The 115,343-nt window shown below is 56.6% G+C and carries 111 protein-coding genes (2 of these 111 running past the window's edge); 44 read left to right on the forward strand and 67 right to left on the reverse strand.

The genetic code is table 11. The features are described from left to right. From RBB44_RS19855 to RBB44_RS19875, 5 genes are all read right to left on the reverse strand, one after another. Positions 1-388, reverse strand: the 5' portion of a protein-coding gene (locus RBB44_RS19855) for a rhomboid family intramembrane serine protease (protein WP_306149195.1). 305 nt of this gene lie to the left of the window's left edge; 388 of the gene's 693 nt are visible here — the first part of the coding sequence; it begins with the start codon at positions 386-388; its stop codon lies beyond the left edge, outside the window. Positions 389-415: 27 nt separating this feature from the next. After that, positions 416-991 (reverse strand): cob(I)yrinic acid a,c-diamide adenosyltransferase, encoded by a 576-nt coding sequence (locus RBB44_RS19860; protein WP_306149194.1) that lies wholly within the window; start codon positions 989-991, stop codon positions 416-418. A 43-nt stretch (positions 992-1,034) separates the two neighbouring features. Beyond that, positions 1,035-1,229 (reverse strand): twin transmembrane helix small protein, encoded by a 195-nt coding sequence (locus tag RBB44_RS19865; RefSeq protein WP_008191614.1) that lies wholly within the window; start codon positions 1,227-1,229, stop codon positions 1,035-1,037. A 62-nt stretch (positions 1,230-1,291) separates the two neighbouring features. Beyond that, positions 1,292-2,164, reverse strand: a complete 873-nt coding sequence (locus tag RBB44_RS19870; RefSeq protein ID WP_306149193.1) for an SDR family oxidoreductase — start codon at positions 2,162-2,164, stop codon at positions 1,292-1,294. A 42-nt stretch (positions 2,165-2,206) separates the two neighbouring features. Beyond that, complete coding sequence (locus RBB44_RS19875; RefSeq protein WP_306149192.1) at positions 2,207-3,445, reverse strand: ubiquinone biosynthesis hydroxylase; 1,239 nt, start codon at positions 3,443-3,445, stop codon at positions 2,207-2,209. 134 nt (positions 3,446-3,579) lie between these two features. On the opposite strand from RBB44_RS19875, the gene tesB reads away from it, so the two are divergent. Then, positions 3,580-4,452: an acyl-CoA thioesterase II gene (gene tesB / locus RBB44_RS19880; protein WP_306149191.1), complete on the forward strand. Its 873-nt coding sequence runs from the start codon at positions 3,580-3,582 to the stop codon at positions 4,450-4,452. Positions 4,453-4,652: 200 nt separating this feature from the next. On the opposite strand, the gene RBB44_RS19885 is transcribed toward tesB, so the two are convergent. The 3 genes from RBB44_RS19885 to RBB44_RS19895 form a co-directional block, all read right to left on the reverse strand. Next, complete coding sequence (locus RBB44_RS19885) at positions 4,653-5,873, reverse strand: GTP-binding protein (protein ID WP_306149190.1); 1,221 nt, start codon at positions 5,871-5,873, stop codon at positions 4,653-4,655. Between the two features lie 178 nt (positions 5,874-6,051). Then, on the reverse strand, positions 6,052-6,348 hold the full coding sequence (locus tag RBB44_RS19890) for a hypothetical protein (RefSeq protein WP_133952762.1): 297 nt from the start codon (positions 6,346-6,348) through the stop codon (positions 6,052-6,054). A gap of 193 nt (positions 6,349-6,541) precedes the next feature. Then, entirely contained in the window at positions 6,542-7,963 is a 1,422-nt protein-coding gene (locus tag RBB44_RS19895; RefSeq protein ID WP_306149189.1) for a D-alanyl-D-alanine carboxypeptidase family protein, read from the reverse strand. Positions 7,964-8,336: 373 nt separating this feature from the next. Between RBB44_RS19895 and RBB44_RS19900 the strand changes: the two genes are divergently transcribed. The 14 genes from RBB44_RS19900 to acs all read left to right on the forward strand — a co-directional run bounded on the left by RBB44_RS19900 (position 8,337) and on the right by acs (position 18,664). Next, a complete protein-coding gene (locus tag RBB44_RS19900) occupies positions 8,337-9,191 on the forward strand; it encodes an urease accessory protein UreD (RefSeq protein WP_306149188.1) in 855 nt (284 codons plus the stop codon). Positions 9,192-9,206: 15 nt separating this feature from the next. Then, on the forward strand, positions 9,207-9,509 hold the full coding sequence (locus RBB44_RS19905) for an urease subunit gamma (RefSeq protein WP_209176452.1): 303 nt from the start codon (positions 9,207-9,209) through the stop codon (positions 9,507-9,509). A gap of 21 nt (positions 9,510-9,530) precedes the next feature. Next, positions 9,531-9,734 carry a hypothetical protein gene (locus tag RBB44_RS19910; RefSeq protein ID WP_306149187.1) on the forward strand — a complete coding sequence of 68 codons (204 nt, stop codon included), beginning with the start codon at positions 9,531-9,533 and terminating at the stop codon, positions 9,732-9,734. After that, positions 9,731-10,042: an urease subunit beta gene (locus tag RBB44_RS19915; protein WP_306149186.1), complete on the forward strand. Its 312-nt coding sequence runs from the start codon at positions 9,731-9,733 to the stop codon at positions 10,040-10,042. The genes RBB44_RS19910 and RBB44_RS19915 overlap by 4 nt, the downstream gene beginning before the upstream one ends. Positions 10,043-10,047: 5 nt before the next feature. Further along, positions 10,048-10,461 carry a lysozyme inhibitor LprI family protein gene (locus RBB44_RS19920; protein WP_306149185.1) on the forward strand — a complete coding sequence of 138 codons (414 nt, stop codon included), beginning with the start codon at positions 10,048-10,050 and terminating at the stop codon, positions 10,459-10,461. A 50-nt stretch (positions 10,462-10,511) separates the two neighbouring features. Then, positions 10,512-10,874: a lysozyme inhibitor LprI family protein gene (locus RBB44_RS19925; protein WP_306149184.1), complete on the forward strand. Its 363-nt coding sequence runs from the start codon at positions 10,512-10,514 to the stop codon at positions 10,872-10,874. Between the two features lie 34 nt (positions 10,875-10,908). Then, the gene (gene ureC, locus RBB44_RS19930) at positions 10,909-12,621 is read left to right on the forward strand and encodes an urease subunit alpha (protein ID WP_306149183.1); all 1,713 of its coding nucleotides are present in this window, start codon (positions 10,909-10,911) and stop codon (positions 12,619-12,621) included. Positions 12,622-12,652: 31 nt separating this feature from the next. Further along, a complete protein-coding gene (locus tag RBB44_RS19935) occupies positions 12,653-13,264 on the forward strand; it encodes a glutathione S-transferase family protein (RefSeq protein ID WP_306149182.1) in 612 nt (203 codons plus the stop codon). 54 nt (positions 13,265-13,318) lie between these two features. Then, positions 13,319-13,801 (forward strand): urease accessory protein UreE, encoded by a 483-nt coding sequence (locus tag RBB44_RS19940; protein ID WP_306149181.1) that lies wholly within the window; start codon positions 13,319-13,321, stop codon positions 13,799-13,801. 159 nt (positions 13,802-13,960) lie between these two features. Further along, on the forward strand, positions 13,961-14,686 hold the full coding sequence (locus tag RBB44_RS19945) for an urease accessory protein UreF (RefSeq protein WP_306149180.1): 726 nt from the start codon (positions 13,961-13,963) through the stop codon (positions 14,684-14,686). Continuing rightward, complete coding sequence (gene ureG / locus RBB44_RS19950) at positions 14,683-15,294, forward strand: urease accessory protein UreG (protein WP_209176462.1); 612 nt, start codon at positions 14,683-14,685, stop codon at positions 15,292-15,294. The genes RBB44_RS19945 and ureG overlap by 4 nt, the downstream gene beginning before the upstream one ends. 2 nt (positions 15,295-15,296) lie before the next feature. Then, positions 15,297-16,004, forward strand: coding sequence for a hypothetical protein (locus RBB44_RS19955; RefSeq protein ID WP_306149179.1), 708 nt, complete (start codon positions 15,297-15,299; stop codon positions 16,002-16,004). A 127-nt stretch (positions 16,005-16,131) separates the two neighbouring features. Then, complete coding sequence (locus RBB44_RS19960) at positions 16,132-16,545, forward strand: DUF1761 domain-containing protein (RefSeq protein WP_306149178.1); 414 nt, start codon at positions 16,132-16,134, stop codon at positions 16,543-16,545. A gap of 181 nt (positions 16,546-16,726) precedes the next feature. Beyond that, positions 16,727-18,664, forward strand: coding sequence for an acetate--CoA ligase (gene acs / locus RBB44_RS19965; RefSeq protein ID WP_306149177.1), 1,938 nt, complete (start codon positions 16,727-16,729; stop codon positions 18,662-18,664). Positions 18,665-18,741: 77 nt separating this feature from the next. On the opposite strand, the gene RBB44_RS19970 is transcribed toward acs, so the two are convergent. From RBB44_RS19970 to RBB44_RS20015, 10 genes are all read right to left on the reverse strand, one after another. Next, on the reverse strand, positions 18,742-20,148 hold the full coding sequence (locus tag RBB44_RS19970; RefSeq protein ID WP_306149176.1) for a TadE/TadG family type IV pilus assembly protein: 1,407 nt from the start codon (positions 20,146-20,148) through the stop codon (positions 18,742-18,744). Between the two features lie 284 nt (positions 20,149-20,432). After that, on the reverse strand, positions 20,433-20,990 hold the full coding sequence (locus tag RBB44_RS19975; protein WP_040452667.1) for an HNH endonuclease: 558 nt from the start codon (positions 20,988-20,990) through the stop codon (positions 20,433-20,435). Positions 20,991-21,283: 293 nt separating this feature from the next. Then, positions 21,284-22,696, reverse strand: coding sequence for a 3-isopropylmalate dehydratase large subunit (gene leuC, locus RBB44_RS19980; protein ID WP_133952745.1), 1,413 nt, complete (start codon positions 22,694-22,696; stop codon positions 21,284-21,286). Between the two features lie 275 nt (positions 22,697-22,971). After that, the gene (locus tag RBB44_RS19985) at positions 22,972-23,844 is read right to left on the reverse strand and encodes an oxaloacetate decarboxylase (protein WP_306149175.1); all 873 of its coding nucleotides are present in this window, start codon (positions 23,842-23,844) and stop codon (positions 22,972-22,974) included. 9 nt (positions 23,845-23,853) lie between these two features. Continuing rightward, entirely contained in the window at positions 23,854-25,128 is a 1,275-nt protein-coding gene (locus RBB44_RS19990) for a TRAP transporter large permease (protein ID WP_133952743.1), read from the reverse strand. After that, positions 25,125-25,619: a TRAP transporter small permease gene (locus RBB44_RS19995; protein ID WP_133952742.1), complete on the reverse strand. Its 495-nt coding sequence runs from the start codon at positions 25,617-25,619 to the stop codon at positions 25,125-25,127. Before RBB44_RS19995 ends, RBB44_RS19990 begins: the two co-directional genes overlap by 4 nt. A 4-nt stretch (positions 25,620-25,623) precedes the next feature. Next, entirely contained in the window at positions 25,624-26,268 is a 645-nt protein-coding gene (locus RBB44_RS20000; protein ID WP_306149174.1) for a LysE family translocator, read from the reverse strand. A gap of 11 nt (positions 26,269-26,279) precedes the next feature. Continuing rightward, the gene (dctP, locus tag RBB44_RS20005) at positions 26,280-27,272 is read right to left on the reverse strand and encodes a TRAP transporter substrate-binding protein DctP (protein WP_306149173.1); all 993 of its coding nucleotides are present in this window, start codon (positions 27,270-27,272) and stop codon (positions 26,280-26,282) included. 274 nt (positions 27,273-27,546) lie between these two features. Beyond that, a complete protein-coding gene (locus RBB44_RS20010; RefSeq protein ID WP_008191794.1) occupies positions 27,547-27,777 on the reverse strand; it encodes a hypothetical protein in 231 nt (76 codons plus the stop codon). Between the two features lie 220 nt (positions 27,778-27,997). After that, positions 27,998-28,669, reverse strand: a complete 672-nt coding sequence (locus RBB44_RS20015) for a YggS family pyridoxal phosphate-dependent enzyme (RefSeq protein WP_306149172.1) — start codon at positions 28,667-28,669, stop codon at positions 27,998-28,000. 294 nt (positions 28,670-28,963) lie between these two features. Here RBB44_RS20015 and RBB44_RS20020 point away from each other — a divergent pair, with 294 nt between their 5' ends. The 4 genes from RBB44_RS20020 to holA all read left to right on the forward strand — a co-directional run bounded on the left by RBB44_RS20020 (position 28,964) and on the right by holA (position 34,051). Continuing rightward, entirely contained in the window at positions 28,964-29,665 is a 702-nt protein-coding gene (locus RBB44_RS20020) for an ABC transporter substrate-binding protein (RefSeq protein WP_306149171.1), read from the forward strand. Between the two features lie 149 nt (positions 29,666-29,814). Then, positions 29,815-32,439 carry a leucine--tRNA ligase gene (gene leuS, locus RBB44_RS20025; protein ID WP_306149170.1) on the forward strand — a complete coding sequence of 875 codons (2,625 nt, stop codon included), beginning with the start codon at positions 29,815-29,817 and terminating at the stop codon, positions 32,437-32,439. After that, complete coding sequence (gene lptE / locus RBB44_RS20030; protein ID WP_306149169.1) at positions 32,426-32,992, forward strand: LPS assembly lipoprotein LptE; 567 nt, start codon at positions 32,426-32,428, stop codon at positions 32,990-32,992. The genes leuS and lptE overlap by 14 nt, the downstream gene beginning before the upstream one ends. 18 nt (positions 32,993-33,010) lie before the next feature. Beyond that, entirely contained in the window at positions 33,011-34,051 is a 1,041-nt protein-coding gene (gene holA, locus RBB44_RS20035; RefSeq protein WP_306149168.1) for a DNA polymerase III subunit delta, read from the forward strand. A 52-nt stretch (positions 34,052-34,103) separates the two neighbouring features. On the opposite strand, the gene RBB44_RS20040 is transcribed toward holA, so the two are convergent. From RBB44_RS20040 to hemE, 9 genes are all read right to left on the reverse strand, one after another. After that, positions 34,104-35,009 (reverse strand): ParB/RepB/Spo0J family partition protein, encoded by a 906-nt coding sequence (locus RBB44_RS20040; RefSeq protein ID WP_209180610.1) that lies wholly within the window; start codon positions 35,007-35,009, stop codon positions 34,104-34,106. A 104-nt stretch (positions 35,010-35,113) separates the two neighbouring features. Further along, a complete protein-coding gene (locus RBB44_RS20045; protein ID WP_133952734.1) occupies positions 35,114-35,938 on the reverse strand; it encodes a ParA family protein in 825 nt (274 codons plus the stop codon). A 19-nt stretch (positions 35,939-35,957) separates the two neighbouring features. Then, positions 35,958-36,542, reverse strand: a complete 585-nt coding sequence (rsmG, locus tag RBB44_RS20050) for a 16S rRNA (guanine(527)-N(7))-methyltransferase RsmG (RefSeq protein WP_306149364.1) — start codon at positions 36,540-36,542, stop codon at positions 35,958-35,960. A 71-nt stretch (positions 36,543-36,613) separates the two neighbouring features. After that, on the reverse strand, positions 36,614-38,497 hold the full coding sequence (gene mnmG / locus RBB44_RS20055) for a tRNA uridine-5-carboxymethylaminomethyl(34) synthesis enzyme MnmG (RefSeq protein WP_306149167.1): 1,884 nt from the start codon (positions 38,495-38,497) through the stop codon (positions 36,614-36,616). Between the two features lie 294 nt (positions 38,498-38,791). Beyond that, complete coding sequence (gene mnmE, locus RBB44_RS20060; RefSeq protein WP_306149166.1) at positions 38,792-40,141, reverse strand: tRNA uridine-5-carboxymethylaminomethyl(34) synthesis GTPase MnmE; 1,350 nt, start codon at positions 40,139-40,141, stop codon at positions 38,792-38,794. A gap of 434 nt (positions 40,142-40,575) precedes the next feature. After that, on the reverse strand, positions 40,576-41,148 hold the full coding sequence (locus RBB44_RS20065; RefSeq protein ID WP_306149165.1) for a GNAT family N-acetyltransferase: 573 nt from the start codon (positions 41,146-41,148) through the stop codon (positions 40,576-40,578). A gap of 116 nt (positions 41,149-41,264) precedes the next feature. Next, positions 41,265-42,530 carry a transcription termination factor Rho gene (rho, locus tag RBB44_RS20070; protein ID WP_133952729.1) on the reverse strand — a complete coding sequence of 422 codons (1,266 nt, stop codon included), beginning with the start codon at positions 42,528-42,530 and terminating at the stop codon, positions 41,265-41,267. A 297-nt stretch (positions 42,531-42,827) separates the two neighbouring features. After that, the gene (gene hemJ / locus RBB44_RS20075) at positions 42,828-43,256 is read right to left on the reverse strand and encodes a protoporphyrinogen oxidase HemJ (RefSeq protein WP_008195943.1); all 429 of its coding nucleotides are present in this window, start codon (positions 43,254-43,256) and stop codon (positions 42,828-42,830) included. Between the two features lie 3 nt (positions 43,257-43,259). Further along, positions 43,260-44,288 carry a uroporphyrinogen decarboxylase gene (gene hemE / locus RBB44_RS20080; protein ID WP_306149164.1) on the reverse strand — a complete coding sequence of 343 codons (1,029 nt, stop codon included), beginning with the start codon at positions 44,286-44,288 and terminating at the stop codon, positions 43,260-43,262. Positions 44,289-44,713: 425 nt separating this feature from the next. Between hemE and RBB44_RS20085 the strand changes: the two genes are divergently transcribed. The 5 genes from RBB44_RS20085 (at position 44,714) to dnaQ (ending at position 48,439) form a co-directional block, all read left to right on the forward strand. Beyond that, the gene (locus RBB44_RS20085; protein WP_306149163.1) at positions 44,714-45,562 is read left to right on the forward strand and encodes a pyruvate, water dikinase regulatory protein; all 849 of its coding nucleotides are present in this window, start codon (positions 44,714-44,716) and stop codon (positions 45,560-45,562) included. A gap of 28 nt (positions 45,563-45,590) precedes the next feature. After that, positions 45,591-46,184: a Maf-like protein gene (locus tag RBB44_RS20090; protein ID WP_306149162.1), complete on the forward strand. Its 594-nt coding sequence runs from the start codon at positions 45,591-45,593 to the stop codon at positions 46,182-46,184. Next, a complete protein-coding gene (locus RBB44_RS20095; protein WP_306149161.1) occupies positions 46,181-47,029 on the forward strand; it encodes a shikimate dehydrogenase in 849 nt (282 codons plus the stop codon). Before RBB44_RS20090 ends, RBB44_RS20095 begins: the two co-directional genes overlap by 4 nt. Further along, positions 47,026-47,613 carry a dephospho-CoA kinase gene (gene coaE / locus RBB44_RS20100; RefSeq protein WP_306149160.1) on the forward strand — a complete coding sequence of 196 codons (588 nt, stop codon included), beginning with the start codon at positions 47,026-47,028 and terminating at the stop codon, positions 47,611-47,613. Before RBB44_RS20095 ends, coaE begins: the two co-directional genes overlap by 4 nt. Positions 47,614-47,719: 106 nt before the next feature. Further along, positions 47,720-48,439: a DNA polymerase III subunit epsilon gene (gene dnaQ / locus RBB44_RS20105; protein ID WP_306149159.1), complete on the forward strand. Its 720-nt coding sequence runs from the start codon at positions 47,720-47,722 to the stop codon at positions 48,437-48,439. Positions 48,440-48,741: 302 nt separating this feature from the next. Here dnaQ and RBB44_RS20110 read toward each other — a convergent pair whose 3' ends face one another. Further along, the gene (locus RBB44_RS20110) at positions 48,742-49,728 is read right to left on the reverse strand and encodes a D-glycerate dehydrogenase (protein ID WP_209180624.1); all 987 of its coding nucleotides are present in this window, start codon (positions 49,726-49,728) and stop codon (positions 48,742-48,744) included. Positions 49,729-50,022: 294 nt separating this feature from the next. Here RBB44_RS20110 and RBB44_RS20115 point away from each other — a divergent pair, with 294 nt between their 5' ends. Beyond that, on the forward strand, positions 50,023-50,511 hold the full coding sequence (locus RBB44_RS20115) for an SH3 domain-containing protein (RefSeq protein WP_133952853.1): 489 nt from the start codon (positions 50,023-50,025) through the stop codon (positions 50,509-50,511). Positions 50,512-50,581: 70 nt separating this feature from the next. Here RBB44_RS20115 and fabI read toward each other — a convergent pair whose 3' ends face one another. The 3 genes from fabI to fabA all read right to left on the reverse strand — a co-directional run bounded on the left by fabI (position 50,582) and on the right by fabA (position 53,261). After that, on the reverse strand, positions 50,582-51,394 hold the full coding sequence (fabI, locus tag RBB44_RS20120) for an enoyl-ACP reductase FabI (RefSeq protein WP_209180628.1): 813 nt from the start codon (positions 51,392-51,394) through the stop codon (positions 50,582-50,584). A 10-nt stretch (positions 51,395-51,404) separates the two neighbouring features. Further along, positions 51,405-52,628, reverse strand: coding sequence for a beta-ketoacyl-ACP synthase I (fabB, locus tag RBB44_RS20125; RefSeq protein ID WP_306149158.1), 1,224 nt, complete (start codon positions 52,626-52,628; stop codon positions 51,405-51,407). A gap of 126 nt (positions 52,629-52,754) precedes the next feature. Beyond that, on the reverse strand, positions 52,755-53,261 hold the full coding sequence (fabA, locus tag RBB44_RS20130; RefSeq protein WP_133952721.1) for a 3-hydroxyacyl-[acyl-carrier-protein] dehydratase FabA: 507 nt from the start codon (positions 53,259-53,261) through the stop codon (positions 52,755-52,757). A 344-nt stretch (positions 53,262-53,605) separates the two neighbouring features. Between fabA and irrA the strand changes: the two genes are divergently transcribed. Continuing rightward, a complete protein-coding gene (irrA, locus tag RBB44_RS20135) occupies positions 53,606-54,037 on the forward strand; it encodes an iron response transcriptional regulator IrrA (protein WP_286183853.1) in 432 nt (143 codons plus the stop codon). Positions 54,038-54,049: 12 nt separating this feature from the next. Here irrA and RBB44_RS20140 read toward each other — a convergent pair whose 3' ends face one another. Beyond that, a complete protein-coding gene (locus RBB44_RS20140) occupies positions 54,050-54,574 on the reverse strand; it encodes a GNAT family N-acetyltransferase (RefSeq protein ID WP_306149157.1) in 525 nt (174 codons plus the stop codon). Beyond that, positions 54,568-55,389 (reverse strand): endonuclease III, encoded by an 822-nt coding sequence (gene nth / locus RBB44_RS20145; RefSeq protein ID WP_306149156.1) that lies wholly within the window; start codon positions 55,387-55,389, stop codon positions 54,568-54,570. Before nth ends, RBB44_RS20140 begins: the two co-directional genes overlap by 7 nt. A gap of 22 nt (positions 55,390-55,411) precedes the next feature. Here nth and RBB44_RS20150 point away from each other — a divergent pair, with 22 nt between their 5' ends. Then, positions 55,412-55,933, forward strand: coding sequence for a DUF2244 domain-containing protein (locus tag RBB44_RS20150; RefSeq protein ID WP_306149155.1), 522 nt, complete (start codon positions 55,412-55,414; stop codon positions 55,931-55,933). 8 nt (positions 55,934-55,941) lie between these two features. Here the strand turns inward: RBB44_RS20150 and RBB44_RS20155 are convergent, their stop codons facing one another. Further along, the gene (locus tag RBB44_RS20155) at positions 55,942-57,129 is read right to left on the reverse strand and encodes an MFS transporter (protein WP_306149154.1); all 1,188 of its coding nucleotides are present in this window, start codon (positions 57,127-57,129) and stop codon (positions 55,942-55,944) included. A gap of 264 nt (positions 57,130-57,393) precedes the next feature. Between RBB44_RS20155 and RBB44_RS20160 the strand changes: the two genes are divergently transcribed. Continuing rightward, positions 57,394-58,668 carry a hypothetical protein gene (locus RBB44_RS20160; protein ID WP_306149153.1) on the forward strand — a complete coding sequence of 425 codons (1,275 nt, stop codon included), beginning with the start codon at positions 57,394-57,396 and terminating at the stop codon, positions 58,666-58,668. A gap of 159 nt (positions 58,669-58,827) precedes the next feature. Here RBB44_RS20160 and mutS read toward each other — a convergent pair whose 3' ends face one another. Beyond that, complete coding sequence (mutS, locus tag RBB44_RS20165) at positions 58,828-61,548, reverse strand: DNA mismatch repair protein MutS (protein ID WP_306149152.1); 2,721 nt, start codon at positions 61,546-61,548, stop codon at positions 58,828-58,830. 239 nt (positions 61,549-61,787) lie between these two features. Here mutS and RBB44_RS20170 point away from each other — a divergent pair, with 239 nt between their 5' ends. Then, positions 61,788-64,070, forward strand: coding sequence for an NADP-dependent malic enzyme (locus RBB44_RS20170; RefSeq protein WP_133952713.1), 2,283 nt, complete (start codon positions 61,788-61,790; stop codon positions 64,068-64,070). Between the two features lie 78 nt (positions 64,071-64,148). Here the strand turns inward: RBB44_RS20170 and secB are convergent, their stop codons facing one another. After that, positions 64,149-64,652 carry a protein-export chaperone SecB gene (gene secB, locus RBB44_RS20175; RefSeq protein ID WP_133952712.1) on the reverse strand — a complete coding sequence of 168 codons (504 nt, stop codon included), beginning with the start codon at positions 64,650-64,652 and terminating at the stop codon, positions 64,149-64,151. A 186-nt stretch (positions 64,653-64,838) separates the two neighbouring features. Here secB and RBB44_RS20180 point away from each other — a divergent pair, with 186 nt between their 5' ends. The 4 genes from RBB44_RS20180 (at position 64,839) to RBB44_RS20195 (ending at position 70,636) form a co-directional block, all read left to right on the forward strand. Then, positions 64,839-66,164 carry an ActS/PrrB/RegB family redox-sensitive histidine kinase gene (locus RBB44_RS20180; RefSeq protein ID WP_306149151.1) on the forward strand — a complete coding sequence of 442 codons (1,326 nt, stop codon included), beginning with the start codon at positions 64,839-64,841 and terminating at the stop codon, positions 66,162-66,164. Between the two features lie 99 nt (positions 66,165-66,263). Further along, positions 66,264-66,821, forward strand: a complete 558-nt coding sequence (locus RBB44_RS20185) for an ActR/PrrA/RegA family redox response regulator transcription factor (RefSeq protein WP_055673113.1) — start codon at positions 66,264-66,266, stop codon at positions 66,819-66,821. A gap of 139 nt (positions 66,822-66,960) precedes the next feature. Continuing rightward, entirely contained in the window at positions 66,961-68,763 is a 1,803-nt protein-coding gene (locus tag RBB44_RS20190) for a hypothetical protein (protein WP_306149150.1), read from the forward strand. A gap of 166 nt (positions 68,764-68,929) precedes the next feature. Then, on the forward strand, positions 68,930-70,636 hold the full coding sequence (locus RBB44_RS20195) for a methyl-accepting chemotaxis protein (RefSeq protein WP_306149149.1): 1,707 nt from the start codon (positions 68,930-68,932) through the stop codon (positions 70,634-70,636). Positions 70,637-70,726: 90 nt separating this feature from the next. Here the strand turns inward: RBB44_RS20195 and coaA are convergent, their stop codons facing one another. From coaA to hisB, 8 genes are all read right to left on the reverse strand, one after another. After that, positions 70,727-71,692 (reverse strand): type I pantothenate kinase, encoded by a 966-nt coding sequence (coaA, locus tag RBB44_RS20200; RefSeq protein ID WP_133952708.1) that lies wholly within the window; start codon positions 71,690-71,692, stop codon positions 70,727-70,729. Between the two features lie 50 nt (positions 71,693-71,742). Next, positions 71,743-72,066 (reverse strand): phosphoribosyl-ATP diphosphatase, encoded by a 324-nt coding sequence (locus tag RBB44_RS20205; protein ID WP_306149148.1) that lies wholly within the window; start codon positions 72,064-72,066, stop codon positions 71,743-71,745. 35 nt (positions 72,067-72,101) lie between these two features. Further along, positions 72,102-72,881: an imidazole glycerol phosphate synthase subunit HisF gene (gene hisF / locus RBB44_RS20210; protein WP_306149147.1), complete on the reverse strand. Its 780-nt coding sequence runs from the start codon at positions 72,879-72,881 to the stop codon at positions 72,102-72,104. A 5-nt stretch (positions 72,882-72,886) separates the two neighbouring features. Further along, positions 72,887-73,621, reverse strand: coding sequence for a 1-(5-phosphoribosyl)-5-[(5-phosphoribosylamino)methylideneamino]imidazole-4-carboxamide isomerase (gene hisA, locus RBB44_RS20215; protein WP_306149146.1), 735 nt, complete (start codon positions 73,619-73,621; stop codon positions 72,887-72,889). 6 nt (positions 73,622-73,627) lie between these two features. Next, on the reverse strand, positions 73,628-73,915 hold the full coding sequence (locus RBB44_RS20220) for a DUF1330 domain-containing protein (RefSeq protein WP_008193989.1): 288 nt from the start codon (positions 73,913-73,915) through the stop codon (positions 73,628-73,630). A gap of 19 nt (positions 73,916-73,934) precedes the next feature. Continuing rightward, the gene (gene hisH, locus RBB44_RS20225) at positions 73,935-74,588 is read right to left on the reverse strand and encodes an imidazole glycerol phosphate synthase subunit HisH (RefSeq protein ID WP_306149145.1); all 654 of its coding nucleotides are present in this window, start codon (positions 74,586-74,588) and stop codon (positions 73,935-73,937) included. Next, positions 74,585-75,088, reverse strand: coding sequence for a DUF2628 domain-containing protein (locus RBB44_RS20230; protein ID WP_306149144.1), 504 nt, complete (start codon positions 75,086-75,088; stop codon positions 74,585-74,587). Before RBB44_RS20230 ends, hisH begins: the two co-directional genes overlap by 4 nt. A 132-nt stretch (positions 75,089-75,220) precedes the next feature. Further along, positions 75,221-75,814 carry an imidazoleglycerol-phosphate dehydratase HisB gene (hisB, locus tag RBB44_RS20235; RefSeq protein WP_209176505.1) on the reverse strand — a complete coding sequence of 198 codons (594 nt, stop codon included), beginning with the start codon at positions 75,812-75,814 and terminating at the stop codon, positions 75,221-75,223. A gap of 244 nt (positions 75,815-76,058) precedes the next feature. Between hisB and pyrF the strand changes: the two genes are divergently transcribed. Beyond that, entirely contained in the window at positions 76,059-76,784 is a 726-nt protein-coding gene (gene pyrF, locus RBB44_RS20240; RefSeq protein ID WP_306149143.1) for an orotidine-5'-phosphate decarboxylase, read from the forward strand. A gap of 105 nt (positions 76,785-76,889) precedes the next feature. Here the strand turns inward: pyrF and RBB44_RS20245 are convergent, their stop codons facing one another. Further along, on the reverse strand, positions 76,890-77,978 hold the full coding sequence (locus tag RBB44_RS20245; RefSeq protein ID WP_306149142.1) for an ornithine cyclodeaminase: 1,089 nt from the start codon (positions 77,976-77,978) through the stop codon (positions 76,890-76,892). Positions 77,979-77,985: 7 nt separating this feature from the next. Further along, positions 77,986-78,918 (reverse strand): arginase, encoded by a 933-nt coding sequence (rocF, locus tag RBB44_RS20250; protein ID WP_306149141.1) that lies wholly within the window; start codon positions 78,916-78,918, stop codon positions 77,986-77,988. Positions 78,919-79,055: 137 nt separating this feature from the next. Between rocF and RBB44_RS20255 the strand changes: the two genes are divergently transcribed. Then, entirely contained in the window at positions 79,056-79,517 is a 462-nt protein-coding gene (locus RBB44_RS20255; protein ID WP_306149140.1) for an Lrp/AsnC family transcriptional regulator, read from the forward strand. An 80-nt stretch (positions 79,518-79,597) separates the two neighbouring features. Continuing rightward, positions 79,598-80,515 (forward strand): bifunctional helix-turn-helix domain-containing protein/methylated-DNA--[protein]-cysteine S-methyltransferase, encoded by a 918-nt coding sequence (locus RBB44_RS20260; protein ID WP_306149139.1) that lies wholly within the window; start codon positions 79,598-79,600, stop codon positions 80,513-80,515. A gap of 163 nt (positions 80,516-80,678) precedes the next feature. On the opposite strand, the gene RBB44_RS20265 is transcribed toward RBB44_RS20260, so the two are convergent. The 5 genes from RBB44_RS20265 to RBB44_RS20285 form a co-directional block, all read right to left on the reverse strand. Next, positions 80,679-81,941, reverse strand: a complete 1,263-nt coding sequence (locus RBB44_RS20265; protein WP_306149138.1) for a hypothetical protein — start codon at positions 81,939-81,941, stop codon at positions 80,679-80,681. A 36-nt stretch (positions 81,942-81,977) separates the two neighbouring features. Continuing rightward, a complete protein-coding gene (locus tag RBB44_RS20270; RefSeq protein ID WP_306149137.1) occupies positions 81,978-83,294 on the reverse strand; it encodes a folylpolyglutamate synthase/dihydrofolate synthase family protein in 1,317 nt (438 codons plus the stop codon). A gap of 139 nt (positions 83,295-83,433) precedes the next feature. Continuing rightward, positions 83,434-84,399, reverse strand: a complete 966-nt coding sequence (gene accD, locus RBB44_RS20275; protein ID WP_306149136.1) for an acetyl-CoA carboxylase, carboxyltransferase subunit beta — start codon at positions 84,397-84,399, stop codon at positions 83,434-83,436. 82 nt (positions 84,400-84,481) lie between these two features. Continuing rightward, positions 84,482-85,315 (reverse strand): tryptophan synthase subunit alpha, encoded by an 834-nt coding sequence (trpA, locus tag RBB44_RS20280; RefSeq protein ID WP_306149135.1) that lies wholly within the window; start codon positions 85,313-85,315, stop codon positions 84,482-84,484. A gap of 161 nt (positions 85,316-85,476) precedes the next feature. Beyond that, complete coding sequence (locus tag RBB44_RS20285; RefSeq protein ID WP_008193839.1) at positions 85,477-85,647, reverse strand: hypothetical protein; 171 nt, start codon at positions 85,645-85,647, stop codon at positions 85,477-85,479. 247 nt (positions 85,648-85,894) lie between these two features. Here RBB44_RS20285 and RBB44_RS20290 point away from each other — a divergent pair, with 247 nt between their 5' ends. Beyond that, positions 85,895-86,116, forward strand: a complete 222-nt coding sequence (locus tag RBB44_RS20290; protein ID WP_306149134.1) for a hypothetical protein — start codon at positions 85,895-85,897, stop codon at positions 86,114-86,116. A gap of 51 nt (positions 86,117-86,167) precedes the next feature. Here RBB44_RS20290 and trpB read toward each other — a convergent pair whose 3' ends face one another. The 5 genes from trpB to hrcA all read right to left on the reverse strand — a co-directional run bounded on the left by trpB (position 86,168) and on the right by hrcA (position 90,389). Next, complete coding sequence (trpB, locus tag RBB44_RS20295; RefSeq protein WP_306149363.1) at positions 86,168-87,373, reverse strand: tryptophan synthase subunit beta; 1,206 nt, start codon at positions 87,371-87,373, stop codon at positions 86,168-86,170. 13 nt (positions 87,374-87,386) lie between these two features. Continuing rightward, a complete protein-coding gene (locus RBB44_RS20300) occupies positions 87,387-88,052 on the reverse strand; it encodes a phosphoribosylanthranilate isomerase (RefSeq protein ID WP_306149133.1) in 666 nt (221 codons plus the stop codon). 56 nt (positions 88,053-88,108) lie between these two features. Continuing rightward, on the reverse strand, positions 88,109-88,339 hold the full coding sequence (locus RBB44_RS20305; protein WP_306149132.1) for a DUF2798 domain-containing protein: 231 nt from the start codon (positions 88,337-88,339) through the stop codon (positions 88,109-88,111). A gap of 62 nt (positions 88,340-88,401) precedes the next feature. Then, positions 88,402-89,232, reverse strand: a complete 831-nt coding sequence (locus tag RBB44_RS20310) for a molybdopterin-synthase adenylyltransferase MoeB (protein WP_306149131.1) — start codon at positions 89,230-89,232, stop codon at positions 88,402-88,404. Positions 89,233-89,297: 65 nt separating this feature from the next. Beyond that, positions 89,298-90,389 carry a heat-inducible transcriptional repressor HrcA gene (hrcA, locus tag RBB44_RS20315; RefSeq protein WP_306149362.1) on the reverse strand — a complete coding sequence of 364 codons (1,092 nt, stop codon included), beginning with the start codon at positions 90,387-90,389 and terminating at the stop codon, positions 89,298-89,300. A gap of 148 nt (positions 90,390-90,537) precedes the next feature. Here hrcA and rph point away from each other — a divergent pair, with 148 nt between their 5' ends. The 6 genes from rph (at position 90,538) to RBB44_RS20345 (ending at position 96,374) form a co-directional block, all read left to right on the forward strand. Then, complete coding sequence (gene rph / locus RBB44_RS20320; RefSeq protein WP_133952690.1) at positions 90,538-91,251, forward strand: ribonuclease PH; 714 nt, start codon at positions 90,538-90,540, stop codon at positions 91,249-91,251. A gap of 13 nt (positions 91,252-91,264) precedes the next feature. Further along, positions 91,265-91,903, forward strand: coding sequence for an RdgB/HAM1 family non-canonical purine NTP pyrophosphatase (gene rdgB / locus RBB44_RS20325; RefSeq protein WP_306149130.1), 639 nt, complete (start codon positions 91,265-91,267; stop codon positions 91,901-91,903). Then, positions 91,903-93,072 carry a radical SAM family heme chaperone HemW gene (gene hemW, locus RBB44_RS20330; protein ID WP_371932293.1) on the forward strand — a complete coding sequence of 390 codons (1,170 nt, stop codon included), beginning with the start codon at positions 91,903-91,905 and terminating at the stop codon, positions 93,070-93,072. The genes rdgB and hemW overlap by 1 nt, the downstream gene beginning before the upstream one ends. A 309-nt stretch (positions 93,073-93,381) precedes the next feature. Continuing rightward, the gene (phaZ, locus tag RBB44_RS20335) at positions 93,382-94,902 is read left to right on the forward strand and encodes a polyhydroxyalkanoate depolymerase (RefSeq protein ID WP_371932292.1); all 1,521 of its coding nucleotides are present in this window, start codon (positions 93,382-93,384) and stop codon (positions 94,900-94,902) included. Positions 94,903-95,066: 164 nt separating this feature from the next. Beyond that, positions 95,067-95,492: a DUF2852 domain-containing protein gene (locus tag RBB44_RS20340; protein WP_166672846.1), complete on the forward strand. Its 426-nt coding sequence runs from the start codon at positions 95,067-95,069 to the stop codon at positions 95,490-95,492. A 120-nt stretch (positions 95,493-95,612) separates the two neighbouring features. Next, entirely contained in the window at positions 95,613-96,374 is a 762-nt protein-coding gene (locus tag RBB44_RS20345; RefSeq protein WP_306149128.1) for a M48 family metallopeptidase, read from the forward strand. 40 nt (positions 96,375-96,414) lie between these two features. Here RBB44_RS20345 and RBB44_RS20350 read toward each other — a convergent pair whose 3' ends face one another. The 11 genes from RBB44_RS20350 to RBB44_RS20400 form a co-directional block, all read right to left on the reverse strand. Continuing rightward, on the reverse strand, positions 96,415-98,691 hold the full coding sequence (locus RBB44_RS20350; RefSeq protein WP_306149127.1) for a transglycosylase domain-containing protein: 2,277 nt from the start codon (positions 98,689-98,691) through the stop codon (positions 96,415-96,417). A 135-nt stretch (positions 98,692-98,826) separates the two neighbouring features. Beyond that, positions 98,827-99,696 (reverse strand): GNAT family N-acetyltransferase, encoded by an 870-nt coding sequence (locus RBB44_RS20355; RefSeq protein ID WP_306149360.1) that lies wholly within the window; start codon positions 99,694-99,696, stop codon positions 98,827-98,829. Positions 99,697-100,011: 315 nt separating this feature from the next. Beyond that, positions 100,012-102,474, reverse strand: coding sequence for a PAS domain-containing hybrid sensor histidine kinase/response regulator (locus RBB44_RS20360; protein WP_306149126.1), 2,463 nt, complete (start codon positions 102,472-102,474; stop codon positions 100,012-100,014). Positions 102,475-102,605: 131 nt separating this feature from the next. After that, positions 102,606-104,402 (reverse strand): IlvD/Edd family dehydratase, encoded by a 1,797-nt coding sequence (locus RBB44_RS20365; protein ID WP_306149125.1) that lies wholly within the window; start codon positions 104,400-104,402, stop codon positions 102,606-102,608. A gap of 84 nt (positions 104,403-104,486) precedes the next feature. Beyond that, positions 104,487-106,055, reverse strand: coding sequence for an HAD family hydrolase (locus tag RBB44_RS20370; RefSeq protein WP_306149124.1), 1,569 nt, complete (start codon positions 106,053-106,055; stop codon positions 104,487-104,489). 597 nt (positions 106,056-106,652) lie between these two features. Then, positions 106,653-108,374 (reverse strand): ABC transporter ATP-binding protein, encoded by a 1,722-nt coding sequence (locus tag RBB44_RS20375; protein WP_306149123.1) that lies wholly within the window; start codon positions 108,372-108,374, stop codon positions 106,653-106,655. Positions 108,375-108,384: 10 nt separating this feature from the next. Next, positions 108,385-109,329: an ABC transporter permease gene (locus tag RBB44_RS20380; RefSeq protein WP_306149122.1), complete on the reverse strand. Its 945-nt coding sequence runs from the start codon at positions 109,327-109,329 to the stop codon at positions 108,385-108,387. A 12-nt stretch (positions 109,330-109,341) separates the two neighbouring features. Beyond that, positions 109,342-110,316, reverse strand: coding sequence for an ABC transporter permease (locus tag RBB44_RS20385; protein ID WP_209176525.1), 975 nt, complete (start codon positions 110,314-110,316; stop codon positions 109,342-109,344). 73 nt (positions 110,317-110,389) lie between these two features. Then, on the reverse strand, positions 110,390-111,973 hold the full coding sequence (locus tag RBB44_RS20390; protein ID WP_209176526.1) for an ABC transporter substrate-binding protein: 1,584 nt from the start codon (positions 111,971-111,973) through the stop codon (positions 110,390-110,392). A 132-nt stretch (positions 111,974-112,105) separates the two neighbouring features. Then, positions 112,106-113,266: an acetylornithine deacetylase gene (gene argE / locus RBB44_RS20395; protein ID WP_306149121.1), complete on the reverse strand. Its 1,161-nt coding sequence runs from the start codon at positions 113,264-113,266 to the stop codon at positions 112,106-112,108. A gap of 15 nt (positions 113,267-113,281) precedes the next feature. After that, positions 113,282-115,021 (reverse strand): adenylate/guanylate cyclase domain-containing protein, encoded by a 1,740-nt coding sequence (locus RBB44_RS20400; protein ID WP_306149120.1) that lies wholly within the window; start codon positions 115,019-115,021, stop codon positions 113,282-113,284. 176 nt (positions 115,022-115,197) lie between these two features. Here RBB44_RS20400 and RBB44_RS20405 point away from each other — a divergent pair, with 176 nt between their 5' ends. Then, positions 115,198-115,343, forward strand: partial view of an ArsC family reductase gene (locus RBB44_RS20405; protein ID WP_306149119.1) — the start only. The gene runs 214 nt beyond the window's last position; 146 of the gene's 360 nt are visible here — the first part of the coding sequence; it begins with the start codon at positions 115,198-115,200; its stop codon lies beyond the right edge, outside the window.

Genomic DNA, 115,343 nt, shown 5'->3' on the forward strand with positions numbered 1-115,343 from the left:
GGGCTGCGTAGGCAAAACCACCGGCAGCTGCACACAAGAGATAGAAGACCAGGTAACCGATATGGCCGACCGCATCTTCCACATTGTCGCCGAACACCCAAAGAAACAGCATGTTGCCCAAGAGATGCATGAAGTCGCCATGCAAGAAGGCGTATGTCACGATCCCGGACCATTCAGGCAGCACCTGGAGATGCGGGGCTAGATCACGCAGGTCGAAGAAGACCGCTGGCACAAGCCCGTAGGAATAGACCGAAGCACTCGCACCTTCAGATATACCGCCGCCTTGTACCACCAGGAAAACCAGCACATTGGCGGCAATCAGCGAAAGATTGACATAAGGCCGCGGGACATGTTTCAGCCGATTGTGATCGTGAAGCGGGAGAAACATGGCTGGCGTCCTGAAATTATGGGCCGATTAGCGGTTTTTACCCGGAACCCATAACACGTCTTCTTCGCCCTTGTTGTTGAGATAACGGGAGGCAACGAAGAAGTAGTCCGACAGACGGTTCATGTATCGTATGCCCGCCTGATTGATGGTTTCACGGTCGGCCAGTTCGACCATCAAGCGTTCAGCACGGCGGGAAACCGTTCTTGCGAGATGCAAATGGGCAGAGGCCGCACTGCCACCCGGCAAAACGAAGGAACGAAGCGGCGAGAGATCTGCGTTTAGTTTATCAATCGCTTCTTCAATTGCCGAAACCTGGCCGTCCGTGATCCGGAGCGGCTCGTAGCCCAGGTCTTGATCGGTTTCCGGTGTGGCAAGATCCGCACCGAGATCAAACAAATCATTCTGGATGCGATTCAGAACAGCGTCGATGTCCGGAACAACGCTTACGGTATGCAACCGGGCCATACCAACGATGGCATTGGTTTCATCAACGGTGCCATAAGCATCGATCCTCAGATCGTATTTCGGCCGGCGCTCGCCGGAACCCAGCGCGGTCGTGCCGTTGTCACCGGTTTTTGTGTAGATCTTGTTCAGTACGACCATGAAATCCCATCCCGCAGAAATGTTCGTGTTTTCAGCTGGCTTGTCAGCCTTTGCCGAAGAAGTAGAGCCCACCCATCACAAGGACAATCACCAGGAACTGCAATCCCACCCGCCAGCGCATTAATTTTTGAGAACGATTGGCAGGACCATTGCGGAACATGTTCAAAAGCCCCGCAAACAGCACAAGCGCCACGGCCGCCATGCCGACAAAAATGAGAATATCATAGATTTGTTCCATCAATTACGTCCTTGTCGTTTCCCGCGTTTCCCTGCACCAGGTTTTTCGGCCGGATCCGGGTTTTATTCTTCGCCATCCGCCGCCCAGATACAGAACCTGTCCAAAACACGTGTCGGCAGGAGCCGTTTTGCAATCGCCATCACCTTTGTCGGGATGGTGACACGGTATCGCGCTTTTGGCCGATGTGACTCTATGGCGTGGATCAGAGGTTTGGTGACTGCGCTTGGCGGCAATTTGAAGGGACCCGGTTCTCCAGCTTCCATCCGGATCCGGCGTTTTTCGTAAGTCTCGCGGTGAACGGACTGCTTGGACCCCTCTTCGCCAATCCACCGGTCAAAGTTTGCGATCGTGTTCTGCGTGAACCTAGTGTCGATCGGCCCGGGCTCAATAAGCGAAACGTGAATCCCTGTGCCCGCAAGCTCCTGGCGCAAGGTGTCGGTGTAAGCCTCGAGCGCAAATTTGGAAGCCGTGTAGGCACCCCGGTATTTGAGCGCCACAAAGCCCAGAACAGACGAACACTGCACAATCCGTCCGGACTTCTGGGCGCGCATTGCGGGAATGATCTGGCGCGTCAAATCGTGCCAGCCGATGAAATTGGCTTCGAAAAGGGCTCTGAGACCATCGGTCGGCAGATCTTCCAGTGCCCCCGGGATTGCGTAGGCGCCATTGTTGAAGATGGCATCCAGCTCGCCGTTTGTGGCTTCCAAAACGGCATCAGCTGTCACACGGATCGAATCCGGATCTTCATAATCGAGCTGAAAGGACTCAAATCCCTCATCCTTCAGGCGTTGAACATCTTCCAGCTTGCGCGCGGTCGCGAAGACGCGCCAATTGCGTCCGCGGAGAAGACGGGCTGATGTTTCGCCAATCCCGGAGGAGCAGCCGGTCATCAAAATGGACCGGTGCTGCGGATAGCTGGAATTTTGATCGTTCATGCAAGCGCTGCCCAGGAAACCTAGCGGAGACGTCATCTCCTATCAGATCGGGTCTCCTGAAAGCAATTTCGGCACTGGACCGGCAAAACCGGATGCCTCCTTGATGAACTGGCTTTTCAGGCTCGGCATCCGGTCAACCAGCCCAAGGCCGAAGTCTCGCGCAGCCCGGAGGATATCAATATCGTTTGAAAACAGACGGTTAAGGACATCCGTCACGACACCCATCTGGAACGTGTCGAACCGGCGCCACCGCTGATAGCGCTCCAGAACGTCAAATGCGCCGATGTCCTGGCCGAGACGGCGGGCATCAATGATGACTTCCGCAAACGCTGCAACATCCTTGAACCCGAGGTTCAGTCCCTGGCCTGCGATGGGATGAATGCCGTGGGCCGAATCACCAATCAGGGCAAACCGCGGTTTCACGAACTCCCGTGCCAACTTCAAACCAAGCGGATAGGCCTGGCGAGGGCCGTCAACTTCCAAAGTCCCAAGGTGATGCCCGAAGCGGCGCTCCAGCTCCAGCTCGAAGGTGAAATCATCGGAGCGGACCAAGCGGTCGGCATCGGACGTCTTTTCTGTCCAGACAAGGGACGAGCGGTTGCCCGGCAGTGGCAGAATGGCAAAGGGTCCGGCGGGAAGAAAGTGTTCTTCGGCGCGGCCGTTGTGCGGACGCTCGTGCTTGATCGTTGTCACAATGCCCGACTGCTTATAGTCCCAATTGACCGTCCGGATGCCTGCAAGGTCCCGCAACTTGGAACGGACACCATCGGCAGCGATCAAAAGGCGGGTTTTCAGAACTTTGCCATCGTTGAGTTCCAGATCCACGTGATCCGGATTGTTCCGGAAGGTCGCGGCACTGTTGGGCGCAAAGAACACTGTTCCGAGCGCTTTGGCTGCTTTGTAGAGCGCAGGCATCATGACACCGTTGGGCATCATGGTCGCAAACGGTTCGCCATCGGTCGCTTCACCGTCAAAGGTCAGAAAAACAGGACGCACCGCATCGCGCAACTTGCTGTCCGTGACGATCATCTCGTTGATCGGCTGGCCTTTATCGGAGATTTTCTCCCAGATGCCGAGCTGGCTCAGCATTCGGGACGCGGCCGCTGCAATGGCGGATGCGCGCGGATCCTTATCGAGCGTGTTCATCGGCTTGGGATCAACAACAGCGCATTTGAGGCCCGGATCCCCTTGTTTCAGCGCGAGCGCCAGCGACAGGCCGACATAGCCGCCGCCTGCGATGACGACATCAAACATCTCGTCGCTCTTTTTGGATCTTGCCATTGCTTACAAACTCCTCGCCCCTCGTTTCCGTTGGGGCATCTTGACTTTAACGTCAACACACGTCCAAGACTTCATCAAACTGGCGGCTCACCCGGCCACTGTCCCCATTGTTCTATTTAACAGGAACCGCGCCGATGAATACGGCCATTGACAACCTTCTGCACATTCTCGACCTGGAACCTCTGGAACACAATCTGTTTCGTGGTCGCAGCCCCCAAGTCGGCTGGCAGCGTGTTTTTGGCGGCCAGGTGATAGGCCAGGCGCTGGTTGCCGCCTCGCGCACGGTGGTCGAAGACCGCCATGTTCACTCCTTACATGGGTATTTTTTAAGGCCCGGCGATCCGTCGGTGCCGATCATTTATGAAGTCGACCGGATCCGTGATGGCGGCAGCTTCACCACACGCCGAGTGGTCGCCATTCAGCACGGCCATGCGATTTTCTCCATGTCCGCCTCCTTTCAGGTGCGCGAAGAGGGGCTGGAGTACCAGGCCGATATGCCGGATGTGCCCGGGCCGGACGATCTGCCGAGCGAACAGGAACTGAAAGAAAAATTCCTTGCGTTTGCCCCGGAAAACGTCAAGCGCTACTGGGAGCGCGAACGGCCGATCGAAATGCGCCCGGTCGATATGACCCACTATTTCAGCAAGAAACCGCTGCCAGCCCAGCAATATGTCTGGGTGCGGGCCAGCGATCCCTTGCCGGATGATGAGCGCATTCACCAGTGTGTTTTGGCCTATGCCTCCGACATGACATTGCTCGACACGTCGTTGTTCCCGCACGGCACGTCGGTTTTCAGTCCCAAAATCCAGGCGGCCAGCCTGGATCACGCCATGTGGTTTCATCACCCGTTCCGTGCGGACGAGTGGCTTCTTTACGCGACCGACAGCACCAGTTCCTCAGGCTCGCGCGGCATGAACCGCGGCCTGCTCTACACCCAGGACGGCAAGCTGATCGCCTCGACGGCTCAGGAAGGACTGATCCGACTGCGGAAAAAAGAAGCTGAGTGAAATCGCCCAGTAGGTCGCCGTCCCGACCTTGCTCCGGGACCGGAACCAAAAGACCCCGGCTTAAGGCAGGGGTGGCGCGGAGTGGTCAGCAGCGGCTGAATAACCACTGAAACACCGTCTTGGATGGCAAGTCACCTCACCCAATGGGAGAGGGAGCTCTGCGCTGCCGGCTGAATTTATTGTGTCATGAAGGCTGGAGACTAGCGCGGCGGGCTTGTGAACCCGGACACGGCGAGCGGGTTGTTCAGCATGGCATCACTATCCGGCGTGTCGGGCCGGAGCGCGCCGGAAAAGGCCTCGAACATCTTGCGAACGAACCCTTCAGGCAGATCCTTGGTGATGAACACCATCCGGGTCCGCCGGTCCTCATCCGGCCAGGCGTCCAGCGTTGCCGGTGGGTGGAAGACGTGTTGAACGCCGTGAATGACGACGGGCCGGTCCGGATCCTCGGCAAGCTGCACAACGCCCTTGACCCGCAGGAGCTTTGGGCCGTGCGCCGAACGCAGAAGATCCAGAAACATTTCCAGCGCTGACGCCGACACCGGCCGGTCGGTCGAAAGGGTAAAGGCCCGGATCGCGTCGCTGTGCCGGTTTATGTCATGCGCATGATCATGGCCATGATGGTGGTGCCCATGGGGGTGATCGCCTTCATGGTGATGATGGCCATGAGAATGATCATGGTGGTTTGGCTCATAGGCTTCCGCGTTCAGCCAGTTGGCAACATCCGGGATCTTGGTCTCCGGATTGTAGAGCCCGGCATTGAAAAGCGTTTCCGGGGTCGCTTCACCGGCCTGGCTATCGAGCACCTTCGCGCCCGGGTTCAAAGCAAGAAGCCGGGATTTCAGATCCGATAAGTTCCTCTGGCTCTCCTCACTGTTGAGCAGATCCGTTTTGGTGAGAACGATCCGGTCCGCAACGGCGGCCTGTTTTTTGGCTTCTTCATGCTCATCAAGTGTAGAGAGCCCGTTCACGGCATCCACCAGGGTCACGACACTGTCCAGCCGGTAGCGCATCACCAGATAGGGGTGCAGCATGATCGTGTGAAGGATTGGCGCAGGATCGGCGAGGCCTGTGGTTTCAATCACCACCCGGGTCAGCCGTTCGGTCCGCCCGTTGTCCAGATGGCGCAGCAGATTTTCAAGCGTGGTTACGAGATCGCCGCGGATCGTGCAGCACAAACACCCCGTCGACAACTCGATGATGCCATCGCCTGCCTGATCGACAAACAGATGGTCCAGGCCGATTTCACCGAATTCGTTGATGATCACAGCCGTATCGGCCATGGCCGGATCCTGAAGGATATGGTTCAGGAGCGTTGTCTTTCCTGCACCCAGAAACCCGGTCAGAACGGACACGGGGATCGGCGGCTTGGGACCTTTCGCCGGTTTTTCAGATACGGGGGATGCGTCCGCAACGCTCATACACTTCGCTCCATAGAAACCCGGAGCATACTCTCATTGATGAAATGAGGTGTGGCGGACGTCAAAAAACCGCCTGTGCTCCACAAGGGGCTATGGCTAGCATCTGTGAGGGCGCAGCGTCAAAGCAGAAAGCCTGATGCTTGGAGGTGCCGAGTGATTGGGTTCCCACTAAACAATATCAGCCGGCGTTCAGAACGTGGATCTCGCCGCTCTTTGTCTCGGTATCGTCGTCAGACAGCTCAGCGGCGTCATCGCCGGAAAGATCCATCGGGGTCAGGTCTTGCGCGAGATCTGCTTCTTCCGGCGCACCGTCTTCCATTTCTGTCTCATCGATCACCATCCGGACAGCTTCCGCAGCTTTTCGTAAAGTTGCGATAACGTCTTCGACCGAAGTGCCTTCTTCCAGCTGGTCTGCAGACAATTCTGCAAGGCTCGCAAGGGCGCGGATTGTGGCAGTTGATCTCGGTTCTATCATGCGGTGATCTCTCGATCCTCATCAACACGGCGTTTCTTCGCCTATAGCAGCACCTCTTGTGCTGCAGCTGACGATCCGGCAAGGCAATGACCTCAATTCAGATCGACGCTTACTGCATCGTTAAAGAACAGCGTTAAAAATAAGTTAAGCAAACCAGAGAGTGATCCAGTTCCCGCTGTCAAACCAAGGGGATTTAGTTGGATCGCGACGGACTCGGCGCAGGAACGGGCACCGTGAAATCAAGCCCTTTTCTAAAGATCGAGCCGGGAGCCGTCCGCGACGTATCCACCGCAGATCCAGGTCGTTGCGCTGTCGCCTCAACTTGAGGGATAGATCCGGCACCTGCCTGTGCAGTCTGCGGAGTACCAGTTGTTCCAATGGGTTGGGCTGTCTGCAACTGATTGCGGATCTTGATTTCTGCCAAACGGATCGGATTGGCCGTCGGCAAAGGAATGTCTTCGGCAGGTACCGAAGCACTGACGACCGGTGTGCCTTTCGGATTGCCGAGCCCAACCGGCAACGGCTTGTACGCAACTCGGCGTGGTCCCAAAGTTCGATCGAGGATCTTGGCCCAGTCCGGCTTCCCGTTCGACTTGGTAAAGCTGCTGGTATCGACCTTGGCCTCTTTCGGGTTCTTTTGTTTACCGAAGAACAGCAAGCCGCCGCCGCTTGGCTCATTCTGCATGTCGTAACGGGCCATATACTGCTTGGAACTCAGCTTCTTGTTCCGGCGGCAATATCCGTCGGCCGGCGGATTGCCCGATGAACCACTGAGACTCTTCACATTCTGGCCGCGGCTGCCCTTACGGAATCCTTCATCAAACAACTGCCGGGCAAAGGCTGTCCGCTCAAGACCTGAAGATGCGCCCATGATGATTGCAATGAGCGTTCGCCCCCGGCGCGTCACCGAGGACGCAACATTAAAACCGGAATTGCAGATGTAGCCGGTCTTCATACCGTTGGCGCCCGGAACCCGGAGCAGGAACTCCCGGTTGGCCGAGCGCAAGGTTTTTTTACCGAACCGGATGCCTGGATGTTTGTAAAACTCTCGCGACTCTGGAAAATCCGCGCGCAGAGCCATAGCAAGGATCGCCATATCTCGCGCTGTCGTGACCTGGCGGTTGTCCGGAAGGCCATGCGGATTTGTAAAACGGGTGTTCGTCATTCCCAACCGGCGCGCTTCGGCATTCATCTCTGCAAGAAAGGCGCTTTCTGATCCAGAGACTGCTTCGCCCAGTGCAACAGACACGTCATTGGCCGATTTGATCAGGATGATCTTCAGCGCCGTGTCGATGGTGAATTTCGTACCAACCTTGAAACCCATTTTGCTGGGCGGTTCAGCTGCCGAGTTTTTGGATTGTACAACGGCGGAATCGAGAGCTACCCGTCCTTCGCGGATCGCCTTGAAGGTCACATAGGCCGTCATCATCTTGGTCAGGGATGCCGGATACCATTTGCGGGTCGCGTTTTTCTGGTCCACCACCGCGCCGTTGCGGGCATCCACGAGGATGTATGTGCCGATTTCCGCTCGAGCTGGCGCAGCTATCAGAAACAATCCGAGAGTTGCCGCCAGAATGGGCAGGGCTGATCGACGGCCGAATAAGCTTGCGTACACCGGAAATCCTCGCTGTCTTCCCATGGGCGAACACGACTGCTTCAAATCAAAAGCACCTTAGCGGAAAGTTCCAATTAAAAAACCGGATCATAGACGCAAGAGCAACCCTTGCGATGGAGTCATCCAGCGGCAATCTTTTGAGCACCCGCTTATTTTTTGTGCAACTCAGCTTCCTGATAACAAGAATTATTTCGATTTATCAGCACTTTGAAGGCTAATTGCCGTCAGTATTCTACACGACCCGTCTTGGCCCGGTTGTTGCTACTGTTGGAAACGACAAGATGCCGGTTTCGCCTGACCGTGGACAATCAAACATAGAGCGGGCACGGTAGAAAGAAGAACGAGACGGATCCGAAGCGGGGAGGCTTCCAGGATGTATGATGCTGCAACAGCATCGGAAATAGGAAAAACCGCGCCTGCAATGCAACGGGTGCGTGGTACTGCACGCGTCTCCTTCGCGAATACGGCCGGCCAAACCCGGTTGAAAGATCTCTTCCAAAGCGGCTCCGCGAAAGTCCGGCTCCCCAAGGTCTATGGTGAACCCGCGACGGCCGTCCTGATCAACACAGCTGGCGGCCTCACCGGCGGTGATCGCATGGATTATGACATCGCAATCGGCGCAGATGCTCACGCAATCGTGACAACCCAGACTGCCGAACGGGCTTACCGCAGTCTTGGGACCTCCGCAGAAGTAACAGGTCAGCTGTCTGTTGGTGCGGAAGCTAAGTTGGAATGGTTGCCTCAGGAAACGATTCTGTTTGAAAACTCGAGCGTTTCGCGCCGGATCACTGCAGAGCTTACCGGCTCCGCCCGGCTCCTGATCCTGGAAAGTGTTGTTCTGGGTCGCGCCGCCATGGGCGAACAGCTGACCCGGGTGTTTTTCAAGGACAGCTGGCGGATCCGCCGGGATGGCAAGCTTGTCTTCGCCGACGATCTGCGTCTCAACGGTGACCCAAGCGACTTCTTTTCCGGTCCGGCAACCGGTCAGGGCGCAAAGGCCATGGCAACCCTGTTGGACTGCGCACCTGACGCTGAAGACAGACTGGAAAATGCCCGAAGCTGCCTGGAGGGCGCTTCATCTGGCTCTGTTCCAGCAGCCGCAAGCGCCTGGAACGGGCATCTCATCTTACGCTTTGTTGCCACCGACAGTCGGGCTCTACGACTGTCGTTGATGGCCTTTCTTGAAACCTATCGGTCGGCCCGCCTGCCGCGCGTTTGGTACTGTTAATTCTGGAGGACTTCCGTGAACCTGACACCAAGGGAAAAAGACAAGCTGCTGATATCCATGGCAGCCATGGTAGCCCGCCGGCGGCTTGAGCGCGGCGTCAAGCTGAATCACCCTGAAGCTATTGCCCTGATCACGGATTTTGTCGTCGAAGGAGCCCGTGACGGGCGCAGCGTGGCTGATCTGATGGCTGCAGGCGCCAAGGTTCTTACCCGCGACCAAGTCATGGAAGGGGTCGCGGAAATGATCCACGATGTTCAGGTCGAGGCAACCTTTCCCGACGGCACTAAACTTGTGACGGTTCACGAACCGATCCGCTGAATTGACCAAAGGAGATTTGTTATGACCAGAATTATCACAGCGGCATCTGCCCTGGCACTTTCTGCAGGGTCGGCCTTTGCTCATCCCAGCATTCAGGAACATGCTCACCCGCACACTGATGCGGCCAGCTATTTCACTGTTGAGACTCTCCTCATCTTTGCCGTCGGCCTGTCTATTGGCGCAACGCTCGCCTGGATGAAGCGCAGAAAGGATCTCGACCAATGATCCCGGGAGAAATCTTTGCAGCGGACGGTGAGATAGAGCTGAATGCCGGACTGGAGACGCTGTCGCTGGATGTATCGAACACCGGCGACCGGCCGATCCAGGTGGGCAGCCACTATCATTTCGCAGAAACGAACCCTGGGCTCTCCTTCGACCGAGATGCTGCCATGGGCATGCGCCTCGACATTCCTGCCGGGACAGCTGTGCGGTTTGAACCGGGGCAAACCCGGTCCGTGACCCTGGTTCCATATCGCGGGGACCGCACGGTCTATGGCTTCAATCAGAAAGTCATGGGCAAGCTTGAAGGGTAAGCCAAATGCGTTTCCTTGTTGTCGGTCTGGCAGTTGTTGTTTTTGGTCGAGCATTTGCACCTGCTGTCCAAGCGCAAGATGTTAATTGCAAAGAACCGCAAACGCAGTTGGATATGACCATGTGCGCCAAGAAGGACTGGGAAGCAGCGGATGTGGAGCTGAATGCGGCCTACAAATCAGCCATGGCAGCAATGAAGCGGACAGACAGCTACCTTTCGGGCGACCTCAAAGGAGCCGCCGAAACGCTGAAAGCGGCCCAGCGCGCCTGGATCCCGTTCCGCGACAAGGCCTGTGAGTCCTATGGCTTTCTGGCCCGCGGCGGATCCATGGAGCCGATGCTGGTGTTGCAATGCCAGGCGGATCTGACACGCCAACGCACATCCGAGCTGAAAGACCTGACACAGGGGCTTGGGAATTGATGCGTTTTTGGAGCCAAGCAGTCTTACCAGCCGTCCTCTTGGGCCTTTGCGTGCCCGCCCTTGCCGACGACAAGATTGATTGCGGTTACCCGCTGAACAATTCGGAACGCACATACTGCGCGGAAAAGGCACTGGATCAGGCAAACCAGGATCTGACGGCGGCTTATGAACGCGCACTGGCGAAGATGACGGAGGTCGACGCCTCTCTGCCTGAGCATTTGAAGGGAAGCCCGGTGGCTCTGAAGGCTGCGCAAGAGGCCTGGGCCGATTTCCGCGAGAAGGACTGCACCGCTTACAGTTTTCCCTTCAGAGGCGGCACTCGCGGCGACGAACTCTACCGCAACTGCATGATCGTCATGACCATGCAGCGCATCGATGATTTGAACGCCATGGTCGAGGACTATGGCGGCTGACAGACATTGGTCTGATAGCTGATTGGAGACATGAATGGCTTATAAGATGTCCCGCGCCGCCTATGCGGACATGTTTGGACCGACCACCGGGGACCGGTTGCGACTGGCCGATACCGATCTCATCATCGAGGTGGAGAAGGATTTCACGACCTACGGCGAAGAAGTAAAATTCGGCGGCGGCAAGGTGATCCGTGACGGCATGGGGCAGAGCCAGGCACCGAGGTCCGCAGGCGCGGTCGATACCGTCATCACCAATGCGCTGATTGTTGATCACTGGGGCATCGTGAAAGCCGATGTCGGCCTCAAGGACGGCCGCATCGTCGGCATCGGCAAAGCAGGCAATCCGGATGTCCAGCCGGGCGTCGATATCATCGTCGGACCAGGTACAGAAGCCATTGCCGGGGAAGGCAAGATCCTGACCGCTGGTGCGCTCGATGTTCATATTCATTTCATTTGTCCGCAGCAGATCGATGATGCGCTGATGTCCGGCGTGACCACCATGCTCGGGGGCGGCACGGGACCGGCAACCGGCACCAACGCCACTACTTGCACGCCGGGCCCCTGGCACATAACCCGGATGCTGCAATCGGCCGACAGCTTCCCGATGAACCTTGCCTTTGCCGGGAAAGGCAACGCGTCTTTGCCGGCAGCGCTAGAAGAGCAGATCCTCGCCGGTGCCTCTGCACTTAAACTGCATGAGGACTGGGGCACCACCCCGGCAGCCATCGACACGTGCCTCTCCGTCGCGGACGAATACGATATCCAGGTGATGATCCACACGGACACGCTGAACGAATCCGGCTTCGTCGAAAACACCAAGGCCGCGTTCAAGGACCGCACGATCCACGCCTTCCATACCGAAGGCGCTGGCGGTGGCCATGCCCCGGACATCATCAAGGTCTGCGGCGAAACGAATGTCCTGCCGTCCTCGACCAACCCGACTCGCCCCTATACGGTGAACACGCTGGAAGAGCATCTCGACATGCTCATGGTCTGCCACCACCTCGACAGCTCGATCCCAGAAGATGTCGCCTTTGCCGAAAGCCGGATCCGCAAGGAAACGATTGCGGCGGAAGACATTCTGCATGACATGGGCGCCTTCTCGATCATCGCCTCGGACAGCCAGGCGATGGGCCGGGTTGGCGAGGTGATCATCCGCACCTTGCAGACGGCCCACAAGATGAAGGTCCAGCGCGGCCGTTTGTCCGATGAAGCAGGCGAAAACGACAATTTCCGCGTCAAACGCTACATGTCCAAGATCACCATCAATCCGGCAGTTGCGCACGGTCTTGACGAACACATTGGGTCCATCGAAGTCGGCAAACTCGCAGATCTCGTGCTTTGGGACCCGAAATTTTTCGGCGTTAAACCAGACATGGTCATGAAACTCGGCACGATCGCCGCCGCCCCGATGGGCGATCCGAATGCCTCGATTCCGACACCGCAACCGGTGCATTACAGGCCGATGTTTGGCGCATTCGGCAAGGCCATGACTCAGAGCCGGGTGACGTTCGTCTCCAAGGCCGCCTATGACAACGGCGTCAAGGACAAGGCAGGGCTCGACAGTCTGGTTCTGCCCGTCAAAAATGTGCGCAGCGGCATCTCCAAGAAGTCCATGGTCCTGAACGACGCCACCCCGCACGTTGAGGTCCATCCGGAGACTTATGAAGTGCGTGCCGACGGCGAGTTGCTGACCTGTGAACCGGCGGACGTTTTGCCAATGGCACAGCGCTACTTCCTGTTCTAATCTCCCAAAAAACACGCAAAGGGAGAAACGAATGTACAAGATTGTCGGCTATCCGCAGACCCGGGCTATGCGCGTCATGTGGCTTTTGGAGGAATTGGGAGAACCATATGAAATCGATCCGGCAATGCCCCAATCTGAGGGCATTCGCGAGGTCAATCCGGCCGGAAAGGTGCCAGTGCTCATTGACGGCGATCTGGTGCTCCCGGAATCAATCGCCATCTGCCAATATCTTGCCGACAAGCATGGAAAGTTTACCTTTCCGGCAGGCACCAAAGAGCGCGCCACCCAGGACAGCTTCACCCAACTGGCGGTAGACGTTCTGGAAGGGGCACTCTGGACGGCAGCCAAGAACAGTTTCATTCACCCGAAAGAACTTCGCGTTCCAGAGATCAAGCCTGTCTGCAAGGCGGAATTCGCTGAAGGTTTACGGATCCTCGACGCGCGCATGGGCAAGGGGCCATATGTCATGGGTGAGACTTTCACCGTGCCAGACATCATCATCGGCCATTGCGGCGGATGGGCGGTTACCGCCAAGTTCGACCTGCCAAAGAAAGGCCGCATCTACGACTACTTCAAGGCCCTTCGCAACCGCCCCGGCTACAAGGCCATGATGGCCAAGGTCGTTGCGGCTGCAGCGGCCTAGAGGATCGGGCATTTTGATGAAAACGCCCAAAGCTCATCTAACAGGAAGGACTTCATGATCCGGGTTGCCAGCATCAAACCAGCCGGTAAATGGACCGGCCAATCCGCAGATACGATCACGCTGGATCGCGAAGACCGTCATCGCCGCCGTGCGGCAATGACGGGAGCAAATGGCCTTACTTTTCTTCTGGATGAGGCAAATGCGGTTCATCTTCATCATGGGGACGGCCTCGTTCTGGAAGACGGCCGGATCATCGAAGTGCTGGCGGAGCCGGAAGACCTGGTCGAGATCCTTGCCGAGAACACGGCGCATCTTGTGAAGATCGCCTGGCATCTAGGCAATCGGCACCTGCCGACCCAGCTGATGGGCGACACACTGCGCATAAGGCGGGATCACGTGATTGAGGATATGGTCGAGAAACTCGGCGGCAAGCTGACCGCCTTGAGCGCCCCTTTCGATCCGGAGGGCGGGGCCTATGGTCACGGCCAAACGCATGGCCATAGCCACGATCACGGGCATACGCACTCGCATGGCTGAGTTTATTAAAACCGATTGCTGGGGTGTCATCGCGGCCTCCGAGCCGGGATCCACTCGCATGCCCGCTTGCCGAAGCTCCCGCGATTCTAAACCAGACTCACTGCAAGTGATTGGATCCCCGCTCAAGGCTGGGATGACGGGAGAAGTTGGTGGTTACCAATGACAGGTGCCTTGTCCCAATCTGCGCTTTACCGGCTGCTGACGTTTCTCTCTCCAGCCTTTCCGGTTGGGGCGTTCACCTATTCACATGGGCTGGAACAGGTCATCGACGCCGGCGGTGTCAGTTCCGCCGAAGAGCTACAGAGTTGGCTCAAGGACATACTGACCCATGGTGCCGGTCGAAGCGATGCAATCCTGATGAGCCAGACCTACCGGGCGGCGTTTGCCGGATCACTCGAGGACGTCCGGGAACTGGCAGAGCTTGGCCTCGCGCTCCAGCCTTCAAAGGAACGGCATCTGGAAACATCCGCTCAAGGCTCGGCATTTATTGACACTGTGATTGCGAGCTGGCCGCCGGACTCACAAACCACAGCAGGTGCTGTTTTCAGCAGCCTGACCATTGAAAACAGTCAGACGCGTCTGACCGAGTGGCCCTATCCAGTCGCGTTAGGTCTGATCTGCGCAGCCCATGAGCTGCCGGAAGACGCAAGCCTGACGGCCTTTCTCCACTCCATTACGGCCAATCTCATCTCGGCGGCTGTCCGCGCTGTGCCGCTTGGGCAAAACGAGGGCCAACGGGTGCTGGCCGCACTGGAACCAGTCATCTCGGAAGTGGCTGACGATGCGATGTGCGCCGGTCTTGACGACCTTGGCACCTCCACCTTTCTCGCCGACATCGCCTCCATGGCGCATGAAACACAATATTCGAGGTTGTTCCGCTCATGAAATCTCAAAACGGTCCCTTGCGCGTCGGCATCGGTGGCCCAGTCGGCGCCGGCAAGACAACGCTGACGGACAAACTGTGCAAGGCCATGCGTGAGCGCTATTCACTCGCGGTCATCACCAACGACATTTACACCAGCGAAGATGCCGAAGCGCTGATGCGGTCACAGGCGCTCACCAGCGACCGGATCCGCGGCGTGGAAACCGGCGGCTGCCCGCATACGGCCATCCGGGAAGACGCCTCGATCAATCTGGCGGCGGTCAAGGATCTCAATGACAAGATCCCTGATCTCGATCTGATCCTGATTGAATCGGGAGGCGATAATCTGGCGGCCACTTTTTCACCGGAGCTTGCAGACCTGACGATCTATGTCATCGATGTAGCAGCAGGTGAGGAAATTCCTCGAAAAGGCGGTCCCGGCATCACCCGCTCGGACCTGTTGGTTATCAACAAAACGGATTTGGCCCCCTATGTCGGCGCAGATCTAAACGTGATGGACCGGGACGCGGCCAAAATGCGCAAGGCCCGACCGTTTGTTTTCGCCAACATGCGAGCCGGAGATGGTATAGAAAAGATCGTGGAGTTCATCGTCGAAAAGGGCGGTCTTTAGGTGTGACACCGGCAGAAACTATTCAGCTTTGCGCAAGAAATAATGCGCTTTGGTGCGATGCCGTCCTGAGAGCTGCCGGCGCAAAAACAGATTTTCACCATGGCTACTGGCACGCCTCTGGCAAACAAATTCCCCTGTTTCCAAACATCGTCACATTAACCGCAGAGCACGGTGCAGATCTATCTGCTGCGCTTGCCGCACTCCCCTCCAAAGCAGCGGTGAAGGACAGTTTCGATTGCCTCGATCTCCGCACGTCCGGTTTTGAGAAACTTCTGACCGGCACCTGGCTGTTCCGGTCACAGGAAGGCACACGAAAACCTGCTTCGCCGCCGGACTGGCAAAAAGCACAGACCTCAGAGGCGCTCGGTAAATGGCTTACGGCGTGGAATAGGAGCGAAAATCTTCATAAGCTTTTTCCGCCAAAACTGCTGGAGTTTCCGGACATTGATTTTGTATCCATCCGGAGGGACGACAAAATTCAGGGCGGCGCGGTCCTGAATTACGGCCCATCTCACGCAGGCAAGGATGTTGTTGGTGTTTCCAACATCTTCCATCGCAAAAGCTGGCTTTATGGAGCCCTCCATGCGCTCATCGAGCCGTTCCCGCATCGACCAGTTTGCACATATGAAACCGACATAGAGCTGTTGCCCGTCTATCGCCAGATCGGTTTTGAGAATGTCGGAACCCTAACGGTCTGGCAAAAGCTTTGATTCTGGCTTCAGATGCCTCGCATTTTTGACAGGTCCTTTTCTAGCCAGTGCGCTTGATCTCCGGCCTTATTGATTTCATTGTCCGTCCGAAAAGAGCGCACCGCAGTGCTTTAGGGAGAGTCCAAACATGATGTTCGACGGGATCAATTTGCTGGCAGCCGGAGGCGCAGCAATTGCCTCATTTATCGTCGGCGCGATCTGGTACGGTGTTCTTGGAAAAGCCTGGATGAAAGCCGCTGGTTTAACCGAAGAACAGACACGGCCGAACCCAGTCACGATGATTATTGCCTTTTTGTGCCAAGTGGTTATGGCCATCGTTTTTGCCGGGATCATTTATCACACCGGCGAAGTGACGGTCCGTGCAGGCATCATCTCGGCCATCATGGTCTGGATCGGGATCGTGATGACAACCCAAATCATCAACCACCGCTTTCAGAGCCAGCCGTGGGCTCTGACTGCAATTGACGGCGGTCACTGGCTCTTGGTTCTGCTGGTCCAGGCAATCGTCATCGGGCTGCTATCGCCCTTTGTCATTGCCTGACGCAAGCGTAAATCCTTACGTATTTGAACGCACTAGACCAATGTCGCGCCTACGAAAGTACGAAAGTTAAGTTATGGACGCTGGGGAAGGCCATACGCATAATGGCCACCGGCAAATAAGACTGGCGGGAGGAGAGCAAATGCGACCGCCGGTTCAAATCGGGGTTTCTGGGAGGTCCTAAATGTCCGCATCTGTTTTTCCCGTTCCAGCGGAAGTAGCCGCACGGGCGCATGTCGATAACGCGAAATATCTGGAAATGTATCAGCAGTCGGTGAGCGACCCGGATGGCTTCTGGGGCGAACATGGCAAGCGTGTCGACTGGATCAAGCCTTTCACCAAGGTAAAGAACACCTCTTACGACTACCACAATGTCTCGATCAAATGGTTTGAAGACGGCACATTGAACGTCTCTGCCAACTGCATCGACCGCCACCTGGCAACGCGCGGCGATCAGCCTGCGATCATCTGGGAAGGTGACGACCCGTCCGAAAGCAAGGTGATCACCTATAAGGAGCTGCACCACGAGGTGAACAAGTTCGCCAACGTGTTGCATGCCCAGGGCGTGAAGAAAGGCGATCGTGTCACGATCTACCTGCCGATGATCCCGGAAGCGGCTTATGCGATGCTGGCCTGTTCCCGGATCGGCGCAATCCACTCCATCGTTTTCGGCGGGTTTTCTCCGGACAGCCTCGCCCAGCGCATCGAAAGCTGCAAGAGCAACTGCGTGATCACGGCCGATGAAGGCCTGCGCGGCGGCCGCAAGGTTCCACTGAAGCTGAATGTCGACAAGGCCGCGGAAAAGGCGCCGGTCAACAGCGTCATCGTCGTCAAACGCACCGGCGGCGACATTTCCATGCAGGACGGCCGGGACGTCTGGTACCACGACGAAGCAGACCGCGTGTCCGACCATTGCGATCCGGTTGAAATGAATGCGGAAGATCCGCTCTTCATCCTCTACACGTCCGGATCCACGGGCCAACCCAAGGGTGTGGTCCACACAACCGGCGGATATCTCGTCTACGCCTCAATGACCCACCAGTATGTCTTCGACTATCAGGATGGCGACATCTACTGGTGTACGGCGGATGTGGGCTGGGTTACCGGACACAGCTACATCGTCTATGGTCCGCTCGCCAACGGCGCGACCACGCTGATGTTCGAAGGCGTGCCGACCTATCCGGATGCCGGCCGTTTCTGGCAGGTGTGCGAGAAGCACAAGGTCAACATTTTCTACACAGCCCCAACCGCAATCCGCGCCCTGATGGGGGCTGGCGATGATTTCGTCAACAAGTCGGATCTGTCTACGCTGCGCCTGCTCGGCTCGGTCGGTGAGCCGATCAACCCGGAAGCCTGGAACTGGTATTACAACGTCGTCGGCAAGCAGAACTGCCCAATTGTAGACACCTGGTGGCAGACGGAGACCGGCGGCATCCTGATCACACCGCTCCCGGGCGCGACCGACCTGAAGCCAGGCTCTGCGACTCGTCCATTCTTCGGCGTGCAGCCGGCCGTCGTCGATGCGGAAGGCAACTTCCTGGAAGGGGCGACAGAAGGCAATCTGGTCATCACCGACAGCTGGCCGGGCCAGATGCGCACGGTTTACGGCGACCATGATCGTTTCGTGCAGACGTATTTTGCCACATACAAAGGCCTCTACTTCACCGGTGACGGCTGCCGCCGGGACGAAGACGGCTACTACTGGATCACCGGCCGCGTCGATGACGTGATCAATGTTTCCGGCCACCGCATGGGAACGGCGGAAGTCGAAAGCGCGCTGGTCGCCCACGAGAAGGTCTCAGAGGCCGCCGTGGTCGGCTATCCGCATGACATCAAGGGGCAGGGCATTTATGCCTATGTCACGCTGATGGAAGGTGAAGAACCAACGGATGAGCTGAAAAAAGAACTCGTCAAACATGTCCGGGCAGAAATCGGCCCCATCGCCTCACCGGACCTCATCCAGTTCTCACCCGGCCTGCCGAAGACGCGCTCTGGCAAGATCATGCGCCGCATCCTGCGCAAGATCGCCGAGGACAGCTTCGACAATCTCGGCGACACCTCGACACTGGCAGATCCAGCCGTGGTCGACGACCTGATCGACAACCGCCAGAATCGGGCGTAAACGCGTTCAGTCCGGTACCCTGAAAACACAAAAGGCCCGTTCAACGACGGGCCTTTTCTTATCCGGAAGTCGGATCTTTACTGAGATAGATAGATCTGCTGAATCCGTTTGGCGATGTTGGAAAACGCTTGGATCAAGCCGTCAGAGGATGTGGCCTGATAGTAGTTACCGGTGCTGGCACATGAAGACATATTGCGGGCGCCCGCGGATGAGTTGTCAGTACCAAAGTAGACCCCAAAAATTTCTATACCTGCATCTTTCATAGCCTGGCAAAGAGCCCGCGATCGGGTGGATGATGTGTTGCTGTAGGACTCAGATTCACCGCGCTCTCGCCAGTCGTTTACAGCCACATCTTGCCATTCACGCCAACAGTAGCCGTTCCGACACACTCGAACACGCTGACGCTCTGTCTCTACATACTCATAGTAACGGTTGTTATCACCGTCAGTCATGATGATAGCGAACTTCAAAACGTCGTCATTGGTATAGGGTTCCGGCGCGCTGTCTGCAGGCCAAAGACTTGCGTAATTTGGTGACAGACTGTTCCAACCCCACACAATTCCTGTTTGCCCGGCTGTACCACCCCGAGTGTTCAGGGCGCGAATGGCCGTAATCAGATCATCACGATCTTCAGTGAGCGGAACAAATATAGACGTTGAAGAACAGTTCCCCGTCCCACCACCGTAAAACGACTCTAGCGCAGGAGGGTTTGCTGAATCATAGTCGTAAACTGTGTCAGTAAACATGACTTCATTACTATCGTAATTCTGTCTTTCGCTCACACAGTTTCCACTAACGCTGTGATAGTCTCCACCCTTTACCTTATTTGCATACGTACCAAGATTAACTCCTTGGCTATAAGGCACTAATGAAATACGGACCTTTGCATCTGATTCTGGGGCGTCTGCAGGGATAAGAATATCAACAAGCTCTTCGGCAGCTTCTCTCAGAGAGACTATCCGAATTGTACTAGTGTTCCCGATCGTCCAGCCCATGGAGCCTGTGACATCCACCACAAGAGATAGTTCGACATCAAAACGCGAATAGTTCACCTGCGCATTGGTTCCGAAATTAAATACTTCAGGACCAAGGCCGTCTTTTCCAAAGCCAGGTATATTCAAAAAATAGTTGGTCAGACCCGCAGAAGACGACACCGTCACAGTTCCTGCGTCGCTATCAACAACGAAATTCAAGTTTTCAATTGCCTGATCCAGAAACTCAGCTTCTCCAAGATTTGCGCGGAAAGAGTTTTCGATGCGGGTCTTGATTTGTGCATCGGAGAGAGCAGACGTGGAGAGATCCGTTGCGACAGAAAGCGCAGCAGCATCAATCGCATAGGCAAGCTTTTCCCGTGCATTCACAGCCCGAGAGATGTCGATCGCAGCGCCGCCAATGACAACAAGCACGAGCACCAATGCGCCAAAAATCGGCAGGATAGATCCATCTTGATTTCGGTTAAGTTTTGAAATCAGGGCTTTTATCATTTAGCCACGCAATCCCGTTTCTACGAATGCCCTTCAGGCACGTTACGGAATAGCTACTAAAGAAAAGTACCTAAACAATTAAAATGCTACTCGAATTTTTGAAGTATTTACGCTTTTTTCACGAATTAAACTGCCACCAAAAGTCAAGTCGCTGTTCTGATTTGCCACGCCAAACGATGATCTAGGCCTGAAAGCATGGGTGATTTAGGGGAAGTACGCACCTTACCCCTTCCCGACACATAGAAGTCATTCAATGATCGCCGGCAGAAAATTCTGAGATAGCCCTATGGGTCCAGCTCTGTATCCCAATAGAGGAAGTCCATCCAGCTTTCGTGCAGATAGTTTGGCGGGAAGCCGCGGCCGTTGTTATGCAGATCCTGGATGGTCGGGCGGAACGGCATGTGCATGGGCCACATGTTGAGCTGTTCACAGGACTTGTTGGATTTACGCAAGTTGCAGGGGGAACAAGCAGTGATCACGTTTTCCCAGGTTGTCAGGCCCCCTTTGGAGCGCGGGATCAGGTGATCGAAGGTGAGTTCCTCTTTGCTGCCGCAATACTGGCACTGGAACTTGTCGCGAAGGAATACGTTGAAGCGGGTAAAGGCGGGGTGCCGGCTGGGTTTGACGAAGGTTTTTAGGGAGACGACGCTGGGGAGTTTGAATTCGAAGCTCGGACTTCGGACCGCTGCGTCGTATTCCGCAACGATGTTCACCCGGTCCAGAAACACAGCCTTGATGGTGTCCTGCCAACTCCACAAGGACAAGGGGTAGTAGCTCAAAGGCCGGTAATCCGCATTGAGCACCAACGCCGGATGAGCTCCCGGCGATACCGCTATCGTCACCTTCCACTCCTTACGCTTCATCAGAACGTCTGGTGTCCAGTCAAGCGGACAGCAGGTTATGTCCCTTTGCGATGGGAGTATTGTAGTGCCGAGGTGACAGTCTTGTGAAGACCAATGATTTCATTTCTTCACCCTGCCGGGCGGTGTCGAAAACTCGGCAGATAAATACGACAACTTTCTGAATCACTTAGCGAAATGCAGATGAATTCACTGAGCCACGACAGTTTTTCTTGCAAAGAAAAAGGGGCGCTTTGACGCGCCCCCTAACATTTTCTTAAACGGTCAAAGACGAATCAGTTGGCCGTCCAGTCCCGAATGTCGACGAAATGACCGGCGATCGCGGCCGCTGCGGCCATTGCCGGCGACACAAGGTGTGTGCGGCCCTTGTGACCCTGCCGGCCTTCGAAGTTCCGGTTGGATGTCGACGCACAGCGCTCACCCGGAGCGAGCTTGTCCGCGTTCATCGCAAGACACATGGAACAGCCCGGCTCACGCCATTCAAAGCCGGCTTCCTTGAAGATCACATCCAGGCCTTCTTCTTCCGCCTGTTCTTTGACGAGGCCGGACCCTGGAACAACCATTGCGCTGACGTGCGACGCGACCTTGTGGTTGCCGATCACAGCTGCGGCTGCGCGCAGGTCTTCGATGCGGCCGTTGGTGCAAGAACCGATAAAGGCCCGGTCGATCTTGATATCCGTGATCTTCGTGCCTGGTTCAAGGCCCATGTAATCGAGCGCTCGGAACTTTGATTGACGGCGGTTCTCGTCTTCGATTTCCTTTGGATCCGGAACAACCCCTTCAACTGACACGACGTCTTCCGGAGAGGATCCCCAGGACACGATCGGCGGCAAATTGGCTGCATCCAGCTCGATAACCTTGTCAAAATAGGCATCCGCATCGGAGTGCAAGGTCTTCCAATAAGCGAGCGCCTTGTCCCAATCGTCACCTTTCGGGGCTTTCGGACGGCCCTTAATGTACTCAAAGGTCTTTTCGTCCGGCGCGATCAGGCCTGCGCGTGCGCCGCCTTCGATCGACATGTTGCAGACCGTCATGCGACCTTCGATCGACAAGGACTCAATGGCTTCACCGGCATACTCAATGACGTAGCCTGTGCCACCGGCCGTTCCGATCTTGCCGATAATCGCCAGAACGATGTCCTTGGCCGTAACACCGGCCGGGATCTGGCCGTTGACCTTCACCAGCATGTTCTTGGCTTTTTTCTGGATCAGAGTCTGGGTCGCCAGAACGTGCTCAACCTCGGATGTGCCGATACCATGGGCCAGCGAACCGAAAGCACCGTGAGTGGACGTGTGGCTGTCGCCGCAGACAATCGTCATGCCGGGCAGGGTGAAGCCTTGCTCCGGGCCAACGATATGGACAACGCCCTGACGCATATCGAGTTCCGAGTAATACTCAACGCCAAACTCAGCCGCGTTTTTGGCCAAGGTCTCCACCTGGAGTGCGGACTCCGGATCGTCAATTCCATGACGGCGGTCGGTCGTCGGGACGTTGTGGTCGACCACGGCAAGGGTTTTGCCCGGCTGGCGCACCTTACGGCCGGTCATGCGCAGACCTTCAAACGCCTGCGGGCTGGTGACCTCATGCACCAGATGGCGGTCAATGTAGAGCAGACCGGTTCCGTCCGGCTGCATGTCGACCGCGTGGTCGTCCCAAATCTTGTCGTAAAGCGTCCGTGCCTTGGCCATGGGTCTCTCCTCAGTCAGGCTGGCCCTGCGCGTTTTCAAGCCGCGCCGCCAACCTTCGTTCTCTCACAGTTGTCTCCCGGAATGGGGCTACTGCCAAATTCTGTCCAGTGAATGGCGCAGCTCCGCGCCAAGGTCAAGCATTCCGAGTTGAGCTGAATTCAACTGAGTTTGATTGGAGATCCGCAAAACCCCGCCTGATCGAACAATCAGGCGGCTGACCAACCCGCAAAAGAGCCGGTCCATGTGTGGCTTTGCATTCGCCATCCCTCGAAACGCTAATCCCGCTTGGACATCTCGTAATGCGCGGACGCTTCGTAATAATCATTGAAGCCAATACGATCGCGAAGTTCAGAAAAGTTCATCAAATCCGGGGTGCGATCTTCATCCGATTTCAGCTTGGCCAAGGTTCCCATCATCGCCTGCATGGCACTGGCCATCAAAGTGAGGGGGTACGCCGCAATGGAAAACCCTATGTCTTCCAGTTCCTTGTGGGAGAGCTCCGGCGTTTCGCCGCCTTCCACGATATTGGCCATTTTCGGGCCTGGGAGTTCGCGGCAGATGGTTTGCATCTCCTCCACCGTCTTCGGCGCCTCGACAAAAAGGATGTCGGCTCCGAGTTCCTTGAACTTTGCAGCCCTGTCGATCGCTTCGGAGAGCCCGTGATCATGCCGGGCGTCCGTTCGCGCAAGGATCAGGATGTCGGCGCCCGCATCCTTGGCATCTTGGGCTGCGCGAATCCGATCAAAGGCTTCATCGCGGGATACCACGGCTTTGCCGGGCGTGTGACCGCACCGTTTTGGCGCAAGCTGATCTTCGATCATGACCGCTGCAGCGCCGGCCTTGGCAAATCCGGTGACAGTACGGCGCACATTCATGGCATTGCCGTAGCCTGTATCCCCGTCGGCAATCAGCGGGATCTCAATCGCATCGGTGATGTTACGGGCTTGGTCGAGGACTTCGGCATAAGACATCAAGCCCAGATCCGGCTGACCGATTCGGGACGCGGACGTGGCAAAACCCGACATGAAGGTCAGCCCGAAACCCGCTTGTTCAATCAGCTTTGCTGACAACGCATCGAAACAACACGGCATCACTTTGAGTCTGTCTTGCGCCAGGAGGGCGCGGAGTTTGTCAGCCTGAGACGGCATGGAATGTCCTTAGAGTTTGAACGGGATGTAGAGGGCCAAATCAGTCCAGAGGTACAGTATGACGACGCTCAACAGCATCAGTGCCAGGAAGGGGAGAACCCCTCGTGAAACATCCGCCAAACTGGAGCGCGCAACCGACTGAATGACATAGAGATTGAGCCCGACGGGCGGCGTGATCAGCGCACATTCGACCATCACGACCATATAGACCCCGAACCAGATCGGGTCAAAACCGAGCGCCATCGCGGCAGGCAGCAGGACCGGTGTCATGATCAGCACCATCGAGAGAGCCTCGAACACGAGGCCCATGATCAACAGCACCACCGACACCACCAGAATGAAGGCCAGCGGCGTATCGATGTTCTGACCGATGAACATCGAGATTTCCTGAGGGATCCGGTAGAGCGTGATCGCCTTTCCGAAGACCTTGGCGCCGGCAACGATCAGGAGGATCGCAACGGTGGTCACCATGCTTTCAAAGGCAGCTTCCTTGAAGCCCTGCCAGGTCAGAGTCCGGAGATAAAAACCGGTGATCAGGAGCGCAACGGCAAAACCGATGGCCGCGGCCTCGGTCGGCGTTGCAATGCCGGTATAGATGACACCGATCACAACGCCGGCCAGTACCATGGAGGGCAGGGCGCGGATCGTGCTCGAAATCCGTTCCTTGGCACTTGCCGGTGGCTCCGGGGTGTAACCGCCAAACCAGCGGGCGTAAATCATGGCAAAGGCAATGAAGAGCGCAACGAGCAAGAGGCCCGGGCCAATGCCTGCCAGAAAAAGCGCAATCACAGACTGCTCAGTGACAAAGCCGTAAACGATCATCGGGATTGACGGCGGGATCAGGATTCCAAGCGTGCCACCAGCGGCGAGAAGCCCATAGACGAATTTTTTCTCATAGCCTCGGCTGATCATCTCCGGGATCGCGACCGTGCCGATGGTGGCTGCCGTCGCCACGGACGATCCGGAAATCGCTGCAAAGATGCCGCAGGAGACAATGGTGGCGACTGCCAGGCCGCCCGGCCAATGTCCGACCCAGGCATGAACGGCGGAGAAAAGATCCTTGCCGACGCCGCCTTTTAGCAAAATGTTGGACATCAGCAGGAACAACGGCACGGCGAGAAGGATGAACCCGTCGAGTGTCGACAGGATCGCTTGCGGCGCCATCAGGGGCGAGAATCCGCCGAACAAAAGCAGGGCCAACCCAAGTCCACCAAGCGTGAAGGCAACGGGAACGCGGATGAGCAGCAGGGTGAAAAGGGCTGCGAGAATAAGGATCGTTGTCAATGTCCGGCTCCGCTTAGTGAAACCGGCCCCTTGGCCGCTTTGCCAAGTTCAATCAGTGCCTGCAGGAACAAAAGTCCGAAGCCGACAGGAATTGCGAGTTCCGTAACCCACGTGGGCAAATCCAGCATGGACCCGGTCGTTCTGCCGCGCTCAAAGGAATCGTAGAAAATCCCAAAGCCCTTCCAGGCCACTATGGCGCTGAACCCTGCCACAAAGATCATCGCAAGGCCCTGACAGACACGCTGCGCGGTTGGACTAAGCTGGTTCGTCACCGCATCAACGGCAATATGCCGCCCAGCACCCAGGATCCAGGGCATGGCGATCATGGAGCCCCAAATGAGGCTCAGCTGGGACAGCTCCGCAGCCCAAATCGTCGGCGCAACAAAGAGATACCGGGCCGTCACCTCAAAGGTAAGCATGCCGCCGGCCAGAACAAACAAAAGCGCCGATACCCAAGCTAGAGCGAGGGTCAGCTTCGAGAAAACAGTCATTTTGTTACCGATGCGCTTCGCGCAATCCTGAAAGAATGAGAGCAGCGCCCATTGCGCCGAAGGCAGCAGCGAATGCAGCCTCAAATCCCCGTTGGAATTTTTGATAGGCCAGGGTTATCCGACCCGTCGAAAAGAGCAGAGCGTAAGCGCCGTAGACAAGGAAGGCTGAAACGGCCCCAAGCGGCCCGAAAGCAAGAACGGTTGGTGCTTCTAAACCCTGACCGAACAGAAAGGATGCAACAGCAATCCACATCAAGCCGGCCTTGGGATTGCTCAGAACAACGAACAAACCGAACCGCCAGTTTCTGAAATCAGACGCTTTCTGACCGGCAGCCCGGATCGTCCCACCAGACGATGGCCATAAAACCGAACGCGCCGCTTTGGCAGCCACATAAAGAAGATAACAGCCCCCGAGGATCTTCATGGCTGTCAACACAGCCGGAAAAAGATCCAATAAGACAGCCAGCCCGAACGCAACAGCCGTAACCCAGACAAGAACGCCGGACGCCACACCGAGGGTGACGTAAACGGCCGCACGGCGACCTTGCCCCAAGGCGGCAGCTGCAACGGCAACCAGGTTTGGACCTGGCGCAGCTTGCGCGGCGACCGTGAGGATCAGGGCCGCCGCATAGGCTTCAACGATATACACGTCGAAACGACCTAAAGCTTCTGCGCCGCGTCCATGACTTGCTTGCCAAGGTCGCCGGCTTTTTCGCCATAAGCGTCGTAAACTGTTTGGCTGACCGCTCTCCAGGCAGAGATTTCCTCAGCTGTCGGCTTGTAAACGGACATTCCGTTTTCTTCCGCAGCTGCATACGCATCGGCCTCGATCTGAGACATGCGGTCGCGAACATCATTTTCGGCTGTCAAAGCCGCAGCTTGAATGATTTCCTTGTGAGCATCCGATAGGCCGTTCCAGAAATCCGTGTTCACAACGACAATGAATTCGATGTCCGCGTGGTTAGTCACGGTAATGGTGTCCATGACTTCCCAAAGCTTGCGGGACTTGACACCGGAAACGCCAGTCATGCCGATATCGACTGTTCCGCGCTGATAGGCGAGGTACTGTTCGGACCCGGAGATGAGCGTTGGAGCGCCGCCCGCAGCAGTGACGAAATCGCCGAGGGTCTTGCCGAAGACACGGACTTTTTTGCCCTTCATATCTTCAGGTGTTTTGATCGGTCCGTCCTGAGACAGCATGATCGCACCACCATAGGCCTGCCACCACAGGACGGTTGATCCGGTGTCCTTGATGGCCTCATCGAGCGGTCCACGGACAGGAGATCCCGGAGCAACAGCTGCGCGAACCTTGTCCTCGGTATCAAAAAGAAACGGCTGATAGAAAATGTCGACAGCCGGAATGTCACCGACATACCGGGTCAGGGACGCAACACCCATCTCGATCGCGCCGGACCCAACAGCAGCGGGCACTTCCTTGTCTTTATAAAGCTGCGCGGAATCGTAGATTTCGACCGCAATATCACCGTTGGAGTTCTTCTCCACCTCTTCCTTGAACAAGGTCAGGTTCTGCCCAAGGTGGCTTGTCAGCGGCAGCTGCAGCGAAATGCGCAAAGTTGTGTCAGCTGCAAAGGATGAGCCGGCAGTCACGCCAAGCGCCATCGCGGCTCCAAGAGCCCACGTGAATGGTTTCATGATTTCCTCCCAATTATGGAAGGCAGTCTGACAAACGAAAAATTTCTGGTCAACAAATCCCTGACCACTTGGCCAAAAGTACAGGGTTCGCCTAGCGAAAGAGAAAGAGTTAAATCATTGTTTTTTCAATATTTTAGCCCTGGACCTCTACTTTTGCCAAAAAATAGGCCTGAACGAAGAGAACCATCGCCGGCGTGACCTCTCCCGGCGATGGTCCCTACTGGGCGAACCGCGCACCTTCCGCGGTCCGAAAGCTACGATCCACCCAAGCCAGTTACGGCTGAACAGCCGAGAATTCTGCCGGATCGAGCAAGTTGTCCTGGTTTGCATCGGCTGCCTTGAAGGCATCCTCTGTTACATCCGGCATTACGGCAGTGACTTCATCAAAGCTGACAAATCCGTCCCGGTCGCTGTCGACAACATCAAAAGACATGCCCTGAGCAAATACCGCTGAAGAAGCGGTAACGGCACCGAAAAGCACGGCAGCTGCGAGAGACTTGGACATGATATGACCTCCAGTTTTGGTCTTGTACTCCGTCGCTCAACCAGACCCCTGCGGCCGGTGAACCGGAGCGAGAGAACACTGATTTGAGATCGGGACGGCCAAAAGGCCGCTCAAAGGAACTGTTGGGGCATTGTTGTGACCGCTGAACTGGAGCAGTCACGCCTTGGTCAAAATATTGTCAAAAGTAGCAATTTCGGACCGCAATGTGGCGGACAGAGATTTAGGTGTAATCCCGGGATCCAAAGATCGCGGACCCAACACGCACATGGGTTGCCCCAAACCCAACAGCAGTCTTGTAGTCAGACGACATGCCCATGGAGATCTGAGACAGGCCGTTGCGCGCAGCGATTTTCTGAAGAAGCGCAAAATGCTCGCCCGGGGCCTCATACACCGGCGGAATGCACATCAATCCGACGATGTTCAAGCCGACCGTCTCCTGGCATTCCTTTACAAACTGATCGACCTCTTTCGGCGGGATCCCGGCTTTCTGCGGTTCTTCTCCGGTATTTACCTGGATGAAGCACGGCAGATCCCGGCCCTGCTTATCCATTTCAGCTTTGAGAGCCTTTGCGATTTTTTGTCGGTCCACCGTGTGAATGACATCGAATGTCGCAACGGCTTCTTTCGCTTTGTTGGACTGCAACGGGCCAATGAGATGCAATTCAATCCCGTCATAGGACCCACGCAGTTCCGGCCATTTTCCCATAGCTTCCTGAACACGGTTTTCGCCGAATACACAATGACCTGTCTCCAACGCCGGGCGGATAGCATCTGCTTCAAACGTCTTGGACACGGCGATCAAGGTCACGGCGCCTTCGGGCCGGCCATACTCTGCTTCTGCCTTGCGAATGTCTGAAAGAACGCTGGAAAGCTGATCTGCAACGGATGCCATGAAGACTGCTCTGATCTAGGGGATTGGTCTTTTCAGTGACATATACGCAGGTCATATCCGCAGCAAGGGCAGACATGAAAAACCCTGCCAGCCAGCCCTATGAGCAGACTGCTACAACATCCAAAGAATGTTCAGCTCTATCTTACACCTGGTTTCGGTCTCATTCACATCAATAGAACAATGATAGACCAGTATTTTACCTTTTCTTTGCAGTCCAGTTATTAAGTAAGGTATGTATATTTGCTGAGGTCTCAGATGTTTTTGAGAAGGTTTTCTTCTTATACATTGGCAATATTGTCTATTATTGTAACGCTTCCAGCTGTCTCGGAAGAGTTTCCGTTTGCCGTCGGTGAGTGGCCTCCCTTCATCTCCAGCAATGCGCCAGGTTATGGGCTTCATAGCGAACTCATCTCAGAAATCTTTGAATCTCAGGGCCATACGGTCAAGCTGGAATTCTATCCATGGCGCCGGTCTCTTGAATTGACAAAGGCCGGAACACTGCCGGCAACCTATTCCTGGTCCTATCTTGAAGAGCGGGAAGACGACTTCATCTATCCCGAGCATCCACTCGATCAATTGAATGATGTTTATTTTTACCGCAAAGACCGCTTTCCGAACGGTTTGCCGCCACTTTCAATCCATGAGCTTAAGGGCCGCTCCCTAACGGTCGTGGGCGTGGAGGGGTACTGGTATGAGACAGTTCTGAATAAGGCAGGTGTTGTGTTTCAAACGGTCGCCACCGAGGAACAGGCCTGGAAAATGCTGCTCCACAACAGGGCCGATATCTTTATCGAAAATGATGTTTCCGGTGACATTCAAGGCCGGCAGTTTCTTGGAAACGACATGGATGACATCAACCGCAGCGCGCCGTTCCGGACAATACCGGTTTACATCATGTTCAGCCGCCGTAACCCGGATGCACTCCGGATGATGGAAATCTGGGATAGAGGCATCACGGAACTCTCGGTTTCCGGCACAGATTCCCGAACACAATAGCTTTACGGCCTCCGCTCTGCGCATTAAACAGCAGGGGAGAAACAGTTCACTTAAGGCATGTTGACCGCGGCACCGAATTCTGGTGACTGTCCCGCAGTCAGACATTCAAGAAATCCGCCGGGTCCGGCGGCAAGCAAACGGCATAATTGATGGCAACGGAACGGTACAATGCGCGCGAAGTAGAAGCGCGCTGGCAAAAGACTTGGAACGACAAGGACGTCTTCGTCACACACAATGACGATCCACGCGACAAATACTACGTCCTTGAGATGTTCCCGTACCCGTCCGGCCGGATCCACATGGGCCACGTCCGCAACTATGCCATGGGCGATGTGGTCGCCCGCTTCAAACGTGCCAAGGGCTTCAACGTCCTTCATCCGATGGGTTGGGATGCCTTTGGCATGCCGGCTGAGAACGCTGCGATGCAGAACAAGGTCCACCCGAAAGACTGGACCTATGAGAACATCGCCACCATGCGGGAACAGCTCAAGATCATGGGTCTGTCCCTTGATTGGAGCCGGGAATTTGCGACCTGTGATGTTGCCTACTACAAGCAGCAGCAGGCGCTTTTCCTGAAGTTTCTGGAAGCTGGGCTGGTCTATCGCAAAAACGCAAAGGTCAACTGGGACCCGGTCGACATGACGGTCCTTGCCAACGAGCAGGTGATCGATGGCCGCGGCTGGCGCTCCGGCGCACTCGTTGAACAGCGTGAGCTGACCCAATGGTTCTTCAAGATTTCCGATTATTCGGAAGATCTTCTGGAAGCAATCGAAACACTGGATCGCTGGCCGGACAAAGTCCGCCTGATGCAGAAGAACTGGATCGGACGCTCTGAAGGTCTGCGTGTCCGCTTTGAGTTTGTCGAGGCTGCCCCGACAGGCGACACAACGCTGGAAATCTTCACCACACGGCCAGACACTTTGTATGGCGCGTCCTTCATGGGACTGTCTCCGGATCATCCGATTTCGGTGAAGCTGGCGGAGACCAATCCGGAGCTGAAAGACTTCATCGATGAATGCCGGCGCGTCGGCACGTCAGAAGAAGCCATTGAAAAGGCTGAGAAGAAGGGCATCGATACCGGTCTCAAGGTCAAGCACCCGCTGGATGCCTCAATTGAGTTGCCGGTTTACGTCGCCAATTTCATTCTGATGGACTACGGCACAGGCGCCATCTTCGCGTGTCCAGCGCACGATCAGCGCGACCTGGATTTTGCCCGCAAATATGGCCTCTCCGTCAAACCAGTCGTTCTGCCGAAGGACGCCGATCCGGCAACTTTCGAAATTGGCGACGAGGCCTACACAGACGACGGCACAATCTTCAATTCCGACTTCATGAACGGAATGACGATTGCCGATGCGAAAAACGCTGTCGCGGACAAGCTGGAAGCCATCAAGGTAGACGATGGGTCGCAGGCCGAGCGTCAGGTGAATTACCGCCTGCGCGACTGGGGCATTTCCCGCCAACGCTACTGGGGCTGCCCGATACCAGTCATCCATTGTGATGACTGCGGCGTTGTTCCAGAAAAGGATGAAAATCTGCCGGTGCAACTGCCGGACGACATCAATTTCGACAAGCCGGGCAATCCACTGGACCGCCACCCGACATGGCGTGACACAACTTGCCCGAACTGCGGCAAACCGGCCAAACGTGAAACCGATACGATGGATACGTTTGTCGACTCGTCCTGGTACTTCGCGCGCTTTACCGCTCCTGACTGCGATCAGCCGACAGACCCGAAAGCTGCAACCGACTGGCTGCCGGTCGATCAGTATATCGGCGGGATTGAGCACGCGATCCTGCACCTCTTGTATTCTCGTTTCTTCACGCGGGCGATGCAAAAGGTCGGCGCGCTCGACCTGAAAGAACCGTTCAAGGGTCTCTTCACGCAAGGCATGGTCACCCATGAGACCTACCGGCGCGGCGGCGACGGCTCCAGTGGCGAATGGGTCTCACCGGCCGAAATCAAAATCGAGGAGAAGGACGGTCAGCGTACTGCATCCATGCTGGACAGCGGCGAGACCGTTTCCATCGGCTCCATCGAGAAGATGTCGAAGTCGAAGAAAAACACAGTCGACCCGACCGATATCATCGACACATATGGCGCCGACACGGCCCGTTGGTTCATGTTGTCAGACAGCCCGCCCGAGCGCGATGTCATCTGGACCGAAGATGGTGTCCAGGGCGCGTGGCGCTTTGTGCAACGCGTGTGGCGTTTGATCGGCGAAATCGCCGAAAAGACGGAGCCGCGCAATTCCTCTGTTCCGGCTATGTCTCAAAAAGCCGAAGATCTGCGCCGCGCGGCCCACAAAACACTGGCTGCTGTCTCAAACGATCTGGAAGGCCTAGGTTTCAACCGGGCCGTTGCGCGCCTTTATGAGCTGGTCAATACGTTGAGCAAGGCGTTCAACGAGGGCCTGGAAGATCAGGGCAAGGAATACGCGGTTCGGGAAACGGTTGATTACCTCGTCCAGATGATGGCGCCCATGATGCCGCACCTCGCAGAAGAATGCTGGTCTGCTTTGGGTCATGACAGCCTGATCTCCGAAGCGGCCTGGCCCGAAACAGATCCGTCGCTGTTGGCCGAGGATACAGTAACGTATCCGATCCAGATCAACGGCAAACGGCGCGGCGAGCTGAGCATTTCAAAAGAGGCTTCCAAAGACGAGGTCGAAGCAGCTACCTTGGCGCTGGACTATGTTCAAAAGGCGCTGGACGGGAAGTCACCGAAGAAGCTGATCGTTGTGCCACAAAGGATTGTCAATGTCGTTGTTTGACCAGGTTTTGACATCGAGCCGGATTACCAGAAACCTTGCTCTGGCGAGCCTTTTGGCCTTTGGTGCATTGGCAGGCGGATGTCAGATCCGCCCGCTCTATGGCACCACAGCAACAGGCTTCGGCGGGACACAAACCGTGTCGTCAGATCTTGCAGCGATCGATATTGAATCCATTGGTACCGATGTCTCCGGCCGTACGCTCTACAACGAACTGACCTTTAATTTTGAGCGTGGCACAACTGCTCCCGCCAAGAAATACCGGTTGAAGGTCCTGGAAGACACCAGCACCGCCTCTGTAGCAGTTGAACAGTTCTCTGATGTTCCGTCAGCCTACACTTTGACCATGAATGCTTCCTTCGTCCTGAGTGACCTTGAAACCAACAAGACACTGATGACAGGACGGTCCTTCCAATCTGCCTCATATGACTTCTCCAGCCAGCGTTTCGCCAACTTAAGAGCGCAACGGGATGCAGAAGAACGTGTGGCAAAGGCGGTGGCGGAAGACATCACAGCCCGGATTGCCGGATACTTCGCAACTCATCAGGGCTCATAAAGAAAAGGCAAAGCACACGTGTCCACGCTCAAGGCCGCGGAGATTGACCGGTTCGTCGCCAATCCCCCGGATGGCGGCGGCGTGGTGCTCGTGTTCGGCCCGGACACCGGTTTGGTATCCGAGCGCGCCAGCCGGCTTGTCGCCAAGGCGTCCGAAGGCGACAGCGACCCCTTCAACCTCATAAAAATCGACGCTTCTGAACTCAGTTCGGACAGCAACCGTCTGATCGATGAAGTGCTGACCGTACCGCTGTTTGGCGGCCGCCGTATTGTGTGGATCAAGGATGCCAGCGGGAAAAACCTGGTTCCATCAGTCGATCCCGTCTTGAAGCTGGATGATTGGCAAACTTTGGTTGTTCTGGAAGCCGGCGACATCAAGAAAGGTGTCGGCCTGCGCAAGCTGATCGAGCCTCATAAACGGGCCGTCGCGCTGCCGTGTTATGCGGATAACGACCGCGGCATTGACCACTTGATTGATGAGGAAACACGCGAAGCTGGCCTCACCATTTCCCGCGAGGCCCGCGCCGCCCTTCACAGTCTTCTGGGTGGTGACAGAATGGCTAGCCGGGGCGAACTCAAGAAGCTCTGCCTCTACGCCATGCAGAAGGAGCGAATTGACAGCGAAGACGTGGAAGCCATCATCGGCGATGCCTCGGCGTTTGAAACATCGGAGTTGATCGATGCAGCCGCTGGCGGCGATCTGTCGACGCTTGATCATGGTCTGGAGCGCCTGACGGATGCCGGTTCCAAAGCCTCTGTGATTGCCAACCAGGCACTTAAACATTTCCAGTCTTTGCATCGGATGCGAATCGAAATCGACGCTGGGAAAAGTGCCCAGCAAGTCGTCGACAGTCAGCGTCCGCCCATCTTCTTCAGCCGCAAACCGAAATTCAGTCAGCAGCTGCGAATTTGGACCATTAAGGATTTGGAACGGGCCATGGGCATCCTGAGCGAGGCAACGCGGGTGTCCCGTCTGAATGACAGTTTGGGAGTTCCGGTCCTCTCAGAGGCCCTTCTGACGGTCGGCCGCGCCGCACGCGCCCGCAGTCAACGCCGCTGACAGAAAAGGCCGGGAAGTCCCGGCCTTGGTCAATTCAGTCTCACGCCAATTCTCAGCGGTTTTCCACGCCCAGAAGCCGGCAAATCTGATCGAGCTGTTCCAAAGACGTGTATTTGATCTTCAGATCGCCAGACTCTTTGCCGGGCTTGTGACCGACGGTGACCTTCAGTCCCAAGGTGTCAGCCAGCCGCTTTTCCAGAGCTTTCGTATCAGCATCTTTCTGTGGCTTCTCAGTCGGGACTTTATCACCCTTCAATTTCGCCAGCGCGTCCGGGTCCTGTGCAAGCTTCTCGGCGTCGCGCACCGTAAGGCCTTTTTCGACGATCAGTTCGGCCAAGGCCGCAGGATCATCAACCGTAATCAGCGCACGCGCATGACCAGCCGTCAAAAGCCCCTCAGCCAGATAGTCTTTGACTGAATTCGGTAGCTTCAACAACCGCATGGTGTTGGCAACATGGCTCCGGCTTTTACCGATGACCTTCGCCAACTCACCCTGGCTGTAACTGAATTCGGCAGTCAGCTGCTCATAGCCCATCGCTTCTTCGATCGGATTGAGGTCTGCCCGCTGCACATTCTCGATGATTGCGAGCTCTAATGCTTCCTGATCCGTGACGTCCCGGATGATGATCGGCGCTTCATGAAGCCCTGCCCGCTGAGCGGCCCTCCAGCGCCGCTCACCAGCAATGATCTCAAACCGGTTCGCTTTCCCGGCCGCGGGGCGAACGAGGATCGGCTGCACGATACCTTTGGCTTTTAAAGACTCGGAAAGGTCCGCCAGATCCTTCTCTGTAAAGGTCTTGCGCGGGTTGCGCGGATTAGGCTCCAGATGTTCGATCGGGACCTTCCGACTGTCGCGAACCACTTTTTCAGGTGCCGGAGACGCCTCCGGCGCTGAATCGCCGATGAGAGCTGCAAGACCGCGGCCCAGCCGCTTGTTTTTGACGTCCTTGTCCGCCATTCCGCACCTTTTTCTTTTTATTTCAATAAGTTAAGAAGGATCAGTCGATATGTGGCCTGACCGATCCTACTAACATGTCAATTCGGACCCGATTCGAACGGTTCTTAGGCCGCAACGCTGCGCAGCTGCCGCTCTCGCTGAATGATTTCAGAAGCAAGGCGGAGATACGCCTGGCTTCCGGCACATTTCAGATCATAAAGAAGCGCCGGTTTACCGTAGGACGGTGCTTCGGATATCCGGACATTGCGCGGAATGATAGTGTCATACACGGCATCGCCCATCGTTTCGCGCACATCCGCAACGACCTGACTGGAGAGATTATTCCGGCTGTCATACATCGTCAGAACGATACCGTGGATGCTGAGCTCCGGGTTCAGAGCTGATTTCACCTGCTCGACCGTACTCAGCAACTGGCTCAGACCTTCGAGCGCAAAGAACTCACACTGCAGCGGAACCAGGATCGAATGGCTTGCAGACAGCGCGTTTATCGTCAGCAGGTTCAAGGACGGCGGGCAATCGACGAGGACATAGGTAAAGCCGATTTCCTTGAAGAGCCGGGAATGCGTCAGGTTTTCGATCGCATTGCGCAGACGGAAAGCACGGTCGCTGGTCGACGCAATTTCGAGTTCTAGGCCAAGAAGGTCCATGGTGGACGGGGCCACCCACAAGCGTTGTACCGCCGTTTCGCGGATCGCTTCGTCCATCGAGCAGTCGCCGCTCAGGATTTCATAGGTCGACAGGCCACGGTCCCGGTGCTCGATCCCAAGACCCGTCGAGGCGTTGCCCTGCGGATCAAGATCGATAACGAGGACTTTCTCCCCGATTGCGGCAAGCGCGGTACCAAGATTGATGGCCGTGGTGGTTTTCCCAACCCCGCCCTTCTGGTTTGCGAGCGCAAGCACACGCGGCATTTCGGGAAGCATGTTCATTACCACCACACCTTCCTGGTTACTCTGACCGGGCAGAAATATTTGAAAAAAGGAGCATCCGGCTCAAAGGATCAACAACACTTTCCTTTTCTACCAGATCGAACTGCCAAGAGTCAGACACTTCATCAAGTTCGCGCCGAAAATCCTGACCTTTGTGGAAAACAGCCTTTACTCCTTGCGCTGTAAACGGTTCCGCAAGATCAAAAAGCAGTTTCAAAGAGGCCAAAGCACGCGCCGAAACCGCGTCTACCGGGCCGTGGGTCCACCCTTCCGCAACCGATTCGATCCGGCCTGCATGGACAGTCCCCTTTGATCCGGTCTCTCTCAAAGCCGTCCGAAGGAACGCGGCCTTGCGCTGATTGCTCTCGATCATGTGGACATGAGCATCCGGCACATCTGCCAGAAGGATCGCCGTCACAACGCCTGGGAACCCACCCCCACTTCCAATATCAACCCAGACCTTCGCCTCTGGATAACTCCACTGGGTTTGCAGACTATCCGCCACATGGCGGGTCCAAATGTCCGGAATTGTAGAGGGCGCAATAAGGTTTTGTGCCGGTTGCCACTTCAAAACCAGGTCCACATAAATCTGGAGACGATCCAACGTTTCACGTGAAACATCCCCAAACTTATATACAGCCTCTCCAGAACCATTCAACACCACGGAGCGCCCCATCAGGCCGCCCCTCGCTGAGACTGGCGTTTCAAGTGGGAAAGGATCAGCGTCAGAGCTGCAGGTGTTATGCCATCCATGCGCGACGCCTGTCCCAGGGTGGCAGGGCGAATATCTGCGAGCTTTTGTTTGACTTCATTGGACAACCCGACAATCGCTTCGTAATCGAAACTATCGGGGATACCCAATGCTTCATCGCGCTTCAAAGCTTCGATATCAGCCGTCTGCCGCTCCAGGTAAACGGCATAAAGAGCATCTGTTGTCACCTGCTCAACAATTGCAGCGTCCATATGCCCGAGCTCCGGCCATACCAGTTGAAGCCCTTCAAACGTGACATTCGGATAGGACAGGAGATCGAAGGCAGAGCGGCGGACACCATCCTGATTGACAGGCAAACCCTTCTTTGTCGCTTCGTTCGGAGTTACGGTCAGGTTCTGCAACAAATCGCGCGCAGCCGAGATCTTTTCCATCTTCGCTTCATAGGCTGAACGGCGCTCATCGGACACGCAGCCGATCTCAATTCCGAGAGGCGTCAAACGTTGATCTGCATTGTCTGCTCTGAGGGACAGCCTGTACTCCGCCCGTGAAGTAAACATGCGATAGGGTTCTGTAATTCCCCGGGTGATGAGATCATCGATCATAACGCCGATATAGCCCTGAGATCGGTCCACGATAAACGGCGCCTTGTCCGCGACCTTCAACGCGGCATTCAAACCCGCCACAAGACCCTGAGCACCTGCCTCCTCATAGCCGGTCGTTCCGTTGATCTGACCTGCGAGGTAAAGCCCCGCACAACGCTTGGCTTCCAGGGTTGCTCGCAATTCCCGTGGGTCGACGTGATCATACTCGATGGCATATCCCGGCTGAATGACTTCTACATTCTCCAGCCCTGGAATTGTCCGCAAAAAGGCGATCTGCGCATCTTCCGGCAACGAGGTGGAAATCCCATTTGGGTATACCGTGTGATCATCCAGACCCTCAGGCTCCAAGAAAATCTGGTGGCCATCTCGATCGCCAAAGCGAACGATTTTGTCCTCAATGGATGGGCAATAGCGTGGACCGCGGCCCTTGATCTCACCGGAATACATTGCAGAGCGATCAAGATTGTCCCGGATTATCTGATGTGTTTCCGGCGTCGTCCGCGTGATATGACACGGTATCTGAGGGATCGAAATCTTGTTCGTCAGCGTTGAGAACGGGATCGGTTCTTCGTCGCCCGGCTGCTCTTCCAGCCGGTCCCAATGGATGGTCCGTCCATCCAACCGCGCAGGCGTGCCCGTTTTCAAACGGCCAAGGTCAAAACCAATCTGTTCCAGCGAGTGAGACAGCCCCATTGCGGGTGCCTCACCAGACCGCCCTGCCGGGATTTTTCTGTCCCCAATATGGATCAACCCGCGCAGGAAAGTTCCGCTTGTCAAAACCACTGCGCCGCAGTCAATAACCTGACCAGACCCTAGAAGAATGCCTGTCACGGATCCCGCATCAGCGCCGGAGAACCGAAGCTGGTCCGCTTCTCCCTCGACCACGGTGAGGTTTTCAATAGCTGCGATCTCACGCTGCATCGCTTCCCGGTATAACTTCCGGTCCGCTTGCGCCCTCGGTCCACGAACAGCCGGACCCTTCCGCCGGTTGAGCATGCGGAACTGGATACCGCCCTGATCGGCGACCCGACCCATAAGACCGTCAAGCGCATCGATCTCACGAACGAGATGCCCCTTCCCCAATCCGCCGATGGCCGGGTTACAGGACATCACGCCAATGGTCTCGAACTTGTGCGTCACAAGCGCAGTCCTAGCGCCCATGCGCGCAGATGCAGCTGCCGCTTCACAGCCTGCATGACCGCCGCCAATTACCACAACATCAAACGATAGAACCTGATCGTTCATAGTCTCACCGCTTGCCCGGGTCGCTCTTCTAGCCGTGCGCCCGGCCATTCAAATTCTGATTTCGGGATCATATCCGGATCGGAACCGGAGCGTCAGACACAGCCAAAGCCGGTCTTGTTGCCGCCTTTATACGCCGGACCTACCCCTTAGGTCAAAAGAGATTTCGACACTGGGAGGCAGCCATACTGAAGCTCGGCTCGCCCTACGGTTCAAATAGCGGACATGATTCACGTGAAACACATTCCGGTTCTGAATCGATCCAGTCTTTTCCTGAAATGATTCACGTGAAACAATCTACTTCCCGATACAGAAATCCCGAAAGATCACATCGAGTAGATCCTCAACATCGATCCGGCCAGTGATACGTCCGAGGCTATCCGCAGCCCGCCGCAGATCTTCTGCCCGAAGTTCTGTCGGCAAATGATCTGACGAGACGGCCTGATCCAGGCCAGACTGACAGTCCGTCAGATAATGGCGGTGCCTCGCCCGTGTCGCCAGGGGTGCCTCGCCGACAGAAATTGTTTCTTCGGCAAAACGTGTCAGGGCATCAAACAGCCCCTTCATCCCTACATCAGATTTAATAGATGCGGGAATTTCCTTGGTTGTTCCGGAAGAGTCTTGTTCCGGAAGAGTCTCAAGATCTGACTTTGTCCGCACCGTCCAGACAGGAACCTGATTGGTGACATCCTCTGGCAGACCTGCTTGGGAATGCCCCACTTCTACGCCACCTGGCTCAACAGCCCAAAGAACGAGATCTGCCTGGCGTCCCCGCTCTTCCGCGCGGCGAATGCCTTCCCTCTCAACGATCCCATCCGTTTCCCTAAGACCTGCGGTGTCGACCAGGGTGACCGGATATCCTCCGAGATCAAGATGCACCTCGATTACATCCCGGGTCGTTCCTGCTTCCTCAGTAACAATGGCAACGTCCCGGCCGGCGATTGCATTCAGCAAGCTCGACTTGCCGGCATTGGGAGCCCCCATCAAGACCACTTGCAGGCCGGATCGCAGACGCTCACCGCTCAGGGATTTTTCCAGGTGATCGGCAACTTCTTTTCGAAGCGCGGCAGCCTCTTTCCAGACTTCATCCGCGACACTGCCAGGAACATCCTCTTCATCGGCGAAATCGAAATCCGCTTCAATCATCGCCCTCATGTGTATAAGCCGCTTGCGCCAATCCTCATAGAGCGATCCGAGGGCGCCGCCCATCTGGCGGACAGCCTGTTTGCGCTGGCTTTCCGTTTCAGCAGCAATCAGATCCGCAAGGCCCTCCACCTCGGTCAGGTCCATCCGGCCCCGGTCAAAGGCTCGGCGTGTGAACTCTCCAGGTTCGGCCGGGCGGCAGTTTGGAAATTCGCTCAACACGCGAAGCATCGCCGCGACAACGGCCCGACCACCGTGGCACTGAAACTCGACAACATCTTCACCGGTGAAACTTGCAGGCCCCTCAAAGAAAAGGACCAGAGCTTCATCAATAGTTTCTAGAGAAACCGGATCACGAAGCTTAGAAAGCATGGTTTTTCGTGGCGCGGGTGTCTTGCCGCAAAGCGCCTCTGTAACGGTTCTGACTTCGGGACCAGAGACGCGGATAACAGCGACCCCAGAAGGCACTGCACCACTCGACAACGCGTAGATCGTGTCAGCCATATATCTTTCCGTTTCAGAGGTATCCTTGCTGCCTCTTTATCAAGAAGCACGGCCGTTCGAAAGGTAGTGGCGGCGCTGGTCCACGGTCGGAACATAGCTTAGATCAACTCTCCGGTTTTTGAACCATGAGACGTTGCACAGCCGAATCAAATTGGGTCGTTTGAGCGAAGAATAGACTTGGCTGTTTCACGTGAATCAAGCAGTATTGCCTGTCAGCAAGATCGGCAAATGAGTACGTAGGTTATGAAGCTCTTATCGGCGTCCTCGCTATTACGGAGCTTGGGTAAAACAATCCGTACCCGATTCAATTCCGATTCACGTGAAACAATTTTCGGATCGCCCATTCCGGTATCAGGTTTCCGAAATCCGCCCCAACCTTAAAATCTGTGTTTCACGTGAATCTCTAAACCCAGTTTTAACTGGAGCTGCGTTGATCACATCTGACGTCTAGCCCAGGTATTGCGGTCCAGCCGATACAAAACATGTGGTGCAAGCGCATGGGTATCCGGAAGCATCGGGTGGAGAAAGTCATCCGCCGGATCCCGGCTCATACCAATCCGCGTCATGACCTTTTGAGACGGTGTGTTGGTTTCGGCTGTAAAGGATATAATCTCCTCAAGACCGATGGTTTCAAAGCCGAATCGAATCCAAGCTGTTGCAGCTTCACTCGCGTAACCCTTCCCCCAGGCTGACCGCTTCAACCGCCAGCCAACTTCCACGCATGGACCAAAAGGGAGCGGCTTGGCGTATGCAGGAATACTCAAACCGACGAACCCAAGAAACTCAGATGTGTCCTTGGTTTCCACCGGCACAAAACAAAAGCCATCCTGTTCTTGCTTTGCCTTCGCCCTATCAATCAAAGCGGCGGTTTGATCATAGGTGAGCGGTTCGGGAAAATACCTCATCACCTCTGGGTCAGCGCACATCTGGGCAAATGGTTCAAGATCGGCATCCTGCCAGTTGCGGCAGACCAATCGATCTGTTTTCAAGAGAATATCTTGGGTCATAAAACGGGTCCGAATCTAAATCAGGATTCACGTGAAACAGGTCTTAACAAAAGGTAAAGGCGTGACCCGATTTGGATCACGCCTCCACTGTGTACAAAGATCGTTAGATGAAACGATCAGGTGTTCATGCTGTCGAAGAAATCGTCGTTCGACTTCGTCTGCTTCAGCTTATCGAGCAGGAATTCGACTGCGTCCACTGTTCCCATCGGATTGAGAATCCGGCGCAGAACGAATGTCTTTTTGAGACGCTCCGGCGGGACGAGCAGTTCTTCCTTACGCGTACCGGACCGTTGAATATCAATCGCCGGATAAACACGCTTGTCAGAGATTTTCCGATCCAAGATGATTTCGGAGTTACCCGTGCCCTTGAACTCTTCGAAGATAACTTCATCCATCCGGCTGCCAGTATCGATCAACGCCGTTGCGATGATGGTGAGGGACCCACCCTCTTCAATGTTACGAGCCGCACCAAAGAAGCGTTTCGGACGCTGAAGCGCATTCGCATCGACACCACCGGTAAGAACCTTACCGGAAGACGGCACGACCGTATTATAGGCGCGGCCAAGGCGGGTGATGGAATCCAGCAGGATAACAACGTCACGACCATGCTCAGTGAGGCGCTTTGCCTTCTCGATCACCATCTCGGCGACCTGAACGTGGCGGGAGGCTGGTTCGTCGAATGTGGACGAGACCACTTCGCCGTCGACCGTCCGCTGCATGTCCGTCACTTCTTCCGGGCGCTCATCGATCAAAAGAACGATCAAGTAGCATTCCGGATGATTGTTGGTGATGGATTTTGCAATGTTCTGAAGGAAGACGGTCTTACCGGTCCGCGGCGGCGCCGTTATCAAAGCACGCTGGCCTTTGCCAAGCGGGGCAACCAGATCGATGACCCTGGAGGACAGATCCTTAATCGTCGGATCTTCGATTTCCATCTTGAACTTTTCGTCCGGATAGAGCGGCGTCAGGTTGTCAAAGTGAACCTTGTGCCGGGCCTTGTCCGGGTCTTCAAAATTGATCGTGTTGACTTTCAAAAGCGCAAAATACCGTTCACCCTCTTTCGGGCTCCGGATCTGGCCTTCGACAGTGTCCCCTGTCCGCAGTGAGAACCGCCGGATCTGAGACGGAGACACATAGATGTCGTCCGGACCTGGCAGGTAGTTGGCGTCTGGCGACCGCAGGAAGCCAAAACCATCCTGCAGGACTTCAACAACACCTTCGCCGATGATCTCTACGTCTTGAGCAGCAAGGTTCTTCAGGATTGCGAACATCAGCTCCTGCTTGCGCATGGTGCTGGCGTTTTCGACTTCAAGCTCTTCCGCTTTTTGCAGAAGCTCGGTCGGTGTTTTTTCTTTTAGGTCTTTGAGTTTCATTTCCCGCATCGAGTTTGGGGTCTTAACGTTGATATGGATATTGGTTTGGAAGGTCGTTCCGGACCCAGGAAGATGGGAGGGCCGGAAAAATCTGAAAGACGTCTAACTGTGTCCAGATTGCCGGTGAACGCGGGATGTTAAGCTACGCAGCGTCACCAAATCGAAGTGTCTGGAAGATACGTTGTTTTGTCGGCGAGCGCAAGACGGGAATTCTGCCGGTTCTTTGGGCATTATTGCATTGCACCCAAAAAAAGGCGGCCATCCCTTCGAACGCCGCCTCTCTTTACGTCAGTTTTCAATCGGAAATCAGAACGGTTTCACAATCACCAAAATGACAACAATGATCATGATCACCGTCGGTATCTCATTGATCATCCGGAAATAGCGTGTGGACCGGGTATTCTGATCCGCGGCAAACGCCTTCACGCATTTGGACAGGTGCCCGTGAAACCCGGACATGATGAACACAAGGAGAAGCTTGGCGTGAAACCAGCCGTCACTCCAGGCATTCAATTCATAAGCTGTCCAAAGACCAAACACCCATGATGCAATCATGGCCGGTGTCATGATGGCTTTCAGCAGCCGCCTTTCCATCACCTTGAACGTTTCAGATTGGACGGAGCCAACCTCTGCGTCCACGTGGTAAACAAACAGCCGTGGCAGGTAGAGCAAACCCGCCATCCACGCGATGATGGAAATTACGTGAAGGGACTTCACCCAGAGATAAAGATCCATCGATTATCCCTGTTTCACCATCTCAACCATCCGCGCAACGTTGTCCGGATCCGCGTCCGGCGTCACACCGTGGCCGAGATTGAAGATAAACGGTCCTTTATCGAACGTCTTCAGGATGTGCTGAACACCGTCTTCCAAAGCCTTGCCGCCGGCAACGAGTCGCATCGGATCCAGATTGCCCTGGATTGGAACCTGTTTCTGGATCTCCAATGCCAAATGGTCCGGCGCAGTCCAGTCGAAGCCAACCGTATCCACACCCGTTCCTTTGATGTAGGCGTCCATACGAGCGGATGAGGCTTTCGGGAAACCGATAATCTTGGCATCCGGCCGGGCTGTTTTCACACCGTCGACAATCTTGCGCGTCGGTTCAATACTCCACCGCTGAAACCCGGCATCATCCAGAACACCAGCCCAGGTGTCAAAAATCTGAAGCGCATCAGCGCCCGCATCCAATTGGCGGATCAGATAGGCAATCGACGCAGTGATGAGCTCGTCAATAAATCGCTGCATCAAGTCCGGATCTTTGTAAGCACCAACACGGGCAGCCACCTGATCCTGTGTCGTGTGACCGGCAACCGAATAGCAGGCAACTGTCCAGGGAGCGCCACAGAAGCCGAGCAACGTCGTTTCTTCAGGCAGATCCGCTCTGAGGCGCGAAACCGTTTCTATGACCGGTTTGAGATGATCCTCGGCCTTGTCCTGTTCGAGACGGTCAATCAGTTCTGATGACAGAGGTTCCAGAACTGGTCCCCGTCCTTCTTCAAACCTCACCGGATATCCGATGGCGTCCGGCACGACGAAGATGTCCGAGAACAAAATACTCGCATCAAAGCCATAGCGGCGGATCGGCTGGAGAGTGACCTCGGTTGCGAGATCCGGGGAATAGCAGAAGTCGAGAAAGTTTTTCGCCTTGGCTCTGACTTCCCGATATTCGGGGAGATAACGGCCGGCTTGACGCATCATCCAGATGGGTGGTGGCCAGATCTTTTCTCCGGAGAGAACCCGCATTACGGCTCTGTCTTTGGACTTCATACGGTCGCGCCTTTCCCACATTTCAAATCTAATAAGATTCTATATTTGAATCTGTTTTTTATATTAGAGCGTGGATTACCGGGATCCTTTTTCATCCACAATCCGTCACTCCGATATCTGTTTAGGGAAAAATCCGGCAGCAAACACGCGTTAACTCCTCCCCAGGAGTCGATAACAAAATTTCGCGGGCAATTACAGCGATTTAGAAAAGTGTTTACCTTTCGTTAAGAATTTGGGCGTTGGTGGATAGCCTGTCGAAATGTCACAGGCCTCATGTTGATCCACAAAACCTCACAACCATTCCGGTTTCAGTTTCCCGGCGTTTAGACATTGTTAATAAAATCGGCGGAGCGGGAATAAATCCGTGCTAGGCAGAGAGCAATGACAGCGACTCCCAACTCATCAACACCCCTGGGGATGACACCGTGAATAATCCGAGACACTACTTTCATCTGCATCTGGTCTCGGACTCCACTGGCGAAACCCTGATGACGGTCGCGCGTGCTGCGACGGTTCAGTACGAAAATGTCCAGGAAATCGAGCATGTTTACCCGCTGGTGCGATCACACAAGCAGCTCGACCGGGTGATCAGTGAAATCGAAAAAGCGCCGGGAATTGTCCTCTACACTTTGGTGGACGAGGAAATTGCTCAGAGGCTCGAACAAAAATGCCGTGAATTGGGAACGCCCTTCGTCAACATTCTGGACCCGGTCTTCGCGGTCTTTCAGTCCTATTTGAATGTCACGCAGACCCACCGTATCGGTGGTCAGCATGAAATGGATGCCGAGTATTTCAGCCGGATGGAAGCGCTGAACTACACCATGATGCATGACGACGGGCAGATTTGGGACGATCTGGAGTCCGCCGATATCGTGCTGCTTGGGATTTCAAGAACCTCAAAAACACCGACATGCATTTATCTGGCGAACCGCGGCATCAAGGCGGCGAATGTGCCGCTGGTTCCGGACATTCCGCTCCCCGAAAGCGTCAAATCCTTGAAGAACCCGATGGTGGTGGGATTGATCGCCTCTGCAGAACGGATCCAACAGATCCGCCGGAACAGAGTTTTATCATTAAATTCAGAGGGTTATAACGATCAGTATGTTGATCGAAAAGAGATCTCCCGGGAGATCAATATGACCCGGCGTCTGTGTTCGGAACACAACTGGCCGCTGATAGACGTGACGCGCCGGTCGATTGAAGAAACGGCTGCGGAAATTCTGACTTTGTTCAAAGACTACAAGACAGCACGTGAAAACGGAGTATCGGAGTAATCCGGACTTTTCATTTCAAGAGGATATCATGGCACTGGTTTTGGCAAGCGGCAGCAAGATCCGCGCTGAACTGATGAGAAATGCGGGTCTGACCGTTGATGTCAATCCAGCAAATGTGGACGAACGCGCCGTGGAGGTTCCGCTCCTGGAAGCCGGGTTCCCACCGGAAGACTTGGCCAGTGTTCTGGCGGAAGCAAAAGCAAATGACGTCAGTGCGCGCCGTCCGGGCGATCTTGTGATCGGTGCAGATCAGATCCTTGCTTTTGAAGGTGAGCGCAGGACCAAACCGGACGATATGGAAGCGGCCCGCCGACAATTGCTGGCATTTTCCGGAAAAACCCATGAACTCCTGTCGGCTGTCGTGATTTCAAAAGGCGGTGAAGCGATTTGGCGGCATGTCTCGACGGCCCGCTTGACCATGCGGACCTTGTCGCCAGCATTTGTCGGCCACTATCTGGCTGAGGCGGGCGACGACGTCTTGTCGAGTGTTGGCGCCTATCAGTTGGAAGGATTGGGTCTGCAACTCTTTGAAAAGATTGATGGTGACTATTTCACGATCCTCGGTTTGCCGATGCTGCCCTTGTTGGCGCAGCTGCGGGAACTCGGAGTGATCGAGGCATGAGTGGAAGCACTATAAAAGCCGCCATCACGGGTTATCCGGTCGATCAATCCCGGTCTCCGCTCGTACATGGATATTGGCTCAAGAAACACGGTCTTGATGGAGAGTATGGCCGGGTGCCGGTCACACCGGAAACAGCCGATGCCTTTTACAAGAATTTTGCCGCCACCGGATTGATCGGCGCGAACGTGACCGTACCGCACAAGGAGGTTGCCGCTGCAGCCTGCGCTAATCTGGACGACGCGGCCGAAGCCATGGGTGCCGCCAACACGCTTTGGCTGGATGAGAGCGGGGCTTTGTGTGGCGCAAATACCGATGGGTTGGGCTTTCTCGGAAATCTGGACCAATTGGGGCCCGGTTGGGATGCATCTGGCGGAACGGCTGTTGTTCTGGGCGCCGGCGGCGCGGCGCGGGCCATCATATGGGCTCTGCTCTCTCGTGGATTCACAGCGGTGCATATCGTCAATCGAACCTTTGAAAAAGCCAAAGCTCTTGAGGATCAGTTTGGGTCTAAAACGACAGCGCATGCTTGGGATAAGTTGGGGACACTTCTCGGAGAAGCGGATCTTTTGGTGAACACGACGGCGCTTGGCATGACGGGGAAAGCACCGTTGGAAATTGATCTTGATCCGTTGCCTGTGTCCGCGCTTGTTACCGATATCGTCTATGCGCCTTTGGAAACCGACCTTCTCAAACAAGCCGCGGAACGCGGCAATAAAACGGTTGATGGCCTGGGCATGCTGCTTCACCAGGCCGTGCCGGGATTTGAGCGCTGGTTTGGCGTCCGGCCCGAGGTCGATACGGAATTGCGCGATCTGGTTCTTGCCGATCTCGGAGTGACACCGTGATCAAGCTTGGATTGACCGGGTCCATCGGTATGGGAAAATCGACCACCGCCAAGATGTTCGCTGAATTGGGCGTGCCCGTCCACGATTCAGATGCGACGGTGCACGCGCTCTATTCGGGCCGCGCGGCACCACTCATCGAAGCGGCTTTTCCTGGAACCGTAGTTGACGGAACCGTCGATCGAGCCCTGCTGTCCCCGCATGTCCTGGGAAAACCGGAAGCGATGAAGCGGTTGGAGGCCATCGTACACCCCTTGGTGCGCGAAGAAGAACTGGCGTTTCTTGAAAAAGCTAGAGCTAACCGCCACCGGGTGGTGGTGCTGGACATTCCGCTGTTGTTTGAAACCGGTGGTGACAACCGGGTCGACGGTGTCGTAGTCGTGACGGCGGATGCAGATGTCCAAAGAGCGCGTGTCCTAGACCGGCCGGGGATGACCGAAGACCGGTTTGAGGCGATCCTATCAAAACAAATGCCGGATGCCGAAAAACGCAAACGCGCGCATTTTCTGATCGACACCGGGTTGGGAATGGACGCTGCACGCCGGTCGGTCGCGGCTGTCTTGAAAGCCTCCGCCGCAATTGGCTGAGGGTTTTTGCTGTTCTTCTTGCTGAAGACCGGGGAAAACCTGACGCTGATCTTGCGTGAAGTGCGCCTGCTTGCGCAGATGGGACAGACGGAAAACAGGCGGAACCATGCGGGAAATCTCATTCGATACGGAAACGACGGGTCTTAATCCGCGCGGTGGAGACCGTTTGGTCGAAATTGGGGGTGTGGAACTGATCAATCACGTTCCCACTGGAAACTCCTATCACGTCTATATCAATCCGCAGCGCGACATGCCGGAGGAAGCCTTTCGGGTTCACGGGCTGTCGGCAGAGTTTTTGTCCGACAAACCTCTCTTTGAGCAGGTCGCAGATGAATTTTTGGAATTTGTCGGCGATGCAACGCTTGTGATCCACAACGCGGCCTTCGACATGGGCTTCATCAATTTCGAGCTCGAAAAAGTCGGTCGGCGCACTATCCCGAATACCCAGGTGATCGATACGCTCGAGATCGCCCGGCGCAAGCACCCCACCGGCCCGAACTCGCTCGATGCGCTTTGCTCAAGGTACGGCATCGACAATTCCAAACGTGTCAAACACGGCGCGTTGCTCGATGCGGAGATCCTAGCCGAAGTCTATCTGGAGATGATCGGCGGCAAACAGCGTGCGCTGATCCTGGACCCGGATGAAGAAGATGGCCTTGGAGGGTCTGGAGACGCAGGATCAGAGCCTGGAGAGCTCGGCTCCTTCAACGCTCGCCCCCGTCCGGTGCCTTTGTCTGCGCTTTTGAGAGACGACGAATTCACCGCCCACAAGGCCTTTGTGGACGGCATGGGCGACGGCGCGCTCTGGAAGAAATACGGTGGGTGAGCGGGATCTCGAACAAGATCGACTGTCTCGGTCATTCACAAGCTTGATCCGCATCGTCAGGCGACTGCCCGTCTCTTATTCGTCATCCCGGAGGAAGTGCAGCGGAGATACGGGAACCACTCGTTTGCAGAGCTTTCAAGTTTGAAACTCAGCCGCCGCGGTTTTTTGGATTGCGAGTAGATCCCTGCTCAAGGCCGGGACGATACTTCATGGCGTTTGAACCCGAGCGGCTTAGCATTCTCTAATCCCGATACAAAAACCCCGGCGCTGGGCCGGGGTTTATCATAATATAATCATAGACTTCAGAGCATCGACGGCAGAACGCGATCGGGCGGGCGGTGCCCATCCATGAACGTTTTGATGTTGATGATGACTTTTTCGCCCATTTCGATCCGGCCCTCGATCGTTGCCGAGCCCATATGCGGCAAGAGGACTACGTTGTCGAGCTTGATGAGCTTCGGATTGACCGCAGGTTCGTGTTCGAACACATCGAGGCCTGCACCCGCCAGCTCGCCTGCTTCCAGCATCCGGATCAGCGCGTTTTCGTCGATCACCTCGCCGCGGGCGGTGTTCACCACATAAGCGTCTTTTTTCAAAAGCTTGAGGCGACGGGCAGAGAGCAAGTGGAATGTTCCTGGCGTATGCGGGCAGTGAACCGAAACGACATCCATCCGCGCCAGCATCTGATCGAGGCTCTCCCAGTAGGTCGCCTCAAGCTCTTCCTCAACAGCTGCCGGAACACGGCGGCGGTTATGGTAATGGATGGACATGCCGAAGGCCTTGGCGCGGCGGGCAACAGCCTGACCGATCCGGCCCATGCCGATGATTCCAAGGCGTTTGCCCCAGATCCGGTGGCCCAGCATCCAGGTTGGCGACCAACCGGCCCAGTCACCGCTTTCCAGCGCGTGGATCCCGGCCGACAGGCGGCGTGGCACGGCGAGCATCAGCGCCATTGTCATATCGGCTGTGTCTTCAGTCAGAACACCCGGTGTGTTGGTGACATTGATGCCGCGGTTGTTGGCCGTGACCACGTCGATGTTGTCGACACCGTTACCGAAGTTGGCGATCAGTTTGAGATTTTCTCCGGCCTGGGACAGGACGGAGGAGTCGATCCGGTCGGTGACCGTCGGTACCAGAACATCGGCGGTTCGCACGGCTTCCACGAGCTCTGCCTGGCTAAAGGGCCTGTCACTTTCATTGAGGCGCGTTTCAAACAATTCGCGCATCCGGGTTTCGACCACATCCGGAAGTTTCCGGGTCACAACGACGACAGGCTTCTTTTTCGCCATACTAACTGCCTTTCGGGCTTCGTTGAGGAATCCTTAACCCCAACGGATTCACCTTGACGCTACGCGGAGCGCAAGCGGATGACACCACTCCCTTTTCCTTACCAGATGATCCGTCAGAAACAAGGGATTGGGTGCATTCCTCAGCCAAACAGATAAGCTGATTCCGGCCTACTGGTTTTCGCGTCCACTTTTCTGTAGTGGTGTGCCTTAAACAACCGTTCGATAACAATTGGACTTACCGACAATATGGCCCGTTCGATCGCGATTGCGCTTTTCCTGCTTACTCTCGGGGTGATGACCGGTGGCACGTCAGTGGCACCGCCTGCCTTTGCTCAAGGCACAACCACAGGCGCAACCGGATTGCCCGTTCCCCGCTTTGTCAGTTTGAAGTCTGACCGGGTGAATGTCCGCCTCGGCCCATCCCGCGAACATGACATCGCGTGGACTTTCGTTCAGTCCGGCCTGCCCGTGGAAATCATTCAGGAATTTGAAAACTGGCGGCGCATCCGCGACTGGGAAGGCAAACAGGGCTGGGTGTTCCACTCTCTGCTGTCCGGACGGCGGACGGCTCTTGTAACACCCTGGGAGAAGGACAATCGCACGCCGCTGCGTGCCCGCTCACAGTCCGATGCGGACATCGTTGCCGAACTGGAACCGTTTGTTCTGGCGGCTGTCGGAGAATGTGCCGGCGGTTGGTGCCGCGTGAGCGGTGAAGAATTCAACGGCTGGCTCGATCAGACCCGCCTGTTCGGTGTTTATCCGGATGAACTGATTGAGGACTGAATTGCTTCCAATTTGGCAATAAAAAAGGCGGCCAATGGGCCGCCTTTTGTTGTTTTGGAGCGCGTACGAATCAGTCGGCGCGGCTTTCCTGAACTTTCAGCTCGTCCAGACGCGGCATCGACATGATGTTGTAGCCACTGTCGACGAAGTGGACTTCGCCGGTCACGCCCCCGGAGAGATCCGAAAGAAGGTAGAGACCTGTGCCGCCGATTTCGTCGAGAGACACAGTCCGCTGCAGCGGAGAATTGCGCTTCTGGAAATTGAACATCAGCCGGGCATCGGACACACCAGAGCCTGCCAGGGTCCGGACAGGACCAGCAGAAATGGCATTTACGCGGATATTCTGAGGTCCGTAGTCGGCCGCAAGGTAGCGAACGGAAGATTCCAGAGCTGCCTTGGCAACGCCCATGACGTTGTAGTTCGGCATCACTTTCGTCGCACCGCCATAGGTCAGGGTGACGATGGACCCGCCATTCGGCATCAGGTCTGCTGCGCGCTTCGTGATTTCGGTGAAGGAGAAGCAGGAGATCACCATGGTCCGGGAGAAATTGTCCCGGGTGGTGTCAGCATATTTGCCCTTCAGTTCGTTCTTGTCGGAAAAGCCGATCGCGTGGACCAGGAAGTCTATGGAACCCCATTCTTCCTTAAGCTTGGCAAAGACGGCGTCCACGCTGTCGATGTCTTCCACATCGCACGGAAGCATCAAGGTGGAGCCAACGCTTTCAGCAAGCGGTTTTGTGCGCCGGCCAAAAGCTTCACCCTGATAGGTGAAGGCGAGCTCTGCGCCATGTTCCGCCAGCGTTTTTGCAATACCCCAGGCAATGGAGTGATCGTTGGCAACGCCCATGATCAGGCCGCGTTTGCCCTTCATCAAATCAGACATGTACCGCTCCTCAGCCGTGATAACGCGACATCGCGAGCGATGCGTTGGTGCCGCCGAAGCCGAAGCTGTTGGACAGGACCGTATCGAGACCGGCATTGTCCACGCGTGTCGTCACGATTTCTTCCGGCTTCAGAGCCGGGTCGAGTTCGTTGACGTTGGCGGATGCCGTGATGAAATCGTTCTGCATCATGAGCAGGCAGTAAATCGCTTCCTGAACACCGGTCGCGCCAAGACTGTGGCCGGTCAGGGACTTGGTCGAAGAAACCGGCGGTTGATTTTCACCGAAGACGCGGCGGATTGCCTCGATCTCACCGACATCACCGACCGGTGTCGAGGTGCCGTGAGAGTTGATATAGTCAACCTTGCGGTCGCCCAGTGTGCTCGTTGCGATCCGCATGCAGCGCTCACCGCCCTCGCCTGACGGGGCCACCATGTCGTAACCGTCGGAGTTGGCTGCGTAACCAGTGACTTCTGCGTAGATTTTCGCGCCGCGGGCCTTGGCGTGTTCCAGTTCTTCCAGAACCACAACACCGCCGCCGCCAGCAATGACAAAGCCGTCGCGGGTTGCGTCATAGGCGCGCGAAGCCGTTTCCGGTGTGTCATTGTACTTGGAGGACATGGCGCCCATGGCGTCAAACAGGCAGGACAGGGTCCAGTCGAGTTCCTCGCCGCCGCCTGCAAACATCACGTCCTGCTTGCCGAACTGGATCTGCTCCGTTGCAGCACCGATGCAGTGCGCGGATGTCGAACAGGCCGAGGTGATGGAATAGTTGATGCCCTTGATCTTGAACGGGGTTGCAAGACAGGCCGAGTTGGTTGAGCTCATCCCGCGGGTCACCATGAACGGGCCCATGCGCTTCGGAGAACCCTTTTCGATGACGATCTTATGCGCCTGGAACAGGTTCTTCGTGGACGGACCGCCGGAACCCATGATCAGGCCGGTGCGCTCGTTGGAAATGTCGTTTTCTTCCAATCCGCTGTCAGCAATTGCCTGCTGCATGGAGATGTAATTGTAAGCCGCTCCATCGCCCATGAATCGCAGCTGGCGCTTGTCGATCAGCTCGGGAATGTCGACGTTCGGCATGCCGTGGACCTGGCTGCGAAAGCCATGCTCTGCATAGTCGGGGGCGAAGCTGATTCCGGATTTTCCTTCCCGGAGGCTTGCCAGAACTTCTTGTGCATTGGAACCGATGGATGACACGATTCCGATCCCGGTGACGACAACGCGTCTCATTGCGGTCTCCTAACGTTTCGATGGGCTTTGTTTCGACTCTTCGGTTCGGCCCTTAGAATGGATGAACCGGCGCGTCCCTTTTAAGGAGCGCCGGCTTGAACTTTTCTGGCTCTGCAGAACCGGAGTTTAGGCGGTGGAAAGGCCCACACGCAGATCTTTTGCCTTGTAGATTTGCTCGCCGTCAGCTTTCAGCCAGCCGTCGGCAATGCCCAGGACCAACCGGCCTTTCATGACGCGTTTGAAATCAACGCCATATTCCACGAGCTTTGTTTCCGGTGTGACCATACCTTTGAACTTGATTTCACCGGTGGAGAGCGCCATGCCTTTGCCCGGCAATCCCTGCCAGCCCAAATGAAAACCAGTCAGCTGCCATAGGGCGTCCAAACCCAGACAACCCGGCATGATCGGATTGCCTTGGAAGTGGCACGGAAAGAACCACAGATCCGGCTTGATATCGAATTCTGCCCGGACATAGCCCTTGTCATATTCGCCGCCGGTTTCGGAAATCTCCGTAATCCGGTCGAACATCAACATCGGTGGGAGAGGCAATTGTGCATTGCCGGGGCCAAACAGCTCGCCGCGGCCGCAGGCGAGAAGAGCTTCGTAGTCGTAGCTGGAGCGGCGCTCGGTCATTCACTTTCCGTCTTTTTGGCCAAGACTCTTTGAGGAGAGAGCCTTGTTATGGGTTTGTTTTCGTTTCGATTGTGGCGCCTTCCTAACACAGGGGAACCATGACCGAAAGATGTCGTAAGCGTGAAGTTTGCCCCTTTTTCTGCGGTTTTTCGAACTTATTGAATGCTGCGCTGCATGAATTTTGTAAGCAGCGGAGAAAGTAGCTCCGCGTTAAAAACTTGCATATAAGGTGCAAGAAATGGCAGATATAGGCCAGTGCTTGGGTTTTTGGCCCGCTTGGAACAGCTTGATGGCGCGGATTTGATGCGCTGTGAAATGGCAAGAAAGACTTGGACCGGATCTGAATGGCAATAGAGATGGTGACTGAAACAGCCGGGAAAGACGTGACCGATATGCTGCGGGACGCTGGCCTTCGGCCGACCCGCCAACGTGTCTCCCTGGCCGAGCTTTTGTACTCCAAGGGCGACCGGCACCTGTCCGCTGAACTCTTGCACGAAGAAGCTGTTGCTGCTGACGTGCCGGTATCCTTGGCAACGGTTTACAACACGCTGCACCAGTTCACCGAAGCTGGCCTTCTGCGGGAAGTCGCAATTGAGGGCAACAAGACTTACTTCGACACCAAAGTCTCCGATCACCATCACTTCTTTATTGAAGGCGAGAACAAGGTGATCGACATTCCAGGTGAAGGTGTCGGCATTGGCGAACTCCCTGACATCCCGGAAGGGATGGAAGTCGTTCACGTCGATGTGGTCGTGCGCTTACGGAAAAAGTCCTAAACCATCCAGCGTTCAAAGTTCAGCGACGAAGTAGTCGGCAATCCCTTCGATCTTAGGCAGCGACTTTTGGCCGTTTGGGTGAAATCCGATTTTCATCAAAAGAGCGGAAGACCGCGCGTTTTCCGGATGCGTGATTGCGCAGAGGTGCGATAATCCGAGCTCAGAGCGGGCAAACCCGACAACGGCCTCGGCGGCTTCAAGCGCATAGCCCTTGCCTCGATGGTCTTTGTGGAAGGCGTAGCCGAGATCCGGCATCGCCAACCCGTCCCGTACAACAAGGCCGCAGAGACCGACAGGTTCATCGCTGTCTTTTTCTGTGACAATCCAAAGCCCGACACCCTCGTTTTCGTCAAAACCCGGCAGCACTTTTTCATCGATGTAAGCGCGCGCGGCGTCCAAGTCCGTGATGCCGCGGTCAGCGATAAACCGAATGTAGTCCGGGTCACTCATCAGCGATTGATAAAACGCGGCGTCAGAAAGTTCTGGCAATCGAAAACGAAGTCGTCGGCTTTGCGGCATGCCATCTGGTTTCAGCATGAATTGGCCTTTTCGCGCTCGATGATGGCTTTGGCCCGGACCGCGATATCTGGCACTGCATCGAACTTTTCTTTTTCCGGGCTTTTGCAAAGATCATAGATCACGCAGCGCTTGCACTCTGGCTTGCGCGCCTTGCAGATATACCGGCCGTGAAGGATCAGCCAGTGATGGGCGTGGAGCGAGAACTCCTTCGGCACCGCCTTTTCCATCGACTTTTCGACATCAAGCGGGGTCTTGCCTGGGGCTATGCCGATCCGGTTCCCGAGCCGGAACAAATGCGTGTCGACCGCGATGGTCGGATGGCCGAAAAAGATATTGAGCACAACATTGGCCGTTTTCCGGCCAACACCCGGGAGTTTTTCCAGCGCTTCCCGATCTTCCGGCACTTCACCGCCGTAATCGCGGATAAGCTGCTCGGACATCAGAATGACGTTTTTGGCCTTGGTCTTGAAAAGGCCGATGGTGCGGATTTCTTCGCGAACCTTGTCTTCGCCCAGCGCAACCATCTTTTCCGGCGTATCCGCAAGTTGAAACAGATGTTTCGTCGCCCGGTTGACGCCCACATCCGTTGCTTGCGCAGACAAGAGGACCGCGACCAGCAACGTATAGGCGTTGATGTAGTCGAGTTCTCCTTCCGGCTCCGGATTGTCTGCGTGGAACCGCTGAAAAATCTCGTAGGTCTCCACTTTTGTATAGCGGGACCGCTTCAGGACTTTGCCTGGATTATCGACCGACGGAGCCTTCTTTCGGACCTGCGCCGATTTGACAGATCGTTTAGCCGGTTTGGCGGTGGCTGGGCTCTTTGCTTGCGTCATCTTCTCTCTATAATCCTCTCCCATGAGCGGGAACAATTCAGATCAGAGCCGTTTTGACAATACGGAAAGCGAAGACCGGCCGTTTTTTACAGCTGTTCTGACGCCCTACCGGTCGCTTGGTCCGAACGGGTTCCTGATCCTCATGCTCTGTTTGGGCCTTATCAGTTTTGTTGCCGGTGCTGTGTTCTGGAGCATTGGGGCCTGGCCGGTATTTGGGTTCTTTGGCCTCGACATGGCGCTGATCTGGCTGGCGTTCCGTTTGAATTATGCCTCGGCGCGGCAGTTTGAAGAAATCCGACTTTCTCGTCATGAAATCCTTGTCCGCAAGGTTGGCCCGGGCAAACGGAACCTTGAATATCGGTTTAATCCCATGTGGGTGCGGTTATCCGTCGATAAAATAGAAGATGAGGGTGTGACCAAGATCTCGCTTACAAGCCGCGGCGAGACCGTGGACCTCGGCGATTTCCTGAATCCGGAGGACCGCACGAGCTTTGCCGGCGCCATGGCGAATGCCTTGGCGACAGCAAAAGCAGGCGGCGTTTAGAGGATCCTTCAAACCGGCTTTGTCTCCGGAGAAGGCCTCAACCGGGCGGTGGCGAGCAGAACGGCCATTCCTGCCAAAGACACTGCCGAGGCGACATAAAGCACCGCACGGTAATCGACAGCCGACGCAATAAACCCCATTGAAACGCTGCCGATCATGCCGCCCAGGAACAGGCTGTTCATGTAAACAGCTGTCGCCCGCCCAGGCCGGTCAGGGGCAAAGCTCTGCACGAATGTAATCGCCACTCCGGCGAAGAGGCCGTAATGAATGCCCTCCAACACGGCGACCGCCGTGACCTGCCAGACTTCACTCACCTGCGCGAACAACAACATGTCGATGACAGCAAGACCTGCTGAAAAGAGCAGGATTGTGCGCACACCAAACCGTTCCGCCAAACGGACGGATGCCAGAATTATGATAACCTCCAGAAGGCATTTCACCGACAGCGATAGACCCGGTGTGAACCCCGGCAGGCCGACTTGATCGATGAAGTAAAGCGGCATCACTGAGACAAACAGGGAATTGGTGATGACGAAGGTGAGGCAGATCAGTCCGGCTGTTATGAGCCCCCAGTTGATGGGGTTCTTGTCGGCAGATGGCGTGTCTTTAGGCGGCGCACGAAAGCCTTTCGGCATCACGACATGCCACAAAACGAGATACACCAGACCGAGCCCAAAGGCGCTGATGAACGCAGCCTGAAAGCCGAATTGTGCTGCGATCGAAAACGCGGCTGCCGGGCCCATCATCCAAGCAAGCGAAACCGACATGCGCAGCCAGGAATTCATCCGGCCGATATCAAGACCGGCCTGATCTGCATAGAGGCGGCCATAGGTGAAGACGATCCCCGAGCCCATGTTGGAAAGGCTCATCAAGGGGGCGACGAGTGCCAGCAAAAGCCAGAGTTCTTTAGTCTGTGTGAGGAGGCCGGCAACGGCAAGGAAGGCGATCACGGCAATCAAAAGCTGCGGACGGACCAACACTCCACGATCCAGCCGTTCCCCGGCCCATCTGTTGGTCAGCAGCGTTAGCGGGGCCACAAGGCCGGTGTAGAGCCCGATCTGCCACGGGTCTGCGCCCAGCCCATCGACGATGAAATACCCCATCATCGGGACGAGCGACGACACACACATGCTGTTGGTGAGCTGCAGCGCAATGATCAGCATTGCTTGCCGCGGCAAAAATCTGGAACTGGACACGAAATCGCCTTTGGGAGAGTCAGGCATCTGAAAAGATGCTGAAACCGTACCCCGGCACGTCTGGGGTGTCATCAGGCAAAATACAATTTTGGTTCAATGTTGACTTGGAGGTGCCCAACAAAGAGTTCCCATAAGCAGTCGGCAATAATTGCCCAGTCGTCAGGTGCCCTGTGCATATCGGAAAACGAGGTCGTCCGGTCCGTTGCCGTTTTTTGAAGGGTTCCGCAAGGTTTTCATCTGTACAGATGCGCTTGAGAGAGCAACATGGCCATGATGGACAACTTGGCGGGCCAGCAGCAACAGCTCGCGTTGGATGAAAAACCGGACCGGGCGCTTCCGCCCACCTATGCAAGTTACGACTGGATCAGCGAAGGTCTGGCGGAACGGTCGGGCGAAAATGCGGTCATCTACACCTATTGGGACCAACCGTTTGGCTGCAAGGTCCAGCGCCAAAACCGGGAACCGGAAGACTTCCTGCCCGACTGGCCGGTTTTCGATGCTCCGGATTATGGTCGCAAAGCAGAGCTCAAAAGCGTCCTCTCCCATCATCCCAAGACCCTTGGAACCGGAATTGCGGCCGGACCGGGCGTGGACAAGGCGTTTCGGGACTACATAGCGACATTGCCGCTGAGCCTAACAAAGCTCGCCGCACCGTTCGGGGCCCAGCAATGGCTGCTCCTGGATCTCTTCCGCCGGGCGCCGAGCCTGTGGCGCAAGGTCCATCAGCAAACCGGGCTTGGACGGCTTGGAACGTTATCCCTGACGCTCGAACTCTTTTGCGCCGCCGGACGCACGCGCCCGCAGCAGCGCCAGCAACTTGCGACAGCCCTCAACGAAACGACCCGTGAAGTCGTGCTTAGCAGATATCTTGGCCAAACGCCGGAACCGTCTCTTCTTGCGCTTCTGGAACAGGTCCCGCCTGGCTCCGGCTTTCCGGAACACCGGGCCCTCAAGGCAGCGCTCAATCAGAAAAGCGATATCCTGGACTTGAAAGATCTTGTTCGGATGAAGGACGAGATGACCGACAGGATCCTGAAACAAACCGATTGGCCGGAGACGCTGCAGATCCGCGCGCTTCTGGACCAGGGTCTCTCCTTCGCCCGCATTCTGCATATCGTCCAGTCGGGCTTGAAAAACCTGACCGAGGCTGAGCGTGCCGGTGCCTTGAAGGCGTTAAAACTGATTGCCTCGCCACAGAAACTGCAATGGTGGCTGGCGCACTGGACAATGCTGGCGGGCCGAAGCCGGGAGGTTCCCCCGCCGCCCATTCCGGCAACCTCCCTGTTGTCTCCACTACAGACATGTTCCGCGATCGAGGAGGAAAACCGCCGCATGCGCAATGGTATCGCGCGCTATGTTCCGGACGTTCTGGCGGGAGACCTCTATTTCTATCACTGGGACGGCCACCCGGCGGCGACCCTTTGCCTTGCCGTTTCCGGCAATGGCGACTGGACCTTACTTGAGGCGCTGGGCGAAGACGGTTTCCCGATCCACGAGGAGGCTTTGGCCGAGATTATGTCGGCGGTTCAGGCGGGCTAGGACGCTTGTTGGATTTGACCGGTCTGCGATGTTTCCGCCATGCCCACCAAATCAGCCACAGTCCATGGCTGTATTTTAAGTGGTCGTCCCCGCCCCCAAGCGGGGATCTACTCGCATTCCCAATTGCTGCATTTATGGCTGTTTGGTGTTTAAACGACCCTACTCCTCTTTGACCTGCAATCCCTTCAGTTTGTAGAGGGCTTCCAAAGCCTCTCGCGGCGTCATGTCGTCGGGATCAAAATCGCCGAGTGCTTCGTGGATTGGATCTGCCTCCTGCGCGGCGGTCGGCGCGCTGGGCGGTGGGGCAAGGGTTGCAAAGAGCGGGAGCTCGTCGATGAGATTTTGAGAGGGCGCATTGCGGTCCTGTTCTTCCAGCTGCGACAGGACCTGCTTCGAGCGCTCCACCACCGTTGCTGGAAGACCAGCGAGCTTGGCGACCTGAATGCCATAAGACCGGTCGGCGGCCCCCGGAACGATCTCGTGCAGGAAGATCACCTCGCCGTTCCATTCCTTCACCGACACTGTGGCGTTTGAGAGCCGGTCCAGCTTGGCCGAAAGCGCGGTGAGTTCGTGATAGTGGGTCGCGAACAACGCCCGGGATTTGTTGACCTCATGCAGGTGTTCGATGGTCGCCCAAGCAATCGAAAGCCCGTCGAAGGTCGCCGTGCCCCGACCGATCTCATCCAGGATCACCAGCGAGCGGTCGCCGGCCTGATTGAGGATCGCAGCGGTTTCGACCATCTCGACCATGAAGGTTGAGCGCCCGCGCGCCAGATCGTCCGCCGCACCGACACGGGAAAACAGCCGGTCGACTATCCCAATATGCGCAGAGGTCGCCGGAACGAAAGAACCCATCTGTGCGAGGACGGCGATCAGCGCGTTCTGGCGCAGGAAGGTCGATTTACCGGCCATGTTCGGACCGGTGATCAGCCAGATATGGCCAATGTCTTCATCCGCTTCCGGGCCGAGATTGGCGTCATTGGCAACAAAACTTTCCCCGCCCGCATTTTTAAGCGCGACTTCAACCACCGGATGACGCGCGGCTTTAATGTCAAAGGCGCGGCTGTCATCGACAAGAGGACGGGCGTAGTTTTCGTCCTGTGCGAGTTTTGCCAAAGCAGCGGACACATCCAGAATGCTGAGGCCCTGCGCGGCGGCTTTGATCGCATCGCAGGCATCGATGATTGCCTGGGATAGGCGTTCAAAAATTTCGAGCTCGATTGCAAGGGATCGCTCCCCGGCACTGGCGATCTTGGATTCCAGATCGGCCAGTTCCGTTGTGGTGAAGCGCATGGCACCCGCCATGGTCTGGCGATGAATGAAGCGGCCGGGATCGGCGGTGAGCTTCTCGGTTTGTGCGGTCGGTGCTTCGATGAACCAGCCGAGCACGTTGTTGTGTTTGATCTTTAAAGAGCGCAGGCCAAGCTCTTCCGCATAGTCGGCCTGCAGTTTGGCGATCACCTTGCGGCTTTCATCGCGGAGCGCCCGCAATTCATCGAGGTCAGCGTTGTAGCCGGTCGCAACGAAGTTGCCGTCGCGTTTCAAAAGCGGTGGCTCTTCCTTGATGGCGGCCACCAATTCAGCGCCAAGCTCGTGCGGCGCTTGATCGAGGCTGGACCGGGCCGCTGCGATTTCTGCCGGGATCTCAGATGGTGTCGTACCGGTCTGATCAAGTACCGCGCGGGCTGCGTCCAGCCCTTGCGCGATTGACAGGATATCGCGCGGGCCTCCGCGATTCAACGCAATCCGAGACAAGGCGCGGGCCATATCTGGCGCGCCTTTCAAGGTCTGGCGCAGGCCTTCGCGCATGATTTCGTTGTTGAGAAAGAACGCCACTGCATCATGGCGCCGCTGAATGGCATCCACATTGATCAACGGTCCGGCCAACCGGCTCGCTAGCAGGCGGGACCCGCCACCAGTGACGGTCCGGTCGATAGTGGACAGCAGCGAGCCCTGCTTTTCACCAGACAGTGTGCGAGAGAGTTCCAGGTTGGCACGGGTTGCCGGGTCGATGAGCATCCGTCCTGCGCCGGCCTCGCGCACCGGTGGATCGAGCGGCGGGCGTTCGCCGAGCTGTGTTTTTTCGATGTAGGAGAGAATTCCAGCCGCAGCTGAAAGTTCGGCGCGGCTGAAGGTGCCGAACCCGTCGAGGGTTTTGACGCCAAAATAATGCGCCAGCCGGTCGGCGGCGGTCGATCCGTCGAAAAACGCCCGCGGCACAGGCGATAGCGCACCACCCGAGAGCTCGGCAAGCTGGCGGACGTCTTGTTCCTGCAGCAGATTGTCCGCAAGGATCAACTCGCGCGGTGCCACTTGCGCAAGATCGGCCGCAAGGCGCTGGTGATCGGTTTCGGAGACCTGAAACGACCCGGTCGACATGTCGATCCAGGCAAGACCATAGACCGCATCGCCCGCGAGCGAGCCGCCCTTTAAACGGGTGAGTGCCATCAGGTAATTGTTGGCCCCGGCATCCAGAAGCCGCTCTTCCGTCAATGTGCCGGGCGTGACCAGACGCACCACATCGCGCCGGACAACGGATTTCGAGCCGCGTTTTTTCGCTTCCGCCGGATCCTCGGTCTGTTCGCAAACGGAGACGCGATGGCCCAGCGCGATCAGCTTTTGCAAATAATCATCGGCGGCATGGACCGGAACGCCGCACATCGGGATATCTTCGCCCTGATGCTTGCCGCGTTTGGTCAGCGTGATGCCCAATGCCCGCGATGCGATTTCAGCATCTTCAAAAAAAAGCTCATAAAAATCGCCCATCCGATAGAATAAAAGACTATCCGGGTTGGCGGTTTTGATCTCGATGAACTGGGCCATCATCGGCGTGACTTTGGTGTCCGCCGGAGCCGGTTTTTGCGCGGTCGTCTGGGTCATTCCCGATACCTAAAACAACGCGCTTTGAAGGGAAAGCTCTGCAAGCGCGGAACACGGTCATTGGCCGCCGGTAAGAGATGTTTGTTGTGAATAGGCGCTTGGGCGTACCGTTCACACGGCCGTCAGCCTTGATCCGCATAAGGGATTAGATCCTCTGGGTTGAGGCATCAATACTCCGGCGATAAGGTCATACCCCGCCTTTCAGAAGCGCGCCGATAATTTAAGGAAACGCCTGCAAAATGTCCGCCGACAAGACTTCCTCCAAAACATCAGTCAGTTTCACAGATCAGGAAGCCCTGCAGTTTCACCAGCAAGGCCGTCCCGGCAAACTCGAAATCACCCCGACCAAGCCGATGGCGACCCAACGCGATCTGTCGCTCGCCTATTCGCCGGGCGTGGCCGTTCCGGTGCGGGCGATCGCGGAGGATCCGAGTAAGGCATACGATTACACCACCAAAGGCAATCTAGTTGCGGTGATCTCGAACGGCTCCGCCATTCTGGGCCTTGGAAATCTTGGCGCGCTGGCGTCCAAGCCGGTGATGGAGGGCAAATCGGTTCTGTTCAAACGGTTCGCCGATGTTGACTCGATCGATCTGGAGCTGGACACGCAGGATGTCGATGAGTTCATCAACTCCGTGCGCTACATGGGCCCCTCTTTCGGCGGTATCAATCTGGAAGACATCAAGGCTCCAGACTGCTTCATCATCGAGCAACGCCTGCGCGAATTGATGGACATTCCCGTCTTCCATGACGACCAGCACGGCACGGCGATCATCGCCGCCGCCGGCCTGATCAACGCGCTTCACCTCACCGGCCGGGACATGAAGGACACGAAAGTGGTCTGTAACGGTGCGGGCGCGGCCGGCATAGCTTGTATCGAGCTGATCAAGGCGATGGGCATCCCGAACGAGAACGTGACGCTCTGCGATACAAAGGGTGTGATCTACAAGGGCCGCGAAGAGGGCATGAACCAATGGAAGTCAGCTCATGCGGTCGATACCAAGGCCCGTTCGCTGTATGACGCCCTCAAAGGTGCGGATGTTTTCTTCGGCGTATCCGTTAAAGGCGCGCTGACGCCGGACATGCTGCGTGTAATGGCGCCGAACCCGATCATCTTTGCCATGGCAAATCCGGATCCGGAAATCACACCCGAGGAAGCGGCAGAAGTTCGCGATGATGCGATTGTTGCGACGGGCCGGTCCGATTATCCAAACCAGGTGAACAACGTCCTTGGCTTTCCGTACATCTTCCGGGGTGCGCTGGATGTTCAGGCGATCACAATCAATGACGACATGAAGGTCGCTTGCGCTAATGCGCTTGCCGAGCTTGCGCGCGAGGAAGTGCCGGATGAAGTCGCAGCCGCCTATCGCGGCAACCGGCCGAAGTTCGGGCCGGAATACATCATTCCAGTTCCGTTCGATCCGCGCCTTATTCACGCAATTCCGCCAGCTGTCGCCCAGGCGGCAATGGACTCAGGCGTTGCTCGGCGGCCGATCGTCGATATGGAAGCCTACAAGCATCAGCTTTCGGCGCGCCGTGACCCGGTTGCCGGCACCCTGCAGCGGATTTTCTCCAAGGTGCGCCAGCAACCAAAACGGGTCGTGTTTGCCGAAGGTGAGGAGGAGCCGACCATCCGGGCGGCCACAAGTTTCGTCAGTCAGGGGCTTGGAGAAGCCATCCTGATTGGCCGGGAAGACGAAATCCAGTCCATGGCTGAGCGCGCCGGGATCGATATCAACCGTCCAGGCATCAGCATTCAAAATGCGCGGCTGTCTGATCGAAACGCTGATTATGCGCAATACCTTTATGGCCGAATGCAGCGGCGCGGATACTTGCTGCGCGACTGCCAGCGCATGGTCAACAACGACAGGAATTATTGGGGCGCGATCATGGTGGCACGCGGCGACGCCGACGCCATGGTGACTGGTCTGACGCGGAACTACTCCGTGGCGCTCGACACGGTCCGGGCGACCATTGATCCTAAGCCGGGCCACCGCGTCATCGGGGTGTCTTTGGCGCTTGCCCGAGGGCGGACCGTTCTGGTGGCCGATACGGCTGTGATCGACATGCCGAATTCCGAAGAACTGGCGGATATCGCCGAAGAAGCAGCGCACGTCGCCCGCAAGCTCGGCTACGAGCCGCGCGTTGCCATGCTTGCCTATTCCACGTTTGGGCACCCGCGTGGTGAACGGTCCGAAAAGGTGATTGAGGCGGTCAAGATCCTCGACCGGCGCCGGGTCGACTTTGAGTATGATGGCGAAATGGCTGCCGACGTTGCGCTCGATATGGACCGTATGGCCGCTTACCCGTTCTGCCGCTTGTCCGGACCGGCGAATGTTCTCGTGATGCCGGCTTTCCACTCGGCCTCCATCTCGACAAAGATGCTGCAAGAGCTTGGGGGTGCAACGGTGATCGGCCCGCTTCTGGTCGGGTTTGACAAGTCGATCCAGATTGTTCCGCTTGGCGCCAAGGACAGCGACATTGTCAATATGGCCGCCATCGCCGCATTCAATGTGACGTAGCACGGGTCTTTCCCCGAGCAACAAAAAACCCGCATCGGTGAGGCCGATGCGGGTTTTGGTCTTTTATATCTAAAAAGCTTAGTTCGGCTTTTGCTCGCCAGCCTGCTGATCTGCGGCCTGGTTTGCCATGTTCTGGCGGTAAAGCTGTGCAAAATCGATCGGGTCGAGCATCAGCGGCGGGAAACCACCGTTGCGGGTTGCTTCAGACAGAATGTTGCGCGCGAATGGGAACAACATGCGCGGGCATTCGATCATAACGAACGGGTGCATGTGATCGGCCGGAACGCCAGAGATCTTGAACAGGCCTGCATAGACCAGTTCAACGTTGAACATCACCATGTCCGGACGCTCGGCCTTGGCGTTCAGGGTAAGGATCACCTCGAACTGGTCGTCGCCGACCTGTTGGGCGCCAACATTGACATTGATGTCGAGCTTCGGCTGCTCACCCTGGATCAGGGAGCGCGGTGCATTCGGGTTTTCGAAAGAGAGATCCTTGATGTACTGGCCAAGGATGTTCATGCCCGGTGCAGCATCGGCGCCTTCCGCCTGCGGGGCTGCGCCGCCGTCGTTGGTGTCGGTCATCGTTGTATAATTCCGTTGCGCGGTGCTGTTTCAAGGTAAAGGGCGTTGCCGCCCCAACTGGCTGCAGGTCCGCGTCTGCCTACAACCACCATTCCCCGGCTGGCTACCATTTAGAGGGGCCAGACACAAGGCCCGGGTGGGGAATGGCGGCTTGTCAGGCCCGGAAAACCGTATCAAAAGGGACAGATGGCTGATGATCCAACTTCCACCGTCCTCCTGCAGCACAGGCATCTGAAACTCGATACACTCGTTCGCCTTCGCTGGCTGGCGATCGGCGGTCAAACCATCGCGCTGCTCGCAGTGCATGTGGGACTTGGGTATCCCTTGCCGGCAGTACCTGCCTTTGCGCTCGTCGCCATGTCGGCTTGGCTCAATATCTTTCTGAAAATCAGAGCGCCTGCGGTGACGCGTCTGTCAGAGCGCGGCGGTGTGATCCAGCTCGGCTATGACATCCTGCAGATGAGCGGACTGCTTTTCTTAACTGGAGGGCTGGGCAATCCCTTTGCGTTCCTATTGATGGCGCCGGTCATGGTGTCGGCTGCCGGTTTGTCGGCGCGTCACACTGTCCTTTTGGGCGCGTTGGCAACGCTGTGTGCGAGCATTCTTGCAGTCTACCATTTCCCATTGCCCTGGCCGGTTGGCAATGAGTTCCGTTTGCCGGTGGTCTATTCCGTCGGCATCTGGGTCGCGCTCGTTTTGACGCTTGTGTTCATGGCGATCTATGCCTTTCGCGTTGCCGAGGAAGCCCGTCAGATGGCGGATGCTTTGGCGGCAACAGAACTTGTCTTGGCGCGCGAGCAGCATTTGAATGCACTGGACGGGTTGGCGACAGCCGCAGCCCACGAGCTCGGCACGCCTTTGGCAACGATCTATCTTGTCGCCAAGGAACTCTCCGATGAATTCGATACCGGTGACCCCCGCGGCGAAGATGTGGCTTTGATCCGATCACAGGCAGAACGCTGCCGTACGATCCTCAAGCAGCTGACGAGCCTATCAAGCGAAGAGGACAAGACTTATCAGAGCATGCCGGTGTCGCAGCTGATTGAAGACGTGATCGATCCGTATCGTGGTACCGGTGTGCCGATCCACCCGGTTCTGGAGGGAGAAGGCCCGGAACCGATCGGTACGCGAAACGCTGCGATCCGCTATGGCCTTGGTAACCTGGTTGAGAATGCGATCGACTTTGCCAAATCCAGCGTTACCGTTTCGGCCGCATGGGACGACAAGACACTGAGCCTGACCATCGAAGACGATGGACCGGGCTTTGCCCAAGAGATCCTCAGCAAAATCGGTGATCCGTATGTCTCAATTCGCGGCGGAAAATCACGGGGAAAGGGCACGGCGGGTGGCCTGGGGCTCGGGATATTTATTGCCAAAACACTTCTGGAGCGCACGGGGGCCCGGGTTCAGCTCGGCAATCTCGGACCAGGGTCCAGAGGTGCCATGATCCGCGTCAGTTGGCCGCGAGAGGTCTTTGAACGGCATCAAGGAGTGGACGAAACGACCGATTAGCCCCATAACCAGAGAAAATGCAGTTCCGCCTTGGCAATAATTGCCCAAGTTTCATCCAGACGGGCGGTAACCGCGTAAAGCAATAAACGGTTGTGCGGTATGACAGATCCGATTGTTTCGATTGAAAGCCTTGAGGATAAGAGCCTCCTCATCGTTGATGACGACAAGCCCTTCCAGCAAAGACTGGCCCGGGCCATGGAAAAACGTGGCTTCAGCACGGAGACGGCTGACGGATTGCAGGATGCCGTCATCAAAATCAGCCAAAATGCTCCGGCGTTTGCAATTGTCGACATGCGCCTGGAAGACGGTAACGGTCTGGATGTCATCCAGCAAATCCGGGCCCGGCGCCCTGATGCCCGCGCTATCATTCTAACCGGGTATGGAAACATCGCGACTGCGGTGACCGCGGTGAAGATGGGCGCAATCGACTATCTGGCAAAACCTGCGGATCCCGACGACATCATCGCAGCTTTGGCACGGAAACCGGAAGACAAGGCAGAGCCGCCGGAAAATCCGATGTCCGCAGACCGCGTCCGTTGGGAGCATATCCAGCGCGTCTATGAACTGTGTGATCGCAACGTTTCTGAAACAGCTCGGCGGCTCAATATGCACCGGCGCACGTTGCAGCGTATTTTGGCAAAGCGCGCTCCACGCTAGGGTCTGGCCAATCAATAGGTTTGTTAGAAACACGGGAGGCTTGCCCTTTCGGTGCCACTTTGCCTAAGTAATCGCAACTCATTATCCCATCGCGCTCTCATGGAGATCGCCAATGCGGCGCTCGGCTGCCAGGACTGATATGTCAATTTTGTTCCGTACTGGTCTCATGGCCTTTATTGGTCTTGGTGCGCTCTGCACGATCAACGGCGTACACGCACAATCCGCGCCGGAGACCTTGCGTATCAATGTGGAGCCGGCTGAGCCGGGGATCCGGTCCGTTACCCTCAACAAGCGCTACCGGCCGATTATCAATAGAGACGACAAGGGCGTCGTGATTGACACGATCGGCAGCAGCAACACGTTGCCTCCGTGCGATATCAAACTTGAAATCACGCTCGAAAACAGCCGGGTTCTGCACAGAGATGCCAATATCTGTAGCGGAAACACTTTGCTTGTCGATGTGACGAGCAACGAAAAACCGGGTGCCGTCGCACGTGTTGTCGGCGCGGGATCCGGTGTGGCAGCCGGGCCGAGCACCAGTTCGCCTGAGCAGCAAATTACAGCGACGTCTGAAACACCTCAGTCGAACCAGAACACTGGATCCCCGGATCCGGTTGATCTGTCGGCGGTGGATACGGGTCCGTCCGGGTCCCTGGAACCGTTGGCTGGTGGTCTGGAGCCACTGGAACAAGTTGAAACGCCAATCTCGGTGCCGGACGGGCAGACAGATACCGCGGCTTTGCCGGGCGGCTTGGAAAATCTGGTGCAAGACCGGCTGAACCAGACCGGTAATTCGGGGCAAGCCAATACCCAGGCCGTGCTTGTGACCCCATCCGAAACACGGGAGTGGATCGCCGAGCCGGGCAGCCAACCCGGAGCACTTTCTGTTCTTCAGCACTCAGCGCCGCAAACCGATGACCGGGACTTCCGGGCGCAATGCAGCACGCAGTCCGGCTTTGCTGCGGTGACATTTCAGCAAGCCCCGGCCGGATTGATTGAAGGCATGCCGCAGACGGTCTCGTTGGTCGCCGGTGATTTTTCCGCAAGCTACAGCGCGTTCGGGTCCTCCAACGCCAATGAAGCCGGTGTGTCGCTCCCGCAAGTGACTCTGGAGATGACTGATCCCTTGTGGCAGGCGTTGATCCAGCAATCGGAACTGTCGATCACCGTTGAAGGATTGCCACCTTACACAGTGTCCTTGAGGGGAAGCGCAAACCCTGTCCGCCTGTTTGTCGCAACATGCGCGGTTCCGCAGCAGATCGTGTCCGATAATGGGCTTGCACCGGGTCAGGATCCGAGCTCGGACCTCGCATGTACGGAGCTTGGCCGTGTCCGCTCCGTGGAAGCTGAAAGGCCGGGCGAAATCATCTTCCGCAATTCAAGCGCAGAAGTGATTGAAGTGAACTGGGTCGACTATCGTGGCGGTGAGCGTCCCTACGCCCGCCTCGAACCGGGTCAAATCCTGGAGCAGCAAACCTATGTATCCCATGCATGGACCGTGCGCGGTGCCAACGGCCAGTGTCGGGGCATTTATGTGAGCCGGACACCCTACCGCGAGGTGGTTGTTCAAGGAGCTCCTAGCTCCGTGCCTGGCGGCTTCGGAAACACGTTCGGTGGTCAGCCAGGGCAATTGCCGGGTGGTCCGGTGCCCCCGGGAAGCGTTGGCGGTTTGAATTCTCCGCAGGCCTATCCGCAGCAGGCGGCGCGCGGCAATGTGGCGGACTATCTCTGCACGGCGGGCATTGATCTCAATGTCGTTTTCTCGCCGGATGGTCAGACGGCAACGGTTGCCGAAATGGGGTATGGCGCTGTGACACTTCAACGTCAGGGCGGAGCAAATACATTCTATTTCGAGGCTCAGGGGCATGTGCTGAAAGGTCAGCTTCAGAATGCCAGTTGGTCACGACCAGGATTGCGGGATGTTTTTTGCGCCAGACGGTGATTACTAACAGGGTGTGGTAAAAACATAAGCAATCAATGGTAGATGTTGAGCAGTAGCTGCATGTCAGGTACGTCAATCTACCAATGAATGCCCTATTTATTTGCAAAAACGCGTAACTTTTAAGCCTTTGGTCAGCAGTTCGGTGTTTCTTTCCCTCAGGAGTTAAATGAGGGAATCACCGGAAATGTCATTCGCCCGCTGGCCAATCACCTGGAAGATCAGTCTACCGATCGCCACCATTCTTCTTTTCACAATTGCGATCTGTGTCATCAGCTTGAACAGCCTTTATTCGGCTATGTTTGATCAGAAGCTCGCGAAGATTGAAGACATTTCCAACAGCGCAGCAACGATCGCTGCCTACTACCAGGAGCAGGAAGCGTCCGGCGCGATGAGCAAGGAAGATGCTCAGGCCGCCGCGAAGGCTGCTATCGGCGCCATGCGGTTTGAAGGCGACAACTACGTCTTCGTTTATGACTATGCAGGCAACAACCTCGTTCATCCAAAAACGTCGTTGATCGGCACAAATATGATGGGCTTCACCGACAAGACGGGTGTGAAGATCGTCGCTGAACTGATCAAGTCCGCGAAAGCTGGCGGTGGGTCTTTGCTCTACTTCTGGCCGCGCGCAAACAGCGAAGTCGCGATTGCCAAGTATGGTTGGGGTGCTGGATTTGAGCCATGGGGCTGGATGCTCGGCACTGGTGTTTACATGGATGATCTGGACGCAGCCTATTGGAGCGCTGCGACCGTGATTATCGCGTTGGCTGTGGTTGGTGCGCTCATCGCAATGGGCATTGCCATCTTTGCCGTGCGTGCAACAGTCGTTCCGCTCACCAAGCTCACCGGAAACATGAACCGTCTCGCAGATGGTGAAGTTGACGTTGTTATTGAAGGCGCGGACCGCGGTGACGAAATCGGCCAGATGGCCTCGGCAATGGAAGTCTTCGTTAAAAACGAAGCGGCCCGGCGTGACCTGGAAACTCAGCAGGATGTCATCCAGGAAGAGGCCGCTCGCAAGGGTGCTGAAATTCAGCAGCTCAGCGCGGAATTTGATCGTCAGATCACCGACATGATGAACATCATCGATTCCTCCGTTCAAAGACTGCAGTCAGCTTCTGCGGACATGACCGGCGTTGCCGCCCAAACCACTGAACAGAGTGGGTTTGTGTCGAATGCATCTTCTCAAGCTGCACACAACGTGGAAACCGTGGCTGCAGCGGCTGAAGAGTTGTCCGCATCGGTCAACGAGATCCGCCGTCAGGTGCAGTCGTCCAGTGAGATTGCGGCCAAGGCAGCCAATGAGGCTGCAGCGACCAACCAGCGCATGAACGGTTTGTCGGAAGCAGCGGGCCGCATCGGTGAAGTCGTCACCCTTATCCAAGCCATTGCCGAACAGACCAACTTGCTTGCGTTGAACGCAACGATCGAGGCAGCGCGCGCCGGTGAAGCGGGCAAAGGCTTCGCCGTTGTTGCAGCCGAGGTGAAGGAGCTTGCAACACAAACTTCCAAGGCGACCGAAGAAATCTCAAGCCAGATCACTGCGATCCAGGATGAGACTGGCCATGCGGCAACCGCCATCTCTTCTGTCACTGAGATCATCAACAACATGAACGAGATCGCCTCGTCCATTGCCTCGTCTGTCGAAGAGCAAGGCGCTGCAACTCAGGAAATTGCAACCAATGCGACGGAAGCCTCCCGCAGCACTGTAGAAGTGACGACCAGCATTGAATCGGTCGCCTCTGCCGCGGAGAATACCCGTGACACTGCAGGCAACGTCGAGTCTTCTGCGCAGCAGTTGGAACAAAACGCCAGTATGTTGCGGGATCAGGTTGCCACGTTCTTGAGCGAAGTCCGCAAGCGCTCCGTCGCTTAAATCCAAGTGAACTGCAAATCAAAAAAATCCCGCGCAGCACTTGCTTCGCGGGTTTTCCTTTATGCGTCTGTTATTTGAGTAACGCGCTCATCAGATTTTGCGCAGGGCGACTTTGGAGATCCGATGGCTGGCATTCTTGGTCAGGATCAAGTCTGCGCGTGGCCGGGTTGGTAGGATGTTTTCCCGAAGGTTTACCAGGTTGATGTTCGACCAGATCGTGTTTGCAGTCTCCACGGCTTCTTTGTCTGTGATGCGCGAAAACTTATGGAAATAGGATCCCGGATCGCGGAAGGCCGTTTCCCTCAGGCGCATGAAGCGATCGACGTACCATTGCCGCAACAGTTCTTCGTCCGCGTCCATATAGACGGAGAAATCAAAGAAATCCGAGACGAACGGAACCGCCCGCCCGTCCCGTGGCAGTTCGCGCGTCTGCAAGACGTTCAGCCCCTCGACGATCAAAATGTCCGGTTTGTCGACGGTCACTGTGTGACCGGGCATCACATCGTAGTAGAAGTGCGAATAAACAGGTGCGCGAACATGCCGCTTTCCGGCCTTTATGTCGGACAGGAATTTCAGAAGACGGGGCCGGTCAAAGCTTTCCGGAAACCCTTTTTTGGACATCAGGCCTTCGGATTCCAAAATGGCATTCGGGAAGAGAAATCCGTCCGTTGTGATCAAATCGACTTTCGGACTGGCTGGCCAGCGCGCCAGAAGCTCCCGAAGGACACGGCTCGTGGTCGATTTTCCGACCGATACGGAGCCTGCGACGCCGATGATAAACGGGGTTTTGCCATCCCGCGTGCCGAGAAAGTCCTGGGTTGCCTGGTGCAGACCAACGGTCGATTCAGCGTAAAAGGCCAAAAGGCGCGAAAGCGGCAGATAAATCGCTTCCACTTGCTCCATGGAGACCGGCGCGTTCAGGCCCTGCAGTTGAGCGACTTCCTTCGCGGTCAGGGTCATCGGCGTATCGGCCCGCAGCCGAGACCACTGGCGTTCGGTAAACACCCTGTAGGGTGACAAATCCATGTCGAGCGCTGTCGCGACTTTCTGATCCATGGTGCCTTCGTCCCTGCTGCAGTGGCCAGCCGGCATCAGCCTATCAGGATTTATTCCTGTTGGCGGGATGCTTTTTCTTCAAGACCGGTTTGTCCTGTGCGCCCGGCAAGCTCTGCCATGACATCATCCAGCGGAACATTTAAGACATTCAGAACCACCAGCAGATGATAGAGAAGATCTGCAGCTTCCGACGTCAGTTCCTTCCGGTCTTCCTGGACGGCCGCAATCGCCGCCTCCACTGCTTCTTCCCCCAGTTTTTGAGCGCATTTGGCAACGCCCTTACCGATCAGCTTGCGCGTATAGGACATCTCATCCGAGCTCTGCGCGCGCGCCGCAATAATGGCGTCGAGGTCTTCCAGTGTGAACTTCGTCATTGGTCTATGTCCTTGCGGCAGCTCAAACGCGGCAATCAGCCGTCCATCCGCATAGCTATTCCGGCATCTGTCATGTGCTGTTTGGCTTCGTGGATCGTGTATTCGCCGAAATGGAAAATGGATGCAGCAAGCACTGCGGTCGCGTGACCGTCCCGGATGCCTTCCACCATGTGATCCAGAGTACCGACACCGCCGGAAGCAATCACCGGCACAGGGACAGCGTCGGCGATTGCTCGCGTCAGTGCCAAGTTGTAGCCGGACTTGGTACCGTCGCGGTCCATTGAGGTCACCAGCAGTTCACCTGCACCGAGCGCAACCACCTTCTTGGCAAACTCGATGGCATCGATCCCGGTCGGGGTGCGGCCTCCATGGGTGAAGATCTCGAATTTGTCCGGCTCGCCCGGTGCATTGACCTGCTTTGCGTCAATCGAAACAACAATGCATTGCGCGCCAAATTTCTCGGCGGCTTCCTTCACGAATTCCGGATTTTTCACCGCAGCTGTGTTGATCGACACCTTGTCCGCTCCGGCAATCAGAAGCTTGCGAATGTCTTCCACGGTGCGCACCCCGCCGCCGACCGTCACTGGCATGAAACAGGCTTCAGCGGTCCGGCGAACCACATCATAGATCGTGTCCCGGCCTTCATGGCTGGCGGTGATGTCCAGAAAGCAGAGTTCGTCTGCTCCGGCTGCATCATAGGCCTTGGCCGCTTCCACCGGGTCTCCGGCATCGACCAGATCCACGAAATTGACGCCCTTGACGACACGGCCGTCTTTCACGTCCAGGCAGGGAATGACACGGGATTTGAGGGTCATGGTTTTTAGCTCCGGCTGGCGCGGATCAGATCCATCGCTTCCTTGGGATCGAGGCGTCCGTCATAGAGTGCACGGCCGGAGATCGCCCCTTCCAGAATGGCGCAATCCGGCTCCAAAAGACGGTGAATGTCGTCGATTGACGCAAGGCCGCCAGAGGCGATCACCGGAATGGAGACGGCTTTTGCAAGCTCCAGGGTCGACGGTATGTTGAGGCCTTTCAAGATGCCGTCCCGGTCGATGTCCGTGTAGATGATCGCCGAAACACCGGCATCTTCGAACTGCTTGGCGAGATCCACGGCTGTGAGTTCAGATGTTTCCGCCCAGCCCTCGACCGCGACATAGCCGCCCTTGGCATCAATGCCGACGGCCACTTTGCCCGGAAACTTTTTGCAGGCTTCCTTCACCAGGTCCGGGTGGCGCACGGCGACCGTGCCAAGAATGACCCGCGAGATACCCTTCTCCAGCCAAGCTTCGATGTGGTCCAGGGTCCGGATCCCGCCGCCCAGCTGAACCGGGTTTTTCGTTGACCCCAGAATGGCATCGACCGCAGCACCATTGACGCTTTCACCGGCAAAGGCGCCGTTCAGATCGACAACGTGCAGCCACTCGAACCCTTGGACCTCGAAGGCCTTGGCCTGAGCGCCGGGGTCATCATTGAACACGGTCGCCTGATCCATGTCGCCGAGCTTGAGGCGCACGCACTGGCCGTCTTTCAGGTCGATGGCGGGAAAAAGGATCATCTTGTCTTACATTCCTTCCACGATGACGATCTCGCCATCGGCTACTTTCTGGCGGATTTTGACCGCTTCCTGATATTCCGGCGAGTTATAGCAATCGACCGCGTGTTGGAAGCTCGGAAATTCAATAATGACGTTCCGGGCGCGGCCCTGGCCTTCGATGGCGTCGGTTTTGCCGCCGCGGGCGAGGAAATTCGCACCGAAGCGTTCAAACGCAGGCTTTGCCGTCTCTACATAAGCCGGATAGCCATCCGGATCCCGCACGTCCACCCGTGCAACCCAATATCCCTTGGCCATTGTTCTCTCCCCGTCTTGTTTAAGGTGTCCAGTCCAGAAAATTGGCGATCAGCTCAAGGCCGAGGCGCTGGCTTTTTTCCGGGTGGAACTGTGTTCCGATCATGTTGTCTCTGGCGACCATTGCCGTGAACGTCCCGGCATAATCGAAAGTTGCCAGCCGGTCCGCGTCGTTGGCGCAGGAAAAATGATATGAGTGCACGAAATAGGCGTGCAGTCCGTTTGATCCCGTCTCGATTCCCTTAAAGACGGGATGGCTTTCCGGTTTCACATTAATGGTGTTCCAGCCCATGTGCGGGATTTTGAGGGTCTGATCGGCCGGTTTCATCTCGGTGACGTCGCCCGAGATCCAGTCGAAACCGTCTATTGTCTCAAACTCCAGGCCGCGGCTTGCCATCAACTGCATGCCGACGCAGATCCCAAAAAACGGCTTGCCCTTTTTGTGAACGGCCTCTTCAAGGGCGTCCGGCATCCCGTTGACCGCCCAAAGGCCGCGTTTACAGTCGGCGAACGCTCCGACACCGGGCAGCACAATCCGATCTGCCTTGCGCACCCTGTCAGGATCGGCGGTGACGATCACATCGGGAACATGGGCATGAGCGCGGGCCGCGCGCTCAAACGCCTTTTCGGCCGAGCGCAAATTGCCCGAACCATAATCGATGATCGCAATTGTCATTGACGGGTCTCCGGACCAAGCGTCAGACCGACAACCAGCTCGCTTCCGATCCTTGGAATGATCGGATTGGTGGCGGGCCGCGTGGTCTGCTGGTCTCTTGTAATTGGGGTCTGTTCTTTGTTCATGCGATTGGCGAAGAACCGGATTTCAGCTTCTTCCCGGCCATTGCCTTCGGCAACACCGACCATTTGCCATCCCTTGCGCTCCAAGGACCAGCAGCGTAGCGCCTGGGCCTCAAACCCGAAGAGAATGGCAATCGCAAAGGCTGCGATGCCCATTGCGGCTCCGCCCAACGACAGCGCAGCGATCTCGATCACCAGGGTGACAGCCAGATAGCCCAGCAACACCAGCCACATCCGATGAAAGAGAATCCACGGAATGGAAAACAGGAAGGCAAGCGGCGAAAACTTGTCCGGCACGAATTGCATCCGGCCGGTGATTTCCGGGTCGCCATTCAGCGATTCAAATTCGGGCGGTGCCATCACGACGTAACTGGTCATGTGCCGATCCGTTCTTCGAAGTTGCTAGATCAGCGGGCGTCAAATCAAAATCGATTTTACGCCCAAAGCTGATCGCTTTTAAGTGGTCGAGCGTCTTTGGGCGTTTCAATCAAAACGCCCAATGCTCTAGCCTCAACCGCCGAGCTGACCTTTTGTGGTCGGCACGCGGTCGGCCTGACGCGGGTCGATCTCAATTGCCTTGCGCAGCGTCCGGGCCACGGCCTTGAAGCAGGTTTCGGCGATATGGTGACAGTTTGATCCGTAGAGATTGGCGATATGAAGCGTTAGACCGCCGTTCATGGCAAATGCGCGGAAGAATTCTTCGAACAGCTCCGTGTCGAAGTCGCCGACCTTGTCGCGGTCAAAGGTTACGTCCCAGACAAGGAAAGGGCGTCCGGACACATCCAGCGCGCAGCGTGTCAGGGCCTCGTCCATGGCTAGATGCGTATCCGCATACCGCGTAATTCCGGCCATGTCTCCGATTGCCTTGGATAGAGCCTGACCGAGGGCAATGCCGGTGTCTTCGACCGTGTGGTGAAAATCGATATGCGTGTCGCCGTCCGCCCGGACCTTGATGTCGATCAGCGAATGGCGCGCCAGTTGTTCCAGCATATGGTCAAAGAACCCGACACCGGTCTGGACGTCATAGGCGCCCGTTCCGTCCAGATTGATCTCGACCGAAATTTTGGTTTCCTTGGTGTCGCGCGATACGCTCGCTGTGCGCATGAAGGGCAATCTCCTTTTAAGCCGTCAAAGCTGACCGGCGGCGCAGTTGTAGCAGCCTGAACCACTTAAGAAAATAGCTGAAAACACGACCATTTGCTTCATTTGTCAGCCGCCGGAAAGTGGATCCGTGTCGCCTGTTTGTGACATCGTTTGTGAGCCGAGCTCACAGAGGGGCCGCGATATTCGGTAGTGCGGCGATATCCTTGGTGTTAGGAACGGGCAAATTCGCCTCGAGGAGTTCCCAATGCCGACAAGCCGCTTTGCCCCGAAAACAGCGCTCGAGCGCTTGATGCTGCCGCTGGATGTTCCGACCGTCGCTGAGGCGGAGACGCTGGTCAAACAGACGGAAGGCGTGGTTGGCGTCTACAAGATCGGCATGGAACTGCAGTTTGCCGGCGGTCTTGAGTTTGCCCGTGAGCTTGCCGAGAGCGGCCATAAAATCTTTCTGGACGTGAAACTCCACGACATCGACAACACGATCACAAAGGCGGTGCGCAATGTCGCCAAGATGGGCATGACTTTCATGACGGTGCATGCCTATCCGAAAACCATGCGCGCTGCGCTGAAGGGTCTGGCGGAAGAAGGCAATCCGGATCTGTGTATTCTTGGGGTGACGGTTCTGACCTCCATGGATGAAACCGATCTGGTTGCCGCCGGATACACCGGCCCGATTGCGAGCGTTGTCGAGGCGCGGGCAAAGGATGCCAAGCTTGCCGGAATGGGCGGGATTGTGTGCGCGCCGACAGAATCGGCAGACATGCGCAAGGCTCTCGGCGATGAGCTGGTCATTGTCACCCCGGGGATCCGGCCAGCGGGCAGCGCTGCGGGAGATCAACGCCGTGTGATGACACCAGCGGACGCGATCAAGGCCGGCAGCGATTATCTCGTCATTGGCCGCCCAATTTCAAAGGCAGATGACCCGAGAGCCGCCGCCGAAGCCGTCGTTGAGGAAATTTCTTCGGCGCTTTGAGGTGAGATGCAAAGGAGCCCGAAACCTTAGCCGGACAGCCGTGGGCTTGGCCCAAGGCTCCCTACCGTTTCATCTCCTAGCAGCAGGGCCGCATTCGAAGTTTTGTTAGGCCGCTCTGTCGTCGCCATTGCTGGCATCTGAGCGCAGAACCATGCCGTAGAGATCGCGTGGGTCGTCGGGGTCTGCGAGAAGATCCAGTTTTTCGAAGTGTCCGGTGCTTGGCAGCATATCGTTGACATACCGAAGGGCGGAAAAATCCTCGATCGCAAAGCCGACACTGTCGAACAACGTGATCTGAGTATCAGAGGTTCTGCCTTCCGCATGGCCTGCATAAACCTGCCATAGCTCCGTTACCGGATGATCGGCATCAAGTTGCTGGAGTTCGCCCTCTTCTCGGGTTTGTTCGGTCAGTTCCACGAAGATATCGGACCGGAGCAGGATGTCCTTGTGCAGTTCGGTCTTGCCGGGGCAGTCGCCGCCAATCGCATTGATATGGACGCCAGACCCCACCATGTTGTCGGTCAGGATCGTGGCATAGCGTTTGTCGGCGGTTACGGTTGTGATGATTTCAGCGCCTTCAATGGCGTCTTCCGGCGTTTTGCAGATCGTCACATTCAGTCCGGAGTGCGCGAGGTTTCGCGCCAAGCGCAAACTGGCCGCCGGTTCAATGTCATAGGCGCGGATATCGGTGATGCCGAGCATGTCCTTGAAAGCCAGACACTGGAAATCAGACTGTGCGCCATTTCCGATGATCGCCATGGTTTTTGAGTTCTTTGGCGCCAGATATTTTGCCGCAAGCGCAGAATTGGCGGCTGTCCGCAGCGCGGTCAGGATCGTCATTTCCGTAAACAGCACCGGATAGCCAGTCGACATGTGCGACAAGACGCCGAAGCCTGTAACCGTCTGCATGCCGGTGCGTGTGTTGCCCGGGTGCCCGTTGACGTATTTGAAGCCGAAATACTCATCATCGCTCGCGGGCATCAACTCGATCACGCCTTGCGGTGCATGTGCGGGGATCCGGGGTTTCTTGTCGAAACTCTCCCACCGGCGGAAATCCTGCTCGATGTAGTCGGCGATGCCGCGCATGAAGGTCTCTGCACCAATGGCCCGGACGTTGCGCATCATGTTGTCGACACTGACAAAAGGCACGTAAGCCAGGTCGGACGGGTTCGGATTGTGAAGGGTCTCAGTCATGGGGTCCTCAATAGCTGCGTGTCGGACGGTCGAAGACGCGACGGCCGAACAAGCTGCCGGTCAGGTCGACCATCAAGCGGGCGGTCTTGCCGCGGTCATCCAGAAAGGGGTTGAGTTCAACGAGATCGAGCGATGTCACCAGCCCGCTGTCGTGCAGCATTTCCATGACCAGGTGTGCTTCACGGAACGTTGCCCCGCCCGGAACGGTGGTGCCGACGGCTGGAGCAATGTCCGGATCCAGGAAATCCACATCGAGGCTCACGTGCAGCAGACCATTTTCGGCGCGAACGCGATTGAGGAACGGGTGAAGGAGTTTGCCGATCCCCTCTTCGTCAATCCGGCGCATATCGGAAACACCTGCGCCATGGCGGACAAGAAAGTCTCGCTCAGCCTCATCAATGGACCGCACGCCCATGATTTCCACCCGGTTTGCCGAAACCGGGTGGGTCAAGGGCGCGCCAAGCACGGCATCAAACCCCGGCAAGCCACAAGCAAACGCAAGCGGTGTTCCATGCAGATTGCCGCTGTCTGTGCTTTCCAGCGTGTGAAAGTCCGAGTGGGCGTCGAGCCAGAGAACAAACAAGGGCCTGCCTTTTTCAGCTGCAGCCTTTGCCTGCCCGGCCACGGTTCCGGCTGCTAGGGAATGGTCACCGCCGAGGTAGATCGGAAAACTGTCACCGGTTCCGAGGTCGGAGGCTTTTTTGAAGAGCGATCGTGTCCAGCCGGCATAAGCGCCAAAATTCTTCACGATCCCGTTGGGCGGGCGGATATCGTCCACCGTTTCGGGTTGCAGATTGCCGTCATCGCGGACGTAATGACCAAGGGCTTCCAGGGTCGTGGCGAGTCCCGCTGTCCGGTAGGCATCGGGCCCCATGAGGCAACCACGCCGCCCGGTGCCTTCTTCGACCGGAGCTCCGACAAGAACGATATTCTGCTTCAAGGTTTCCCGCCTCTGCGCCGATGACAATTATTCGCGCAAAGAGTGCGGATGTGACGCGGCGGAGTAAATCCTGAGACTTGATCAAAATAGTGCTGAGATCTATCATTTTGAGAACTATAATTTATCAGAATGATACAATGGACAATCTTGATACACGTTTGATCTCGCTTTTGCGCCACGATGGCCGCAGGTCGGTTTCCGATTTGGCAATTGATTTGAAAGTCTCCCGAGCAACGGTCCGCTCCCGCATGGAAAGACTGATTGAAAGCGGCGAAATCCTGGGTTTCACGGCAGTTCTCAAAGATGATTGGCGGGATTTGCCGATCAGGGCCGTGACGCTTGTTCACGTTGACGGGCGGAATACCGATCCAGTCAGCAAGGCGCTTGCGGCAATGACCGAAGTGCGCGCGATTCACTCAACGAACGGCAAGTGGGACCTTGTTCTGGAAATCGCCACCAGAGACCTGGAAGCTTTTGATGATGCCCTTCATCGCATCCGGCTGATTGAAGGGATTTCTGGAACGGAAACCAATATCCTTTTGAGCACGCGAAAGGGCCCTGCTGTATCTGCCGATCACTTCAAGGATGCGCTTGGGTGAGAATGGCTCGCAAATCGGGTCGAAGTCCCTACTCGCGGGAGATATAGTCTGGTCAGATTACAGGAAACGATGGTTTTGACATGACCAAGGCACTCGACCTTTCACAACTGGCGTCCGACCCCAAGCCGATCTCTGTCGGTGAGGAAGCTGCTGAAAACTATGCAGTTGTCCGTCAAACGCTGAAACGGATCACAGAAGATTGGCGGGATCAGCCGACCCTTGAATTGTTGGCGAAGGAAGCCGGTTTGCAGCCGATCCAGTTGCAGCGAGTGTTTGCGCGCTGGGCTGGGCTCACACCGAAACAGTTTCTTCAGGCGATTACGCTGGATCATGCCAAAGCGTTGCTGCGCGATACGGCGAGCGTGCTGGATGCCTCTTATGAGGTCGGCCTATCGGGCTCATCCCGGTTGCACGATCTCTTTATCACTCATGAAGCGATGACCCCGGGAGATTACCGCAATCGCGGTGCTGGATTGAAGATCGCCTACGGATTTCATCCCTCGCCCTTCGGCCAGGTGCTGATCATGGCCACCGACAAAGGCCTGGCCGGTCTCGGCTTTGCGGATCCCGGGGAAGAGGACAGCGCGCTCAGCGATATGTGCGAGCGCTGGCCGGCGGCAAGCTTCCACAACGATCCAGAAGCAACAGCCAAATATGCAGGCCGGGTGTTTGACCCACAGAAGTGGCAGGAAGATCAACCGCTCAACATCGTCATGATCGGGACTGATTTTGAGATCCGTGTTTGGCAGACGCTTTTGAAAATCCCGATGGGGAAGGCAACCACTTATTCCGATATCGCGGCTTGCCTTGGAAGTCCAAAGGCTTCCCGGGCGGTCGGGTCTGCGGTCGGGCGCAATCCAATTTCCTTTGTGGTGCCCTGCCACCGGGTGTTGGCCAAAGGCGGAAAGCTTGGCGGTTATCACTGGGGCCTTACCCGAAAACGCGCCATTTTGGGCTGGGAAACTGGCCTTTCTGGCCCGGTTCTAGAGTGCGTTTGACCCAAACGCTGCAAAGTGTCCGACCGCGTTTGTAAACTCAGTCATACTCTTTTGAGGGAACACGGCCTGTGTTGCTGTCCTGGCCTTGCGCCGGGACCTCAATGGGCGACCCTGTTTCAAGGCCGGGGAGGCTCTGCCGAGGTAAAAGAGAATAGGGTGCGGTTTAGTGCACCGGGCCTTCTGGCATCGGATAATCTCCGGTGATTTCCCAACCGAAAGCGGTCATTCGCTCCGCCGCCAGCTGTGTCACAGTTCCTGTGATCAAAAAATCGACGCCTGTTGGCGGGAAAGGCAACCGGTTCAAGCCTTCCTGCAGGTCCGAAAACGTTTTGGCAGCAGGTTCTGTCCAGGCGACGGTGTCATAGGGCATGACGATGGCGGCCATACCGTCGCGCCGCATGGCCACTGAGAGTCCCGCCACGTCCCGGATTTGACCCAAACCGGAAATCTTGCGATGGTAGGTTTCCAAAAGCACGATCCGGCGCAGCTGGAAATATGCAAGTCCTCTGTCTGTCACACCCGCAGCATCTTCGGCAATCAGATCAAGCCCCTGCACACTTGGCATCGCCGCCATTTGGTAGGCGATGACGGCTTTTTCCGAGGCCGTATAGTGAGGGTTGCTATCGATGTTCATGATACTGCGTTCCGAAATACCCGCCTTTCGGAAGGTATCGAGCGTCCGCTCGCGCAGCTCGCTTTCGGTGCTGTCGACGATCACGTTACGGAAGTCTTCCGCGGCCCGGGTGGCATTGACGAAGACGCCGCCGGGAATAAGAGCCGTTATCGCAGTCACTGTCCAGCTCCCGGCCGATGTAACGCTCGCCGTCTCATCGAGCTTTGCAGACAGGGCTTTGTCGAACGTGTAAGGGTCGACACCGAGTTGAACGGCCAGCTCGCGCCGCGCCTGCGCTTGTCCGGTGATGGACTTGGCAATATCCGCGGCCGATCCGCCCTGACCGGTGACGGCAGCTTCCACGCCCTTGCCCAGTCGGCTGAAAACCCGGCCCACACCTGACACGGTGCTCTTGGCGGTCCCGACGGGGTCCTGAATGGTGCTTTCGACAAACTCGACAGGTTTTTGCGCAGATTGTTTCAAGCCGTCCAGGAAGCTTGCGTCATTCTTCAGGCTTTCCAGCGCGACAAATGCCTTGATTTCCGACAATCGCATTTTCAAAAGGCCGTCGCCGCGGACCTGCTCTATGCCCTGATCGGCTTGCAGCTCATAGTCGTGCAGAAAGCCCGTACTTCTGACCGGCGGCAGCACGGCATAGCCCGGACCAACCTCTCTCCCGTCAAGCAGTTGGGCTGGTGCCACTTCTGGTGCGGTTTCATATTGGTCAGACAGGCTCAGAGCTGGTCCGGTGAGCAATCCGGCAAAGAGTGCGCACGCCGCCAATCGCTTGAATGCCAGACCCGAAACCATCATCAACAAACCTCCAGAGTACCTGTGTCAGGGGTGAGGTCAGTCCGGCGTCATATTGTTTCGGGCCAGTGCCTCACCTGCCAAGTAAAGCGAACCGCAAATCAAAATGCGCGGTGGTTCGCCATCTTTTGCGGCACAAGCTGCCACATCGGCAAGGGCCGCGTCCAGTGATGGAAAGGGTGTCGCTTCAAGACCGGCACACCGGGCGAGATCTGCAAGGTCTTCCGGCGTGCGTGCCGTGTTGGTGGTTGCGATCGGCACCGTTCCGACATGACGGACAAGTCCGTCAAAGGGCCGGAAAAAGCCGACAGGATCCTTCGTAGTCAGCATCCCGGCAACCAGATAGAGCGGCCGCGGTCCCCGCTCTTCCTGCTCTCCCATGAATTGGGCGACGGTGACCCCAGCGCCCGGATTATGACCGCCGTCGAGCCAGATTTCTGACCCGTCCGGGCACATGTCTACCAACGGACCATGGGTGAGCGGTTGGAGACGCCCTGGCCAGTTCACGGATTTCAATCCCGCATCGATGGAGGCGACATCCGGCAGAAGGTTAGCGGCTTTGAGAGCGGCCAGTGCAAGAGCGGAATTGGCATACTGATGGCCGCCTCCGAGAATTGGCTGCGCGAGATCCAAAAGACCATCGTCGTCCTGATAGGCCATGCGGCCCTGATCCGGGTGCGCGACAAAATCCTGACCACACACCTTGAGGGCTGCTCTGCATCGTGCAGCCTGGCGCTCGATAACTTTTTGGGCCGCGGGATCCTGTTCAGCGGAAACTACCGGGCGATCGGGTTTGATTATGCCGGCTTTTTCGGCGGCAATAACGCTGAGGTCATCGCCCAGGAACTTCTCATGATCCATCGATATCGGCGTAATGACGGAAACCAGCGGATCATCGATTACATTGGTAGCGTCCAGACGCCCGCCGAGGCCGACCTCCAGCAAGACGACATCTGCCGGATGTTCGGCAAACAACAGAAAAGCGGCGGCCGTTGTAATCTCGAAGAAGGTGATTTCCTCGCCGCCATTGGCCTCCTCACAGCGTTGCAGCGCATCGAAGAGCTCCGGGTCGGAAACGAACTTGCTGTCACTTCCGAGCCGGATGCGTTCGTTGAAGGAGACGAGATGGGGCGATGTATAGACGTGGCATCGTTTTCCGGATGCCTCCAAAATTGCACGCAGGGTCGCGGTCACTGAACCTTTGCCATTTGTCCCGGCAATGTGAATGACCGGCGGCAAGCGCTTTTCGGGTGATCCAAGTGCTGCGAGCAAACGGTGCATGCGTCCGAGAGACAGATCGATCTCTTTCGGATGCAAGGCCAGAAGGCGGTCGAGAATTCTTGTGATTTGATCCAAGGCGCCCTCCGGAGGGTCCCATGTGTGTCCATTGGCGGCTCTGCCCGCCTGTTGGAGATAGCGGGTCATGAGGGTCCATGACCGCCCGGAACTGACTGACCTTGGTCGATTTCCGACATAAGCCAGTCAACTCTGTAGGTTATTCAGCGACTTCAGGCTGTTTCTTCGGCTCCTGGGCGTCTGAAGTTGTCGCCTCTTCGGTCTCCGAAGCCTCTGCGGTCGAAGTCTCGTCGGCGATCATTGCCGGCAACTCGACTTCGCGTTTCATCAAGATGCCGCAGACCCGCGCAAGGGTATCCTTCATTTCCTGACGAGGCACCACCATGTCGACCATGCCATGATCGAGAAGGTACTCCGCTGTCTGGAAATCGTCCGGCAGCTTTTCGCGAACGGTTTGCTCAATCACACGGCGGCCGGCAAAACCGATCATCGCGCCGGGTTCCGCAATGTGCACATCGCCAAGCATCGCATAGGACGCGGAAACGCCGCCCGTCGTCGGATTGGTCAGGACAACGATATAGGGAAGCCCGGCTTCACGAAGCATCTGGATGCCGACAGTGGTGCGCGGCATTTGCATCAAAGACAAAATGCCTTCCTGCATGCGCGCTCCGCCGGATGCGGTGAACATGACAAAGGGCGTTTTGGCTTCCACGGCCTTCATCATGCCAGAAAGGATCGCCTCACCAACGGCCATGCCCAAGGACCCGCCGACAAAGTCGAAGTCCTGAACGGCGGCGGTCATGTCCATGCCATTGACCTTGCCCTGGGCAACATGGATCGCTTCTTCTTCGCCGGTCTTTGCCCGGGCATCCTTCAGGCGGTCCGTGTAGCGTTTGCTATCGCGGAACTTCAAAGGATCGATGGTGACATCCGGGGCGTCGAGCCGGGTGTAATTGCTCTCGTCAAAAAGGGACTCGAGCCGCTTGCGCGCAGGCATCCGCATATGGTGGCCGGAGCTCGGGATGACCCACAGGTTTGCTTCCAGATCGCGGTGAAAAACCATTTCACCGGTCTCAGGGCATTTGATCCAGAGATTTTCCGGAACCTCGCGCTTCTTCCAAAGACCGCTGATCTTTGGGCGCACAATAGAGTTGATCCAGTTCACGTCAAACGCGTCCGTCTACTCGAGTTACACAACAGCGGAGCGATATGTCCGCCGGAAAACGTACATTTTTAAGGCCTTACCTTTAAGCGGCCCGGGCCCGCGCGCAACCTGATGCAAGATCTGCGACCACGTCGGCAACGGCTTGCACGGTCTTGTCTGTTGCTTTGCCGTCAGCATCTAGGCTGTCCTTGACCGCGTTCACCAGAACCGAACCGACGACGACACCGTCAGCGTCCTTGCCGATGACGGCAGCCTGATCGGCTGTTTTAACGCCGAAACCGACAGCAACCGGCAGATCTGTATGACCTTTGATGCGGTTGACAGCCGCCGTCACTCGGCCGGTATCGGCAATCTGCGCGCCGGTAATACCAGTCACGGAAACGTAATAGACGAAACCGGAGGTATTGGCCAGAACTGCCGGAAGGCGTTTGTCATCAGTGGTGGGGGTCGCAAGACGAATGAAGTTCAAACCGGCTTCCAGGGCCGGAATGCAGAATTCATCGTCGGCTTCTGCTGGCACATCTACGATGATAAAGCCGTCTACGCCTGCTTCCTTGGCGACGTGAACGAATTTTTTCGGATCGCGTACGTAGATCGGGTTGAAGTAGCCCATCAGAATGATCGGCGTATCCTGATCCTGTTCGCGGAACGTCCGCACCATGTCCAATGTGTTGTCCATGGTGTGACCGGCGGCAAGTGCGCGCTGGTTGGCAAGCTGGATCGGAATGCCTTCTGCCATCGGATCGGAAAACGGCATACCGAGTTCGATCACATCGGCTCCGGCTGCCGGAAGGGCATTGAGAATGGCTTGTGACGTTTCGAGATCGGGATCGCCCGCGGTTATGAACGTGACCAGAGCCGGTCGGCCTGCGTCGGCACATGCCTTGAACCGTCGATCGATACGCGTTTCCGTCATTCAGCTGTCCTCTTGCCACAGACGCAGGCTGTCACCGCCCGCCAATTATCAGAGCGATGTAGGGGAGCGGGCAAGGGGATGTCAATCAAAGAACGGATCTTTGCGGCCTCCTAAGCGCCTCAATGGTCTTTGATGCGTCAAATGAGGACAATTTGGCGCGTTTAGCGGCCGCCGAAGTACTTGTTGTAGAGGTGGTTTGCGATGTCGTTACGCTCAACACCCATCCGGGACAGGCTTTCAGGCGACATTTGGCGCATGCGATTGTAGTCGGCGCTCATGCGTTGCGCTTGACCGATCTGGTCGAAAAAATTGGAAACGGAACGAAAAGCCATTGGAACATCCTTTGAGGTCTTCGAGAAGCTGAGTTTGTTTCCTCTAATGTAAACAGCCGCATGGATGTGAGTAGCGCCGGTTTTGCATTGCAGCATTACCGAATTGTCGGACCTGGGCGATCAGACTTCTATGGCCCAGACCGCTCTGCATCGCTTGCAGATCAGCCCATCGTCAAATTTTCGAACTGGAAATGTGCACTTGGTGCGCCTATATTCCTGGCATAGCCAAGAATAAAAGGAGCCGAAAATGGCCCACTCCCTCTTCGAACCGGCTCCACTGCCGTTTCATGAGAAACTCATGCGGCGTGTGCGCGACCTCAGCGGCCATGTGCCAGCACGGATACCAAGGATCGCGGCCCGACTTACGGCGGCCGATCCTGGTTTGGTACGCCAGGCCAAGCGTCTGGACGCGCGTGGACAACAATTGCTGCTGGAAGCGGTTTTCGACGCAGAAACGCCCGCAAAATAAAAGCCGCGCACCTTGGGGTGCGCGGCTTCTTTCTAGCTGTGGTGTTGCAGCTTAAAGGTCGAAGCCAAGCATCTCGCCGACTGCGAAAACATCCTTGTCGCCGCGGCCGCATAGGTTCATGACAATGATCTGATCCTTGTCCATCTGCGGAGCCATCTTAGCGACCTGCGCCAGGGCATGTGCCGGTTCCAGCGCCGGGATGATGCCCTCAACCCGTGTCAGCATCTGGAAAGCGGCCAAGGCTTCATCATCCATGATCGGAATGTATTCGGCGCGGCCGATTTCTTTCAGCCAAGAGTGCTCCGGGCCGATCCCAGGGTAATCGAGACCAGCGGAAATCGAGTGACCTTCGAGAATCTGGCCGTCGTCATCTTGCATCAGATACGTGCGGTTTCCGTGAAGGACGCCGGGCTTGCCAGCATTCAAGGAAGCGCAGTGTTCTTCACCGGTCAAGCCACGGCCACCAGCTTCAACGCCAACGATTTTCACGTCCTTGTCGTCTAGGAACGGATGGAACAGGCCGATCGCATTGGAACCGCCGCCAACAGCTGCCACGAGGACGTCCGGAAGACGGCCTTCGGCTGCGAGCATCTGTTCGCGCAGCTCCTTTCCGATCACGGACTGGAAGTCGCGCACCAATTCCGGATACGGGTGCGGACCAGCGGCCGTCCCGATCAGGTAATAGGTATCGTCAACATTGGTGACCCAGTCGCGGAGCGCCTCGTTCATGGCGTCCTTGAGCGTGCCGGCCCCAGCCGTGACCGGGACGATCTCCGCGCCCAGAAGCTTCATCCGGAACACGTTCGGTTTTTGCCGTTCAACGTCGGTCGCACCCATGTATACAACACAGGGCAGACCAAAACGGGCACAAACGGTTGCAGTTGCAACGCCATGCTGCCCGGCACCGGTTTCTGCGATGATCCGGGTCTTACCCATGCGCTTTGCAAGCAGGATCTGGCCCAGGCAGTTGTTGATCTTGTGGGAGCCGGTGTGATTCAGCTCATCCCGCTTGAAATAGATTTTCGCACCGCCCAGCTCCTCGGTCAGCCGCTCTGCGAAATACAGGGGAGACGGCCGGCCGGTGTAATGGGTGTTGAGATTTTTGACTTCAGCCAAAAAGTCCGGATCGTTCTTGGCAGCTTTGTAGTGCTCTTCCAGATCCAGGATCAGCGGCATCAGGGTCTCGGCGACATATCGGCCACCAAAAATGCCGAAATGTCCGCGATCGTCCGGACCAGTCCGGATGCTGTTCGCCATATCGTTCACGCGTTTACTCCTTAACCGCTTCCGCCTGAATGTCCTTTACCTTCGCCAGGAAGGATCGGATCAATGCCGGGTCCTTAACGCCGCGTTCGCGTTCTACTCCGGACGACAGGTCGATTTCCCTAGCTCCGCTCAGGCGGATTGCCTCGGCAACGTTGTCCATATTCAATCCACCCGAAAGCATGAACGGCTTCTTCAGGTCAAGATCTTTCAAAAGTGTCCAGTCAAACGAAACACCATTGCCACCTGGGATGTCTGATCCCGCCGGCGGTTTGGCGTCGAAAAGGATCCGGTCAGCTACAATAGAGTAGTAAAGCGCCTGTTCCAGATCCGATTTATCGGAAACGGAGATCGCTTTCATGATCTTCTTGCCATGCATCACCTTGGCGGCTGCCAGGGATTCCGGGGCTTCGCTGCCGTGAAACTGAAAATAGTCCGGCGCGACCAGCTCGTTGATCCGCGACAATCCGTCCAGATCCATATTGACTGTCAGGGCGACGATGTCGGCTTTGCCGCGCGCCATATCCGCCAGCTTGCAGGCATCTGACAGGTTTACATGGCGCGGGCTTTTGGGAAAGAACACCAGCCCGACCATATCTGCGCCCGCATCAAGGGCCGCCTGCATGGTGTCTTCGGTCGACAGACCGCAGATTTTTACTATGATATCCGACATGGCTTCGAGGTATCGCCGCTGCGGAAGGGTTTGTCAAAAGGAGATGGCTTCCCCTTTCATTCTTCCGGTTGTTTTACCAGTTTCGCGACAATTTTGCGCACGATCGGCGCTAGAATGAGGACAGCAGGAAACGCGACTGCCCAGGCAAACAGCCAGGACTCAATCCAGAAACTGAAAAACTCTGCATGAGGGCCGACCGCTCGGAACGTCGCGATGCCGGACACGAGGAACGACATGGACCCGGACAGCATGGCGCCGAAAAGGTAAGGAGCGAATTTTGGATGCATGGGTGGGTCCGGATCCTTGGAATGAATGCTTACTGCGTGACAAAGGGCCTGATCGGCGCTGATCAAGTGTGTGGCAGGAGGAGTTGTCCCTCTTCCAGCAGTTCGGCCCAGGTTTTTGGATTTTCACCATTGAGCGGGTTTTTGGGCGAGCGTTTGTAGCGGATGGTTTCCATCCGGAAGGCCTTCGCATCAAACATCATCAGCCGGCCAGTGAGCCCCTCGCCTGTGCCGGTGAGTTCTTTCAACACTTCCATGGCCTGCATGGTGCCGAGAATTCCTGTCAGTGCGCCAAGAACGCCAGCCTGTTCGCAAGTCGGCAACAATCCGGCCCGGGGCTTTTGTGGGAAGAGGCACCGATAAGTCGGATTGGGAGTGCCATCTTCGCCACTCTCGAAGGGCCGCAAGGTGGTGATAGAGCCATCAAATTGACCGACAGCCGCCGTCACCAGCGGTTTCTTGGCAAAAAAACAGGCGTCCGACACCAAATAGCGCGTGTCGAAATTGTCTGACCCATCGACCACCAGATCAAAGGCGGAAATCAGCTGCAAAGCATTTTGACCGGTGATCCGGAACGGAAACGGCTTCACCTCGACATTCGGATTGAGCCTTGCAATTGCTTCGGCAGCGCTCGCGACCTTTGGCTCGCCCAGCTGGTTGGTGTCGTGGATTACCTGCCGTTGAAGGTTGGACAGCGAGACGGCGTCATCATCCACGATGCCAAGCGTCCCGACCCCGGCGGCGGCCAGGTACTGCAAAACCGGCGCGCCCAGACCTCCCGCGCCAATTATCAGAACTTTCGCGGCCTTCAGTTTCTGTTGCCCGGTTCCGCCGATGTCCTGAAGGACAATATGGCGGGCGTAGCGTTCCAGTTCAGCGGGCGACAATGACTGCATAGTGAGGAGGCCTGTCCTGAGATTTCATTGCTTAGATGGGGGCAAATAACGGTTTCGATCAAGCGTCAGCCCAAAATCCGGCTGACCAGCCGCGCTGTATAGTCGACCATCGGAATGACCCTTGAATAATTCAGCCGGGTCGGCCCAATGACGCCAAGAGCCCCGACGATCCGCTGGTTGCTGTCCCGGTACGGCGAGACAACCAGCGACGAACCCGACAAGGAAAAGAGATTGTTCTCCGAGCCAATGAATATCCGGACGCCCTCGCCTTTTTCGGCCAGGCCCAAGAGCTGAATGAGATCCTTCTTGTTCTCCAGATCGTCGAACAAAAGCTTGATCCGCTCCAGATCCTCGGCGGCATCCAGGTCGGACAACAGATTGGACCGGCCGCGGACAATCAGCGTACCGGGATCTGCGACACCGTCTTCCCCGGTCCAAACGGCGAGGCCGGCATCAATGACTTTTTGACTGAGTTGATCCAGCTCAGCCTGATCCGCCGCGCGCACTTTTTCAAGCTCAGCCCGGATCTCGCTGATTGTGCGGCCTTGAATCATCGAATTGAGATAGTTCGAGGCCTCGACGAGAGCGGAGGATGGCAGATCCGGTGGTAGCTCGACGACCCGGTTTTCGACCGATCCATCTTCCCCGACCAGGATGGCGAGGGCCTTCAGCGGTTCAATGCGGACAAACTCGATGTGCTTCAGCCGCATGTCGGACTTATGGGTCAGCACAACACCTGCGCCCATCGACAGGCCTGACAGCAATTGGCTCGCCTCTGTCAGAACCTGTTCTGCGGAATTGGCCTGTTGAGAGGCCTTGACCTGAACATCGATCTGGCGGCGCTCTTCCTGGGTCAAATCGCCCACCTCAAGAAGCGCATCAACAAAAAACCTGAGGCCCATTTCTGTTGGAAGGCGTCCGGCGCTGGTATGCGGCGAATGCAGGAGGCCCATGTGCTCCAGATCCGACATCACATTGCGGATCGAGGCCGGCGATAGCGAAATGTTGGGGTTGCGCGAGATGTTGCGCGAGCCGACGGGCTCCCCGGTATCAAGATAGGATTCCACGATCGAGCGGAAGATTTCCCGGGATCTTCTGTCGAGGTCGCTGAGGCTCAAGGTGTTTGTCTCCGTCACGGTCACCAAAAACGCGTTGATCCAACGCTCATTCTTCAAGATATAGGCGCAAAACGGTCCAATGGTGAAGCTTGGCCTTTACGGCGCCGGGAAATGGGGTCTAAAAGGCCGTGAACAAACGGGGCGAACCTTTGGGTTTTGCCTTGATAACGGGCTGAAAGGGAGAGCCATGCGTCCGTCAAAACGCGCTGCCGATGAACTTCGTGCCGTCACGCTGGAGCGTGGCGTATCCAAACATGCCGAGGGCTCGTGCCTGGTGAAGTTCGGCGATACGCATGTCCTGTGCACCGCAAGCCTGGAAGAGCGCGTCCCGCCGTGGCTGCGCGGCCAGAACAAGGGCTGGGTCACCGCCGAATACGGCATGCTGCCACGTGCCACCGGCAGCCGGATGCGCCGTGAGGCAAGCGCTGGTAAACAATCCGGCCGCACACAGGAAATCCAGCGCCTGATTGGGCGCTCCCTGCGCGCCGTTGTGGATCTGCAGGCGCTGGGCGAAGTCCAGATTTCTGTCGATTGCGACGTTATCCAGGCTGATGGCGGCACGCGAACCGCTGCAATCACCGGGGCCTGGGTGGCTTTGCGCGACTGTGTTGAGTGGATGAAAGCCCGGGACATGGTGTCCGGGGAGGTGTTAACCGACCACATTGCGGCGATTTCCTGCGGGATTTACGAAAACACACCGGTTCTTGATCTGGACTATGATGAAGACAGCACGGCCGAGACTGACGCCAATTTCGTCATGACCGGATCTGGCGGCATCGTGGAAATTCAGGGCACAGCGGAAGGCAAGCCGTTCTCCGAGGACGAGTTCGGTCAGCTGATGAACCTTGCAAAGGCAGGGATCACACGCTTGGTCGACCTTCAGAAAATGGCAATCCTGTAAGGACGTGACCACCATGAGCCACCGCAAACTGGAACCGGGAAAGCTGGTTGTTGCCAGCCACAACAAGGGCAAGCTGCGCGAGATCAATGAGCTCCTGCAGCCCTACGGGTTTGAGGTGGTTTCTGCGGGGGATCTGGGCCTTCCTGAGCCGGAAGAGACCGGAACAACGTTTGAAGCGAATGCCAAAATCAAGGCTGTGGCGTCCGCAACGGTAGCCAATCTGCCGGCCTTGGCCGATGACAGCGGCTTTTGTGTTGCCGAACTGAACGGAGATCCCGGTATTTATTCCGCGCGCTGGGCGGGGCCCGACAAGGACTTCGCCATGGCCATGCGCACCGTGGAAGAAAAACTCCAATTGGCCGGGGCAACGACACCGGAGCGCCGCCGCGGCTCGTTTGTCGCGGTGTTGTGCCTGGCTTGGCCGGATGGGCACAAGGAATTCTTCCGTGGTGTGGTGGAAGGCCAAATCGTTTGGCCGCCGCGCGGCACTCAAGGTTTTGGCTACGATCCGGTGTTTCAGCCGGACGGACATGAGCGCACCTTCGGCGAGATGACGTCGGAGGAAAAACACGGCTGGGGTCCGGATACACCTGCCTTGTCGCACCGCTCGCGCGCCTTCGAGCTCTTCGCTAAGGCCTGTTTGAAGGGATAATCGACGTGGCACTGATCCAGGCGTCCGATGCGGGATTTGGCATTTATGTGCATTGGCCGTTTTGTGCGGCCAAGTGCCCGTATTGTGATTTCAATTCGCATGTGCGCCACCAGCCTGTCGATCAAGCCCGCTTTGCGGCCGCCTTCGAGCGTGAATTGAGCCATTTTGCCGAGATGACACAAGGCAAGGTGGTCCAGTCGGTGTTTTTGGGTGGCGGGACCCCGTCCCTGATGGAGCCGGCGACGGTCGAACGTGTTCTGACTGCAATTTCAGACCGTTGGTCACTGGATCCGAATGTTGAGATTTCCCTGGAAGCCAATCCGACCTCGGTGGAGGCAGAACGCTTTAAGGGATATCGGGCAGCTGGCGTGAACCGCGTCTCGTTGGGCATTCAGTCGCTCCATGATGGAGACCTGAAACTGCTTGGCCGCTTGCACGACGCTGCGACGGCCCGCCGGGCGATTGAAACGGCCCGGGCGACCTTCCCGCGCTTGTCCTTTGATCTGATCTACGCCCGGCCCAATCAGACCTTGGCGCAGTGGGAGGCCGAGCTTAAGGATGCGATTGCGCTCGCGGCCGATCACCTGTCGCTCTATCAGCTGACGATTGAGGAAGGCACACCCTTCTACACGCTCTATCACGCTGGCAAGCTGACCATGCCGGATCAGGATTTGGGCGCAGAGTTTTATGAGTTGACGCAGAAGGTTACGGAAGCTGAAGGCTTGCCGGCCTATGAAGTGTCCAACCACGCCAAGCCCGGCGCGGAATGCCGTCACAACCTGGTTTATTGGCGTTATGGCGATTATGTCGGCGTTGGTCCGGGCGCCCATGGCCGTTTATCCGTCGGAGTAAACCGGATGGCGACGTCCGTCGAGCGCCACCCTGAAACCTGGCTGGAGACTGTTGAGCAGAACGGCCACGGCATGATCGAATTCTCCGGCCTTAACGAAGAAGAGCAGGGAGACGAATTCCTGCTGATGGGACTGCGGTTGACCGAAGGGATTGATCTGAAACGCTATGAGGCGTTTGCGCACCGATCCGTCGATCCCAAGCGTTTAAACGACCTTCTGGAACACGGAATGGTGGAAGTACTCGGGGAAAACCGGGTTCGTGCAACGCCAGAAGGATTTTTTGTTCTGGACGCTGTGGTCGCGGATTTGGCCGCATAACCTGATTTTCTTGAGCGCTTTATTACATTTATCACTTTGATTTAAATAGCTAACTTTCTTAATCACCGGGTAACTGCTTTGGCGGCAAAATAATTCGTTCGCCGAAAAAAGGTCTAGAATGACCGGGTCCCTACCAATTACCAGTATTGCCGGGGCCAAGTGGCGTGGCTATCCTGCTGCAATGCAACAGGTGGTGCAGGAACAACCGTCATGTATTCCGAGTTCATAAAAACGGCGGGTAGCAACTACCTGAACAAAGGAGATGCCCCTTTGCCTTTTTATCATCTTTACGAGCTGAACCATGCGGCCATGGCGCCTCTGCGCGCAATGGCAGATATGACCAAGCTGTATTTTCAAAATCCTCTGAACCCGATGACCCACACCAGCATGGGCCGGCAAATTGCCGCCAGCTGTGAGGTTCTGGAACGCACAACACGGCGCTATGGCAAGCCGGAGTTCGGCATTGACGACACGGTTGTCGGCGGTGTCCGGGTCCCGGTGCGGGAAACCGCGGTATGGAGCCGGCCGTTCTGTGATCTGATCCGCTTCGAGCGCGGCGTCACCACACAGCGTAACGACCCGAAGATACTCATCGTTGCGCCGATGTCCGGACACTACGCGACACTGCTCCGCGGCACTGTCGAAGCGTTGTTGCCAAACGCTGATGTTTACATCACGGACTGGATTGACGCGCGGATGGTTCCTATCCAGGACGGCAAGTTCGATCTGGACGACTACATAGATTACATCATTTCGATGCTACATTTCCTCGGCCCGGACGCTCATGTGCTTGGCGTTTGCCAACCGTCCGTTCCGGTTCTGGCCGCCGTTGCCGTGATGGAAGACCGGGACGATCCGTATGTTCCATCCACAATGACCTTGATGGGCGGACCGATCGACACCCGCGTTGCGCCGACCGCTGTAAATGACCTCGCCGTTTCCAAGGGGATCGACTGGTTCAAGAATAACGTCATCATGAAGGTGCCCTTCCCGCATCCGGGTTTCATGCGCGATGTCTATCCGGGCTTCCTGCAGTTGTCCGGTTTCATGAGCATGAACCTCGACCGGCATGTGACCGCGCACAAGGACTTCTTCCAGCACCTTGTGGAAGGTGACGGCGACAGCGCGGAAAAACATCGCGAGTTCTATGACGAATATCTCGCAGTCATGGATTTGACGGCCGAATTCTACCTTCAGACGGTCGAAACGGTCTTCATCGACCATTCGCTGCCCCAAGGCACGATGATGCACAATGGGCGCTTGGTGGATTGCACCAAGATCACGCGTACGGCTCTTCTCACAGTCGAAGGTGAAAAGGACGACATCACAGGCCGAGGTCAGACGAAAGCCGCCCATGCGCTCTGCACCAACCTTGCAGACGACATGAAGGCGCACTACGAGCAGCCGAATGTCGGCCACTACGGTGTCTTCAACGGATCCCGTTGGCGGGCAGAAATCGCACCGCGTGTGATGGATTTCATCCGTTCGAACCGGGCGGATATGCGCGGCAAGAAATCGGCGCCTACAGCGTCAAAACCGGCTGCTGCACCTGCCAAAGCTGCGTCTGCGGCCGCACCGTCCAAGGCACCACTGGAAAAAATCCTGTTGGCCAAGCCGAAAGGTGTCGCCGACGATTTGACCGCGATCAGCGGTGTCGGACCCAAACTGCAAGCAGCGCTCAACGAGGCAGGCATCTTCCATTACTGGCAGATCGCGTCGCTGACTGATGAGCAGATTGAAGCGCTTGATTCCAAACTGGATTTCCGGGGCCGTATGGCGCGTGACAATTGGATCGAGCAGGCGCGCCAGTTGTCTGAAACGGTAAGCTGACGCAATAATCCGCGCCGATTTTTCCAAGATAAAAATCCCCGCCGGAAACGGTGGGGATTTTCTCGTTTGGGGTGCGGGAACGCCCGAATCCGGATCACAAATCCTTGAAGCGCGCTGCGTCAATCCCCACTTCAAGGTAGTGGATGTCTTTAATGGATAGGACAATGACGACGACCAAAAGCTGCATGATTAAACCTGCCTGGACGCCGATGACCATTGGTCTGATGGTGCTTGGGTTCGTGGTGTTCTGGCCGCTGGGCCTCGCCATGTTGGCCTACATTTTGTGGGGCGACAGATTTGAGGGAATGGCGCGCGACGCGCGGGATCAATGGCGTGGAAGTCCGCTGAAAGGAGCATTTGAAAACATGAACAAGCCTTCTTACAGCCGGACCGGCAATGTTGCGTTCGATGAGTATCGCGAGCGTGAACTGAAACGCCTTGAGGAAGAGCGGGCGAAGATCGACGCCATGCGCAACGAATTCGATGAGTTCCTGACCGAGTTGCGCCGTGCGCGTGATCAGGAAGAGTTCGATCGCTTCATGGCCAATCGTGGCCGTCCCAACACCGGGCCGGAAGCAAACCCGGCCTAAGTCTGATACCTCCTCCCAGAGCCGCCTTATCCCCGGGCGGTCAGACCGAGAGCGGCGCCCTGAAAAGCGCCGCTTTCGTCCGTTTAAACGACCGGCTTTCTCGCCTAATATTCACCCGCAATGATTCGACTGAAGCCCTTGGGGGCCAAACTGCGCGCCCGAAAACCGGCACTGCCGGACCACATCGAAATAGACACTGGTGACGCGCCGGTGCGCATTCGCTTGCGCGCCAATCCAAGAGCGCAGCGCTATCTCTTGCGCTTGCCTGCGGACCATTCCGGACCGGTTCTGACGGTACCGAAAGGTGGTGATTTACAAAGGGCCGAGCGGTTTGCCCGCCAGCATATCGATTGGCTCCTTGAGCGGCTTGAAGGCCGGCCGGACCACGTTGCGCTGCGTCCCGGCGATCTCGTGCCGCTGAGGGGCAAAGAGCACTTGATCGTCCCGACCGGTCAGCTTCGCGGTCTGGTCTCTATCGGACAGGCTGTGTGCGGGACCCCGGCACTGCTCGTGCCCGGTGCTGAGGAGCACGCGCCGAGGAAGGTGACCACCTGGTTGAAGGGGCAGGCGAAGGCCGATTTGACGGAACGCGCCGAAGACCATGCCGCAAAGATCGGTAAAAAGATTGCCGCCGTCAGTGTTCGCGACACAAAAAGCCGCTGGGGCTCATGCGCGTCAAACGGCCGCTTGTCTTTTTCCTGGCGTCTTATCTTGGCTCCGCCGGATATCCTGGATTACGTGGCGGCCCATGAGGTGGCGCATTTAAAGGAAATGAACCACTCGGACCGGTTTTGGCGCTTGTGCGAAGAGTTGGCTCCGCAAACACCGCACGCCCGCGTTTGGCTGAAAGAACACGGGATCCGGCTGCACGGCTACGGATGAGGCCTTGAAGCATCGTGCGTTCAGGAAAATGCGCGCTGATCTAACCACCGCCGCCAAAGAGATTGCGCAACAGGTTGAGTGGCCCCTTCCGTTCACCCGTATCGCCAACACCCGCTGGAGGAACAGGGCCGCTGTCAGGCCCGGAGCTGGATGGCGGAGCCACCGGCCGTTTGGGCGCCGAAACGCTCGCAGGCAAGCTCGGAACACCTGGCAGATCTGCCACAGGAAGGCCCTTGTGCGCGGAATCCATTACGGATTTCCAGACCTCGGCGGCAATTTTTCCGCCTGATGCTTTTTTGGTCGGCGAGTTGTTGTCATTGCCGAACCAGACAGCCGTTGTCATGTTGCCGGTGTAGCCAATAAACCACGCATCGCGGAACGCCTGACTGGTGCCGGTTTTGCCGCCGGCCGGGCGGCCATCTTCCAGCCGGGCCTTCCGGCCGGTTCCGGTCAGAAGCGTTTCCGACATCATTAAGTTCATATTTCCGACATCGCGCCGGTCAACCACGCGGCCCCTACCATCGCCGGTTCGAGAGTAGATCGTCTTGCCGTCCACGGTTTTGATCCGCCGGATGATGTGCGGCAGAACCCCGTAACCGCCGTTGGAAAACGGGACATAGGCGGCGGCTATTTCAAGGGGCGTGACTTCGGAGGTGCCCAGCGAAAGGGATAGGTTGGTTTTCAAATCCGATGTGATCCCAAGACGCCGTGCCGTTGAGGCGACATTGCCAGCCCCCACTTCGTAGGCAAGCCGAGCGGCCACAGTGTTGAGGGACAGGCTCAAGGCGCGTGTCAGTGTAACGGGACCATAATATTGTTTCGTATAGTTTTTCGGCGACCAGCCACCGATGGTGATCGGCTGATCCTGGCGGACGGTTTGCGGCGTCATGCCGTTTTCAAGAGCCGTAAGGTAAACAAACGGTTTGAACGCAGATCCCGGTTGACGTTTGGCATAGACGGCCCGGTTGAACTGGCTCTTGGAGTAATCGGCACCGCCAACCATCGCCTTGACCGCGCCTGCCGTATCCATCGTAACAATTGCGCCTTGCGATACGCCCAAGGCCTGCCGGTTTTCCGAGATGGCAGCGCGAAGTGCGGCTTCTGCAGCTTGCTGGATGTCAGGGTCGATCGTCGTGTCAACGATGATGTCGCTGTCTATGGATCCGACAAAGTGCGGCAGGACGTCCATCACCCAGTCAGCGGCATAATTCTCACTGGCGGTTGTGTAGCGGCGGACGACCTTTGCTGGGGCAGCCAAAGCATTTTTGGCCTCATCTGAGGTGATGTACCCTTCTTCGTGCATCGCAGCGAGCACAAGCTGAGCCCGGTCTTCCGCAAGATCTGGATTGACAGCGGGAGAAAAACGGGACGGCGCCTTCAAGAGCCCCGCGATCGTGGCCGCTTCTGCAATTGTCATGAGCCGGGCGGACTTGCCGAAATAGCGGCGCGCGGCGGCATCAACGCCGTAAGCGCCTGAGCCAAGATAGACCCGGTTCAGATACATCTCCAGGATCTCGTCCTTGGAGTATTCGGCCTCAAGCCAGAACGCGAGGACCAGCTCCTGGATTTTCCGTTTGATCGTCCGATCCGGCTCCAGAAACAGGTTTTTGGCAAGCTGCTGTGTGAGCGTCGAACCGCCTTGCACGAGCCGGCCTGTTGTGATGTTTGTGACGAAAGCCCGGCCAAGGCCGATGGGGTCAATGCCGAAATGGGACCGGTAGCGGCGATCCTCAATCGCGATCACCGCATTGGGCAAATAAGGTGGCAATTGTTCGAGACGGACAGCTTCGCCGCCTGTATCGCCTCTGTTTGCGATCAGCTGGCCGTTGGCAGCAACGATTTTTACGTTTGGCGGCCTTGCTGGAACCTGCCATTCGGATGTCGGCGGGAGGTAAGCGGCATAATAGCCAACAATACAAACGACAGCGATGCCGGCCCAAATTCCAAGGACCGCGCTCCAGTAAAGTCCGCGTTTTACAAGCCTGCCCAGAGCGGGCATGAACGATGACCGGGCTTTTCTTTTCTGGCTGCGGCGTTTGGCGCCGGACCGGCCACCTCTGCCCTTCGAGTTTCCGGACCTCGATTTCGCACTGCCGCGCTGGGAGGTGGACTTGGCAGACGAGGGTTTCTTTGACTTCGGGGTGCTGCCAGCTTTGGACTTGGGCTTCGATTTGGATGTGGTTTTGGCCTTCGTGCGCTTCTTGCCCGAAGGGGCGCTCGGACGGTCATCCGGGCGCAGCCGCAGGTCCAGCAGACTGCTGCTGGATGCGCCGAAAGTCGGCTCGACCCGTGCCTGGCGTTTCGCCCGTGGCGCCATCAATTTCCGTCCCATACCAAGTTGCCGGAAACTCCGGCTTTCCCCGGTCATGATTCTAGAATGCGGCGATTTAAGGGGGCGTTAAGCCTTTCGGAAATTGGGCTTCAGAATGGAGATTCGATCTACAACGTACGATTAGCTGGCGTAGCGGCTCGCGTCGGCGCCATAGTAGTTTACATACCGCGTGTTCAGTTCCGAAACCGGCATCACGATCAACACGTCGGTGGTCCCGAACTGATGGTCAATCACCGCACCGTCGCCGACAAAGGCTCCCAGACGGAGATACCCTTTGATGAGCGGCGGCAGCGCCCGGAGGGCTTCTTTCTGGTTGATGTCGGCAGCGGGCCTGCGATTCATGTCCACAAAGCGGTTCTCAACGGCACGAACTCGCCACTCTTCCGGCGCAAGTGAATTGTGGTGCAGAAAACCCAGCTGATCGGCCATGGCGTCGGGGTTGGTCCCTTCAATGGATGCACAGCCCAGCATGACATCGATCTTGTGCCGCAAAATGTAGGACCAAAGACCGTGCCAGAGAAGCTCGATGGTTTTCTTGTTCCGGTAAGGTTTCAGAACGCAGGACCGGCCAAGCTCCATGAACCGTTTGCCGGGATTGGCATCGATCAATGACTGGATGTCGTATTCTGCGGATGTGTAGAACCCGCCATGCCGGTCTGCAACGTCCTGACGCAAAACGCGGTAGGTTCCGACGATTTCAGGTTTCAAACGGCCGAGCTTGTTTCGCTTGAGCGAGGCGTGATCCACGACCAGAAGATGGTCACAATAGGCATCGAAGGGATCGGCGTCGCGCCGTGTCGCCAAAGTCTGTGCGTCGGCGACCGCGGACATTTCTTCATAAAACACTTCATAACGAAGACGCTGGGCTTTTTTGACTTCCTTGAAATTGCGCGCCATGCGCACTTCGAGGGATCCGATACGTCCAAGGGTTTCGCCGGTTTTCACCGGCATCTGAACGGCCCCGTGCGGCACAGCTGGCAGCGGGCGCATCGCAGGCGTAAATTTCCGCACCAGTTTTCTTGGAGAAAATAGGTTCTGGCGCATCATGGACGGTCCACCCTTCGTCTGTTTCTTGTCGAAAACCGGGCCGGATCATTGCATTGACCGCTTGGATCTCCGCCAGTCTTCCTATGCCGGCTCAGATTGCGAATCTAGGCTGGCTCTGGATTGACAAAGCCGTAGACCACACTTTTCCGACATCTGCATGACATTGGGTTGAGCCCGGCGTCTTTCAAGGCCAGCTTATATTACAAGATGGTTATTGGGAAATCTGCCGATCGTGAACCGCTAGCGGGAGTCCGCCGGTTAGCCGGCAGCTTTCATCCGTCCAATTTCCGCAAGAGCATCTGAGATATCGTCTACCGACAGTGGTTTCGTGAGATAGCCCGCGGCCCCAACGTCGGCCGCCTGATCCCGGGCTTCCTGCATCACATCAGCCGTGACAATAAGGACTGGCACTTCAGGACGTCCACTATCACGCTCGTCGCGGCGGATTTGCTTGACGGCGCTGATCCCGTCAAGGCCCGGCATGTGAAGGTCCATAAGGATCGCATCAAATGTCCCGCTTGCCGCTTCGACGACAGCCTTTTCGCCGTCCACGACCATCACAGGGACGTGGCCGAGCTTGCGCAACATGGCCTCGCTGAGCAGGCGGTTGATGTCATTGTCTTCTGCGACCAGCAATTTCAGGGGCCGACCGGGTACCGCGGCACGGTTGGAGAGGAAACTGTTTTGAACGGGTTCTGCACTGACGTCCCAGGCATGGTCTGTGGTCTCGGCGTCCAAAAGGCCCGAGAACACCTGAACAAGCGTGTCAATTCGCACGGGGCGGATTAGATAAGCCGCATAGCCGGCTTCTCGTAGATGCTCCAGGCGGTCACGCTCTGGCGGTGAGATCAAGACGACAGCCGGTGCTTTACACCCGCTCAGGTGCGCCGATGCCAGCCATCCGGCGCTGTCAGAAAGCGCCGAATTGTCAACGACAAGTAAGTCAGCAGCCATGAGGGCCGTATCCAGCCCTTCGTTGCCAGGTTCCAGAACCGAGACGGTCGCGTCATGCTGTTCCAGCCGGTTGGCAATCAGGGGGCACTCGATCCGGCTGGAGGTGACGAAAACGATCTTCCTGCCGGTAAACTTCTCAAGGCGCGGGTCTGTGGTTTCGGTCAGATCTTCCGGGATTGGCAGGGAAACTTCAAAAAGAGCACCGCCTTCTGAAGCGGGGCGCGCGCTGATGCCGCCGCCCATCAAGTGGGCCAGTCGTTGCGCGATGGCCAGGCCAAGGCCGGTGCCGCCAAACTTTCTGGCTGGTCCATGATCGACCTGTTCAAACTCCTGGAACAGGCGTTCAGCTTCGTCGGCAGCAAAACCGATGCCGGTATCCCGTACAACCAGATCGAGAAAGCTGCCACCTTCAAGGTTCGGACGGCCATGGAGCTCAACAGCAACACCGCCTTCATCGGTGAACTTGACGCCGTTCCCGATGAGATTGAAGAGGATTTGCCGCACCCGGGTCGCATCGAGCGTGACGTGTTCCGGCAGGCGGGAATCGATCAACGTACCAATTTCGAGGTGCTTCGCATGGGCTTTTGGCGCCAGCAGTTCGACCACGCTTTCAGCCAATGCACCGACCTTGACCGGAGCGGCGTGAATATCCAGTTTTCCTGCCTCAACCTTTGAAAAATCGAGCACTTCGTCGATTAGAAGCAATAGGGTCTCGCCAGAGGTTTCCAGTGCCTCGATGTAGGCGCTCTGTTCCTTGGTCAGGCGTGTGTCGCGCAGCAGGGCTGCCATGCCGAGAACGCCGTTCAGCGGCGTGCGGATTTCATGGCTTACCGTCGCGAGGAACCGGGATTTGGCTTCGTTGGAGGTTTCAGCAGAGTGGCGGGCCGCGAGCAGCTCTTCTTCGATCAAGCGGCGCTCGGTGACATCGCGCAAGATGGTCTGGACCAACTGCCGGTCGGTGGCAGTGTCCCGGACCGGAATATCGATCCGCGAAAACCAGCGCTCGCCTTGGGCGGTGCGCAGCCGAAGGTCGCCAAAACCAATGCCGCCGTTGTTTTCCGCCGGTGCATCTAGATCGAATATCTCACCTGCAGCCTTGTTCGCGATCGGCAACTGCATCAGCCGCCCGGGCTGCAGCTCATGGTCTTTTCCAAAAACATCGTCCGCAGCGGAATTCGCGTAGGTAATCGTGCCGGCCTGGTCGCGCCGGATGACCACGTCGCCGAGTGTTCCGAGAATACTGGCGTGGCGTTCGTCGGACTCACCGAGTTCCCAAGCCCGGTCTTCCAATTCCTCACAACGCGCCATCAAGCGGCGGATCTTTTCGTCCTTGTGCTGCAGAGACTGGATAGAGCGCTGCATGTCATCAGCGAACAACCGCCATACCGCCAAACCACCTGCAAAAAATGCCAGTCCGACCCCGAAGAAGCGGTTGATACCTTCTCCGGCGACGACATAGAGAGCGGCCGCCAAAGCGATGACCAGCCCAACCGTTGCTAGGTTCTGCAGTGCTTTTGCAGGCGCATCCACCGGAATGTCTGTGGCTCGGCGTCCGGGGCCAACTTCCGGGATGTCGTCGAAATCGAAAGTGGTTCGGCTGGGCCGCTTCGCGCGGGTGTCGACCACAGCACCGTCGAGGTCGATGTCGCTGGTATTCGCGGCGATGGTGACCTGCTCTTCAGCAGACGGATCGGTGGCGCGCTGCTCTTTGTCCAGAGCAGCGTCCATCTCGGTAGACGACGCTGTTTTGCTGGTGTAACTGCCCAAGAAACCTACTCACTACAAGACCCAGTTCAGGTCACAGTGCACGGGAATCTTTGAAAAATCGTTTCATTGGCAGTTTTTCCGAGGATGTAAGTCGCCTCGGGAGTTTTCAGCACGCACCGATATCTTTTCGCTCAGTGATTGTCGCGGGGCAGACCTTTGTGCGCGACGTCCTGATATTTGACCGCGGGCTCCAAAACCATGCCCTTGTCGAACTGGGCCACCATACCGCGCTGGATTTCCTGCCAGGGCGTTTGGCTCTCGGCAACTTGGAACCCCCCGCTTTCTTCAAGCTGTGCGCGGCGCTGGGCCAATTCTTCGTCCGATATGAGAATGTTGGCTGATCCTGCTTTCAGATCGATCCGCACACGATCCCCGGTTTGCAACACCGCCAATCCGCCCATTGCAGCGGCCTCGGGTGCTGCATTCAGGATCGAGGGAGAACCTGATGTGCCGGATTGCCGGCCGTCGCCGATGCATGGCAGGGCCGTGATTCCCTGTTTGATGAGCGCTGCCGGGGGCTGCATGTTCACCACCTCAGCCCCGCCCGGGTAACCGATCGGACCTGTTCCGCGAACGAACAGCATACAGTTTTCATCGATCTCCAGCTCAGGATCGTCAATCCGGTGATGGTAATCCTCCGGGCCTTCGAAAACGATCGCGCGGCCTTCAAAAGCATCCGGGTCGTTCGGATTTGAGAGGTAGCGGTTGCGGAACTCTTCAGAGATAACGCTGGTTTTCATGATCGCGCTGTCGAAGAGGTTGCCCTTCAGGTTCAAAAACCCGGCCTTTTCCAGCATGGGCGCGTCGAATGGTTTGATGACATCGGGCAGATCGGTGACAACGCCGGCGCAGTTTGCCTCAATCGTTTTCCCGTTTGCTGTCAGCGCGTCTGGATGCGGAATTTGTCGATGGCGGAGTAGCTCGGCAACAACAGCCGGGACACCGCCCGCGTGGAAGTAATCTTCACCCAAATAGGCGCCGGCGGGCTGAAGATTGACCAGAAGCGGCACGTCATGACCAATCTTCTGCCAATCGTCATTCGTGAGCTCGATCCCAAGATGCCGGGCGATGCCGTTCAAATGAATTGGAGCGTTTGTGGACCCGCCAATTGCCGAATTCACGACGATCGCGTTTTCGAAGGCTTGCCGGGTCATGATGTCGGACGGTTTCAGGTCCTCATAAGCCATTTCCACGATCCGGCGGCCGGTTTCATAGGAGATGGCGCCGCGTTCCCGGTAAGGCGCTGGAATGGCGGCCGCGCCCGGAAGCTGCATACCAAGAGCTTCTGCGAGAGAATTCATGGTCGTTGCCGTGCCCATTGTGTTGCAATAGCCAACAGAGGGAGCGGAGGAGGCGACAAGATCCATGAAGCCTTCATAGTCGATGTCGCCCGCGGCCAGCATTTGCCGGGCTTTCCAGACGATGGTGCCCGAACCTGTACGCTCTCCCTTGTGCCAACCGTTAAGCATCGGGCCGACCGACAAGGCGATTGCCGGGATGTTGACCGTCGCGGCGGCCATCAGGCAGGCCGGTGTCGTCTTGTCACAGCCGATGGTCAGGACAATCCCATCAAGCGGGTATCCATGCAGCAATTCGACAAGACCGAGATAGGCAAGGTTCCGGTCGAGCGTTGCGGTTGGCCGCCGTCCGGTTTCCTGAATCGGATGGACGGGGAATTCAAATGCGATCCCGCCAGCGTCCCGAATGCCTTCGCGCACACGCTTGGCAAGCTCAAGGTGGTGGCGGTTGCACGGTGAGAGATCCGACCCTGTCTGGGCGATGCCGATGATCGGTTTTCCGGACTGCAGTTCTTCCCGGGTAATCCCGAAATTCAGATAGCGTTCGATGTAAAGCGCCGTTATCCCCGGGTTGTCTGGGTTGTTGAACCAAGCGGCAGAACGGAAATTCGGTGTCTTGGTATGTGTCATCAGCGCCTTACCCTCTGTTCCCCTCACGGCAGAGGGTGTGAGCCGATAAATACCCGCTCGAACAGGCTTGTAAAGCGCATTAGATCAACTCGCTGCGATCAGGCCCCCTGCGTTTGTTTCCTGTTTGCGATCCGCAACAGAATAACGCGCGAAAGCCCAGAGGACGGTGAGACTGACAAGGAATAGAACAGGGGCCGCCGACATGGGGAGCAGCAACGAACCACCGCAAACCCCGCACAAAATCGACAGGCCCGACAAAAACCGTTGCGCGTGAGCGGCGAGCGCCTTGCGTCGCATGGCAAGGTCCTTAAGTGCAGGAAAAGCGCCGATGTCTTGAGTGTTGCTCACAGCCAGGATCACCGTTTGCGGCGTGCTGTGATCTTCCATGGTCTTATGGACGGATCTCAACTCCAAAGAGGTGCGATCCTGCGACAGTGTCAGCACCAGAGGTTGTTGATCGCCCAAATAGCGGTGTGCTGCTTCCGCTGCGCTTTCGCCGGGACGCGGGTCTGCAACCAGTTCCAGGCCCAGCATGTTGGCAAGGGCTTCGCGCGTCTTTTCACTGTCTCCGCTATAGAGCCAGGGTACGAGGCCTTCCCCGCGCAGCGCAAAGGCAGCAACACCTGCATCCTGACGCAAAGTGCCTTCTAGGCCGAGGACACCAACAACCCGGCCGCCCACAGCAACCCTGAGAACCGTTTTGCCGTCCGCTTCAAGTGAGCGGGCGATGGCGTCGGCGGTGAAGCTGTCGATCTTGTGCTTCTGCATCAGGTTGGCCGTGCCAATGACGACACTTTGCCCGCCGAGCAAAGCGACTGCGCCCAGCCCAGGCGCTTGCTCGAAGCGATCGGGCCGCTTGATGTCGACACGCCATTGCTCCGCCAGTTGGCGCAAAGCTTCTGCGACGGGATGATCGCTCCCGCTTTCAGCCGATGCGGCAACGGCAAGCAGTGTTTTGGGTTCATTGTTGAAAGCCATGACATTGGTCACCACCAGGTTTGGGCCCGACATGACGGCAGCCTTGTCGATGACGATATCGCGGGCCGACGCGACCTTGGCGAATGCCGCAGTCCCAAGGCGACGAACTCCGGCGGCCTTGGCCGCTTCCAAATAGACCTTGTCAGCAAAGGCATTGATGCCATCAACGAGATAGGGCCAGGAGAGCACCAGGCAGACAACAGCCGCAATCGGTGCCTGATCGGGATTTATGCCAAGCCACAGGGCGCCGCATAGAAGGCTGAGTTGGCTGGACGCAAAAGCTTCTTTGAGCCCGGTCCGTTCGCCACGTGGTGGCAGGATCCAAACAGCGAGTGCGCGAAGGATCATCATGAGCCCGGCGGAAAACGCAGGGGCATGGGGGGTGATTCCTCCGGTTGAAATGAATGGGAGGAAGGGATCTACAATCAGCAGTCCCCCGCAAACGAGCACAGTTGCATAGTTTAAGCTCCGTCCAGCCGCGGCTTCCGGACAGAAAGCCAGACTGGTGGCTGAGAACAGAACCGACATCGCGCAGAGGCTGATAACGGACACAGTGTTTGGTTCTGTGTCTGAATGCGCTGATGCTACGGCGAGAAGAGTTGATGCGATTGCGATCAGTGTCGCCCTGCTGATGACTTCCAGTGAGAGAGCCGGCTTTTTTGCGGCCTGTTGCATGATGATCCCCGTTCCCTGTGCTTTCCCGGTCGCGTGATGCCGGGTGTCGCTCCGGATTGAAAATGCAGTACAGGCGGTCTGCGCTTCAATCTGGCGGTCAGATAGCTCCAACGGGGAACGGCTTCGCCCCTTGGCAAGAATACCGATAGTTTGGTCGATTGGATCGAAATACAATGCCGGAGTTAAAAGTAAAATAGAGTTTATATGAATCAATATGGAAAATGAAAATAGAGAAAATTTCAAAACAAAAAATAAAAATTCATTGTAATGAATTTTCGCATAGAAAAAGAGACTGTTTATATAAACATAAGCTACAGAAATACCTCAAGGCAATCTCTCAAGAAACGGAATTACGATTGATTGGGAAATGAATATCCGCGAAAATACTAAATGGAAAAGACTTAAAAACAGGGGCGGCAACAATTGCCGGGTCCGGAGTCCACTGTGACTATCGCTGGGCGGCAGATCGGGAATCAGGAGTGTCTGCAGAGTCAAGTGGACGACTCAGGCGAATCTCAAAAAAGACTCATAAACAGTGACTTAGCTGGTTTGGGACACTGTCCCGCGGAAGGCGGGACAGTGCAAAGCTTTGAGGTATCAGGCTGTTTCCAGATTGGCTCGGGACAGCAGTTCCATTGACGGCATCAGATTGAGAAGCTGCTGCGTATATTCGTGCTGCGGGTTCTCAAACAGCTGATCACAGTCTGCGACTTCGCAGAGCTCACCGTTGCGCATGACACCGATCCGGTTACACATCTGGCGGATCACCGCGAGGTCGTGACTGATGAACATCATAGTCAGCCCGAGCTCTTCCTGCAGATCCTTCAGAAGATTGAGGATTTGTGCCTGGATCGATACGTCCAACGCGGACGTCGGTTCATCACAGATCAAGAAACGCGGACGGGTCGCGAGGGCCCGCGCAATTGAGATCCGCTGGCGCTGACCACCGGAAAACTCATGCGGGAACTTCTGGCCCGCGGCCGCGCCCAAGCCGACATGATCCAGCAGATCATCCACGATCTGGCGGACTTCAGAATTGCTGGAGGCCAGTTTGTGGAACTTGATCGGCTCGGCAATGATGTCCTTAACCCGCATCCGCGCATTGAGCGACGAATAGGGATCCTGGAAGATCATCTGCATTTGCCGGCGCATCGCCAGAATTTCTTTCTGGTTCTTCAGTGATGTCAGTTCCGTCTTGCCGAAGAGGATCGATCCACCGCTCGGGTGATAAAGCCCGGTAATCACACGTGCGATCGTGGATTTACCAGAGCCACTCTCACCGACGACACCGAAGGTCTCGCCTTCGTGAATATCGAAACTGACCTTTTTGACCGCATGGAAGTATTCCCGCTTCGAGGGGAAAATCGATCCCTTGGTCTCAAAGCGCATTTCCAGGTCCCGGATCTGGACCAGAGGCCCTGTCACCTTGTCATAGTCCCGGGACTTGCCGAGCCAGTGAGTGGAGATGTCGATATGTTTTTGCGGCGTGCCGGCTTTCTCGATGTAGTTGACCACCGGAAACCGCTCGACCTTGATATCGGGCCGGGGAACGGCGGAAATCAAGCTCTGCGTATAGGGATGTTTCGGAGCACCAAGGACCTGGTTGGTTTCCCCATACTCCACCAACTCACCGTGATACATCACCGCAACATGGTCAGTGATGTCCGCAATCACGCCCATGTCGTGGGTGATCACGAGCATCGCAACGTTTCGTTCTTCACAGAGCTTTTTCATCAGCTCCAGGATTTGCGCCTGAATGGACACATCAAGCGCTGTGGTCGGCTCATCAGCAATCACAAGCTCTGGCTCGGCGCAAAGTGCGAGCGCGATTACAACACGCTGGCGCATGCCGCCGGAGAACTGGTGCGGGTACTGTTTGATCCGCTCAGCAGGATTGGGAATGCCGACCGCGTCGATCAATTCAATCGCCCGCTGTTGTGCTTCCTTGGCAGAAAGCGGCAGGTGCGTGCGGATTGTCTCCACCAGCTGGGACTCCACCGTCTGCAGCGGATCCAGCGAGGTCAGGGGATCCTGGAAGATCATGCCGATCTTCCGGCCCCTGAGCTGCCGCATTTTCTTGTAAGGCAGTTCATCGATCCGCTGGCCATGCAGATAGACTTCACCGCCTGCAATGTGGCCGGGCTCCTGTAGAAGTCCGATCACGGCGTTGCCGACGGTGGACTTGCCAGCGCCCGATTCCCCGACCACGCCGAGGATCTTGCCGGCATCCACTTTCAAGCTCACCCCTTCAACCGCTACGAAAACCGATTTGCGGCCCGGGAACTCGACCCGAAGGTCTTTGATATCTAGGACGTTCACGGGAGGCACCTCAGCGCAGTTTCGGGTTGAGGGCGTCACGCAGCCAGTCGCCCAACAAGTTGACGTTCAAAACCAGCAGAGCCAACGCAATGCCCGGGAAAATCGCGATCCACCATTCCCCGGAATAGAGGAAGTCGTTGCCGATCGCGATCAAGGTGCCGAGGGATGGCTGGGTGGGTGGCATGCCGACGCCGAGGAACGACAAGCTGGATTCTGTGACAATCGCTAGCGCCAGGTTGATGGTCGCAATAACCAGAACCGGACCCATCACGTTCGGCAGGATGTGACGGACCATGATAATGACCGAGGGAATACCGATCACGCGGGCTGCCTGAACATATTCCTTGTTCTTTTCCACCATCGTGGACCCGCGAACGGTCCGGGCGTACTGCACCCAGAACGATAGCGCGAGCGCCACGATCAGAATGTAGAAGGCGAAGACTTCGCGGTCGATCCCGCCGAAAATGCCGGCGGCGACACCGTCAATCAGAAGCGCGATCAAAATGGCTGGGAATGTGAGCTGAACATCGGCGATCCGCATAATGATCGCATCGACTCGGCCGCCCATGTAACCGGCGACCAGACCGGCGGTGATGCCGATGATCGCGGCAGCGATGACCGAACAGAAACCGACAATGAGCGAAATCCGCATGCCGTAGAAGATCCCGGACAACAGATCCCGGCCCTGATCATCGGTGCCGAGCAGGAAGCGAGGGTCGGCAAACTCCATCCAGACCGGTGGAACGCGAGCGTCCAGAATGGAAATCGTCGCCAGATCAAACGGATTGTGTGGCGCGACCCAGGGCGCAAGGAATGCGACCAGGAACAGGATCAGTGTCATCACGGCAGCAACCACGGTGACCTTCGAACGCAGGAAGGAGTGGAACAGGTCGCTGTCGATGATGCGTGCAAGGCGGCCTTTCGGCTCGCTGCTCGGTGTGGAGACATCAGCCATGGTCAAGTCTCCTTATGGCCGTCCGACCCGCAGACGCGGATCGATGAAGAAATAGAGAATGTCGACGATGAAATTGATCGCGACGAAAAGGAAAGCAGTCAGCAGCAGATATGCCGACATGATCGGAATATCGACGTTCTGAACAGCTTGCAGGAACATCAGACCCATGCCCGGCCACTGGAAGACGGTCTCCGTGATGGTCGCAAAAGCGATGATCGACCCGAGCTGAAGACCGGTGATCGTGATCACGGGAACCATGGTGTTCTTCAGCGCGTGCCGGAAGTGGACCAGCCGGTCCGGCAGGCCGCGTGCGCGGGCAAACTTGATATAGTCGGTTCGAATGACTTCCAGCATTTCCGCCCGGATCAGGCGCATGATCAGCGTCATCTGATACATGCCGAGCGTGACTGCTGGCAGGATCAGCGCTTTCAGGCCGGAGGCTGTCAGGAAGCCTGTTGTCCACCAGGAGCCGACCTGGACGACATCGCCGCGGCCAAAGCTTGGCAGCCATTGCAGCGTGACCGAGAACAGGAAGATCAACAAGATCCCGATGAAGAAGGTGGGCAGGGATATGCCGATCAAAGACACCGATAGAAACAGTTTTGAAATCGCCGATTCGCGGTTGAGACCGGCGTAAATACCCATAGGGATGCCGACAACCAGCGCAAACATGAAGGATGCGAAACTGAGCTCAAGCGTTGCCGGAATACGTTTGGCAAACAGCTCCGAAACGGGTTGTTTGAACTGATAGGATGTGCCGAAGTCGAACTGCACAGCATTGCCGATGAAGCGGGCGAATTGGACTGGGATGGGATCGTTCAGACCCAAACGCTCGCGCAGTGCTTCACGTTCTTCAATGGATGTCTCGATACCGACCATCTGGTTGATCGGATCTCCGACGAAACGGAACATGGTGAAAGCGAGCAGCGCCACCACCAACATGACAATCATCGCTTGAAGCAAACGACGTGTTGCAAAACCTATCATTTCGGCTCTTTACGTTTTCAAGAAAAGGCGCCCCCGGCGGAACCGGGGGCGCTTCATTTTTTAACAGGACCGCTTAGTTCTTTGTGACGAAGCGGAAGTGGAACTGGTTGTCCGCGCGCTGGACGAGCTCAACGTCGTCCGCAACGCCCCATGCCAGACCCTGCTGGTGCAGCGGGATGTAGTAGGCATTGTCGTGGGAGATCTTGTAGGCTTCCGCGATCATGTCGTCGCGTTTCGCCGGATCGTTTTCAACCAGGATCTGTTGTGTCAGCTCATCGATTTTCGCATCGCACCAGCCACCGTTGTTGAACGGAGAGCCTTTGCCAGCTTCGTCGCGGCAGTTCATCAGGTTGGACAGAACGTTGAAGCTGTCGAAGGAACCCGGGGTCCAGCCAAGCAGGTAGAACGATGTGTCGTAGCCACCAGATGCCAGGATCTTGGCGAAGTACTTCGCTTTCGGCTGGGCGTTCAGGTCAACCTTTACGCCAACGCGGGCGAGCATTGCAGCAACGGCCTGACAGATGGCTTCGTCGTTGACATAGCGATCGTTCGGGCAGTCCATGCCGACAGAGAATCCGTCCGGATAACCAGCCTCTGCAAGAAGATCCATTGCAGCCTGCGGGTCGTACGGATAGCGCTCGAACTCATCCGACTTGGAGAACAGGAACGGGGAGATCATGATCGCGGACGGTGTTGCGAGGTTGCGCATCACTTTCTGCTTGATCGCTTCAATGTTGATGGCCTGGTAGAACGCTTTGCGAACCTTGGCATCCTTGAACGGGTTTTTGCCCTTCACGTCGGAATACAGCAGCTCATCGCGCATCTGGTCCATGCCGAGGAAGATCGTGCGCAGCTCAGGACCTGTCAGGGCGACAGTGCCGTCATTGTCGTTGATGCGTTTGATGTCCTGGATCGGGATCGGGTAAACCATATCCATCTCGCCGGACAGAAGCGCTGCAACGCGGGTTGCATCGGATCCGATCGGAGTGAACTCAACGGTGGTCAGGTTGTGAGACGCGGTGTCCCACCAGCCATCGTTTTTCTCATAAACGGTCTTCACGCCCGGCTCATGGCTGACCAGCTTGAACGGGCCAGTGCCGTTCGCGTTCAGGGCCGCATAGTTCGGGGTGGTGTCGGAAGCAGAGGTGACTTTGACCGCGTCGTTGGCCTCGGTCCACTCCTTGTCCATGATGTAGAACGTGTCCCACTCATAGTGCAGGATCGGGTTCGGACCGGTCAGAACGAAGTCGACGGTGTAGTCGTCAACAATCTCCACCTTGGCATCGCCAGGAACGCGGGTTGTCAGGTCGGACCCTTCGGAGCGGACACGGTCAACGGAAAAGGCGACGTCTTCAGCTGTAAAGTCGTTGCCATTGTGGAACTTGACGCCTTGGCGAAGGTAAAAACGCCAGCGGTTCGGCTCGACAACTTCCCAACGCTCGGCAAGGCTCGGCTCGATCTGCAGGTCTGCACCGCGGCGGGTCAGACCTTCATAGGTGTTGCCAAGGGCGGACAGCGTGAAGGTTTCGTTGAGGCTGTACGGATCAAGGGCGTTCAATGTCCCCTGAAACGCAAACTTCAATGTTTCCGCCTGCGCAGCGGATGCCACGCCAAACGTTGCCACAGCAGCAGCAATCAATTTGGTTTTGGTATTCATAGTCCCCTCTTCAGTGCTATTCAGCGCTTATGTGAACTCGTTGTTGTTCAATTTTTTCTTCACGACCGGAAAGTCGTAAATTGTGCCAATTATGACAGCGTTGGCGGAATGCATCAAATCGGATTTCTCCGATTAGCGCAAAACTTTTTCACACAGGTCATCCAGAAAATTGGCACATTTATCAAGTTCCGTAAGGTCGATAAACTCATCGGCCTGATGTGCCTGGTCGATTGATCCGGGTCCGCACACGACCGTTGACAGGCCATGTTCCTGAAACTGACCGCCCTCTGTTGCGTAGACAACGACATGACGGCCGTTGTCGCCGGTTAGGCGCCGGACCAATTGCTCCGCGGTTCCATCGGTTTCCTCAGCAAGCCCTGGAACCATTGCAAGAACATCGATATCAATCCGGCATTCCTTTGAGATCTCCTGCATCTGCGGGAGAACATGGAAGGCAGCATATTCCCGGTATGCCGAAATCCAGTCTTCCAGGTTCTCGCCGGGCAGCAACCGGATATCTGTCATGAATTCGCAGGTCTGCGCCGTGATGTTATGCGCCTTTCCGCCCTGGATCGTGCCGCAATGCAAGGTCGTATAGGGTGGCTCGAATGGACACTCCGGATCTGCTTTGGCTTTGTTCTCTCCGGTCTGCCCGTCCAGCCAGGAAATCAGTTTCACTGCGGCGGAAATTGCAGATACCCCGCGGTGCAGCTGGCTGGAATGTACCGGATGTCCGTGGACCCGGGTTTTCAGGACGGCAATTCCCTTATGTCCGGTAACCACTTTCATGTTCGTTGGCTCCCCAACGATCACCGCAGACGGATGCGGCCCCTCGGCCAGCATTGCCCTGATCATCGGCGGCGCGCCGAAGCAGCCCACTTCTTCATCGTAAGACAGTGCGATATGGATCGGTTTGGAGAGGCCTGCGCCTAAGAAATCTGGTACTTTCGCCAGAACTGTTGCCGCAAACCCTTTCATGTCGGCGGTGCCACGCCCATAAAGGCGGCCGCCAGCCTCCCATGCCGAAAACGGATCCGACGTCCAGTTTTGCCCGTCGACGGGTACCACGTCGGTGTGTGCCGACAAAACGATACCACCATCGACATTTGGCCCGACGGTGGCAAACAAGGCGGCCTTTTCACCCGTTGCGTCCGGGACACGCACAGCGGATACGCCGTGACTGGACAGGTACTCTTCGACAAATGAAATAAGCTCGAGATTGCTGCGATCCGACACCGTGTTGAAGGACACGAGTTTCGTCAGCATTTCCCGCGGTGTATAGGTGTTTGGCACGTGCGCCCCGGCTATTTACACGAGGTCTTTTACCCCTGTTTCCCCAAGCAGCAATAAACCATCCATCTGCTTAAGTGCAAAGACTTGGAGTGGTTTTTCCTTGCCGCGCACGCTGACGTCGTACAGTGTTTCATCGGGTGCCGTTGCGCGAGCCGCGTCAATTACGTCTTTGGAAACAACGAGGAAGCTGTTCCGCGATTTATTTTCGGTTTCCAGCCTGCTGGCGGTGTTGACGACGTCGCCAAGCGCGGTGAGCCCGCCTTCAGTTTTTCCGGATCCGGCAGCGCCAATACGTCCCAGGATGGCCTGGCCGAGATGGAGGCCAACACCGAGACGGATCGTGTCGCGGAACTGAGGGCCCTTTTCGACGTTCAGTGCTTCCATGACTTTCTCGATGCCCCGGCAAGCCTTCAAAGCCTGGCGCGCACCGGTCTCAGCACCCGTCTCCATGCCGAAGATGGCCATGACGCCATCACCAATGAACTTGTCGACATAGCCGCCCTCTGCCCGGATTACGGCCGAAACGCGGTCAAGATACTGGTTCAGAAGAAAGACGACATCGTAGGCAAGTTGCGCCTCGGTCATGCTGGTGAAGTTCCGGAGGTCTACGAACATGACGACGACATCCTGTTCGACGCCCCAATAATAAGCATCTTGAACATGGTCCTGCCGTACCAAGTTTGCCTTCACCGGCACCAGCGGTTGGATTTCCAGATTTGCAGCTGGCCTGATCTGGCAAGCCAGGCGGACATCCTCCGGCACTCCAATCCGCTTCAAAACTGTTGTCTCTGCCGGGTTTGGCTGTGACAAACTCTCCAGCCCGTTCAATACCTTGACGCGGCAGGTCGAACAGCGTGCACGACCGCCGCAAACGGAAGCAACGGGGATTCCGTTCATGCGGCTGATCTCAAGAAGAGACGCACCCGGTTGGGCCCGAACGGTCAAACCGCCGGGATAAGAGATCGTAATGCCTGCAGAAACACGGCTTGCAAGATACCGGATGACAATGACAAACAGGCTCAAGAATATCAGGCCGAACACAATGGCTCTGATATTGTCGGTCTGCGCATAGAGCCATGCCCACTGCTCGTCCGAGACCTTGACTGTCACATCCTCTGCCAGGGCCAGGCGCCGGGCTCCTTCAATGAAGCCCCAAAGCGCCATGACAGGCCATGCTATGGCGGCAGCCAAAGCGATGTATTTGACGCGGTGGTAAAACGGGTAGAGCCGCAGCCAGAAATGCAGCCCGATCATTGCGTGGGTCCAAACCACCAGCAAAAGGATGGATTGCATGACCGCATTTTGCGGCCAAAGGATCGTCAGCATCTGGTGGTAGTTCGGGATAAAGCCGAACTCTTTCGCCAGTCCCATCGTTGTGATGACATGCGGTATCAGCGTCCAGGGGATATAAAGCCCCAGCACAAGCTGAGCGAACTCCCAGGGCGGCATGCGCAAAGTGCGTCTCTTGGATGTTCGCCAGAGCGCCAGCGCGACATGGGTGAGAGCTGCCGTGATCAACACGGTTTCGCCGATCGGCCCGCGCCAGATCCAGTAGTGCCAGAGCGACATTTTCTCCATCGCATTGACGGAAATGATGCCCATGGCGTGGTTGGAAAAGTGACTGAGGCAAAACAGGAAAAGAACCAGTCCGCTTAACAGGCGCAGCCGTTGGCGCCAGTTGCCATGCCCGGGGTTGGGCCATGCCGCATCTGCAGAGGTTGCGGGCACCTTTGATGGAATGGCGGGGTCGGTCACAGTGTCTGAACGCCTGGCTAAAAAGTGGTCTGATCGTATGTAACGACAGTGCAGCTTGAAGCGCCCGCGTCAAGACGGAACCGGGCTGACCGTGGATTGTTGGGCGATGGTCTTGAAACACTCAGAACAAAAAGCAATTGTGCCGCCAAATGAACTTCAAACCGGTAAGAGGCATCATGAAGGTCTATGGCATCAAGAATTGCGATACGGTCAAGAAAGCGCGGAAGTTTCTGGATGAAGCCCGGGTGGAATACAGTTTTCACGACTACAAGAAAGACGGCGTTGATGCCGACAAGCTCGCAAAGTTTGTTGGCGAATTCGG

This window comes from Roseibium sp. MMSF_3247 (assembly GCF_030733765.1).
Classification (GTDB): Bacteria; Pseudomonadota; Alphaproteobacteria; order Rhizobiales; family Stappiaceae; genus Roseibium.

Bases quoted from the DNA above. Each gene is read 5' to 3' on its own strand.
- RBB44_RS19970 (WP_306149176.1), bottom strand. From the start codon at position 20,148: ATGATAAAAGCCCTGATTTCAAAACTTAACCGAAATCAAGATGGATCT.
- pyrF (WP_306149143.1), top strand. From the start codon at position 76,059: ATGCCGACAAGCCGCTTTGCCCCGAAAACAGCGCTCGAGCGCTTGATG.
- RBB44_RS20390 (WP_209176526.1), bottom strand. From the start codon at position 111,973: ATGAATACCAAAACCAAATTGATTGCTGCTGCTGTGGCAACGTTTGGC.
- dnaQ (WP_306149159.1), top strand. From the start codon at position 47,720: ATGCGGGAAATCTCATTCGATACGGAAACGACGGGTCTTAATCCGCGC.
- RBB44_RS20115 (WP_133952853.1), top strand. From the start codon at position 50,023: ATGACCGGTGGCACGTCAGTGGCACCGCCTGCCTTTGCTCAAGGCACA.
- RBB44_RS20195 (WP_306149149.1), top strand. From the start codon at position 68,930: ATGAGGGAATCACCGGAAATGTCATTCGCCCGCTGGCCAATCACCTGG.
- RBB44_RS20310 (WP_306149131.1), bottom strand. From the start codon at position 89,232: ATGCAGTCATTGTCGCCCGCTGAACTGGAACGCTACGCCCGCCATATT.
- RBB44_RS20140 (WP_306149157.1), bottom strand. From the start codon at position 54,574: ATGCTGAAACCAGATGGCATGCCGCAAAGCCGACGACTTCGTTTTCGA.
- RBB44_RS20305 (WP_306149132.1), bottom strand. From the start codon at position 88,339: ATGCATCCAAAATTCGCTCCTTACCTTTTCGGCGCCATGCTGTCCGGG.
- RBB44_RS20015 (WP_306149172.1), bottom strand. From the start codon at position 28,669: ATGGCATCCGTTGCAGATCAGCTTTCCAGCGTTCTTTCAGACATTCGC.
- trpB (WP_306149363.1), bottom strand. From the start codon at position 87,373: ATGGCGAACAGCATCCGGACTGGTCCGGACGATCGCGGACATTTCGGC.
- RBB44_RS19900 (WP_306149188.1), top strand. From the start codon at position 8,337: ATGTATGATGCTGCAACAGCATCGGAAATAGGAAAAACCGCGCCTGCA.
- rho (WP_133952729.1), bottom strand. From the start codon at position 42,530: ATGCGGGAAATGAAACTCAAAGACCTAAAAGAAAAAACACCGACCGAG.
- RBB44_RS19885 (WP_306149190.1), bottom strand. From the start codon at position 5,873: ATGAGCGTTGCGGACGCATCCCCCGTATCTGAAAAACCGGCGAAAGGT.
- trpA (WP_306149135.1), bottom strand. From the start codon at position 85,315: ATGACGGAAACGCGTATCGATCGACGGTTCAAGGCATGTGCCGACGCA.
- RBB44_RS19920 (WP_306149185.1), top strand. From the start codon at position 10,048: ATGCGTTTCCTTGTTGTCGGTCTGGCAGTTGTTGTTTTTGGTCGAGCA.
- hisB (WP_209176505.1), bottom strand. From the start codon at position 75,814: ATGCGCACAGCGAGCGTATCGCGCGACACCAAGGAAACCAAAATTTCG.
- RBB44_RS19945 (WP_306149180.1), top strand. From the start codon at position 13,961: ATGACAGGTGCCTTGTCCCAATCTGCGCTTTACCGGCTGCTGACGTTT.
- RBB44_RS20010 (WP_008191794.1), bottom strand. From the start codon at position 27,777: ATGTCCAAGTCTCTCGCAGCTGCCGTGCTTTTCGGTGCCGTTACCGCT.
- RBB44_RS19910 (WP_306149187.1), top strand. From the start codon at position 9,531: ATGACCAGAATTATCACAGCGGCATCTGCCCTGGCACTTTCTGCAGGG.
- ureC (WP_306149183.1), top strand. From the start codon at position 10,909: ATGGCTTATAAGATGTCCCGCGCCGCCTATGCGGACATGTTTGGACCG.
- RBB44_RS20045 (WP_133952734.1), bottom strand. From the start codon at position 35,938: ATGAACATGCTTCCCGAAATGCCGCGTGTGCTTGCGCTCGCAAACCAG.
- RBB44_RS20220 (WP_008193989.1), bottom strand. From the start codon at position 73,915: ATGGCCAAGGGATATTGGGTTGCACGGGTGGACGTGCGGGATCCGGAT.
- RBB44_RS19860 (WP_306149194.1), bottom strand. From the start codon at position 991: ATGGTCGTACTGAACAAGATCTACACAAAAACCGGTGACAACGGCACG.
- RBB44_RS19940 (WP_306149181.1), top strand. From the start codon at position 13,319: ATGATCCGGGTTGCCAGCATCAAACCAGCCGGTAAATGGACCGGCCAA.
- RBB44_RS20385 (WP_209176525.1), bottom strand. From the start codon at position 110,316: ATGATAGGTTTTGCAACACGTCGTTTGCTTCAAGCGATGATTGTCATG.
- secB (WP_133952712.1), bottom strand. From the start codon at position 64,652: ATGACCGACACCAACGACGGCGGCGCAGCCCCGCAGGCGGAAGGCGCC.
- RBB44_RS19985 (WP_306149175.1), bottom strand. From the start codon at position 23,844: ATGCCGTCTCAGGCTGACAAACTCCGCGCCCTCCTGGCGCAAGACAGA.
- RBB44_RS20345 (WP_306149128.1), top strand. From the start codon at position 95,613: ATGATTCGACTGAAGCCCTTGGGGGCCAAACTGCGCGCCCGAAAACCG.
- RBB44_RS20370 (WP_306149124.1), bottom strand. From the start codon at position 106,055: ATGCAACAGGCCGCAAAAAAGCCGGCTCTCTCACTGGAAGTCATCAGC.
- RBB44_RS20090 (WP_306149162.1), top strand. From the start codon at position 45,591: ATGGCACTGGTTTTGGCAAGCGGCAGCAAGATCCGCGCTGAACTGATG.
- tesB (WP_306149191.1), top strand. From the start codon at position 3,580: ATGAATACGGCCATTGACAACCTTCTGCACATTCTCGACCTGGAACCT.
- RBB44_RS20350 (WP_306149127.1), bottom strand. From the start codon at position 98,691: ATGGCGCCACGGGCGAAACGCCAGGCACGGGTCGAGCCGACTTTCGGC.
- lptE (WP_306149169.1), top strand. From the start codon at position 32,426: ATGTCGTTGTTTGACCAGGTTTTGACATCGAGCCGGATTACCAGAAAC.
- RBB44_RS19875 (WP_306149192.1), bottom strand. From the start codon at position 3,445: ATGGCAAGATCCAAAAAGAGCGACGAGATGTTTGATGTCGTCATCGCA.
- RBB44_RS20340 (WP_166672846.1), top strand. From the start codon at position 95,067: ATGACGACGACCAAAAGCTGCATGATTAAACCTGCCTGGACGCCGATG.
- hisA (WP_306149146.1), bottom strand. From the start codon at position 73,621: ATGATCCTTTTTCCCGCCATCGACCTGAAAGACGGCCAGTGCGTGCGC.
- irrA (WP_286183853.1), top strand. From the start codon at position 53,606: ATGGCAATAGAGATGGTGACTGAAACAGCCGGGAAAGACGTGACCGAT.
- fabB (WP_306149158.1), bottom strand. From the start codon at position 52,628: ATGAGACGCGTTGTCGTCACCGGGATCGGAATCGTGTCATCCATCGGT.
- acs (WP_306149177.1), top strand. From the start codon at position 16,727: ATGTCCGCATCTGTTTTTCCCGTTCCAGCGGAAGTAGCCGCACGGGCG.
- coaA (WP_133952708.1), bottom strand. From the start codon at position 71,692: ATGGATCAGAAAGTCGCGACAGCGCTCGACATGGATTTGTCACCCTAC.
- RBB44_RS20180 (WP_306149151.1), top strand. From the start codon at position 64,839: ATGGCTGATGATCCAACTTCCACCGTCCTCCTGCAGCACAGGCATCTG.
- rdgB (WP_306149130.1), top strand. From the start codon at position 91,265: ATGAGCCACCGCAAACTGGAACCGGGAAAGCTGGTTGTTGCCAGCCAC.
- RBB44_RS20265 (WP_306149138.1), bottom strand. From the start codon at position 81,941: ATGATGGTTTCGGGTCTGGCATTCAAGCGATTGGCGGCGTGCGCACTC.
- RBB44_RS20170 (WP_133952713.1), top strand. From the start codon at position 61,788: ATGTCCGCCGACAAGACTTCCTCCAAAACATCAGTCAGTTTCACAGAT.
- RBB44_RS20185 (WP_055673113.1), top strand. From the start codon at position 66,264: ATGACAGATCCGATTGTTTCGATTGAAAGCCTTGAGGATAAGAGCCTC.
- rph (WP_133952690.1), top strand. From the start codon at position 90,538: ATGCGTCCGTCAAAACGCGCTGCCGATGAACTTCGTGCCGTCACGCTG.
- RBB44_RS19870 (WP_306149193.1), bottom strand. From the start codon at position 2,164: ATGAACGATCAAAATTCCAGCTATCCGCAGCACCGGTCCATTTTGATG.
- RBB44_RS20285 (WP_008193839.1), bottom strand. From the start codon at position 85,647: ATGGCTTTTCGTTCCGTTTCCAATTTTTTCGACCAGATCGGTCAAGCG.
- nth (WP_306149156.1), bottom strand. From the start codon at position 55,389: ATGACGCAAGCAAAGAGCCCAGCCACCGCCAAACCGGCTAAACGATCT.
- RBB44_RS20300 (WP_306149133.1), bottom strand. From the start codon at position 88,052: ATGTCGGATATCATAGTAAAAATCTGCGGTCTGTCGACCGAAGACACC.
- RBB44_RS19960 (WP_306149178.1), top strand. From the start codon at position 16,132: ATGATGTTCGACGGGATCAATTTGCTGGCAGCCGGAGGCGCAGCAATT.
- RBB44_RS20355 (WP_306149360.1), bottom strand. From the start codon at position 99,696: ATGCGCCCGCTGCCAGCTGTGCCGCACGGGGCCGTTCAGATGCCGGTG.
- mnmE (WP_306149166.1), bottom strand. From the start codon at position 40,141: ATGGCTGACACGATCTACGCGTTGTCGAGTGGTGCAGTGCCTTCTGGG.
- RBB44_RS20040 (WP_209180610.1), bottom strand. From the start codon at position 35,009: ATGGCGGACAAGGACGTCAAAAACAAGCGGCTGGGCCGCGGTCTTGCA.
- RBB44_RS20065 (WP_306149165.1), bottom strand. From the start codon at position 41,148: ATGACCCAAGATATTCTCTTGAAAACAGATCGATTGGTCTGCCGCAAC.
- RBB44_RS20205 (WP_306149148.1), bottom strand. From the start codon at position 72,066: ATGACGAAGTTCACACTGGAAGACCTCGACGCCATTATTGCGGCGCGC.
- fabI (WP_209180628.1), bottom strand. From the start codon at position 51,394: ATGTCTGATTTGATGAAGGGCAAACGCGGCCTGATCATGGGCGTTGCC.
- RBB44_RS19865 (WP_008191614.1), bottom strand. From the start codon at position 1,229: ATGGAACAAATCTATGATATTCTCATTTTTGTCGGCATGGCGGCCGTG.
- hisF (WP_306149147.1), bottom strand. From the start codon at position 72,881: ATGACCCTCAAATCCCGTGTCATTCCCTGCCTGGACGTGAAAGACGGC.
- RBB44_RS19935 (WP_306149182.1), top strand. From the start codon at position 12,653: ATGTACAAGATTGTCGGCTATCCGCAGACCCGGGCTATGCGCGTCATG.
- hisH (WP_306149145.1), bottom strand. From the start codon at position 74,588: ATGACAATTGCGATCATCGATTATGGTTCGGGCAATTTGCGCTCGGCC.
- hemJ (WP_008195943.1), bottom strand. From the start codon at position 43,256: ATGGATCTTTATCTCTGGGTGAAGTCCCTTCACGTAATTTCCATCATC.
- RBB44_RS20150 (WP_306149155.1), top strand. From the start codon at position 55,412: ATGAGCGGGAACAATTCAGATCAGAGCCGTTTTGACAATACGGAAAGC.
- RBB44_RS20095 (WP_306149161.1), top strand. From the start codon at position 46,181: ATGAGTGGAAGCACTATAAAAGCCGCCATCACGGGTTATCCGGTCGAT.
- RBB44_RS20260 (WP_306149139.1), top strand. From the start codon at position 79,598: ATGACCAAGGCACTCGACCTTTCACAACTGGCGTCCGACCCCAAGCCG.
- RBB44_RS20245 (WP_306149142.1), bottom strand. From the start codon at position 77,978: ATGACTGAGACCCTTCACAATCCGAACCCGTCCGACCTGGCTTACGTG.
- RBB44_RS20160 (WP_306149153.1), top strand. From the start codon at position 57,394: ATGGCCATGATGGACAACTTGGCGGGCCAGCAGCAACAGCTCGCGTTG.
- mnmG (WP_306149167.1), bottom strand. From the start codon at position 38,497: ATGAACGATCAGGTTCTATCGTTTGATGTTGTGGTAATTGGCGGCGGT.
- RBB44_RS20190 (WP_306149150.1), top strand. From the start codon at position 66,961: ATGTCAATTTTGTTCCGTACTGGTCTCATGGCCTTTATTGGTCTTGGT.
- RBB44_RS19890 (WP_133952762.1), bottom strand. From the start codon at position 6,348: ATGATAGAACCGAGATCAACTGCCACAATCCGCGCCCTTGCGAGCCTT.
- RBB44_RS20290 (WP_306149134.1), top strand. From the start codon at position 85,895: ATGGCCCACTCCCTCTTCGAACCGGCTCCACTGCCGTTTCATGAGAAA.
- RBB44_RS20365 (WP_306149125.1), bottom strand. From the start codon at position 104,402: ATGACACATACCAAGACACCGAATTTCCGTTCTGCCGCTTGGTTCAAC.
- RBB44_RS20255 (WP_306149140.1), top strand. From the start codon at position 79,056: ATGGACAATCTTGATACACGTTTGATCTCGCTTTTGCGCCACGATGGC.
- RBB44_RS20110 (WP_209180624.1), bottom strand. From the start codon at position 49,728: ATGGCGAAAAAGAAGCCTGTCGTCGTTGTGACCCGGAAACTTCCGGAT.
- mutS (WP_306149152.1), bottom strand. From the start codon at position 61,548: ATGACCCAGACGACCGCGCAAAAACCGGCTCCGGCGGACACCAAAGTC.
- RBB44_RS19915 (WP_306149186.1), top strand. From the start codon at position 9,731: ATGATCCCGGGAGAAATCTTTGCAGCGGACGGTGAGATAGAGCTGAAT.
- phaZ (WP_371932292.1), top strand. From the start codon at position 93,382: ATGGCGCCTCTGCGCGCAATGGCAGATATGACCAAGCTGTATTTTCAA.
- hemE (WP_306149164.1), bottom strand. From the start codon at position 44,288: ATGAAGTCCAAAGACAGAGCCGTAATGCGGGTTCTCTCCGGAGAAAAG.
- RBB44_RS20230 (WP_306149144.1), bottom strand. From the start codon at position 75,088: ATGACCAGTTACGTCGTGATGGCACCGCCCGAATTTGAATCGCTGAAT.
- RBB44_RS20380 (WP_306149122.1), bottom strand. From the start codon at position 109,329: ATGGCTGATGTCTCCACACCGAGCAGCGAGCCGAAAGGCCGCCTTGCA.
- ureG (WP_209176462.1), top strand. From the start codon at position 14,683: ATGAAATCTCAAAACGGTCCCTTGCGCGTCGGCATCGGTGGCCCAGTC.
- leuS (WP_306149170.1), top strand. From the start codon at position 29,815: ATGGCAACGGAACGGTACAATGCGCGCGAAGTAGAAGCGCGCTGGCAA.
- fabA (WP_133952721.1), bottom strand. From the start codon at position 53,261: ATGACCGAGCGCCGCTCCAGCTACGACTACGAAGCTCTTCTCGCCTGC.
- dctP (WP_306149173.1), bottom strand. From the start codon at position 27,272: ATGAAACCATTCACGTGGGCTCTTGGAGCCGCGATGGCGCTTGGCGTG.
- RBB44_RS19995 (WP_133952742.1), bottom strand. From the start codon at position 25,619: ATGACTGTTTTCTCGAAGCTGACCCTCGCTCTAGCTTGGGTATCGGCG.
- leuC (WP_133952745.1), bottom strand. From the start codon at position 22,696: ATGGCCAAGGCACGGACGCTTTACGACAAGATTTGGGACGACCACGCG.